General features: G+C 53.1%; 111 protein-coding genes and 1 tRNA gene (2 of these 112 running past the window's edge). 29 read left to right on the top strand and 83 right to left on the bottom strand.

What is annotated here, in order from left to right; genetic code table 11:
- The 7 genes from carA to BM322_RS01035 form a co-directional block, all read left to right on the top strand.
- Nucleotides 1-923: the 3' portion of a glutamine-hydrolyzing carbamoyl-phosphate synthase small subunit gene (gene carA, locus BM322_RS01065; protein WP_075428058.1), read on the top strand. Its footprint begins 148 nt before the window's first position; the window shows 923 of its 1,071 coding nt (coding positions 149-1,071); its start codon lies beyond the left edge, outside the window; the stop codon is at nucleotides 921-923.
- A 3-nt stretch (nucleotides 924-926) separates the two neighbouring features.
- Nucleotides 927-4,154 (top strand): carbamoyl-phosphate synthase large subunit, encoded by a 3,228-nt coding sequence (gene carB / locus BM322_RS01060; protein ID WP_075428057.1) that lies wholly within the window; start codon nucleotides 927-929, stop codon nucleotides 4,152-4,154.
- Entirely contained in the window at nucleotides 4,141-4,914 is a 774-nt protein-coding gene (locus tag BM322_RS01055; RefSeq protein ID WP_075428439.1) for a dihydroorotate dehydrogenase electron transfer subunit, read from the top strand. The genes carB and BM322_RS01055 overlap by 14 nt, the downstream gene beginning before the upstream one ends.
- A complete protein-coding gene (locus BM322_RS01050; RefSeq protein ID WP_075428056.1) occupies nucleotides 4,911-5,846 on the top strand; it encodes a dihydroorotate dehydrogenase in 936 nt (311 codons plus the stop codon). Before BM322_RS01055 ends, BM322_RS01050 begins: the two co-directional genes overlap by 4 nt.
- 27 nt (nucleotides 5,847-5,873) lie before the next feature.
- Nucleotides 5,874-6,590 (top strand): orotidine-5'-phosphate decarboxylase, encoded by a 717-nt coding sequence (pyrF, locus tag BM322_RS01045; RefSeq protein WP_075428055.1) that lies wholly within the window; start codon nucleotides 5,874-5,876, stop codon nucleotides 6,588-6,590.
- Nucleotides 6,591-7,169 carry an orotate phosphoribosyltransferase gene (gene pyrE, locus BM322_RS01040; protein WP_075428054.1) on the top strand — a complete coding sequence of 193 codons (579 nt, stop codon included), beginning with the start codon at nucleotides 6,591-6,593 and terminating at the stop codon, nucleotides 7,167-7,169.
- Between the two features lie 279 nt (nucleotides 7,170-7,448).
- Nucleotides 7,449-7,739, top strand: coding sequence for a hypothetical protein (locus BM322_RS01035; protein ID WP_075428053.1), 291 nt, complete (start codon nucleotides 7,449-7,451; stop codon nucleotides 7,737-7,739).
- 42 nt (nucleotides 7,740-7,781) lie between these two features.
- Here the strand turns inward: BM322_RS01035 and BM322_RS01030 are convergent, their stop codons facing one another.
- Nucleotides 7,782-8,330, bottom strand: coding sequence for a hypothetical protein (locus BM322_RS01030; protein WP_143102146.1), 549 nt, complete (start codon nucleotides 8,328-8,330; stop codon nucleotides 7,782-7,784).
- A gap of 183 nt (nucleotides 8,331-8,513) precedes the next feature.
- On the opposite strand from BM322_RS01030, the gene BM322_RS01025 reads away from it, so the two are divergent.
- The 7 genes from BM322_RS01025 (at nucleotide 8,514) to BM322_RS00995 (ending at nucleotide 15,607) form a co-directional block, all read left to right on the top strand.
- Entirely contained in the window at nucleotides 8,514-9,314 is an 801-nt protein-coding gene (locus BM322_RS01025; RefSeq protein WP_075428051.1) for a hypothetical protein, read from the top strand.
- A gap of 66 nt (nucleotides 9,315-9,380) precedes the next feature.
- On the top strand, nucleotides 9,381-9,977 hold the full coding sequence (locus tag BM322_RS01020) for a cyclopropane-fatty-acyl-phospholipid synthase family protein (RefSeq protein ID WP_075428050.1): 597 nt from the start codon (nucleotides 9,381-9,383) through the stop codon (nucleotides 9,975-9,977).
- Nucleotides 9,978-10,052: 75 nt separating this feature from the next.
- Complete coding sequence (locus BM322_RS01015) at nucleotides 10,053-10,682, top strand: lactate utilization protein (protein WP_075428049.1); 630 nt, start codon at nucleotides 10,053-10,055, stop codon at nucleotides 10,680-10,682.
- 130 nt (nucleotides 10,683-10,812) lie between these two features.
- The gene (locus BM322_RS01010; RefSeq protein WP_075428048.1) at nucleotides 10,813-11,547 is read left to right on the top strand and encodes a hypothetical protein; all 735 of its coding nucleotides are present in this window, start codon (nucleotides 10,813-10,815) and stop codon (nucleotides 11,545-11,547) included.
- A complete protein-coding gene (locus tag BM322_RS01005; RefSeq protein WP_075428047.1) occupies nucleotides 11,544-12,545 on the top strand; it encodes a nucleoid-associated protein in 1,002 nt (333 codons plus the stop codon). Before BM322_RS01010 ends, BM322_RS01005 begins: the two co-directional genes overlap by 4 nt.
- Nucleotides 12,546-12,554: 9 nt before the next feature.
- Nucleotides 12,555-14,357 (top strand): GTPase HflX, encoded by a 1,803-nt coding sequence (hflX, locus tag BM322_RS01000; protein WP_075428046.1) that lies wholly within the window; start codon nucleotides 12,555-12,557, stop codon nucleotides 14,355-14,357.
- Nucleotides 14,358-14,362: 5 nt separating this feature from the next.
- Nucleotides 14,363-15,607 carry a methionine gamma-lyase family protein gene (locus BM322_RS00995; RefSeq protein ID WP_075428045.1) on the top strand — a complete coding sequence of 415 codons (1,245 nt, stop codon included), beginning with the start codon at nucleotides 14,363-14,365 and terminating at the stop codon, nucleotides 15,605-15,607.
- A gap of 89 nt (nucleotides 15,608-15,696) precedes the next feature.
- On the opposite strand, the gene lexA is transcribed toward BM322_RS00995, so the two are convergent.
- Nucleotides 15,697-16,311, bottom strand: a complete 615-nt coding sequence (gene lexA, locus BM322_RS00990; RefSeq protein WP_075428044.1) for a transcriptional repressor LexA — start codon at nucleotides 16,309-16,311, stop codon at nucleotides 15,697-15,699.
- Nucleotides 16,312-16,483: 172 nt separating this feature from the next.
- On the opposite strand from lexA, the gene BM322_RS00985 reads away from it, so the two are divergent.
- Both BM322_RS00985 and BM322_RS00980 read left to right on the top strand, forming a co-directional pair.
- Entirely contained in the window at nucleotides 16,484-17,896 is a 1,413-nt protein-coding gene (locus BM322_RS00985) for a protein O-GlcNAcase (RefSeq protein ID WP_082334267.1), read from the top strand.
- Between the two features lie 15 nt (nucleotides 17,897-17,911).
- Complete coding sequence (locus BM322_RS00980) at nucleotides 17,912-19,243, top strand: NlpC/P60 family protein (RefSeq protein ID WP_082334266.1); 1,332 nt, start codon at nucleotides 17,912-17,914, stop codon at nucleotides 19,241-19,243.
- 301 nt (nucleotides 19,244-19,544) lie between these two features.
- On the opposite strand, the gene BM322_RS00975 is transcribed toward BM322_RS00980, so the two are convergent.
- Nucleotides 19,545-19,748, bottom strand: coding sequence for a hypothetical protein (locus BM322_RS00975; protein WP_075428042.1), 204 nt, complete (start codon nucleotides 19,746-19,748; stop codon nucleotides 19,545-19,547).
- Between the two features lie 244 nt (nucleotides 19,749-19,992).
- Here BM322_RS00975 and BM322_RS00970 point away from each other — a divergent pair, with 244 nt between their 5' ends.
- On the top strand, nucleotides 19,993-20,478 hold the full coding sequence (locus BM322_RS00970) for a DUF2321 domain-containing protein (protein ID WP_075428041.1): 486 nt from the start codon (nucleotides 19,993-19,995) through the stop codon (nucleotides 20,476-20,478).
- Nucleotides 20,479-20,718: 240 nt separating this feature from the next.
- On the opposite strand, the gene BM322_RS13375 is transcribed toward BM322_RS00970, so the two are convergent.
- Together BM322_RS13375 and BM322_RS00965 are read right to left on the bottom strand one after the other, a co-directional pair.
- Nucleotides 20,719-20,898, bottom strand: a complete 180-nt coding sequence (locus BM322_RS13375) for a hypothetical protein (RefSeq protein ID WP_143102145.1) — start codon at nucleotides 20,896-20,898, stop codon at nucleotides 20,719-20,721.
- Nucleotides 20,895-21,131, bottom strand: coding sequence for a helix-turn-helix transcriptional regulator (locus tag BM322_RS00965; protein ID WP_075428040.1), 237 nt, complete (start codon nucleotides 21,129-21,131; stop codon nucleotides 20,895-20,897). The genes BM322_RS13375 and BM322_RS00965 overlap by 4 nt, the downstream gene beginning before the upstream one ends.
- Before the next feature lie 194 nt (nucleotides 21,132-21,325).
- On the opposite strand from BM322_RS00965, the gene BM322_RS00960 reads away from it, so the two are divergent.
- From BM322_RS00960 to BM322_RS00920, 8 genes are all read left to right on the top strand, one after another.
- A complete protein-coding gene (locus BM322_RS00960; protein WP_075428039.1) occupies nucleotides 21,326-22,165 on the top strand; it encodes a helix-turn-helix transcriptional regulator in 840 nt (279 codons plus the stop codon).
- A 55-nt stretch (nucleotides 22,166-22,220) separates the two neighbouring features.
- On the top strand, nucleotides 22,221-22,565 hold the full coding sequence (locus tag BM322_RS00955) for a hypothetical protein (RefSeq protein WP_075428038.1): 345 nt from the start codon (nucleotides 22,221-22,223) through the stop codon (nucleotides 22,563-22,565).
- A 46-nt stretch (nucleotides 22,566-22,611) separates the two neighbouring features.
- Nucleotides 22,612-23,313 (top strand): hypothetical protein, encoded by a 702-nt coding sequence (locus tag BM322_RS00950; protein WP_075428037.1) that lies wholly within the window; start codon nucleotides 22,612-22,614, stop codon nucleotides 23,311-23,313.
- 213 nt (nucleotides 23,314-23,526) lie between these two features.
- Entirely contained in the window at nucleotides 23,527-23,742 is a 216-nt protein-coding gene (locus tag BM322_RS00945; RefSeq protein WP_075428036.1) for an Ada metal-binding domain-containing protein, read from the top strand.
- Between the two features lie 272 nt (nucleotides 23,743-24,014).
- Nucleotides 24,015-24,908, top strand: coding sequence for a hypothetical protein (locus BM322_RS00940; RefSeq protein ID WP_075428035.1), 894 nt, complete (start codon nucleotides 24,015-24,017; stop codon nucleotides 24,906-24,908).
- Between the two features lie 159 nt (nucleotides 24,909-25,067).
- Nucleotides 25,068-25,715: a hypothetical protein gene (locus BM322_RS00935; protein ID WP_075428034.1), complete on the top strand. Its 648-nt coding sequence runs from the start codon at nucleotides 25,068-25,070 to the stop codon at nucleotides 25,713-25,715.
- An 882-nt stretch (nucleotides 25,716-26,597) separates the two neighbouring features.
- Nucleotides 26,598-27,239, top strand: a complete 642-nt coding sequence (locus BM322_RS00925; protein WP_075428032.1) for an Arm DNA-binding domain-containing protein — start codon at nucleotides 26,598-26,600, stop codon at nucleotides 27,237-27,239.
- Complete coding sequence (locus tag BM322_RS00920; protein WP_075428031.1) at nucleotides 27,158-27,640, top strand: tyrosine-type recombinase/integrase; 483 nt, start codon at nucleotides 27,158-27,160, stop codon at nucleotides 27,638-27,640. The genes BM322_RS00925 and BM322_RS00920 overlap by 82 nt, the downstream gene beginning before the upstream one ends.
- A 529-nt stretch (nucleotides 27,641-28,169) precedes the next feature.
- On the opposite strand, the gene BM322_RS00910 is transcribed toward BM322_RS00920, so the two are convergent.
- From BM322_RS00910 to BM322_RS00805, 23 genes are all read right to left on the bottom strand, one after another.
- Entirely contained in the window at nucleotides 28,170-28,586 is a 417-nt protein-coding gene (locus tag BM322_RS00910) for a type II toxin-antitoxin system HicB family antitoxin (protein WP_075428029.1), read from the bottom strand.
- Nucleotides 28,587-28,619: 33 nt separating this feature from the next.
- Entirely contained in the window at nucleotides 28,620-28,817 is a 198-nt protein-coding gene (locus tag BM322_RS00905) for a type II toxin-antitoxin system HicA family toxin (protein ID WP_075428028.1), read from the bottom strand.
- A gap of 133 nt (nucleotides 28,818-28,950) precedes the next feature.
- Nucleotides 28,951-30,747 (bottom strand): EAL domain-containing protein, encoded by a 1,797-nt coding sequence (locus BM322_RS00900; protein ID WP_075428027.1) that lies wholly within the window; start codon nucleotides 30,745-30,747, stop codon nucleotides 28,951-28,953.
- 75 nt (nucleotides 30,748-30,822) lie between these two features.
- Nucleotides 30,823-30,990 (bottom strand): hydrogenase maturation nickel metallochaperone HypA, encoded by a 168-nt coding sequence (locus BM322_RS13365; RefSeq protein ID WP_143102142.1) that lies wholly within the window; start codon nucleotides 30,988-30,990, stop codon nucleotides 30,823-30,825.
- An 83-nt stretch (nucleotides 30,991-31,073) separates the two neighbouring features.
- Entirely contained in the window at nucleotides 31,074-31,820 is a 747-nt protein-coding gene (locus tag BM322_RS00895; RefSeq protein ID WP_075428026.1) for a SagB/ThcOx family dehydrogenase, read from the bottom strand.
- A gap of 14 nt (nucleotides 31,821-31,834) precedes the next feature.
- The gene (gene hisIE, locus BM322_RS00890) at nucleotides 31,835-32,545 is read right to left on the bottom strand and encodes a bifunctional phosphoribosyl-AMP cyclohydrolase/phosphoribosyl-ATP diphosphatase HisIE (RefSeq protein ID WP_033169439.1); all 711 of its coding nucleotides are present in this window, start codon (nucleotides 32,543-32,545) and stop codon (nucleotides 31,835-31,837) included.
- Complete coding sequence (gene hisF, locus BM322_RS00885) at nucleotides 32,545-33,303, bottom strand: imidazole glycerol phosphate synthase subunit HisF (RefSeq protein WP_075428025.1); 759 nt, start codon at nucleotides 33,301-33,303, stop codon at nucleotides 32,545-32,547. Before hisF ends, hisIE begins: the two co-directional genes overlap by 1 nt.
- A 1-nt stretch (nucleotide 33,304) precedes the next feature.
- Nucleotides 33,305-34,036, bottom strand: coding sequence for a 1-(5-phosphoribosyl)-5-[(5-phosphoribosylamino)methylideneamino]imidazole-4-carboxamide isomerase (hisA, locus tag BM322_RS00880; RefSeq protein ID WP_074514861.1), 732 nt, complete (start codon nucleotides 34,034-34,036; stop codon nucleotides 33,305-33,307).
- Between the two features lie 20 nt (nucleotides 34,037-34,056).
- The gene (gene hisH, locus BM322_RS00875; RefSeq protein WP_075428024.1) at nucleotides 34,057-34,668 is read right to left on the bottom strand and encodes an imidazole glycerol phosphate synthase subunit HisH; all 612 of its coding nucleotides are present in this window, start codon (nucleotides 34,666-34,668) and stop codon (nucleotides 34,057-34,059) included.
- A 17-nt stretch (nucleotides 34,669-34,685) separates the two neighbouring features.
- Entirely contained in the window at nucleotides 34,686-35,276 is a 591-nt protein-coding gene (hisB, locus tag BM322_RS00870) for an imidazoleglycerol-phosphate dehydratase HisB (protein ID WP_075428023.1), read from the bottom strand.
- A complete protein-coding gene (gene hisC / locus BM322_RS00865) occupies nucleotides 35,273-36,343 on the bottom strand; it encodes a histidinol-phosphate transaminase (protein ID WP_075428022.1) in 1,071 nt (356 codons plus the stop codon). The genes hisB and hisC overlap by 4 nt, the downstream gene beginning before the upstream one ends.
- Nucleotides 36,344-36,347: 4 nt before the next feature.
- On the bottom strand, nucleotides 36,348-37,685 hold the full coding sequence (gene hisD / locus BM322_RS00860; protein ID WP_075428021.1) for a histidinol dehydrogenase: 1,338 nt from the start codon (nucleotides 37,683-37,685) through the stop codon (nucleotides 36,348-36,350).
- A complete protein-coding gene (gene hisG, locus BM322_RS00855) occupies nucleotides 37,682-38,347 on the bottom strand; it encodes an ATP phosphoribosyltransferase (RefSeq protein WP_075428020.1) in 666 nt (221 codons plus the stop codon). The genes hisD and hisG overlap by 4 nt, the downstream gene beginning before the upstream one ends.
- A 99-nt stretch (nucleotides 38,348-38,446) precedes the next feature.
- A complete protein-coding gene (locus tag BM322_RS00850) occupies nucleotides 38,447-38,974 on the bottom strand; it encodes an HDIG domain-containing metalloprotein (protein ID WP_075428019.1) in 528 nt (175 codons plus the stop codon).
- Nucleotides 38,971-40,155, bottom strand: coding sequence for an ATP phosphoribosyltransferase regulatory subunit (hisZ, locus tag BM322_RS00845; protein ID WP_075428018.1), 1,185 nt, complete (start codon nucleotides 40,153-40,155; stop codon nucleotides 38,971-38,973). The genes BM322_RS00850 and hisZ overlap by 4 nt, the downstream gene beginning before the upstream one ends.
- Nucleotides 40,156-40,191: 36 nt before the next feature.
- Nucleotides 40,192-40,494, bottom strand: coding sequence for a YerC/YecD family TrpR-related protein (locus tag BM322_RS00840; protein WP_075428017.1), 303 nt, complete (start codon nucleotides 40,492-40,494; stop codon nucleotides 40,192-40,194).
- A gap of 173 nt (nucleotides 40,495-40,667) precedes the next feature.
- On the bottom strand, nucleotides 40,668-41,696 hold the full coding sequence (locus BM322_RS00835; RefSeq protein ID WP_075428016.1) for an HlyD family secretion protein: 1,029 nt from the start codon (nucleotides 41,694-41,696) through the stop codon (nucleotides 40,668-40,670).
- 79 nt (nucleotides 41,697-41,775) lie between these two features.
- The gene (gene alaS, locus BM322_RS00830) at nucleotides 41,776-44,394 is read right to left on the bottom strand and encodes an alanine--tRNA ligase (RefSeq protein ID WP_177220805.1); all 2,619 of its coding nucleotides are present in this window, start codon (nucleotides 44,392-44,394) and stop codon (nucleotides 41,776-41,778) included.
- A gap of 140 nt (nucleotides 44,395-44,534) precedes the next feature.
- Nucleotides 44,535-47,042: a DNA translocase FtsK gene (locus tag BM322_RS00825; RefSeq protein WP_075428014.1), complete on the bottom strand. Its 2,508-nt coding sequence runs from the start codon at nucleotides 47,040-47,042 to the stop codon at nucleotides 44,535-44,537.
- A gap of 83 nt (nucleotides 47,043-47,125) precedes the next feature.
- On the bottom strand, nucleotides 47,126-48,406 hold the full coding sequence (locus tag BM322_RS00820; RefSeq protein WP_075428013.1) for an amidohydrolase: 1,281 nt from the start codon (nucleotides 48,404-48,406) through the stop codon (nucleotides 47,126-47,128).
- A gap of 27 nt (nucleotides 48,407-48,433) precedes the next feature.
- A complete protein-coding gene (locus BM322_RS00815; RefSeq protein ID WP_075428012.1) occupies nucleotides 48,434-49,675 on the bottom strand; it encodes an adenosylhomocysteinase in 1,242 nt (413 codons plus the stop codon).
- Nucleotides 49,676-49,745: 70 nt separating this feature from the next.
- Nucleotides 49,746-50,510 carry a 5'/3'-nucleotidase SurE gene (surE, locus tag BM322_RS00810; protein WP_075428011.1) on the bottom strand — a complete coding sequence of 255 codons (765 nt, stop codon included), beginning with the start codon at nucleotides 50,508-50,510 and terminating at the stop codon, nucleotides 49,746-49,748.
- Nucleotides 50,511-50,577: 67 nt separating this feature from the next.
- Nucleotides 50,578-50,653, bottom strand: a tRNA-Lys gene (locus BM322_RS00805).
- Nucleotides 50,654-50,838: 185 nt separating this feature from the next.
- Here BM322_RS00805 and BM322_RS00800 point away from each other — a divergent pair.
- Entirely contained in the window at nucleotides 50,839-52,335 is a 1,497-nt protein-coding gene (locus BM322_RS00800; protein WP_075428010.1) for a DNA methylase, read from the top strand.
- Nucleotides 52,332-52,742 carry a hypothetical protein gene (locus BM322_RS00795; RefSeq protein WP_075428009.1) on the top strand — a complete coding sequence of 137 codons (411 nt, stop codon included), beginning with the start codon at nucleotides 52,332-52,334 and terminating at the stop codon, nucleotides 52,740-52,742. Before BM322_RS00800 ends, BM322_RS00795 begins: the two co-directional genes overlap by 4 nt.
- Nucleotides 52,743-52,755: 13 nt before the next feature.
- Here the strand turns inward: BM322_RS00795 and BM322_RS00790 are convergent, their stop codons facing one another.
- The 20 genes from BM322_RS00790 to BM322_RS00695 all read right to left on the bottom strand — a co-directional run bounded on the left by BM322_RS00790 (nucleotide 52,756) and on the right by BM322_RS00695 (nucleotide 76,295).
- Entirely contained in the window at nucleotides 52,756-53,370 is a 615-nt protein-coding gene (locus tag BM322_RS00790; protein WP_075428008.1) for a hypothetical protein, read from the bottom strand.
- Between the two features lie 69 nt (nucleotides 53,371-53,439).
- A complete protein-coding gene (locus BM322_RS00785) occupies nucleotides 53,440-55,614 on the bottom strand; it encodes an ATP-dependent helicase (protein WP_075428007.1) in 2,175 nt (724 codons plus the stop codon).
- A 120-nt stretch (nucleotides 55,615-55,734) separates the two neighbouring features.
- Complete coding sequence (locus tag BM322_RS00780) at nucleotides 55,735-58,509, bottom strand: molecular chaperone (RefSeq protein WP_075428006.1); 2,775 nt, start codon at nucleotides 58,507-58,509, stop codon at nucleotides 55,735-55,737.
- An 18-nt stretch (nucleotides 58,510-58,527) separates the two neighbouring features.
- Complete coding sequence (locus BM322_RS00775) at nucleotides 58,528-59,253, bottom strand: hypothetical protein (protein ID WP_075428005.1); 726 nt, start codon at nucleotides 59,251-59,253, stop codon at nucleotides 58,528-58,530.
- A complete protein-coding gene (locus BM322_RS00770) occupies nucleotides 59,232-60,053 on the bottom strand; it encodes a tetratricopeptide repeat protein (protein WP_075428004.1) in 822 nt (273 codons plus the stop codon). Before BM322_RS00770 ends, BM322_RS00775 begins: the two co-directional genes overlap by 22 nt.
- Before the next feature lie 21 nt (nucleotides 60,054-60,074).
- Nucleotides 60,075-62,045 carry a PP2C family serine/threonine-protein phosphatase gene (locus BM322_RS00765; RefSeq protein ID WP_075428003.1) on the bottom strand — a complete coding sequence of 657 codons (1,971 nt, stop codon included), beginning with the start codon at nucleotides 62,043-62,045 and terminating at the stop codon, nucleotides 60,075-60,077.
- Nucleotides 62,002-62,955: a PP2C family serine/threonine-protein phosphatase gene (locus BM322_RS00760; RefSeq protein ID WP_318254485.1), complete on the bottom strand. Its 954-nt coding sequence runs from the start codon at nucleotides 62,953-62,955 to the stop codon at nucleotides 62,002-62,004. The genes BM322_RS00765 and BM322_RS00760 overlap by 44 nt, the downstream gene beginning before the upstream one ends.
- Nucleotides 62,933-63,508 carry an FHA domain-containing protein gene (locus BM322_RS00755; protein WP_075428002.1) on the bottom strand — a complete coding sequence of 192 codons (576 nt, stop codon included), beginning with the start codon at nucleotides 63,506-63,508 and terminating at the stop codon, nucleotides 62,933-62,935. The genes BM322_RS00760 and BM322_RS00755 overlap by 23 nt, the downstream gene beginning before the upstream one ends.
- A gap of 49 nt (nucleotides 63,509-63,557) precedes the next feature.
- Nucleotides 63,558-64,127, bottom strand: a complete 570-nt coding sequence (locus tag BM322_RS00750) for an FHA domain-containing protein (RefSeq protein WP_075428001.1) — start codon at nucleotides 64,125-64,127, stop codon at nucleotides 63,558-63,560.
- 31 nt (nucleotides 64,128-64,158) lie between these two features.
- Nucleotides 64,159-64,596, bottom strand: a complete 438-nt coding sequence (locus BM322_RS00745) for a DnaJ domain-containing protein (RefSeq protein WP_075428000.1) — start codon at nucleotides 64,594-64,596, stop codon at nucleotides 64,159-64,161.
- An 81-nt stretch (nucleotides 64,597-64,677) separates the two neighbouring features.
- Nucleotides 64,678-65,103 (bottom strand): hypothetical protein, encoded by a 426-nt coding sequence (locus tag BM322_RS00740; protein WP_014423949.1) that lies wholly within the window; start codon nucleotides 65,101-65,103, stop codon nucleotides 64,678-64,680.
- 24 nt (nucleotides 65,104-65,127) lie between these two features.
- On the bottom strand, nucleotides 65,128-65,556 hold the full coding sequence (locus BM322_RS00735) for a hypothetical protein (protein ID WP_075427999.1): 429 nt from the start codon (nucleotides 65,554-65,556) through the stop codon (nucleotides 65,128-65,130).
- 75 nt (nucleotides 65,557-65,631) lie between these two features.
- Entirely contained in the window at nucleotides 65,632-67,824 is a 2,193-nt protein-coding gene (locus tag BM322_RS00730; RefSeq protein ID WP_075427998.1) for a transcriptional regulator, read from the bottom strand.
- A 27-nt stretch (nucleotides 67,825-67,851) separates the two neighbouring features.
- A complete protein-coding gene (locus BM322_RS00725) occupies nucleotides 67,852-69,567 on the bottom strand; it encodes a VWA domain-containing protein (protein ID WP_177220792.1) in 1,716 nt (571 codons plus the stop codon).
- 350 nt (nucleotides 69,568-69,917) lie between these two features.
- Nucleotides 69,918-71,012 (bottom strand): tRNA preQ1(34) S-adenosylmethionine ribosyltransferase-isomerase QueA, encoded by a 1,095-nt coding sequence (gene queA / locus BM322_RS00720; RefSeq protein WP_075427996.1) that lies wholly within the window; start codon nucleotides 71,010-71,012, stop codon nucleotides 69,918-69,920.
- A 19-nt stretch (nucleotides 71,013-71,031) separates the two neighbouring features.
- Nucleotides 71,032-72,204 (bottom strand): SpoIID/LytB domain-containing protein, encoded by a 1,173-nt coding sequence (locus BM322_RS00715; protein ID WP_075427995.1) that lies wholly within the window; start codon nucleotides 72,202-72,204, stop codon nucleotides 71,032-71,034.
- Nucleotides 72,197-72,826 carry an epoxyqueuosine reductase QueH gene (locus tag BM322_RS00710; protein WP_075427994.1) on the bottom strand — a complete coding sequence of 210 codons (630 nt, stop codon included), beginning with the start codon at nucleotides 72,824-72,826 and terminating at the stop codon, nucleotides 72,197-72,199. Before BM322_RS00710 ends, BM322_RS00715 begins: the two co-directional genes overlap by 8 nt.
- 12 nt (nucleotides 72,827-72,838) lie before the next feature.
- Nucleotides 72,839-73,843 carry a Holliday junction branch migration DNA helicase RuvB gene (ruvB, locus tag BM322_RS00705; RefSeq protein WP_033169531.1) on the bottom strand — a complete coding sequence of 335 codons (1,005 nt, stop codon included), beginning with the start codon at nucleotides 73,841-73,843 and terminating at the stop codon, nucleotides 72,839-72,841.
- Between the two features lie 38 nt (nucleotides 73,844-73,881).
- Nucleotides 73,882-74,481, bottom strand: coding sequence for a Holliday junction branch migration protein RuvA (ruvA, locus tag BM322_RS00700; protein ID WP_075427993.1), 600 nt, complete (start codon nucleotides 74,479-74,481; stop codon nucleotides 73,882-73,884).
- A gap of 1,094 nt (nucleotides 74,482-75,575) precedes the next feature.
- Complete coding sequence (locus BM322_RS00695) at nucleotides 75,576-76,295, bottom strand: hypothetical protein (protein ID WP_075427992.1); 720 nt, start codon at nucleotides 76,293-76,295, stop codon at nucleotides 75,576-75,578.
- A 311-nt stretch (nucleotides 76,296-76,606) separates the two neighbouring features.
- On the opposite strand from BM322_RS00695, the gene BM322_RS00690 reads away from it, so the two are divergent.
- On the top strand, nucleotides 76,607-77,428 hold the full coding sequence (locus BM322_RS00690; RefSeq protein WP_075427991.1) for a hypothetical protein: 822 nt from the start codon (nucleotides 76,607-76,609) through the stop codon (nucleotides 77,426-77,428).
- Nucleotides 77,429-78,212: 784 nt separating this feature from the next.
- On the opposite strand, the gene BM322_RS00685 is transcribed toward BM322_RS00690, so the two are convergent.
- From BM322_RS00685 to dcuC, 3 genes are all read right to left on the bottom strand, one after another.
- A complete protein-coding gene (locus BM322_RS00685; RefSeq protein WP_075427990.1) occupies nucleotides 78,213-79,442 on the bottom strand; it encodes a Zn-dependent hydrolase in 1,230 nt (409 codons plus the stop codon).
- Nucleotides 79,439-80,755 carry an amidohydrolase gene (locus BM322_RS00680; RefSeq protein WP_075428436.1) on the bottom strand — a complete coding sequence of 439 codons (1,317 nt, stop codon included), beginning with the start codon at nucleotides 80,753-80,755 and terminating at the stop codon, nucleotides 79,439-79,441. Before BM322_RS00680 ends, BM322_RS00685 begins: the two co-directional genes overlap by 4 nt.
- Before the next feature lie 77 nt (nucleotides 80,756-80,832).
- Nucleotides 80,833-82,095 carry a C4-dicarboxylate transporter DcuC gene (dcuC, locus tag BM322_RS00675; RefSeq protein WP_075427989.1) on the bottom strand — a complete coding sequence of 421 codons (1,263 nt, stop codon included), beginning with the start codon at nucleotides 82,093-82,095 and terminating at the stop codon, nucleotides 80,833-80,835.
- Nucleotides 82,096-82,297: 202 nt separating this feature from the next.
- On the opposite strand from dcuC, the gene BM322_RS00670 reads away from it, so the two are divergent.
- Nucleotides 82,298-82,753 carry a DUF441 domain-containing protein gene (locus BM322_RS00670; RefSeq protein WP_075427988.1) on the top strand — a complete coding sequence of 152 codons (456 nt, stop codon included), beginning with the start codon at nucleotides 82,298-82,300 and terminating at the stop codon, nucleotides 82,751-82,753.
- A 58-nt stretch (nucleotides 82,754-82,811) separates the two neighbouring features.
- Here the strand turns inward: BM322_RS00670 and ruvC are convergent, their stop codons facing one another.
- From ruvC to BM322_RS00515, 32 genes are all read right to left on the bottom strand, one after another.
- Entirely contained in the window at nucleotides 82,812-83,306 is a 495-nt protein-coding gene (gene ruvC / locus BM322_RS00665; RefSeq protein ID WP_075427987.1) for a crossover junction endodeoxyribonuclease RuvC, read from the bottom strand.
- 67 nt (nucleotides 83,307-83,373) lie between these two features.
- A complete protein-coding gene (locus tag BM322_RS00660) occupies nucleotides 83,374-84,102 on the bottom strand; it encodes a YebC/PmpR family DNA-binding transcriptional regulator (RefSeq protein WP_075427986.1) in 729 nt (242 codons plus the stop codon).
- A 159-nt stretch (nucleotides 84,103-84,261) separates the two neighbouring features.
- The gene (locus BM322_RS00655; protein WP_075427985.1) at nucleotides 84,262-87,981 is read right to left on the bottom strand and encodes a filamentous hemagglutinin N-terminal domain-containing protein; all 3,720 of its coding nucleotides are present in this window, start codon (nucleotides 87,979-87,981) and stop codon (nucleotides 84,262-84,264) included.
- A gap of 140 nt (nucleotides 87,982-88,121) precedes the next feature.
- Nucleotides 88,122-89,819, bottom strand: a complete 1,698-nt coding sequence (locus BM322_RS00650; RefSeq protein WP_318254484.1) for a ShlB/FhaC/HecB family hemolysin secretion/activation protein — start codon at nucleotides 89,817-89,819, stop codon at nucleotides 88,122-88,124.
- 95 nt (nucleotides 89,820-89,914) lie between these two features.
- Entirely contained in the window at nucleotides 89,915-90,364 is a 450-nt protein-coding gene (locus tag BM322_RS00645) for a CAP domain-containing protein (RefSeq protein ID WP_177220791.1), read from the bottom strand.
- Between the two features lie 37 nt (nucleotides 90,365-90,401).
- Complete coding sequence (locus BM322_RS13475) at nucleotides 90,402-90,707, bottom strand: hypothetical protein (RefSeq protein ID WP_177220790.1); 306 nt, start codon at nucleotides 90,705-90,707, stop codon at nucleotides 90,402-90,404.
- A gap of 43 nt (nucleotides 90,708-90,750) precedes the next feature.
- On the bottom strand, nucleotides 90,751-91,959 hold the full coding sequence (gene tyrS, locus BM322_RS00640; RefSeq protein WP_075427983.1) for a tyrosine--tRNA ligase: 1,209 nt from the start codon (nucleotides 91,957-91,959) through the stop codon (nucleotides 90,751-90,753).
- 43 nt (nucleotides 91,960-92,002) lie between these two features.
- Entirely contained in the window at nucleotides 92,003-94,111 is a 2,109-nt protein-coding gene (locus tag BM322_RS00635; RefSeq protein ID WP_075427982.1) for a transglycosylase domain-containing protein, read from the bottom strand.
- 90 nt (nucleotides 94,112-94,201) lie between these two features.
- The gene (locus BM322_RS00630; RefSeq protein WP_075427981.1) at nucleotides 94,202-96,580 is read right to left on the bottom strand and encodes an endonuclease MutS2; all 2,379 of its coding nucleotides are present in this window, start codon (nucleotides 96,578-96,580) and stop codon (nucleotides 94,202-94,204) included.
- 3 nt (nucleotides 96,581-96,583) lie between these two features.
- On the bottom strand, nucleotides 96,584-99,067 hold the full coding sequence (locus BM322_RS00625) for a DUF3656 domain-containing protein (RefSeq protein WP_075428434.1): 2,484 nt from the start codon (nucleotides 99,065-99,067) through the stop codon (nucleotides 96,584-96,586).
- Between the two features lie 11 nt (nucleotides 99,068-99,078).
- On the bottom strand, nucleotides 99,079-99,735 hold the full coding sequence (scpB, locus tag BM322_RS00620) for an SMC-Scp complex subunit ScpB (protein ID WP_075427980.1): 657 nt from the start codon (nucleotides 99,733-99,735) through the stop codon (nucleotides 99,079-99,081).
- Nucleotides 99,728-100,453 (bottom strand): ScpA family protein, encoded by a 726-nt coding sequence (locus tag BM322_RS00615; protein ID WP_075427979.1) that lies wholly within the window; start codon nucleotides 100,451-100,453, stop codon nucleotides 99,728-99,730. The genes scpB and BM322_RS00615 overlap by 8 nt, the downstream gene beginning before the upstream one ends.
- A gap of 15 nt (nucleotides 100,454-100,468) precedes the next feature.
- Nucleotides 100,469-101,095: a site-2 protease family protein gene (locus BM322_RS00610; protein ID WP_075427978.1), complete on the bottom strand. Its 627-nt coding sequence runs from the start codon at nucleotides 101,093-101,095 to the stop codon at nucleotides 100,469-100,471.
- A gap of 25 nt (nucleotides 101,096-101,120) precedes the next feature.
- Entirely contained in the window at nucleotides 101,121-101,672 is a 552-nt protein-coding gene (locus tag BM322_RS00605) for an NUDIX domain-containing protein (protein ID WP_075427977.1), read from the bottom strand.
- Between the two features lie 72 nt (nucleotides 101,673-101,744).
- Entirely contained in the window at nucleotides 101,745-102,221 is a 477-nt protein-coding gene (locus tag BM322_RS00600; protein WP_075427976.1) for a hypothetical protein, read from the bottom strand.
- Nucleotides 102,222-102,326: 105 nt separating this feature from the next.
- Entirely contained in the window at nucleotides 102,327-102,692 is a 366-nt protein-coding gene (locus tag BM322_RS00595) for a hypothetical protein (protein ID WP_075427975.1), read from the bottom strand.
- A 91-nt stretch (nucleotides 102,693-102,783) separates the two neighbouring features.
- Nucleotides 102,784-104,493 (bottom strand): DNA repair protein RecN, encoded by a 1,710-nt coding sequence (recN, locus tag BM322_RS00590; protein ID WP_075427974.1) that lies wholly within the window; start codon nucleotides 104,491-104,493, stop codon nucleotides 102,784-102,786.
- A 28-nt stretch (nucleotides 104,494-104,521) separates the two neighbouring features.
- On the bottom strand, nucleotides 104,522-104,974 hold the full coding sequence (gene argR, locus BM322_RS00585) for an arginine repressor (protein WP_075427973.1): 453 nt from the start codon (nucleotides 104,972-104,974) through the stop codon (nucleotides 104,522-104,524).
- A gap of 27 nt (nucleotides 104,975-105,001) precedes the next feature.
- A complete protein-coding gene (locus BM322_RS00580) occupies nucleotides 105,002-105,853 on the bottom strand; it encodes an NAD(+)/NADH kinase (protein WP_075427972.1) in 852 nt (283 codons plus the stop codon).
- 11 nt (nucleotides 105,854-105,864) lie between these two features.
- Nucleotides 105,865-106,674: a TlyA family RNA methyltransferase gene (locus BM322_RS00575; protein WP_075427971.1), complete on the bottom strand. Its 810-nt coding sequence runs from the start codon at nucleotides 106,672-106,674 to the stop codon at nucleotides 105,865-105,867.
- Nucleotides 106,674-108,560: a 1-deoxy-D-xylulose-5-phosphate synthase gene (dxs, locus tag BM322_RS00570; protein WP_075427970.1), complete on the bottom strand. Its 1,887-nt coding sequence runs from the start codon at nucleotides 108,558-108,560 to the stop codon at nucleotides 106,674-106,676. The genes BM322_RS00575 and dxs overlap by 1 nt, the downstream gene beginning before the upstream one ends.
- A gap of 30 nt (nucleotides 108,561-108,590) precedes the next feature.
- The gene (locus BM322_RS00565) at nucleotides 108,591-109,472 is read right to left on the bottom strand and encodes a polyprenyl synthetase family protein (RefSeq protein ID WP_075427969.1); all 882 of its coding nucleotides are present in this window, start codon (nucleotides 109,470-109,472) and stop codon (nucleotides 108,591-108,593) included.
- A 4-nt stretch (nucleotides 109,473-109,476) separates the two neighbouring features.
- Nucleotides 109,477-109,716 carry an exodeoxyribonuclease VII small subunit gene (xseB, locus tag BM322_RS00560; RefSeq protein WP_075427968.1) on the bottom strand — a complete coding sequence of 80 codons (240 nt, stop codon included), beginning with the start codon at nucleotides 109,714-109,716 and terminating at the stop codon, nucleotides 109,477-109,479.
- A 1-nt stretch (nucleotide 109,717) separates the two neighbouring features.
- Nucleotides 109,718-110,953 carry an exodeoxyribonuclease VII large subunit gene (gene xseA, locus BM322_RS00555; protein ID WP_075427967.1) on the bottom strand — a complete coding sequence of 412 codons (1,236 nt, stop codon included), beginning with the start codon at nucleotides 110,951-110,953 and terminating at the stop codon, nucleotides 109,718-109,720.
- 65 nt (nucleotides 110,954-111,018) lie between these two features.
- A complete protein-coding gene (gene nusB, locus BM322_RS00550; protein WP_075427966.1) occupies nucleotides 111,019-111,450 on the bottom strand; it encodes a transcription antitermination factor NusB in 432 nt (143 codons plus the stop codon).
- A gap of 24 nt (nucleotides 111,451-111,474) precedes the next feature.
- On the bottom strand, nucleotides 111,475-111,720 hold the full coding sequence (locus BM322_RS00545; RefSeq protein ID WP_075427965.1) for a DUF2273 domain-containing protein: 246 nt from the start codon (nucleotides 111,718-111,720) through the stop codon (nucleotides 111,475-111,477).
- Between the two features lie 18 nt (nucleotides 111,721-111,738).
- Nucleotides 111,739-112,308: an alkaline shock response membrane anchor protein AmaP gene (amaP, locus tag BM322_RS00540; protein ID WP_075427964.1), complete on the bottom strand. Its 570-nt coding sequence runs from the start codon at nucleotides 112,306-112,308 to the stop codon at nucleotides 111,739-111,741.
- 14 nt (nucleotides 112,309-112,322) lie between these two features.
- Nucleotides 112,323-112,721: an Asp23/Gls24 family envelope stress response protein gene (locus BM322_RS00535; protein WP_075427963.1), complete on the bottom strand. Its 399-nt coding sequence runs from the start codon at nucleotides 112,719-112,721 to the stop codon at nucleotides 112,323-112,325.
- 179 nt (nucleotides 112,722-112,900) lie between these two features.
- Nucleotides 112,901-113,458, bottom strand: coding sequence for an elongation factor P (efp, locus tag BM322_RS00530; protein ID WP_075427962.1), 558 nt, complete (start codon nucleotides 113,456-113,458; stop codon nucleotides 112,901-112,903).
- Between the two features lie 111 nt (nucleotides 113,459-113,569).
- Entirely contained in the window at nucleotides 113,570-114,640 is a 1,071-nt protein-coding gene (locus BM322_RS00525) for a Xaa-Pro peptidase family protein (RefSeq protein ID WP_075427961.1), read from the bottom strand.
- Nucleotides 114,641-114,679: 39 nt separating this feature from the next.
- Complete coding sequence (gene aroQ, locus BM322_RS00520; protein WP_075427960.1) at nucleotides 114,680-115,117, bottom strand: type II 3-dehydroquinate dehydratase; 438 nt, start codon at nucleotides 115,115-115,117, stop codon at nucleotides 114,680-114,682.
- 14 nt (nucleotides 115,118-115,131) lie between these two features.
- Nucleotides 115,132-115,343, bottom strand: partial view of an acylphosphatase gene (locus BM322_RS00515; RefSeq protein ID WP_075427959.1) — the 3' portion only. 64 nt of this gene lie beyond the right edge of the window; only the last 212 of its 276 coding nucleotides appear in the window; the start codon falls outside the window, past its right edge; it ends in the stop codon at nucleotides 115,132-115,134.

Genomic DNA, 115,343 nt, shown 5'->3' with positions numbered 1-115,343 from the left:
TGACGCTCACGTACCCGATGGTCGGCAACTACGGTATCGCGGACCTTTTCATGCAGTCGCGCAAATCCTTTGTCAATGGCTTCATCATCGGCGAGCTCTGCGAAGTGGGCAGCAACTGGCATTATGAGACAAGCCTGGCGGACTTCCTGACGAAACAGGGGGTACCCTGCCTTTACGACGTCGATACACGCGCCGTCACGCGCAAGATTCGTTCGGCTGGCACCATGAAGGGTATCATCGTGCCCGAGGACGCCGCGCAGACGGAAATCGATGAGCTCTTCGCTGTGCCCATCAAGAAGGATGTGGTCATGGAAGTCACGACGCCGGAAACGTATACGATGGAAGCTGAGTCTAGTGATGCGCCTCATGTGGTCGCCATGGACTTTGGCGTCAAGCAGAATATCTTGAAATCGCTGCATGACCTCGGCTGCAAGCTTACGGTCGTACCGGCTCATACGACGGCGGATGAAGTCCTGGCTCTCAATCCGGACGGCATCTTCCTTTCGAACGGTCCTGGCGACCCGGCAGACGTTCCGGAAATCGTCGCCGAAATCAAAAAGCTCATCGGCAAGAAACCGATCTTTGGCATCTGCCTTGGCCATCAGCTGCTCGCGCGTTCCTTGGGCGCAAAGACCTATAAGCTCAAGTTCGGTCATCGCGGCTGCAACCAGCCGGTCAAGAACCTTCTGACAGGTCGCGTGCAGATTTCCTCGCAGAACCACGGCTATGCCGTCGACGAGGACTCGCTCAAGGATTTGCCGCTTGAAGTCACGCATATCAATGTCAATGACGGCACGGTGGAGGGCATGCGCCATAAAGACCTGCCGATTTTCTCGGTACAGTACCACCCGGAGGCATCGCCGGGACCGGATGACAATATGTATCTTTTCGATCAGTTCTGGACGATGCTCAAGGGGGAATAAACTGTGCCAAAGAAAGAAAATCTCAAAAAAGTAATGGTCGTCGGCTCGGGCCCAATCATCATCGGCCAGGCAGCAGAATTCGACTACGCCGGTTCCCAGGCCTGCCGTTCGCTGAAAGAAGAGGGGCTGGAAGTCGTCCTTGTCAACTCGAACCCGGCCACCATCATGACCGACTCGCATATCGCCGACCGCGTCTACATTGAGCCGCTGACGCCGGAATTCCTCGAGGAAATCATCTCGAAGGAGCGTCCGGATGGCTTACTCGCCACGCTGGGCGGTCAGGCTGGCTTGAACCTTGCGGTGCAGCTGGCCGAGCGCGGCGTGCTGGAAAAATACGGTGTCGAGCTTTTGGGTACGCCGCTGGAGGCTATCGAAAAGGCCGAAGACCGCGAAATGTTCAAAGAGACGATGCAGAAGCTCGGCGAGCCGATTCCAGAGTCGACGATTGTCGAGGATGTGCCGTCGGCCGTCGAATTCGCCAACGAAATCGGCTATCCGGTCATCGTGCGCCCGGCCTATACGATGGGCGGCACGGGCGGCGGTATCGCCGAGAACGAAGAAGAGCTCATCGATATCGTCATCAAGGGCCTCAACTACTCGATGATTGGCCAGGTCCTCATCGAGCGCAGCGTGGCCGGCTGGAAGGAAATCGAGTACGAAGTCATGCGCGACGGCAATGACAACTGCATCACCGTCTGCAACATGGAAAACTTCGACCCGGTCGGCGTCCATACGGGCGATTCCATCGTCGTCGCACCGTCCCAGACCCTCACGGACCACGAGTACCAGATGCTCCGCAGTGCATCGCTGCGCATTATCCGCGAGCTCGGCATCGAGGGCGGCTGCAACGCCCAGTACGCACTGGACCCGAACAGCAACAAATACTATGTCATCGAGGTAAATCCGCGCGTCAGCCGTTCCTCGGCACTGGCGTCGAAGGCTACGGGCTATCCGATTGCCAAGGTTTCGGCCAAGATCGCCATCGGCTATACCCTTGACGAAATCACCAACGCGGTCACGCAGAAGACGAAAGCCTGCTTCGAGCCGGCACTTGACTACTGCGTCGTCAAATTCCCGCGCTGGCCGTTTGATAAATTCGTCTATGCAGACCGCACGCTGGGCACGCAAATGAAGGCAACGGGCGAGGTCATGAGCATCGACCGCCACTTCGAAGGTGCCATCCTCAAGGCTGTGCGTTCGCTGGAAATCGGCGTACACCGCCTGCATATGGATAAGATGGATGCCTGGGATGACGAGCGCGTCAAGAAGAACCTCGCGCGCATCAACGACGAGCGCATCTTCGTCATTGCCGAGGCCCTGCGCCGCGGCATCGCCACCGTCGATGAAATCCATGCCATCACGAAAGTTGACAAATGGTTCATCCATAAAATCAAGAACATCACCGATGTCGAGACGACGCTTAAGAGCGAGCCTCTGACGCCGAAACACATGCTGGCGGCCAAGAATGTGGGCCTTGCCGATGTCTCCATTGCCGAGATCACGGGCAAATCCATCGACGAGATCCGCACGACCCGCAAGAGCATGGGCATCCTGCCTGCCTACAAGATGGTCGATACCTGCGCCGCTGAGTTCGAGGCCGCTACGCCGTACTACTACTCGACGTTCCGCGCTGAGCAGGACGAGGTACAGACGTCGAATGCCCGCAAGGTCATCGTGCTTGGCTCGGGTCCAATCCGCATCGGTCAGGGCGTCGAGTTCGACTACTGCTCGGTTCACTCGGTCTGGGCACTGCGGGAGATGGGCATCGAGGCCATCATCATCAACAACAACCCCGAGACGGTATCGACGGACTTCGATATTTCCGACCGCCTGTACTTCGAACCGCTGACGACCGAGGATGTACTTAACATCATCGACAAGGAAAAACCGGAAGGCGTCATCGTCCAGTTTGGCGGCCAGACGGCAATCAACCTCGCTGCCTCGCTACAGAAGGCAGGCATCAAAGTGTTCGGCACGTCGGTTGACGATATCGACCGCGCCGAGGACCGCGAGCGCTTCGACGAAGTCCTCACGCAGACGCAGATTCCGCGTCCGCAAGGCATCAGCGTCACGAATCTTGAGGATGCCATCACGGGGGCTGCCGATATCGGCTATCCGGTCATGGTCCGCCCGTCTTATGTCCTCGGCGGCCGCGCGATGGAAATCGTCTACAACGAAGACGAGCTGCGCGACTACATGAGCCGCGCCGTAAAAGTCACACCGGATCATCCGGTACTCGTCGACCGCTATATGCAGGGTACCGAGGTCGAGGTAGATGGTATCTCCGATGGCGTCGATGTGGTCATCCCGGGCATCATGGAGCACGTCGAGCGCGCCGGTGTCCACTCGGGCGACTCCATTGCCGTCTATCCGCCGCAGACGCTGCCGTCGAAGGTCATCTACACGATTATCGACTACACGAAACGCCTGGCGGTTGCCCTGCATGTCAAAGGCCTCCTGAATATCCAGTTCGTCGTCGCCGATGGCGAGGTCTACATCATCGAAGTCAACCCGCGCTCCTCGCGTACGGTACCGTTCCTCTCGAAGGTCACGGATGTCAAGATGGTCAATCTGGCCACGCGCATCGCAATGGGGAGCACGCTCAAAGAACTTGGCTACAAGTCCGGTCTCGTACCGCCGAAACCGTATGTCGCTGTCAAGGCACCGGTCTTCTCCTTTGCCAAGATGACCGATGTGGATATCGCCCTCGGACCAGAGATGAAATCGACGGGCGAGGTCATGGGTATCGATTACCATTATGCCCGCGCCCTCTACAAGGCTATCATCGGCTCGGGCACGCATGTGCCGACGAAGGGCTGCGTGCTCTTCACCGTAGCTGATAAAGATAAAGAAGAGATGAAACAGCTGGCCAAGGCGTTCTCGGAGCTTGACTTCCAGATTGCCGCTACCGAAGGCACGGCCAAGACCATCCAGTCGATGGGCATCGATGTCGAAGTCGTCGGCAAAGTCCACGAGCGCAGCACCGATATCATCGAACGCATCAAGAGCGGCAAGATCAATATGGTCATTAACACGCTGACTCAGGGCAAGCACTCCGTAAAGGATGGCTTCAAGATTCGCCGCGCAACAGTCGAGCATGACATTGCCTGCCTGACCTCGCTCGATACGGCCTGGGAAGTCTTGCGCGTGCTCTCCTTCATGCGGGAGCGCCGCCTCGTTTACAGCCTGGCCATTCAGGATTATGTCGGTGGTGGTGATGGCCTTGCCTAAGAAAAAAGTAACGGTTGACTCTCGTATCGTAAGCCAGCAGGAGCTTTACGACCAGGTATTCCAACTGGTGGTAAAGGCCCCTGAGGTGGCTGCGCTTGCCGAGGCTGGCCAGTTTGTACAGCTGCGCATCTTGAACAGCAGCTGTCTGCTGCGCCGCCCGGTCGGCATTGCCGCTGCCGATAAGGACAAGGGTACAGTCGCCTTTATCTACCGCGTGGTGGGCAAGGGCACGAAGGCCATATCGGAGCTTAATGCTGGCGATACCATAAATGTTCTTGGACCTCTTGGTCATGGCTTTGATACTGCAGCGAAAAAACCACTGATTGTGGGTGGTGGCATGGGACTCTCCCCAGTGTTCTTTTATGCAGCTGCCATGCAGGGCAAAGCCGATGTGCTCATGGGCGGCAAGACCAAAGGCGAGCTTTTCTGGCAGGAGCTATTCACGGGCAAGGTGCAGGATATCTTTTGCACCACCGATGACGGCAGCCTTGGCACGAAGGGCTTTACCACGACGCTTTTGCCCGAGCTTTTGGCAAAGAAAGACTATGACCTTGTGGTCGCCTGCGGCCCCGAGATCATGATGAAGGGTATCGCCAAGATCGCCAAGGAACACGGCGTGCGCTGCCAGGTATCGCTGGAAAAACGCATGGGCTGCGGGCTGGGCGCCTGCCTGTCGTGTTCGATTGATACGACCAATGGCCAGCGCAAGAAGGTCTGCAAGGACGGCCCGGTATTTGAAGCAGGGGAGGTGTTCGCATGAGTCATGTCTTACAGGAAAAAGACCAGCGCCTGCACACGAATATCGCCGGCATTACGATGAATACCCCAGTTCTTACAGCCTCGGGCACCTTCGGCTTTGGCGAGGAGTTTGCCGACTTTGTCGACCTTTCGCGCCTGGGCGGCGTCATGGTCAAAGGCACAACGCTAAAGCCGCGCCGCGGCAATGATGGCGTGCGCATCACCGAATCGCCGATGGGTATGATGAATTGCATCGGCTTGGAAAATCCAGGCGTTGAGGTTTTCTTAAAAGAAACGCTGCCGCGTATCGAGCAGTATGGCATGAATGTCATCGTCAATATCTCGGGCAGCACCGTCGAGGAATACGGCGTACTGGCTGAGATGCTCGATGTCGAAGGCGTCGCCGCCATTGAGCTCAACGTCTCGTGCCCCAATGTCAAAGAAGGCGGCATCGTCTTCGGCACGGACCCCAAAGCGGCGGCCGCTGTCGTCCGCGAGGCCAAGAAACATACCCAAAAACCGGTCATCCTGAAGCTGTCGCCCAATGTCACGGATATCGTGACGATGGCCAAAGCCTGCGAAAATGCCGGTGCCGATATCCTGTCGCTCATCAATACGCTTATGGGCATGGAAATCAACATCCATACCCAGCGGCCGACGCTGGGCAATATCACGGGCGGCCTTTCTGGCCCCTGCATTAAGCCGGTCGCTGTGCGCATGGTCTGGCAGGTCGCGCAGGCCGTAAAAGTGCCTATCATCGGCATGGGCGGCATTTCCTGCTTTGAAGATGCCGTGGAATTCTTCCTCGCAGGTGCCAGCGCGGTAGCTGTCGGTACGGCAAACTTTGCCGACCCGGCCGTGACCATGAAGATTTGCGATGGACTCAACGATTATTTGGCCAAACGCAATCTTGGGAGCATCCAGGATATCGTTGGCAAGGTCCAGATTGAATAAATTAGCGAAAAACGAAAGGAGCACGTTATGGCAGATAAACGTTTGATTGCAGCGCTTGATTTCCATACGCTGGAGGATGTCAAGGCGCTCGTCAATACGCTCGGAGATAGCGTATCCTACTATAAAGTTGGCATGGAACTTTTCTACAGCGTCGGTGGCGACGTGGTAAAATGGCTCAGTGCCCAAGGTAAAGATGTATTCCTGGACCTCAAACTGCATGATATTCCCAACACCGTGGCGGGCGGCCTTTGCTCGCTGATGGGACTGGGCGCCACGATGCTCAATGTGCATGCTGGTGGCGGCTATACCATGATGAAGGTCGCAGCGGAGCGCCTGCACGAGGAGGCCGACAAGCGCGGCATCCCCTGCCCGAAGCTCATTGCCGTAACGGTACTTACGAGCATCAATCAGGAAGATTGGGAGGGCCTTGGCCAGGAACTACAAATAAAAAGCGCTGTCGTACGCTATGCAAAACTGGCGAAAAAAGCGGGGCTTGATGGCGTCGTGGCCTCCCCTCAGGAAGCCGCCCTTATCCGCGAGGCCTGCGGCCCGGATTTCCTGATCGTGACGCCGGGCGTGCGGCCTAAGGGCGCCAGCGTCGATGACCAGAGCCGCATTGCTACACCGACTAAGGCGTTGCAAAATGGTGCCAGCCATCTCGTCATCGGCCGCCCGATCCGCGCGGCGAAGGACCCCAAGGCTGCCGCTGAGGCCATCCTCAAAGAAATGGAGAGTGTAAGATAAATGACTGAAGCAGAAGTAAAAGAATTGCTCGTAGAGAGCCATGCCATCATGGATGGCCATTTCGTCCTGACCTCGGGCCTCCATAGCCCGCACTATGTGGAGAAATTCAACGTACTCCAGAAGCCAGAGTACACCGAAAAACTCTGCAAGGCCATGGCCGAAAAATTCAAGGATGCCAACATTGAAACCGTCGTCGGCCCGATGACGGGCGGCATCCTGCTCGCTCACGAGACAGGCAAGGCTCTGGGCACGCGGGCAATCTTTACCGAGCGCGTCGATGGCAAGATGACCTTCCGCCGCGGCTTCTCGCTGCATGAAGGCGAGCGCTGCCTGATCGTCGAGGACATCGTAACGACCGGCGGCTCCATCAAGGAAGTCATCGAAGTGGTCAAAGCCCATGGCGGCATCCCTGTAGCTGTCAGCATGCTCGTCGACCGCAGCGGTGGCAAAGCCAACTTCGGCGACGTTCCCTGCGAAGCCCTTCTCCACATGAACGTCGAAACCTACAAACCAGAAGAATGCCCGCTCTGTAAACAGGGCATCCCGATGACAAAGCGCGGAAGCACGGGTAAGAAATAACCATCTAAAAAAGCTAAACTCTATAAAGCATAAAAAGCCCCATAAGTTAGACCAAAAATCTAGCTTATGGGGCTTTTCCTATTCACCTAAAGCAGCAATAAGAAAAGCCCCTCGGTAGCTACTCCGAGGAGCCTGCTTATTGATAGATGCTTTTATTAACCTTTCTTTGTCGGTCGTAGCAGCTGTAATCAGCTACTACATCTGCAAGTGGCTGGATCGGCAGTAACGCAGCAACAGCACAATTGCTCTGAATAGCTACCTGAGCAGGGGCTCGGCTGTATGGTCGGGCCTTTTATTTTTGCGATTGTATCTCCCGTGGATAAGAGAACGGCAGACTTTGCCCTGTGTATTGCAGTGTGGTTGATGTTGCCTGTTCAAGCACTGGCTGCTTTAAAGGGACAGAACGATTGTCAAAAACAACGCAAAGAGCAATGGCCAGGGCAAATAGGAATAGCAGCCCAAATGTTTTCCAGCGTTTCATATCTATCGACCTTTCCTGGTTGTTACTTACAAACAGAACTATCTTTACCTATTTTATATATCGTATATATTAAACCAATTGTTAAATAAAAAGTCTTTGCGCTCGCTGGCACAAAGACTTTTTCGATATACTTAGTAGTAATGACGCGAAAGGTCGACAAGACCGGTTTTCAAGATATGCAGGAATTCTGGTTTGGCGATATGCTCGGCCGTTGCGGAAAAGAGCATGCCGTTTACGGACCAATGGGCTGCATAGCCGTCCTGTTCGGCCTTTGATGCGGCGGGGACTTTGGCGATAGCGACTTCGATGCCGTCAATCGTTTCTTTTTCCCATTTGACGCTGTAGATGCCGCTGATATCGTCATTTGCCTGGGCTGCGGCTTTGGCTGTACGCAGATGTAGCTGTGTCTGGCTGTCGCCTGCGGTAGCATAGCGGATATCGACAAGGTCCTTGTGATAGACATATACCGCCTTGACATGATAACCAGAGAGTTCCGGCAGGTAAAGCGGCGTAAAGCCAGCAGCTTTTTTCGCCGTAATGACAGAATCGTATTCAACCATTGGATTTGGCCTTCCCACAGCAACAGGATCTGCCGCCTTTGTCATGGCCGGACTGCCTGCTAGTAAGATGCCAGTCGTGAGTAGCATAGCTGCCTTTTTCGTCATCGATATGTGTTTCAATATAATCCCCCCCCTGCAAAGAAATATGTAAATACCGTTCCATTGTGTTTAGGATAGCACAAGGGGAAAATGTTTGCAATGTCAATTTTATTTTCGTATTATCCCTTCGCTAAATATGCTATAATCAAAGCAGAAAACGTTCGAAATATTATGGTTGTGTTTTTATTCATGGAGGAATAAATCATGCGTGTTTTGAATGATTCCATAGCAAGCCTTACGGGAAGTTTGACGAAAGCTGTTTCGCCAAAGGAGAATACGAAAAAGGCCGACCGAGGCGAAACTTCCGATTCCGCCGAGATATCGGAGGCTGCGCGGGCACTGCAGGAAAAGGAAAAGGCAATGGCAATGGAGCAGCCCGAAGAAACGATGGACTGGCTCGATGTCATCGACCGTGGGAATGGCAAATTTACCGCGCGTTTTCGCAGTACTGCGGAAATCAGCCGCGTTGTAAAACTCGGGTACATGATGGTTAATGGCCAGAAAGTCACACTGGACAAACAGCAGCAAAAAGAACTCATGGCAGCGGGCAAGCAGATGGAAAAGGACCGCCAAAACGCCATGAACCAGTTCATGATGGAGCAGCAGCTATCTAGTGCCCGGCAGTCTGCCGATGGCTGGAAGAAAGCCGCCCAGCAGCAGTCCCGAGTGACGCAGACGGCCATGCGCCTTATGCGTGGCCGCCATGTCTCGCCGGAGGATGAAAAGGAGCTAGCCGAATTTTCATCAGAGCTTTATGCCATGGCAAAATCTGCCGGGGCACTGGAAAAAATCCGAGAGGACCGCGAAAGCCGAGAGCGCGACCGCAAGATTTCTGAGGATAACGCTCGCCAGCGGGCTGAGGAACAGGAGCCCAAGGATTACTCGACCAAACCGCTCAGCGAGTATCCGACGTATGAAACGCAGGTCGCTATCGATATGAGCGGGGATGTACCACAGATAGGTGCCGCTGGCGAAGTAACGATTCCTCCGGCAGGCAATTCATAAACGATGCATGGATGAGCCGTCTCTTAGGACAGGGGCGGTTCTTTTTTACTCACGAAAGGAGTTGGCATGACAATAGATTCCGAATGGGATAATATCCTTGGCATACGGACAACGGGCAGGGATGACAGCATTGCTGATTTGGTGCGCTTTCCCTATGAACCGACCGATTATTGTGTCCTCGAGCGGCTCGCAAACAGCGGCTATTTCACTAAACGCAACACATTGCTTGATTACGGCTGCGGCAAGGGGCGCGTGGATTTTTTTCTCGCGTATCAGACAAAATGCCGGGCCATCGGCATTGAGTATAACGAGCGGCTTTTTGCGCGCGCCAAGCAGAATAAACAGCAGGCCGTCGCAGGCGGCCGTGTAACTCTTACGCTTATTGATGCGGCCGACTACACGGTACCAGCAGAAGTGGACCGCGTGTTTTTCTTCAATCCGTTTTCGGTAGAAATCCTGCGCCTGGTCATGGAGCATTTAGCGACGTCATATCGACAAGCACCACGTGAAATCCTGCTGTTTTTCTACTACCCGTCGGCATATTACCGCGATTATCTTGCCGCTGAGGAACGACTTACACCAGTCGAGACCATCCCCTGTAACGATTTATTCAAAGAATCCGATGGCCGCGAAGAAGTGCTAGTTTATAAGTTTCTGGCCTAATGAGCAGGATTTAGCGCAAGTTTGCCGAAAGAGTTCCGCAGGAGCAAAATAAGCCAGAATAATGGAGGAGAGCAAATGAACGAAAATATTGTAAAGCGTAACGAACTGCTGGCCCAGACCGTAATCAAAGGCCTGGCATCACGCAATATGGAAGGCTTTTATGCATCGAGCAAAGAAGAAGCCTTGAAACTTGCCTTGGACCTTATCCCCGAAGGCAGCACGGTCACGATGGGCGGCGGCATGAGCGTGCATGAAATCGGCCTTGCCAAGGCGCTAATTGAGGGCAACTATAACTTTATCGACCGCGACAAGTTTGAGGATCGCCGGCAGGCGATGCTGCTGGCCTACGATGCCGATGTATTCCTCACGAGCACCAATTCGATGACCCGCGACGGCGTGCTCGTCAATATCGATGGCAATGCCAACCGCGTATCGGCCATCGCCCAGGGACCGAAGAAGGTCCTCTTCATCGTGGGGCTCAACAAGGTCTGCGGTGACCTTGACGGCGCCATGAAACGCGCCCGCAACGTGGCGGCTCCCATCAACGCCCAGCGCTTCGGCCTCGATACGCCCTGCGCCAAGACCGGTGCCTGCTTCGATTGCAAGAGCCCTGACACCATCTGCTGCCAGTTCCTCATTACGCGGTATTCGAAGCATAAGGGCCGCATCCAGGTAATCCTCGTCAACGACGACCTCGGATTCTGATGACCAGCAGCCGGCCATGGGCAATCGCCAGTATCCTGACGATTGCCTTTTTCATGTGCGGAAAGTAGTCCTCGCGGAGGTTTCGTGGTATAATATTTGTTTGTAGACTCCTAGGAAAGCGGGTGTGTGGATGAAGGACGAGACCATTGAGAAAGTCGATGCGGAGATTGCCGACTGGCAATACATGAAGGATCTGCCAGAGAGCTGGCACGGCTTCACCCTTGACCGGTCAAAGGCGATCGACAAGGACAGCTACGATCTTTACCGCTATGTGAATGAAGAACTGCATAAAAGCGCCATCGTATATTTCCATGAGGAAACCCACGAGTACAAGGTGCGCCTGAAAATCGGCCTCATCGAGTTCTGCCGCATCGAGTTCATCACGGCCAAGCTCGCCGACTTCGAGCAGCTGTTGGTCAAGCAGTTCGAGCAGATGCTCATGGATATGATGGAGTTCAATCCTGCCGCGCTTAGTTCGATTGTCCGCGATAAGAAAATCATGGAATGGGAAAACGGTGCCAAGCTGCCTGAGACATTGGAGGGATTTACGCTCTTTATCCGGCCGGCGCAGCCAGTCAAGATCAACAATGGCTCGTATATCGTCATCGATTATGTCGACTTTGCGCTGGAGAGCAGCTTCACGGTCTACTATAACATCTATCGCGACGAGTTCTTTGCCGAGGCCCGCATCTGGAATATCCCCGATGTCAACTACGACTTCGATTCCAACGAGCTGCCCGAGCTTGAGGAAAAGCTCCGCCAGCACATGCTGCCGCGTCTGCGTGAGGTGCGTGCGCGTGCGCAGAAAGAGGCAGCTGACCATGCAGCTAAGGCACAGAAAGAGGAGGGAGAACCGCCCGTATGATTATCATTGATAAAGCCATCTTGCATATTCTCGATTTCAATTCCGGCATGACCGTCTACTCCGATGAGGAGCTTACAGTCAAGGACAGCATCGAGACATTTCTCTATAAACATATCGAAAAATCCTGGGGCAGCCAGGACGCGAAGCCAGGGACGTTTTATGATGACAGTGCGTTCCAGCAAACGCTGGGCGCCTATCTGTCCGGCGAAATGGGCTTTGTGCCATTTTCCAAAGAGATTACAAAAACACTCGAAGAGGCCTTTACGCATGCGGAGGAAATGGCATCAGCCGATGTGATTGTGGCTGATGTGCGTATCGACGATCAGCGGCAGATCGTCGTCTTCAAGTCGAACAGCCATATCGGCTACACGCATCAGGTCAACCAGACCGAAAACGGCATCAAGAACGAAATCATCAACCATTATTCGATCATGCCCAGTCTCACGCAGAAGATGGAGGAGTTCGCCTTCGTCAATACGGAGACCAAGGCAGTCTCGGTCTGTGCGAAAAAGTATACGATCGATGGCAACAGCATCCAGGTCTTTCCCGAAATCCTGCTCGAATGCAGCCTGACACCTTCGCCGAAGGAAGCCATCAAGAATCTCAGCAAGACGGCGGCTAAAGTCGCCGAGGCTTACGGGCAGGACAAGGTCGCCACTGAGGCGGCCGTCAAGAGCTATGTGGCCGAGAATATGCAGGAAAGCGATGAGCTCGACCTGGTCGAAGCCGGCAAGGAAATCTTCAAGGAGAATCCCTCGATGCAGGCGGACTTCGATACGGCCATAAAGGACGCAGGCTTTACCGAGCCTGTCAAGATGGATCAGGAAGCCACGCTCAAGAAGATGTGCAAGCATAAGCTCAAGACCGATACGGGCATTGAGCTGACCATCCCGACGGATTACTTCGATAATACCGAGTTCGTCGAGTTCAACAACAACGACGACGGGACACTGTCGATTACGCTCAAGCATATCTCGAACATCATCAACCGCGGATAAGGAGCGATTATGCAGGTAAATGGCGATTTAGCAAATATAAAAACCTACATATTGGATAAACTCAAGGCTATCTATGAGCTCTCCGTGCCCATCGGGCAGCTATCGACCAAGGAGCTCAACGAGCGCATGCTCGAGGTCACGGATATCCTCGAGCGCGAGGTGGCCGTCTATATCAACCGGCAGGGCAAGATCGTGCAAGTGTCCCTCGGCGATGCCGATACCGTCGACCTGCCCGAGTTCCAGCGGCAGGCCCGCAGCGACCGCCGGCTATCCGGCATCCGCTGCATCCATACGCATCCCAGCGGTGATGTGCGGCTTAGCGAGCCGGACCTGTCCTCCCTGCGGCGGCTGCGCTTCGACTGCATGGCAGCCATCGGCCGCCACCATAAGGAAGGCGTCATCGGCTCACTGGGATTCTTTACCGGCGAGCAGAACGACGAGGGAATTGAGGAGCTGTCGCAGCTCGGTCCGGTCAAGGCAAAAGTGCTTGACCAAATCAACCTCAATATGCTCGTGACCGTCGTCAACAAAAAACTTGGCGCGCAGAATCTGAAGAATACCGATGCGGAAGAGGAATGCGCCATCCTCGCAGGTGTCGAGCGGCCGGGCCAGCAGCTCTGGACCATCGAGGAGTCGATGGCCGAGCTTGCCCGGCTTGCCGATACGGCTGGTGCCAAGATAGTCGGTCAGTTCACCCAGCGCAAGGAAAAGCCCGACGCGGCCTTTTTCCTCGGCAAGGGCAAGGTCTCCGAGATTGCGATGGAGATTCAGAACACCAACGCCAATCTCTTGATTTTAGATGATGAACTCACGCCGTCCCAGCAGCATAATCTCGAGCAGATACTCGGAGTCAAGGTCATTGACCGCACGGCATTGATTCTCGATATCTTTGCCCAACGCGCCCGCTCGCGCGAAGGCAAGCTGCAAGTCGAGCTTGCGCAGCTGAGGTACAATCTGCCGCGCCTTGGCGGCCAGGGCCTCGTGCTCTCGCGTCTAGGCGGCGGCATCGGCACACGCGGCCCCGGCGAAACGAAGCTTGAGGTAGACCGCCGCCGGATATATGCCAAGATCCATGATATCGAGAAACAAATCGAAGGGCTAAAGAAAAGCCGCGATTTGCATCGCGTCCGCCGCAAGGAATCGCGGATTCCGCTGGTTGCGCTCGTCGGCTACACCAATGCGGGCAAATCGACGCTGCTGAACAAGCTCACGGGCTCGGAGGTCTTTGCTGAGGACAAGCTGTTCGCGACCCTTGATCCTACCACGCGCCATCTCGTACTGCCCGAGAAGCAGGAAATCCTGCTGACCGATACCGTCGGCTTTATCCAGAAGCTGCCCCATACACTCGTCACTGCCTTCCGCGCGACGCTCGAGGAGGTACAGGAAGCCGATATGCTGCTGCACGTGGTCGACTGCAGCAACGTGAACTTCGAGCAGCAGATCGCCGCGGTCATCGAGGTGCTCAAGGAACTGGACGCTGAGGCCAAGCCGACCCTCTATGTCTTCAACAAGGCCGATCGCATCGATAACGACAATCTGCGCCAGCAGGTGCTCCACGACCGCGAAGGCATCTGCATCTCGGCGCGCACCGGCGAAAACCTCGATGCCCTACAGGCCAAGATCGAAGGCTTCTTCCAGGAGAGCCAGATAAAGCTGACGCTCCTGATTCCCTATGACCAGGGCAGTGTCATCACGCAGCTACACGGACTCAACGCCATCCGTTCCACCGAATACGTGGAGCAGGGGACCCTTGTCGAAGTCAGCCTGCCCGTTTCCGAGAAAGATAAATATCTACCATATAGTAAGGAGTAATTTTCGTGTCATTTTCCCAGAAGATCCTTGACCTCAAAAAAGAGGTCCTTGCCGAGACCCAGCCGCTTTTCGCCCATGTCGATGAAGTCGCTGAGGCCAACACCTTGAAGGTACTCGATGCCATGCGTGAATGCAAGGTGTCCGATGCCCATTTCAACACCACGTCGGGCTATGCCTACGACGACATCGGCCGCGGTAAGCTCGAGGAGCTCTACGCTCATATCTTCGGCGCCGAGCGCGCTCTGGTGCGCACGCAGTTCGTCTCGGGCACCCATGCGCTGGCAACGGTCTTATTCGGCATCCTGCGTCCCGGCGATGAGCTCGTCTCGCTGACGGGCAAACCCTACGATACGATGCAGACCGTCATCGGCTACGACAACCCGAGCCCCGGCTCCCTCAAGGAATTCGGCGTGCTCTACAACGAGCTGCCGATGATTGATGGCAAGGTCGATATGGATGGCATCAAGAACGTCATCACCGACAAGACGAAGATGGTGGAGATCCAGCGCTCCCGCGGCTACAGCATGCGCAATCCGCTCTCGATCGAAGACATCCGCGCCATCACGGCCGAAGTCCATCGCCTCAAGCCCGACTGCATCTGCTTTGTCGACAACTGCTATGGCGAGTTCGTGGACACCCTCGAACCGACCCAGGTCGGCGCTGACATCATGGCTGGCTCCCTGATCAAGAACCCGGGCGGCGGTATCGCTCCGACGGGCGGCTATATCGCCGGCAAGGACAAGCTCGTGGAGCTGGCCTCCTACCGCTTGACCGCACCGGGCATGGGGGATGAGCTGGGCGCAAGCCTTGCCAATAACCGCCTGCTGTTCCAGGGCCTGTTCCTGGCACCCCATGTCGTTGCCCAGGCCATCAAGGGCGCGCTCTTTGCCGCTGGCATGTTCGCCAAGCTCGGCTACAAGACGCTGCCACTGCCCACCGATGTCCGCGGCGACATCATCCAGGCCATCGAGCTCGGCTCGGCGGAAAAACTCATCGCCTTCTGCGGCGGCATCCAGAAATACTCGCCGGTGGACTCCTACGCAGCGCCCGAGCCGTGGGATATGCCTGGCTACGCCGACCAGATCATCATGGCCGCTGGCACCTTCGTCCAGGGCGCCTCGATCGAATTCAGCGCCGATGGTCCCATGCGCGCACCCTACAACGTCTACCTGCAGGGCGGCCTGACCTTCGAACACGCCATGATCGGCGTCATGGGCGCAGCTCAGGCAGTGCTTGATGTTGACAAATAATCAACCGGAAAAAGTCCAATAAAAATGACCAGTCAAACCGAAAGCGATTTGACTGGTCATTTTTGACTATAGGATTGACATGTCAGCCATTACATCTGACGATAGATGCCGATTACCTTGCCGAGGACGTTGACGTCTTTTTCATAGAACGGTTTCATCGTATCGTTCTCCGGCTGCAGGCGGAAGCAGTCTTTCTCGCGATAGATGCGTTTTACCGTAGCACCTTCCTTGTCGACAAGGGCGACGACGATATCGCCGTCGTTGGCGGAATCCTGCTGGCGGACCATGACGAAGTCGCCGTCGTAGATGCCCGCGTTGATCATGCTCTCGCCCGATACCTTGAGCATGAAGGTCTTGTCAGCCGTACCAAGGAGATTCTGCGGGAACGAATAGACATCCTGCACATTATCTTCTGCGAAGATCGGCATGCCAGCCGTGACCGTGCCTACGAGTGGAACGGCGACGTTCTTGCCCCAGGGCTTCTCATCCAGGATGTCGATGGCACGCGGCTTGGTCGGATCGCGCTTGATCATGCCGTTTTCCTCCAGGCGGGAGAGATAGCCATGCACCGTCGAGCTGGATTTGAGGCCTACAGCCTTGCCGATTTCACGTACCGAAGGTGGGTAGCCCTTTTCGAGCAGGAACGATTTGATATATTGGAAGATTTCTTTCTGGCGCTCACTGGAAGTCTGCGTCTTACGCATAATTATTGCCTCCTAACAACGTAACTAACTATTCTTATGTTCTATTGTACCATATATATGTTCGCTATGGAACTGATTTTCGCAATTTTTTTCCGTTAACGCAGCAAAAATGCTATAATAAATCTATAATCCGATTACTGACAATACTGACTATACGGAAGGGAGTTTCGTTATGCGTTTATTTCCTCGTGCCTTGTCGCTAAGAAAAGCAGCCATCGTATTGGCTGGCGGGCTTGTCTTTTCAAGTGTCTTAGGCAACAGCTCTGTTATAGAGGCCACGCCGATTCCGCTGCGCGGAATCATCGAGGGCTTCTACGGCACGCCTTGGCAGCAGGCCGAGCGCTTGGACATCCTTGCATTCTGCCATACACAGGATCTCAATGCCTACATCTATGCCCCCAAGGACGATCCTTATCATCGGGCCAAATGGCGTGAGCCGTATCCTGCCGCCAAGATGCAAGAGCTTTCTGCCCTTATCAAGGCGGCCAAAGCCCAAAATGTCCGGTTCATCTTCGCCGTATCGCCAGGGCTCGACATACATTTCAGCGGACTCAAAAGCTATCAGGATCGACTGGCCATGGAACGCAAGCTACAGGCCATGTACGATTTAGGCGTGCGCGACTTTGCCATATTCTTTGATGACATCCAAGATAAGGATGGCAAGGGACAAGCAAAGTTACTGAACTGGATTTCTGAGCATTTTGTAGCGGCCCATAAAGATGTCAATCCGCTGCTGACCGTACCGACTGAGTATTTCTATAAAGATATGCAGGTTGATGGCGAATTGAAACCGTATACACGGGATTTCTCGACGACCTTGAATCCCGAAATCCAGGTGCTCTATACAGGTGATGGCGTGGTGCCAGACGGCCTGTCCGATGCGCAACTGCAGGCAGCGGACAACCTTTACGGCCGCGCCCTTGGCATCTGGTGGAACTATCCCGTTACCGATTATATGGAATCAAAGCTTGCACTGGGGCCAATAGAAAAACTGCCGACCAAAACTTCTATACCAGCCATCTTCTTCAATCCGATGAAACACGAACAGCTGTCAAAGATTGCTCTGGCAACTGGCGCTGACTATGCACGAGCACCGCAGCTCTATCAAACGCAGGCCGCCTGGGAAAAAGCCATCGCCCAGCAATATGGGAATCTTGCCAGCGATATGAAACGCGTGGCGGCGGAATCCCAGCATCTTGAAAACAACTGGGCAAAGATTGGCCCGGCTGACGGACAGGAACTGCGCCAATACATCGATGCCTATTGGCAGTCGTCTGATGGGGCCAGCACCCAGCAACTGACTGAACACCTCACAGCGCTCAAAAAATCGGCTGCATCGCTAAAGCAAAACCTGCCCGCAAAGACACTATCAGAATGCCAGCCGCAGATTGAACAGCTGATTCGCATCGTGGACGCTGACCTTACAGGAATGCGCCTGCGTGAGCAGCCCGATGACAAAACGCTCAAGGAACAGTTTATCCGTCAGCGCCAAGATGTAATCGCTCACGACGAAAAGGCAAAGATTGCCGAAACCTCGGCACGGGCCTTTCTCAACGAACTAGCAAGCAGCCTGACCATACAATAAAGGAGGAACATCGATATGGAATTGCCAAGATATAGCTATATAACCGCAGTAACTGTCGCAGCCTTCAGCCTCTGCCAAGCTCTGCCAGCCGAGGCATCCATTGCTGTACAGGGCGAGCAGGCGACTGCTGAATATTGGACCACCAGACAGCCCGAGGGCGAAAAAATCCTGATGGATCAGAAGGCTATCAAGGATCTCAATAGAACCCTGCGCGCACGCAATGAGACCTTGCGCGACTTGGCTGCGTTTCCGGCGACGCTGACCAGTCAACAGGTAAAGAACCGCATCTATGCCGCCATGCAGGATTACTGGCCTGGAGAAAAGCCATCAGACGTTTATGTAGGCAGTCATATCCTTACCGCTGCCGAATGGGACTATGTCCGCCAAAACTGCAACGCCGACAACCTGCCAGAAACAGTAACTATACAATACGGCGTGACCACACAACGCGGTGATATCCGCCTGTTGCCAACCAGCGACGGCTGGTACAGCGCGCCTGGCGATGTCCACTACGATAACCTTCAGGGCACGGCAATCGATCCTGCCCAGGCCGTAGCCGTCCTCGCTGTCAGCAAGGACGGGAACTTCTACTTCGTACAGTCGTCAGATTATCAAGGCTGGCTTGAAAGCTCCAAGGTAGCACTTACCGACTATAAAACCTGGCTGACATTTGCCCAGCCACAGGACTTTGTAGTCGTCATCAGCAACAAGAAGGAAATCCAAGCCAGTGGGGGACCTAAAGCGCTTTACCAGATGGGGGCGACCATCCCCTGCCATAAAGATGATAATGGCCGCCTTGCCATGCAGCTGCCACTCAAGAATGCTGAAGGAAGATTGGAGCTCGTAAACACGCCAGTTCAGCTTGATAACACCTTGCATCAAGGCTATCTGCCCTACAGCTATAACAACACCATCTGTCAGGCCTTCCGGTTCCTCGGCGATGTCTATGGGTGGGGCGGGCAGGATGAAAGTGTCGATTGCTCTTCCTTTGTCCAGAACGTCTATCGCAGCATGGGCATCCATATCCCAAGAGACGCCGATCAACAGGAGGCCGCCATGCCAGTCAACCGGCCATTTGCCGGCTTGTCAACAACCGAACGCTATAACGAAGTCAAACAGGCAAAACCTGGGGCACTTTGCTTTAAACCTGGCCATGTCATGATGTACCTCGGCCAAAATGATAATGGCGTACCGATGGTCATCCATTCAGCCAGCAGCTATTACGATTACAAAGTCGACGCCCAGAAACATTACATCCGCCAAGTCATCGTATCAGATTTGACATATCAAAACAGCCAAGGCACACAAACCATCGATGGCACATCAAGCATCGGCAGTATAAAATAAAAAAATTTCCGCACGAAAAAACGGGGCGCTCAGAGCCGTTCTGAGCGGTTTTAAAAGCACGACGCATATAAGTTTATGCGTCAGCAAATAAAATCGCTAGAACAAGCTCTGAGCGCCCTTTAAATATCACTCATACAATTACTTCCGATAATTTATACTTATCGGAAGTAATGCGGCGCAATAATCAAATAAAGCCAACGAAAAGCCGTCAGTCCATTGTTATTAAAGGCTGACGGCTTTTCGTTGGCTAAGCATATCTAAATACATATCAAGCGTTTGCAGGCATTTTGCAGATAAATCCTTATTTTTGCAGACAAATTTGCACCACCGCGTGGCAGTCGGGATTCTGAATTAAAAGCTGGGGAATCTCGGTACTCACGAATGAGGATTTGGTAGAACCGCAGCCGCCCTTCATCCAGTAATAGGTATGGCCGTGCCGCTTGATATCCTGATGCACGCCCCAGAACGATTGGGCCACAATATTACTCAGCCTTATCGTCGTCATCCGTGTCGTCCTCCTTACGCATCAATAAACTCAATCCCATTTTAGTGTATCTCAACATTCAAGCACTCTAAATTAAACTCCTGACCGTCTGGGCTTAAAAATGCAGCCGCCCACTTATCTGTACGCCGCTCTTTTACAGCCGTCCCTCAGAAATAGGTGTGTACTTCCCACTGAAAAAGGCTAACCACGTTCTGCACTATAATTCCTCCAGTGATATAATTGACTATTGGAAGGAGGTGATCTAATGGGTTGTTACAAAAATGCGCAGGTCTGCTTAAATGGTCATGCAACTACTGATGACACAACAAACACTGCACTTTGCTCAGATTTTTGCTCTTTATGTGGGGAAAAGACTATAACTACTTGTCCGTCATGTGATGCACCAATCCGGGGCAGATATCATGTGCCAAATGCCTTTGGACGTATGAGTATGAGCTACCACCCACCAGCATATTGTCATCATTGCGGGGAGCCTTTTCCTTGGACACAGCGAAAATTAGATGCCGCGCAAGAATTAGTTGCTGATATGGAAGAACTGACAATGGAGGAACAGGAGAAACTCAACAAGTGTTTCCCCAATATAATGACCGATACGCCCATGACTTCTGTATCCGCGAATAAAATTAAGCGCTACCTGGCAAAACTCCCAGACTATGCCGGTTCATGTCTGCGAGATATCTTCGTGGATGTAATGTCTGAAACGGCTAAAAAGATTATTTGGCCGTCATAAGCCGTACACCTGGGCACTTTTCTCTGCCACAGTTGTGAGGTTTATTCAGCACCCAACAATTACAGACTTTTAACATTTTTTTACCACACTTTGAGCAAAAATTCCCCGCCTGTACTGTCCGACCACAGTGCAGGCATTTTTTATTCCTCATCCGTGTCGTCCTCCCTCAAATCATCAACAATCTGCACTGACTCTACGCCGTTTGCTTTCTCCAAGCTCTCCAGTTCGGAAGCAAGGCGCTTAATGCGATCCTTCTGTTCTGCCACATCCATCTGACGCGGGAAGCGCTTGAAAAGCTGCTGGGCGGCGTTGAGCCTGTCCTTCGAAGAAATCCTTGTGCTCTTTCCCAGACACTTCCGCCACCCAACGGCTGTCCGCTACAATCTGATTGTTGCTGACTTCGACTAATGAATTACTCATGCAGTTGCCTCCTTTACTGCCCCAACACTGGTTACCGGTTCTCCCGCGAACAAATATCCGTAATCCATATTCGGGAAGAATTTGTCGTGGATGATGAGCGCTTCTTGAATTGAGATATTGCCCTTACCTCTCAGCTTGGCGTCCAGCCATGCCGGATTACGACCAACCGCCGCAGCTACCTGAGCGTAGCTAAGACCGTAACGGGCCATCTCTGCCTTTAGATTTGGAAACATTCTTATTTACCTCCTTACGAATTTTCGGACGGTTTTCCTGTTGCAATACGAGTCTCGTCCGTCCATGGCTATAATATAATACGAGTTTCGTATAATATTAGCCACTATTCTCGAATAAATACGAAAATGCCAACTTGATATTTACGGAAAACCGTAGAAATGTTATAATATAGCCATGAAAGAAGGCGATAATAATGACACCTAGTGAAAAAATAAAAATATGTTTAGACATGAAAAACCTTAAACGAAAAGACCTAGCTGAGGCGTCTGGTATGTCCCCATCTTCGGTTTCTGATTTTCTAAATGGTAAGACCACCAAATTGGATATAACAAAAGCCCAGAGCATTGCAAACACTCTGGGCTGTACACTCAATTATTTAGTTGGCGATGACACGATGCACATGGAATTAGGTGCGGCACTCAAGTCCGAGCGCGAGAAACACGGGGAAACCACTGATGTCGTTTCCCTTAACACCAAAATCCCTGAGGCGCTGATTCTGAAATACGAACACGATGATGAGCCTGTTAGCTATTTTTTGTTCGGCAAGCTTTGCCAGCACTATGACCTGTCAATAGTGGAATTCCTGCAGAAGTATGACCTCTATGACGAATATATCCCGCCTCAGTTCAACGGAGACGCTGAGGAATACGAGACATTTCGGCGGGCTGAACGTGAGGACGCGATGAGGGAGCAGTCTTCCTATCCCGAACTAAAGGACATTGTGGATAATGGCTGGTACCAGGTAGACGGGGTCCCCGCGAGACGTACTTTCAAAGGACGCCTCGATAATATTGTAAAATTTATGTATCAATATAAATATACTGTTGGGTTTCCTAACGTTGAAGATGCGAAAGATGCTGAAGCAGGTCTGGATGAATATATAGAGATGTGTAAGCTTTTAGCAAAACAGCCAGAAGACCAAGCCAGGCTTAACGCTGTCCTAAGCAAGATGCAGTCATCAAACATGTCCATTGATGAAAAACTGGATCTTATAATTCCGCTACACGTGTCCTTATTGCCATCTATTGAATAACCCTATCACTTGGCTGCCACTGGCGATATACAATATTATAAAAGGAGCAATAAATATGTATCACGACAAAGAACATTTCACAGTAAAAGATGTGGGCATCAATGCCCAGTTGAAAAGGGTATGTGCGGTTGAATTCCTGCCCATTGGGAAAAAATTCTATCTAGCAGATTATGGGGATAAAACGCTTCCTAACGGCGTAAAAATACACAGCATTCGCTTTTGGAAGAACACCGCCCCTGCTGATACTCATCTAACGGCTGATATTCAAGAAATAGCCAGAGGTTTCTTTAAAGAAACGAAAAGCATCGCTACCCAGAAACGCGTAGCCGAATTGACTGCCAATCAATCCGACAAAGAAGATGATAACAATCCTAAACCGACCAGCCAAAAGCAATCATAACAATAAGCCGCCCGGATGGACGGCTGTACGAAAGGAGCTGATATAAATGGCTACCATTGAAGACCATATAAGATTGTCAACAAATACATATCCTATTTTCGAAATGGCGGAGACAGTCCAACGCATCTGCGATTCACCGGCGCTAAAGGCACTTCAAAACGCAATTCAGATGCCCTACGCTTCACTAGCTACGCAAACTGCCGCCATTACGGCTCCGCTTATGCAGGCACAGGCTATAATGAATACTACATTACGCCCTACACTAGATGCCTTGAATGCGATGCAGCAGACCTATGCGCCAATAACCGATGTTTTGGCGTCACAGCAAAAAGAAATCTTTCAGAACGTAATTACTCCCAGTATCATGGCAATGAACAGCGCCTTTATGGCCGCTCAGCCTGCAATCAGCGAATTGATGCGCATAAATGTTGAGCTATACAAGGAAATGGCTACCCTAACCGCGACCCCCTGCTCATCCTCAGCTACTTGTCGTAATCCCAAGACAAGGAACGTAGCCTTGAAACGAGCCCGGCAGTTAGCGATGAAATCTCAAGGTGTAGCTATGCAGCTATATGATACCTGGGCCAACCTTCCTGAAAGCAGGTTTAACACCATCATCACAGGTTTGAGTACATTTGCCGAAGGTTTAGATCCTGCTATGAAGGCATGTATGCTTTACTTCATACAATCACTGATTGTTCTTTTCGTCTGCACGCACGCAACAGAAGATACCCCAGCCAAACAATAAAAGATTTGTTACGGTGGTAGCGACATCAGTAGAAACGCCTGCCGGCCAACAATACCAGGCTCACAGCTACGATAAAATTAAGATTTTTAAGTTTTTTTCGCATCCTTCCCCCCTCACTTTCTGCAACATCCTCACCTATATTATACCATTTTATTGCAAAAACAGCACAAATAAGCCGCCCCGAAGGACGGCTATACGAAAGGAATGATTCCCATGTTCAAGAAAATAGCTTTGGCCACGCTGGCCGTTGTCTGTGTATCAATAGCTACCCCTGCCCTGGCATCGGACTACCTTGGCAACCCGAAGTCGATGAAGTTCCACTACTCCAGCTGCTCCACGATAAAGCATCCAGAAAGATTCGTAGAGTTCAGCACCCGTGATGATGCCATTGCCGCAGGATATGTACCGTGCAAGCGGTGCAATCCGTAGCACAAAATGAAACACTTTACGATGCCGACAACAACGCTAGATACTGCGTACACTGCGGAGCGCCTACCACCTTCTTGCAGTCAGGAGCATTGAAGCCCTGGCGGGAAGAACGCTTTGGGGTTGCTCTGGATGAGGAAATACCGTTTTGAAAGAGAACTGCCAGTGAAAATTATTGGGGTCGTGGCTGAGATTAGAAGACGCCACCTTGCATGATGGCATAAAAATAAGCCGCCCGGGGATGGACGGCTGTATGAAAGGATATGAATTTAATTATGAGTGACAACGACTTAAAATTACAAATAGCATTACGGGGTGATATGACAAGAGAATATGTTGACCTTCACGCGTTAGGCATAGCCCTAATCAATATACAGGCCATTTTCGACCGAAGTTACTGTTTTTATACTGGGCATAAGCGAATTACTGCTAACGATAGAGAAAACTTTAAAATTGTTGCATATAATGTAAAACGAGGCTCTATCATATTTGATGCTGGCCTTACGGCATTCACATTACAGCAATCGCTAGCTATTACTCAAACTATTGATCCGAAGCTTATATTCAAAGCTACAGTAGCAGGGTTCAAATTTCTTCATAAATATTTTTCACAAACTAATAAAAATAATGTACCGACCGTAAATATAACAAATTCTCCAGGTGCTGTTTTTAATTACAATTCGGATAATAATACTATTACCGTTTCTAATGATACTATGCATATATCACAGGCTATGCGCCCCGCACTTAGAAGAGTTGCTACGGTATTTGGCCAGCAAGCGGGAGAACTTTCAATAAATTCTCAAGAGTATCCAAAAGAAGATATCGTTTTAAATAATGAAGATGCACATCTCTTTAAGAGCAATAAAGTTATTTCTAATGTACCTATCATTCTAAACGGTATCGTAAGGTCATTTTCTGTAGAAAACTTAACAGGTCATTTTGAAGTTAGTTCCAGCCCTGCTATCCCTGCTGGTAAATATGCTTTTGTTATAAAAGATGCCAATGACTATAACATTGATTGGATTATTGAATCCCTCAAAGGCAACAGCATACAGGTTACTGCCTATATCGAGTACGATGTAACCCCCACCATTCAGAGTAACATAACCAAATTGTACTTATCAGCAGCCACATTAGTTGAGCGATTACGTAAAGAAGGCGTTTAACATCCTGGTATATAAGCCCCATAACGGTTACGTATTGAATGTTAACGATAATTGATGCTTTTTCATTATTCATAACCGTCCTCTCACTTTCTGCAATATCATCACCTATATTATACCATTTTATTGCCAATAATACACTTAATGAATCGAGGAATTCATTTGAATATAAAATTCGCCATCAGTATATTCTTTAATATTATTTTTTTAATTTACATTTTGTATCAAGCATTGCCATTTCTTGATAAGATTATCACACACATTCTTTCAGTGCAACCATCATCGATATCAGCATTTGCCGCAACAATGTCCGCCGTCGCGGCATCTTTAAGTTTTATTATTGCACTAGCAAATTTCCACGAACTAAAAAAGAACAACAAAAAAGAAAATGATAAATACTTGTATAGAAAAATCATACTAGAAAACCATAATCAAATTTTAAATGATTTCTATAACAACGCCATTACCAGCTTTGACTCCTTATTTCAATACTTACAGCGAGATCCAGCAGCCATTCTTGCTATAGAAAGATTTTCAAAAGAATACAATAAACGACAAAACATCCTCCAATATTGTCTAATCGACTATATTGGTGAAATTGATAGCACTTTAGCAAACACTATAAAAAATATTTTAGATGAAAACAGAAATGAGTTATTAGATTTACTACATAAAAGTTTTAATATGGACGACCCTAACGATTCTGGCCCAGGCAACTATAATAGATTGCAAATCAAAAATGATTTTGAACTGCTTTTGGCAAAGCAACGTCGACAAATTGTACACCACCTTCTAGCCCATAAGGTTTAACTCATAACTAAAAACTAACCAGTCTATAAATAACATAGCTATAGGAGAGCATTATCTATGAATAAACCGACGAATTGTCAAGCTAAGTGCAACACTTTCTCAAAATGGACCTCATATGGTGTTCGGTAGTTAAGACATTTTCTTGGGCGCAAGTTTATCATAGCAACTTTTCTTTGTATGTAGTCATCAGGAATTTCTGTAATATCCTTTTTATGAAAGGCCGGTGATAGTATGCCAGCGTATAAAGATGAAGCACGTGGCACCCGGTACTGCCGTTTCCGCCAAGCTTACCATGAATGCCCTATGCGATGCATATCTGGCTGTTCGCCGTCAAGCCCCGGCCATCGACGAGCACATCAAAAACATATATGACGAACAGGAACTGAGCCCCGAGGCAACTATTTCCAAAATGGAAATAGTTCAAAATGAAGGCGCCCCTAATCAAAGGCCGCAAGAAACCATAAAAATAAGCCCGACCATACGGCCGGGCCTGTGCTCTGGTAGCTATTCAGAGCATTGGTGCTGTTGCTGCGTCACTGCCGATCCAGCCACTTGCAGATGTAGTAGCTGATTACACCTGCTACGACCGACATAAAAAGGTAATAAATATCATCGAACAACGAGCTCACCTCCCTTCACTACGGTAAGGGATATGATCCGCAGCATGCTCTATTGTATATTATCCTTGCCAAATTATCAAGATATGCTATAATGGGTGTAGCTAAAGGTAATAAATATCGAGCAATGAGTAAGGCCCCTCGGAGTAGCTACCGGGGGGCTTTTCCTTTATCCCGATAATTCCTGTGCAGCGGCACAGGAATGGCTTGCCCGCTCCGTGGTATAATCACTCTTGAAAAGAACTAGATTTAAGGAGTTGATTATATGGCCACAATCAGAACACGCAAACGCGGCCGGACATACAGCTATATTTGTGAGGCAGGTCAGGTCAATGGCAAAAGAAAGACTGTAGAAAAAGGCGGCTTCAGGACAAAGGAAGATGCGTATAATGCTGGCGTAGAGGCTTACGCAGATTTCAAGCATGGCAACATTGGTATTATCAGTGACCATATAACACTAAAGGACTATATGGATAACTGGCTGCATGGCGTGGCGGCTGTTAACGTCCGTGCGGCTACCCTCTCCCAGTACCAAAAGATGATTAAGTACCATGTCACTCCGCTCTTGGGCGATATTGACATACAGGATCTAACCCCTGCCGCGCTGGACGGATGGATGCGCCAGTTAACTCGTAAGGGGCTGGCCCAGAAATCATTAAAGCTTATCCTGGCCATCCTGCGGCAGGCCCTTAACTACGCCGTGTACCCCAGCAATTTGATACAGTCAAACCCTGCCTTGTATATCAAGGTACCGCGCACTGCGCCGCGTGATCTGGTCAAACGCAGGATAATAGCGCCCCATCGCCCCATGAATTTGCGGCGCTTATGGAAGCTTTTCCAACGGGCCATGTCATGCACATCCCTACCATGCTCCTTTACAATACGGGGATGCGTGTGGCTGAAGTAGCGGGCCTTAGATGGCAGGACATCGACCTGAAGCAGATGACAATTTCCGTGAACAAGCAGATCCGCTATATCGCTAAGGATAAGAAGTATTGCCTAACCCCGCCCAAGACCCGCAGCAACCAGCGCACCTTTACTATAACGCCGGAGCTGGTCGGGGAACTGTCCAGCTGGAAAGCCGCCCAGGCTGAGCAGGAGCTGGCCTATGGGGAGCATTATGTATATGTCTACGAAGAGCCCGACGGCACGATACGCAATATGTCCAAAGGGCTGCCAAATGGGCCGCTAGCCAGAGTCGATTTAGTCTGCACCAGATCTGACGGGCACTCCTACTCCGTAGACTGCATACGGAAGCAATTGAATGCCAAAGGATATAGCCGGGGCATCGATAAAAGGTGTCGCTAATCGTCTGGGCCAGTCAACCACACAACTCACTGAGCAGGTATATACCCATGCAACCAAGAAAATGGACCAAGACACAGCTTCGCTCTTCCATAAAATCATGCAGACAAAATAACGATGCAGACAAATTGCAGACAAAAGCGCCCATAACCCTTACTAGGGTTATGGGCGCTTTCTCACTAGGTTTATACTTATCGGAAGTAAATAGTTAGCTATTAATATTTTATAAATCCCCACACTAGATAAAATATAACTCCCCATAAGTATATAAGCAGAAGTATCGATTCTCCTAGATGAGTATTGTTTTCTTTTTCCTCTTTTTCATTTTGCGGATTCATTTTCCATTGTTTTACAAAATAACGCAATGTGAAGCAACTCATTCCTACCAGGAATATTATTCCAAATTCAGTTAAGATTGCATATAAAATAGGAAAGTCATCCTCTTTTAGTAGGTCGATAAAGTTAAAATAACTGAGGATTCCCCCAAAAAAACAAAAAAGAATTTTATACTTCATTCCTTGTATCCTTATCTTTAGACCAGATTAAGTTCTTGTTTTAAAGCTCTTTGCAAAGTCTGTGAAAAATTAATGCCATAGCTTTCTGCTCGTGCGTTTAGCCATGCAGGAATGGTCAAAGTTTTCTTTACCACACGATTAGCCATCTTTTCACGAATACTTGGCATAAAAGTCTCAACCAGGAAATAGGTCTGATTCTCTGGCAGTTTATTCGTATGTAACAAATTCTTGACCGTGGATGGAACTGGCGGCACGTCTCCGTCGTCCTCTATCCCCCAAAGGTGTAAGGCTAGAACCTCACGAGCCTGTTTAACTGCATCAGCTTCATCCTCGCCAAATGAAACGCATCCCGGCAAATCAGGAAACGTTATATGTACGCCGTCATCCTCATAATCCATGATTGCAACGTAGTGATAAAAATTCGGTCTCTCCATAATAGCCTCCTTCCCTCCCAAAAGGGAGGGGACTTAATCAAATGTAAGTCCCGATTGTTTTTCGATACTCTTCAAGTCGTCACGACTCAAATCCTTAACTGGATGCCGGACAGTAACACGTTCTTTCTTTGTCGGATGCTTGAGCTGATGATGGTCGCCTATGCAGGTAACCTCTCGCCACCCATCTTTTTTCAAGATTTTGAGTATCTCCCTGGAAGAATATCCTTTCATGATTTTCTCCTTCCAAGTCTATCTTAGCACGTGCTTTTATACGTGTCAAGATAATGCAAGTATATAAGCATCTTCTGTCATCCACAAAAGCGGCTCAAGAATTGGTTGAAACTCGCCTGCAAGCCTTGATAATTTACCGCAACGGAATGTTACTTTTGCTCACCAGCCGTGCAGCGTTGTGGATGCCGATTTCTTCGAGGAGCTTGACGTAGGCGGTGCGGATTACTTCGGCATATTGACTGGGGCCGATGATGATTTCTTCCAGTGCTTCCTGCAGCGGCAAGCCTGGATAGTCATCGCCAGGACCGCAGATTGGCAATTTGTAGATGATTTGCGGGATTCCGTCGATGACTTCGATGTCATAGGCCAGCCGTCCCTGTGAAGATTCCTTGTAGATGAACCGCCACTCGCGTTCCTCGACAAAGCCTGGGTTCTTGATGGAAAACAGCGAGGTCATCAGCATGTCGACGAAATAGTTCAAGACTTGTGTGGATGGATGCTCCTGGAGTGTTGCCAGACTGCGTTCGATATTTTCGAGCATCCAGTCAAAGCCAGCCGAGAATTGCTCCTGGCTCAGGTATTCCACCGGAGACAGGAGGAGCGGCAGTGGTTCGAGGGGGCGGAATATGGCGTTGGGATTAAGAACGAAGGCTACACCTGTCTTACGTCCATAGGCCCGCCACATGGACAGCCGCCCCCTGCCCTTCTCTTCTGGTGCGTGTTCGGAGACGCAGGCCAGATAGGTATGGGTGATGTATTGCTGTTCGTTGCGGTTCAGGTCGCTGAGCAGGGATTCCAGCATATTGCTGCCCCAGTGCAGCTGCTGGCTGATGGCCTGGATCCGTTGGCGCCGTGCTGCGGAGCTGTAAATGGTATGGTTGAGCAGCTGGATGCCGTAGTCGATTTCACGGTAGTCGTTCATGCAGGCCGCCGCCCGCATCCAGAGATGACGCCCTTTGAGGATGTTGATGCCCGTGGTCGCACTGGTATAGTAGGCAAAATGCATGTTTTCCAGCTTGGTCTCCTCCAGCCGTCGTGCATAGATGGGCTGGAAGATTTTCAGATATTCGCCACGGTCATAGGCTTCGGCTGTGCGGATGCGGCTGCCAGCAGTGTTTGCCTCGGTGGCGATGCCGTTTTCCTCGCAGGCAGCCAGCGCTTTCTCCAGCGGCATGGGACGGCCGAAATAGAAGCCCTGCATCTTCTCGCAGCCGATCTTGGTCAAGAAATCGGCTTGCTCTTTTGTCTCCACGCCCTCTGCGATGGTGTGGATGCCGACTTTCTTCGCCATGCACACCGCGGATTCGATGATTGTCTTGGCACGTGGCGAAAACGGTGCTAGGAACCGCATATCGATCTTCAAGGCTTCGAACTGATGATTCTTCAGCACATTCAGGGAGGAACTGCCCTCGCCGAAGTCATCGAGCCATACCAAGTAACCAGCTGCTTGAAAGCGCTTCAACGAGGATTCGATGCGCTTGTCCTGGGCAAAGATGTTTTCTGTGACTTCGATGCGCAGCAGTTCACGGGGCAGCTGATACTGGTCCATCGCCGCTTCTACCAGGGCAAAGAAATCCCCGGCCAAAAAGTCAAGCCGCGACAGGTTCAGGGAAATCGGCAATTGCGGCTGGTTCTGCTGCTGCCTGCTGGCAAGCGTTTGGCAGACCTCTTTGACTACGGCCAGATCAAGTTTGTGCGTCTGGTTGGTGGCTTCCAGCACACCGAGAAAAACGCTGGGCGTGATCGTGCCGTAGATGGGATCTGTCCAGCGGGCCAGAGCTTCAAAGGCACAGATTTTTCCCGTCAGGCTGCGGATGATTGGCTGGTAATGGACGGTGATCTCATGCCTTTCGATCGCCTCGTCGATATGCTCCGCCAGATAGCATTCCAGCGAGGTCTTGCCTGCAAGCTTTGCGTTTGCTGTATCCATAATCCATCGACTTCTTTCTCTTGCAGATTATCAGCGAGAATGGTATCGTTTCTCATGGCCGCGGATAGCGTGGAGTCATAGGAATTCGTCCTGCTCGATGTTGGCACTGCCGCATACGGGACAGCTGATGGCGTAGTCATCGGCCAGCCAGCGATAGCCGCAGTCTTCACAGACATAATTGTTGTAGACGTAGTTGTTTTCGTCATCGTAGTAACGCTCATCATCATAGTCGTCATCAAACATGATGTCCCCTCCTCCTTTGCACAATACCCCCATGGAATCGGCAGGGTGCGAGTTCATGGGGGTACTGTTGTTTCTAGAAAAGATTATGCTTGTAGCTTGCCAGCCGTGGCACCGTAGATGGCAAATTCGTTTTTGCCGTCAAGTCCCAGGACTTCGTTGAGCTTGTCGTCCTCGTAGGCGCCCAGTGCGCAGACGCCTATCTTGACCGTCTGGGCCGCAAGATATAGGTTCTGGCAGACGTGGCCTGCATCAAGGAACAGATAACGGTAAGCGCGGCTGCCAAAGAGATAGGTCATGCGCTCCGGCACAGCGCTCCAGACAAAGGTCACCGCATTGTTTTTCGCCATATTCTGAGCTCGGAAGCAGGAGCAGAACGCCTCACCGATTTCCTCAGCGGTTTTGAGTGGCAGCAAAGCATGCTCAAAGGCGAGATACCGATAAAGCCCCGGCTTAATGCCCTTGACGTTCTGGATGAAAAGATACGTTTCGAAGGCATGGCGGGCACCGGCTGACGGCACATTGCGCTTGCTGGCGCCCTTGGGCAGTCCCATCTTGACGCCCTGGGTGCACCAGAGCAAATAGGAAAGCTCCTTTATCGTCAGCGGCACTTGGCTGTACTGGCGCACCGAAGCCCGCAGCTCGATGACCTCCAGAAAGTTGACGGGCATATCGGGGAGCAATTCCGGCTCCGGCAGCGGAATGATCTTCGTGCCAGGGGACACGGCTTTTTCCGGTGCTGGCGGTTCGGCACCTTCCATTTTGGGAACGCTGGGATTCTTGGCCATGGTGGTTGCGGCCAGGAACTCCTGCGCGATTGGATATTCTTTCATAGGGGAATCCTCGCTTACATATCCGGACGGACGCCGGTCTTGCCTGTGAACTGGTGATAGTTTCCACCCTTGCGGCGGCTCATAAGCTCATCTAAGAGCTGGTCTGGCGTGAGCTTGTGATAGGCCAGCAGTACCAGGCAGTGATACCAAAGGTCGCCCATTTCGTAGAGAACTTCCTCCGGCGCCTGATTCTTCGAAGCAATGACCGTTTCGACGGCTTCCTCGCCGACTTTTTTGAGGATTTTATCCTGTCCTTTATCGAAAAGATAATTCGTATAGGAGCCTTCCACGGGATTGAGCTTGCGGTCCTGGATGACGTTGTAGAGGTCATTCAAGACCGTAGCCAGCGATACCTGCGGCTCCGGCGGCACAACCGTTACGCCCTTTTCCTCCTCACCGACGAGCTTGCGTCCGCTGAAGCAGGTATAGGTGCCCGTATGGCAGGCAACGCCTGTCTGATGAACGCGTACGAGTAGGGTGTCGCCATCACAGTCGTAGGAGATTTCCCGCACTTTCTGCTTGTTGCCCGACTCTTCGCCCTTGTTCCAGAGCTTTTGCCGGCTGCGGCTATAGAACCACGTATAGCCCGTTTCAATCGTCTTCTTGAGGGATTCTTCATTCATATAGGCCATCATGAGTACCTGGCCATTCTCTTCCTGGATGATAGCCGGTACCAGACCTTTTTCGTCAAATTTTACCATGGAAATGTCAATGTTTTTGTCCATCAGAATCTTACCTCCACGCCACGAGATTTTAGATATTCCTTGACCTGCCGTACCGTGAACTGCCCATAATGGAATACCGAAGCCGCCAACACGGCATCCGCCTTGCCAAGCGTCAGCACATCGTAGAAATGCTCGAGTTTGCCAGCGCCGCCTGAGGCGATGACCGGCACATTCACGGCCTCAGACACCGCCCGCGTCAGGGCGATATCATAGCCGTCCTTCGTACCATCGGCATCCATGCTCGTGAGCAGGATTTCGCCAGCCCCAAGTTCTACAGCCTTCTTGACCCATTCGATGCAATCAAGCCCCGTCGACGTACGGCCGCCATTGATGAATACTTCCCATTTGTCCTCACCAGTGCGGCGCGCATCGACAGCGAGCACAACGCACTGGCTGCCAAACTTTTCCGCGCCCTCGCGAATGAGTTCAGGGTTCTTGATGGCCGCCGTATTGAGCGACGTTTTATCGGCACCAGCTTTCAGCATGCGGCGCATATCAGCTGCCGAGCGAATACCGCCGCCCACGGTAAAGGGAATGAAGACTTGGGAAGCGCAATCCTGTGCGACCTGCACCATGGTGTTGCGTTCTTCGTTCGAGGCCGTGATGTCGAGGAATACGAGTTCATCGGCCCGCTCTTCGTCATAGCGCGCCGCCAGCTCCACCGGATCACCGGCATCGCGCAGGCCGACAAAATTGGTTCCCTTGACTACGCGTCCATCTTTGACGTCAAGACAAGGAATTATCCGTTTCGTATACATTTTAATCCTCCTTGGCGGCAATTTCAATAGCCTGCTGTAAATCAAGAGTACCCATATAAATGGATTTGCCGACGATTACCCCTTCAATGCCATCTTTTTCATAAGGCTTGAGGGCTTCGATATCCGCCGTTGACTTGACGCCCCCCGAGGCAACAATATTTACACCGCTTTCCCTAGCTAATTTCGCCGTAGCTTCCACGTTGACGCCCTCCAAGGTACCATCCCGAGAGATATCCGTATAGATGATGGTCTTGACCCCGGCTTTTTTCATTTCCTTAGCCAGCGTTGTCACATCCACATCCCCAGAGACACCCCAGCCATCCACGGCCACAATGCCGTCTTTGGCATCGATGCCCACCACGATGCGGTCACCATACTTGGCGCAAGCCTCTTTGACGAGAGCAGGATTCTTGACTGCCACCGAGCCGAGGATAACTCGGCGCACCCCCAGCGCCAGCACTTCGTCGATATTTTCCATGGTGCGAATGCCACCGCCTAGTTCCACGGGAATCGTCACCGCCGCCAGGATTTCCTTAACCGTAGCAAGGTTGCAAGACTTGCCAGCTAATGCGCCATCAAGGTCAACGAGATGCAGGAACTGCGCACCTTGCGCTTCCCACTGCTTAGCCATTTGTGCAGGCTTATCAGAAAAGACGGTCTCTTGGGCAAAATCCCCCTTTAACAGGCGCACACATTTACCGCCACGAATATCGATTGCAGGAAAAATCAGCATAGCTTACCACTCCTTCGGCCTTAGCCTTCGACAAAATTCTTGAGAATCTGCAGGCCAACGTCGCCTGACTTCTCGGGATGAAACTGCGTGGCCTGGATATCGCCGCTAGCCACTGCCGCGGTAAGTTTCTCTCCATACTCAGTCCAGGCCGTGACAATGGATGGATTCTCAGGCACGGCATGATAGCTGTGGACGAAATAGACATAGGGCTTATCTGATAGTCCATCAAACAGGTCAAGGAGCCGGCGTGGTCTTACGACGGACAGGCTGTTCCAGCCCATATGCGGCACCTTGAGCTCCGGGGCCTGGATTTTCCTGACCATGCCCTGCAAAAAGCCCAGACCTCTAACCCCTGGGGATTCCTCGCTGCCCTCAAAGAGAATCTGCAGGCCAACGCAGATGCCAAGCAAAGGCTTGCCGTTATCGACACACTCACGAATGGAGGGAATCAGTCCCGAGTCCGTGAGCTTCTTCATGCATTCGCCAAAGGCACCGACACCTGGCAGCACCAGCTTGTCAGCTGCCAGGATTTCTTCGGCCTTATTGGTCACTTTGACTTCAGCGCCCAGTGCCGTAAAGGCTTTTTCGACGCTGAACAGGTTACCTACACCATAATCGATTATCGCAATCATCGGAGGCCCTCCTAATCTTATAATGTCCCCTTGGTTGACGGTACACCATCGACGCGCGAATCTTTTTCCACCGCCTGCCGGATGGCATGGCCCAGAGCCTTGAAGATAGCCTCGACCTTATGATGAGAATTCGTGCCATAGAGTACCTTGACATGCAGCGTAATGCCCGCATTGAAGGCGAAGGCGCGCAGGAATTCCTCGGTAAGCTCCGTATCATAGCCGCCAATCATCGGCGTCATCTCGCCGCCATCGTAGACGAGGAAGGGCCGCCCGCTGATATCGAGGGAAACAAAGGCCAGCGACTCATCCATCGGCAGATAGAAGGTGCCATAGCGGCAGATCCCCTTCTTATCGCCGATGGCCTGCTTGAATGCCTGGCCCAAGGCAATGCCGATATCCTCCACCGAGTGGTGTCCGTCAACCTCAAGATCGCCATCGCAGGCCAGCGTCAAGTCCAGCAGGCCATGAGCGGTCATGAGATCAAGCATATGATCAAAGAATCCAATGCCCGAGTCGATGACACCATTGCCGGAGCCATCGAGATTCAAGACAAGTTTTATCGCCGTTTCGGCAGTCTTACGTTCCACGGCTGCTGTGCGGATACTCATGCTCTGCCCTCCACAAACTGCTTGATAGCATCAAACCACTGGTCGTTTTCCTCCCGCAGGCCCATAGAAATGCGCAGGCAGTTCTTGAGGCCCGGAGCATCGCCAAAGCAGCGCACGCCGATGCCCTTGCCCTCAAGGTATTCGTTGAGCTCCTTGGCCTTGGCATATTTTATCAGCACGAAATTCGTTTCCGACGGATAGACCGTAACGCCGGGCAGCTTATCGAGCTCGGCACTCATACGCTTGCGCTCAGCAATCATCATCTGGATGCGTGGCACATACTCGTGACGCATCTGGTAGACGATATCGGCCGTGGCCAGCGACAGTACATTCATATGATACGGCATATAGGACTTCTCAATCATCGTGACGATTGCCGTGCTCGCCAGCATATAGCCCACGCGGGCCGATGCCAGACCATAGGCCTTCGAGAAGGTGCGCGCAACGATAAGGTTGGGATGATTCTGCAACAGACCAACGGAAGTGCGGCCATAGAACTCGATATAGGCCTCGTCGATAAGCAGTGCGCAATTGCCGTTGATGTTGTCAGCGATGTATTCGATATCGCTGACCGAGTAGCCCGTACCCGTCGGATTGTTCGGGTTGCAGATAACGGCCAAAGATGCTTTTTCCTCATTGACCGTAGTGACGAACTTTTCGATATCCAGCGTGAAATCGTCTTCGAGCGCTACTGGGATACCTGTAGCCTGTGCGGCCTTGGCATAGATGCGGTACATCGAGAACGACGGCTCAGGATAGACGATTTTCTTGGCCTTCGTACCGCCAAAGCAGTAGAAAAGCTTTTCGATGATTTCGCTGGAGCCGCTGCCAATCAGCACATTTTCCTTCTGCAGCTTGTGATTGTCGGCAATCTGCTCGCGCAGGGCATCGTATTCCTCATTGGGATAGCGATTATAGGCCACGCGGGAAAGGCGGCCCATCAGCCGGTCTTCCACCATCGGCGGCAGATTCATATTACACTCGTTGGCATTGACTTTGATTTCCCAGTCACGTTCCACCACATCATAAGACGGCATATCCTTTAAACCTGTACGGTATTTCAACATAAACTCATTTCCTCCTCAAACGGATTGCATTGGCATGGGCCTGCAGTCCTTCAGTCTCTGCCAGACGGATGATATCTTCGCTGACAGCCTGCAAAGCTGGCTGCGTATACGAGATGATACTCGTGCGTTTCATAAAGGTCTCAACGTTCAAGACGCTGTAATAGCGGGCCGTGCCGCCAGTCGGCAGCACGTGGTTCGGGCCAGCAAAATAATCGCCGAGCGGCTCAGGCGAGTAGGCACCGAGGAACACCGCACCAGCATGGCGCACATAAGGCAGTAGCTGGAATGGCTGCTCGGTCAAGAGTTCCATATGCTCGGGAGCCGAGACATTGGCAAAATGCATGGCCTGCATCATGTCCTCAGCCACGACGATAAGGCCATTGCGGTCAATCGATGCCTGCGCAATCTCACGGCGCGGCAGCTTAGCAAGCTGCGTTTCGACTTCGTCTGCAACTTTAGCCGCCAGTTCTGCATCATCGGTAATCACGATGCTCGAGGCCAGCGGATCATGCTCAGCCTGGCTCAGCATATCGGCTGCCGTGTAGACGGGATCAGCTGATTTGTCGGCAACGATCAGGATTTCACTCGGGCCGGCGAGCATATCGATATCAACATGACCATAGACTTCCTTCTTGGCCAGCGTGACGAAAATATTGCCCGGGCCCGTAATCTTATCCACCCGCGGAATCGTTTCCGTGCCAAAGGCCATGGCCGCAATAGCCTGCGCACCACCAACCTTATAGATTTTCTTGACGCCAGCAGCGCGGGCGGCAATCAGTACATAGGGATTTATCTTGCCATTCTTTGGCGGCACCATCATGATGATCTCGCGGACACCAGCGACAACAGCCGGCACAGCGTTCATGATGACCGACGATGGATAGGCTGCCGTGCCCCCTGGCACGTAGATACCGACACGGTCAAGCGGGACAATGGACTGGCCGAGAATCGATCCCTGCTCGCGATAAGTCATCCAGGAGTTCGGTTTCTGCTCCTGATGATAGCGGCGGACATTCTCAGCGGCCTTGCGCAGAGATTCCACCACCGCTGGATCCGCAGCTTTATCGGCTGCCGCAAATTCCTCTTCGCTTACCAGGAACTCCTCAGGCGTGAACTCCACGCGGTCAATGAGTTTCGTATAGTGGATGACGGCCTTGTCGCCATCCTTGCGTACATCGCCGACAATCTGGCGGACAAGCTCGGCGGCGCTCATATCGCGGCCGAAGAGTTTCTTGTTGCCCTCACGGATTTTCGGATTGAGCTCAACCTCATCAAAGGCAGCTTTTGTGAGCAGCCGCTCGACTTCCTGCTCCCCAACTTCACTAGCTTTTACGATTCTCATTTTGCAGCCTCGCTTTCCAGTATCTTACGCAAATCACTGACCATCGTATTGATGCGATCAAATTTCATCTTGAAGCTCACACGGTTCGCGATGAGCCGGGCCGTCGCATCCTGGATCGAAACAATTTCCTCCAGGTCGTTTTCCTTGAGGGTCGTGCCCGTCTCGACGATATCGACGATGCTTTCCGAAAGCCCGACAATGGGCCCGAGCTCAATCGAACCATTGAGCTTGATGTATTCCATCTGCATGCCATGGTGATTGAAGAACTTCTCGGCGATATGCGGGAATTTCGTAGCAACGCGCGTATGGTTGTAATCGGTGAGCTTGGCCCGTTTCTCATTCTTCGGCACGGCCATCATCAGATGGCAGCGGCCAAAGCCAAGATCTAAAAGCTCGTAAACATCCTTGCCTGACTCTAAGAGGACATCCTTGCCGATTACGCCGATGTCGGCTGCGCCGTACTCTACATAGGTCGGTACATCTGCAGTCTTAGAAACGATAAACTTGATCTTCTTCTCTTCGTTGATGATGATGAGTTTCCGGGATTTATCGGAAAGCCCCTCAGCTGTATAGCCAATCTTTGCCAAAAGGTCTGCTGACAAACCGAACAATTTTCCCTTTGGCAAAGCAATTGTCAGGTAATCCATATTATTTGACTGCATATCTGACCTCCTAAATATCGAAAAAATTTTCTTTATCTTGTTAAAGTGCTAACATGTAACAATACTAACATGTAAACTTGTAAACGTCAAGGCAAAGTGTTAATTTCTTTCATCGGCTGCCCGTAAGAGGCAAAGCACAGGCGAATCCCCCGCTGCCGGCTGCCTATGATGACAGGCAATGACTGCGGCCTCGGCCATAAAGCCTAAATCACGCAGTCTCTGCGCCCCAATGGCCGCATGATGCTTATAGACGTAGATGGCATAGCCAGGCTTTTCCCAAAACGCCTCGGCCTGCGGACAGGCGAGCTTATCGGCAAGGCACGGGCAGAAATGACAGATAAGCACGGTGAATACCTTGCCCCAAATGTCAAGATCTCCCTTGCGGCGGCCCACGTCGTGAAGCAGCGCACAGCGGCATAAAAATGACCGGTCAACTATCATATTTGACTTGTCAGCTAACGCTAACGCCGTGCGCGCCACATGCAAGGCATGATACTGGTCGGCCGGATGCATCGCATAGAAAAGCTTCTGCGCAGCCGCCGGGATCGACTGGTCAATCCAAACCTTGTCCGCAGCCGTTATCGTTGCCGTCAGCGCGCGATAAAATTGACGTACACGCTGTATCATGCCAAGTAAACCAGCTCTGCATAGCCTTTAGCCTGCTGTGCGGCCTCAGCGTCAGCCTTTGTCTGCGGCGACAGGGAAAGCTCAACCGTCTTGCCGCTGTGCCGCAGCGTTTCAGCCTGCGCGATAGCAGCACTCTCTTTGCCGGCCGCATAGGCAAGATACACATCGCGGGCGCGCGACGGCTTGGCAAGCTCCTGACGCTCAAGGGCGAGCAGGATGCGCTCGATACCGCTGGCAAAGCCTGTAGCCGGGCAGGCGCTGCCAAAGTCGGCCAGCAGATGATCATAGCGGCCGCCGCCACAAAGCGGAAAGCCAAGACCCGGCGTATAGGCCTCAAAGACCATGCCCGTGTAATAGCTGAAGTCACGGATAATGCCGAGGTCAAAGCGCACATATTTTTCGACGCCATAGGCCTTGAGCAGGCGATAGATCTCACAGAGATTGTCAAGAGCCCGGCGGCTCTGTTCATTGAGCGCCAGATCATAAGCACCCTTGACCATCTCTTCGCCGCCATTCAGCAATGGCAGTTTCTTGAGCACTTGTTTTGCCGTCTCCGGCAGTTTCAGCGCATCGACCCGGTTGCCGAGGGCCACCAGGTCACGCTGTTCCATGGCCTGTTTGAGCTCAACTTTGACGTCTGGAGCCAGCTGATACTGCTCCATGATGCCGCTGATGAATTCGACCTGGCCAAGGCAGATCTGGAAATCATTGAGGCCGGCGCGTAAAAGCCCCTGGATAGCAAGCGCGATGATTTCCGCATCAGCAAAAGCGCTCGTACTGCCCATGAGCTCGACACCTGCCTGATGGAACTCACACTGGCGGCCCGTTTGGGTCTGCTCATAGCGGAAGACGCTGCTGATATAGGAAAGTTTCATCGGCAGCGGATAATCCTGCAGACGGCTGCTCACGAGGCGCGCAATCGGCGTCGTCATCTCATGGCGCAGGGCCAGCGTGCGATTGTCCTTATCGAAGAGCTTAAACAGATGGGGTTCCGTATTGCGGCTGCTGCCCAGCGTCAAGTTGTCAAGGTACTCGATTGTAGGCGTGACGACTTCATCATAGCCCCACTCGGCAAAGAGCTCGGCGAGTTTCGTCTCGATTGCCCGTTTGCTCGCCGCTTCACTGGGCAGAAAATCGCGCGTACCATAAGGGATTTCCAATACATTCTTGTCTTTTTCCATCTGTTCTTCGCTCCTTTGATATCGTTCTTGTGGATATTACGTCTCCGATTGCTGCGGCAGCCGCTCGAGCACAGTCTTATAGCCGTCAGCGCCATAGTTCAGGCAGCGCTTGACGCGGCTGATTGTCGCCGTGCTCGCACCAGTCTGCTCCACAATGTCATCATAAGTATGGCCAGCTTTGAGCATCCTGGCGACCTCCAAGCGTTGCGCCATCGATTTGAGTTCACTGATCGTGCAGATATCCTCAAAGAACTGATAGCATTCATCCATATTCTCAAGCGAAAGCACTGCCTGACAGAGCTGATCATTCTGTCTGTCTTTTAGCTTTGGGTTCACCATGTTGGTATCCTCCTGTTTGCTTTTCTTTTAATCTTTATTCCTTTAGTTCGTGAAATTATAAGTCATTATAGCACAGCTACTGCGAAAAGAAAAGCCCTCCATCGCGTTTAATTCGCAATAGAGAGCATATTTCTGTAAAATTTTGCCTATCTATATCTATCTCAAACGGACATTTACATACCCAAAACAAACTTTATTGTGGCTTCCATGCCTGGTTTCAACGTAAATGACAAATCAGACGGAATAGAAATGCGGACTGTCAAGCGTCCATCGCCATCGCTGGCGTTTGACTGGTCAGCATTGTCATCGGCTGCATCTGACGCGTCAGCGACATCCTTGACGGATCCCTGCAGCTTGTGACCGTCCACTTCGTATTCAGCGAACTGGCCCAGGCGGATGTTTTTCGCCTGCTCCGATGTTACATGGGCCTCGACCCAGGCATCACCAGCATCCATGATGTTGACGATGACCTGATTGGCCTTGACTTCAGCATCGTTTGCCATACCATCGACAATGAGGACAGTGCCGGCCGCTGGTGCCAGGATTTCCGTCGACTGCTGGTCCTGCTTGGCATTGGCCAGCGCCGCCTCGGCCTGTTTGACTTGGGCCTCAGCCTGTTTGATGATCTCAGGATCTACCGGCACCGTAGTCGTCTGAGCCGGCGCCGAATATGCAGGCTGGCTGCTGGCTGCGGCCTTGGCAGCAGCATAGGCAGCTGCTGCCTCGTCGCGTTTGACCGCGCTGATAGCACCCATGCTGAACAGTTCATTCATGCGTTGCAGGCGGCTGTACGCCTGAGCAGCACGCTGCTGGGCACCGCTGTCGACCTGAGGTACTGCTGCGGCTGCAGGGACAGTCATCGTCGTGCCCTTCTTGAGCTGCTCAAGACTCTGTTTACTGAGGTCAAGGTTCTGCTGCAGCTGCTGGATCTCCTCATCGGTTATATTCGTCTCGACCCGGGCAATGACGTCGCCAGCATTGACATGGTCGCCATCACTTACCACAATCTCCGTAATCTTGCCAGCCGACCGTGCCTTGGCCGGTACCAATGTGCCAGCGACCTGGGCGCCATAAACCGTCATGCTGCGGTTATGGTGCTGGTAGAGATACACGCCACCGCCAGCCAGCAGGACTAAAACGACAAGGCCTATCAAGCCATAGCGGACATAATCCTTGACCTTACTTGTGATATCTACTTCCATGCGGGACTCCTCCCTCTCGTATAAGCTAGAACGACTCCCTCTTAGATAGAGGGAGTCTGTTCATTTATCTATGGAACGATTAGCCGAGCTGGCTTTCAATCATGGCAAATGCCTTATCGAGTGCCTGCGGGATCGCATTGGCGTCCTTACCACCAGCCTGGGCCATGTCCGGACGGCCGCCGCCGCCACCACCGACAACAGCAGCTGCTTCTTTGATGACCTTGCCTGCATGGATGCCCTTGGCCACCGCAGCCTTATCGGCCTTGACGACGAGGTTGACCTTGCCATCGTTAGCGCAAGCCAAGACGACAACGCACGGCGACTCGAGCTTCGAGCACGTCATATCGGCAACGTCGCGGAGCTCATCCATGCCAGCAGCATTCGATTTGCCGCAAGCGACCGCAACGCCATTCACTGTCTTCATGCCGCCGAGCAGATCTGCAGCATCAGCCTGCTCACGCATAGCAGCGACTTCAGCCAGCTCTTTCTGCATAGCCTTGACCTCAGCCTGTACCTTCTCGATCTGAGCCGGGACATCTTCCTCCTTGGCTTTGAGCTTGGCAGCAGCCTCGGCGAGGACTGCCATCTTGCCCTGGACATAGTCAAGGGCAGCCTGGCCCGTGATAGCCTCGATGCGGCGTACGCCCGATGCGACACCGGACTCGCTGACAATCTTGAACATGCCGATCTGGCCGACGTTCTTGACATGGGAACCGCCGCAGAGCTCCATTGAGAAGCCCGGGACTCTGACGACGCGGACAACATCGCCGTATTTCTCGGAGAACAGGGCCATAGCACCAGCGGCCTTCGCCTCCTCGATGCCCATATGGCTGATCTCGACATCCGTGCCCTTGAGGATCTCGCTGTTGACGAGTTCCTCGACATCAGCGAGCTGCTGAGCCGTCACCGGCTCGAAGTTCGTGAAGTCAAAGCGCAGGCGCTCCGGCGTAACGGAGGAGCCTGCCTGGCTTACCTGGTCGCCGACAACCTGCTTGAGGGCAGCCTGCAGCAGATGGGTAGCCGTATGGTTGCGGGCCGAAGCCAGTTTCTTCGTCTGGTCGACTTCGATCTTGACCGTCTCGCCGACCTTGAGCTGGCCTTCCTCAACATAGGCAACATGGTATACCGTGCCATCCGGCAGCTTCTTGGCATTGACAGCCTTGATGCGACCGAACTCGCTGACCAGCATACCCTCGTCGCCGACCTGTCCGCCGCCTTCGGCGTAGAACGGCGTCTTGTCGAGGATGATGCCAGCCTCTTCGCCGTCCGTGATCTCATCGACGAGCACGCCGTCTTTCCAGATAGCGACGACTTTGCCTTCTTTGGCCGTCTCGTCTACCGTCAGCTTGCTGACATCGATGCTCGAAAGGTCTGGAACCTCGACGCGCGTGTTCTCGGCACGTGCGTTGCGCGCACGCGTGCGCTGCTCGTCCATGGCCTTCTCGAAGCCCTCCTTGTCGAGGTCGAGCTCGTTCTCGTGCAGAATCTCCTCGGTGAGTTCCCACGGGAAGCCGAAGGTATCGTAAAGCTTGAAGACAACCTGACCATCGAGCTCCTTCTTGCCAGCCTTCTTGACCGTCTCGATCTCGCCGTTCAAGAGCTCCATGCCCTGATTGAGGGTAGCAGCAAAGCGGTCTTCCTCGATGCTGATGACCTTCTTGATGTAGTCAGCCTTGTTGATGAGCTCCTCGAAATCCTTGGCGCCACGGTAGATGTTGACAGCAGCGTCAACGGCACCCTCAAGGAACTTGTCCTTGATGCCGAGCATGCGGCCATGACGGATAGCACGGCGCAGGATGCGGCGCAGGACATAGCCACGGCCCTCGTTGGACGGCAGGATGCCATCCATGATCATGATAGCCATGGAACGGGCATGGTCAGCGATGACCTTCAGCGAGATATCCTTCTCGTCATCCTCGCCGTATTTGACGCCAGCAACGTTGGCAGCATATTCGATGATCGGATAGAGCAGGTCTGTCTCGAAGTTCGTCTTCTTGTTCTGGACAACGGAGGCGATACGCTCAAGGCCGCAGCCCGTATCGATGTTCTTATGCGCGAGGTTGGCATAGGAACCATCTTCCTGCTTGTCATACTGCGTGAATACGAGGTTCCAGATCTCAAGATAACGGTCGCAGTCGCAGCCTACTGCGCAGTCCGGCGAACCGCAGCCGCGCTCCTCGCCGAGGTCGATGTAGATCTCGGAGTCCGGGCCGCACGGGCCAGGGCCGATTTCCCAGAAGTTGTCTTCCATCTTGACGATATGATCCTGGGGGAAGCCCGGCTGGGATTTCCAGATCTCGATAGCCTCATCATCATCCGGATAAACCGTTACCCAGAGCTTCTCCTTCGGCAGCTCGACGACTTCCGTCAGGAACTCCCAAGCCCAGGGGATAGCCTCGCCCTTGAAGTAGTCGCCGAACGAGAAGTTGCCCAGCATCTCGAAGAACGTCTGATGACGTGCCGTGCGGCCGACGTTCTCGATATCGCCGGTACGGACGCAGCGCTGGCTCGTCGTGACGCGCGTGCGAGGCGGCTTCATCTTGCCCGTGAAGAACGGCTTCAGCGGCGCCATGCCTGCACCAATCAGCAGGAGCGTCGGGTCATCTTTCGGGATCAGAGAGAAACTCGGCAGGCGCAGATGGCCTTTTTTCTCGGAAAAGAACTGCAGATATGCTTCGCGCAGTTCGTTACCACTCATATACTTCAAAAAAATCTACCCCCATATAGGTATTTTCAGCAGTGACTTTATCACTGTTGTGTTTATAGAACATCTAGTTGATTATTTTACCATATTTTTCCACGCTTGTGAAACGTTTTATTACAGGTTTACGATTTGCCTTATGAAAGGCTGGCCGCCACTTCCTGCGCCTGCTCCGTCGTCATGAGGATCTCGCGGGGCTTGCTGCCGACATTCGGGCCGACGATATGAAGTTCCTCCATGGTGTCGATGAGCCGCGCTGCCCGCGTATAGCCGATGCGGAACCGGCGCTGGATACTCGAGGTCGATGCCTGTCCCGTCGACATGACGAGATTGATGGCATCCATCAATAGCTCATCAGTCTTGGGCGCGTTGCTGCGGCCGCCACTCTCCTCAGCCTGTTCAGCGGCCAAGGCCTGCTCGGTAAAGGCAACGATTTCCTCGTTAGTCTCCATTTCCTGTCCCTGGGAACGGATAAAGTCTAAGAGGCCCTCCACTTCCTCATCGCTGATAAAGGCACCCTGCACGCGGCGCGGTTTCGATGCGCCGACTGGATAGAAGAGCATATCGCCGCGGCCCAGCAGCTTTTCTGCACCGCTGCGGTCAAGGATCGTGCGCGAGTCGATCTGGCTCGACACGGCAAAGGAGATACGCGAAGGAATGTTAGCCTTGATGATGCCCGTGATGACATCGACGGAAGGACGCTGGGTGGCCAGTACCATATGGATGCCAGCCGCACGGGCCTTCTGAGCCAGACGGCAGATGGCGTCCTCCACATCATGGGGAGCCACCATCATGAGGTCAGCCAACTCGTCGATGATGATGACGATGGCCGGCATCTTATCGTCGGGGAACTTCTTATTATATGTGTCCATATTGCGGACGTTGTGCTCGGCAAAGCTGGCATAGCGCTTTTCCATCTCCTGCACCGACCAGTTGAGTACCGAGGCCGCCTTCTTCGGGTCCGTGACGACTGGCACCATCAGATGTGGAATGCCATTATAGCCTGAGAGCTCGACCATCTTCGGATCGACGAGAATGAACTTGACCTCATCAGGCTTGGCCTTGAACAGCACGCTCGTAATCAAGGTGTTGATGCAGACGGACTTACCGGAACCCGTGGCACCAGCGACGAGCAGATGCGGCATCTTGGCAAGATCGGCAAAGATGGCTTGACCGCCGATATCCATGCCAAGGCCCACGGTCAGGCGGGATTTGGCCGCCTCGAACTTTGGGCTTTCTAAGACCTCGCGGAGCTCAACGCCCTCGAGCTCCTTATTCGGCACCTCAATGCCGATAGCTGATTTACCTGGGATCTGCTCGATGCGCACCGACGATGCCGCCAAACGCAGGGCAATATCATCGGCAAGATTCGTGATCTTGCTGACCTTGACCCCAGGTGCCGGCTCAAGCTCATAACGCGTGACTGCTGGGCCATGGCAAGCATTGATGATGGTTGCCTTGACCTTGAAGTCCGCCAGCGTCTGCTGCAAGGTACGCGCATTGTCCTCAATCTCGATTTCAAGCGCCGCATTCTTTTTCTTCGCATGCTTGGACAAGAGCTCCGTGACCTTTGGCATCTCATAGGGCTTAGCGGGCGGCTGGGCCACTTCATTTGCCTTCGCCGCAGCCTCTGAGCCATCGAGCACAGCTGCTGCCGGGCGAATTGGTGCAATCTCACTGTATTCGGGCATCGGCGTCGGATTCTTGCGCATGGGCTTTGGCGACGGTGCGACCACCGGCTCGGTATGCGGCGCCGTCACGTGATTTGCCGGTATCTCCAGTTCAGGCTCGTCTTCATTGCTGCGCCCATATTCAATCGTGAACTTAGGTACAGGCGGTTCTTCAGGCAGCGGTGCCGGTTCTGGTTCCGCCACGACAGGTGCCGCTGCGTCCATCTCCGGTGCCAGCTTAGCCGGCATTTCCTCTTCCTCCGCCTGCGCAAAATGCGTATCCCGCTCCTGATTGTAGAACGAATTCTTGACCTTTTCCTTGACCGCATCGACGACGCGCTCTTCCACGCGGCCGCTGACATCGGCCACCTTCTCATAGGCCACCGAGACAGCTTCGCCAGCAGCACTAGCCCCCTTGGCCGCAGTCTGCTGGGTCTTCATAAGGCCTGTGGCCAGCGACCAGGTCGTCGAGAGCAGGATGGAGCCGATCGTGCCGACGCCGAGCAGGATAATCGAACCATCGACGCCAAAAAACTTGCGCAGGACAAACAACAGGCCGCCCCCCGTAAGGCCGCCGCCGCGCGGCAGGCTGTCAGGCAGGATTTCCTCGCCAACGGGAATGACAAAATGATGCCAGATGGCCAGCACCGATAAGAATAAAAGTCCGAGACCAAAGAATCGCGGCGAATAAACAAGGCCATGATGCTTGGCCATATACTGATAGCCGATCAGCAGGATAACCAGCGATATGATGACAGCGCCAATGCCAAACAGATAATGCAGGCACTTGGCAAAATACACCCCGACAAAGCCGACATTCAATCCGAACAGGCCACAGAGCGAGATAAGACTTACGGCCACAAAGGCCAATCCTGCCAGTTCGTACTTACGGCCCGGATTGGCCGGCTTCACCTCGGCCTTTGCCGCCGTCTTGCGCCGCCGCGTCGTTTTCCGTTCCGTCGTCTTCTTTTTCAAGGGATCACCTCTTTCTTGCTAACACTAAATATGACGCAAAAGGGATGCCTTCCCCGCAGGAAAGGCATCCTTTGCGATTTCACTTACTTCGTCAGATGATCAGCACAACGCTGCGCTTCAAACAAGATGCGCTCTTCATCAAGCGTCTTGAGCTCATGCTTCTCCATCAGCACCTTGCCATCACAGATGACCGTGTCGACGGAGCTCGAATTGGCCGAGTAGACAAGCAGTGACACAGGGTTGTTGCGCGGACACCAAGCCGCACTGTTCATGTCGAACAGCGTGATATCGGCCTTGCATCCCTTCTCCAGGCGGCCGATGTCGGGAATGCCGACAGCCTGGCCGCCGAACTCCGTGCCCATCTGCAGGGCCTGGAAGGCCGGAACGGCTACCGGATCTAAGCTGTGCACCTTGTGCAGCATCGCCGCCAGGTTCACTTCCTCGAGCATGTCGAGGTTGTTGTTTGACGAGGCACCATCAGTGCCGAGCGCTACGCAGACGCCTTCGTCGAGCAGGCGCGGTACCGGAGCGACGCCACTGGCCAGCTTCATGTTGCTGCCAGGATTGTGCGCCACGCGGATGCCGTATTTCTTGATGATTTCGATATCGTTGTCGTCGAGGTGGACGCAATGGGCAGCCAGTGTTCCCTTGCCTTCGAAGATACCCGTCTCAGCTACCCAGTCAAAGGGGCGGCGGCCATATTCCTTGAGGGAGCCATTGACTTCATCGAGCGTCTCATGCATGTGGATATGGATTTCCGCATCGAGCTCCTGTGCCTTGGCCGCAACCTTCTTGAGGAACTCCGGCGGGCACGTATACGGCGCATGCGGGCCGAACATGACCGTGATGCGGCCATCGGCTGCCCCATGGAAATTGCGGTACAGCTCGACGTTCTCTTCGAGCTTCTTCTCCCCATCCGGTGCGACACCGATGATGCCGCGCGACAGGACACCGCGCAGGCCGGCATCCATCGTTGCCTCAGCCACGCGCTCCATCCAGGGGCCATACATATCGGCAAAGGTCGTCGTACCCGTGCGGATCATCTCGAGCATGGCCAGCATAGCACCCCAATAGATGTCGTCAGACGTCATCTTGGCCTCAGCCGGCCAGACCTCGTTGTTGAGCCAGTCCATAAGGGCCATATCGTCAGCATAGCTGCGCAGCAGCGTCATTGACGTGTGCGTATGCGCATTGACAAAGCCCGGTATAGCCAGATGATCCGTGCCGTCGATGACTTTGCCCGGACGGAAATCCTCGGGAACATCGCCTATCCCCGCGATGCGGTTGTTGTCGATCATGATATTCGTTACTGGCGTCGTGCCGTCCGGCATTACCGCGCAAACGTTTTTGATCAGTGTTTTCATGTTACTCTTCCTTCCCTTACTTGTATGTTATTCGAGATTCAGATAAGCACGCTGCTCCGGCGTCAGCACGTCAATGCCTACGCCGAGGGCCTTGAGCTTGATCTCCGCAATCTTCGTATTGATCTCTTCGGGCATCAGATAGACGTCCGGTTTCATTTCCCGGCCATGATTCAGCAGATGCAGTGCCGAGAAGAACTGTACACCAAACGAGAGATCCATGATCTCAGCCGGATGGCCATCGCCTGCTGCCAGGTTGACCAGGCGGCCTTCGGCCAGCAGGTAGAGCTTGCGGCCATCGGCCATTTTGAATTCTTCGATGTTGTTGCGGACCGTACGGCGCAATACCGAGCAGCCCGCAAGCTCAGGGATATTGATTTCGCAGTCGAAATGACCCGAGTTAGCCATCATCGCACCGTTCTTCATGACCTGGAAGTGACGCTCGCAGATGACATCCTTATCTCCCGTCAGCGTCAGGAAGATGTCGCCGATCTTGGCGGCCTCATCCATCGGCATGACGCGGAACCCATCGAATACCGCCTCGATGGCCTTGATGGGATCGACTTCCGTGATGATGACGTTGGCCCCAAGGCCGCGGGCGCGCATAGCGCCACCCTTGCCGCACCAGCCGTAGCCGGCAATGACAACATTCTTACCCGCGATGACGAGGTTCGTCGTGCGCATGATGCCGTCCCAGGTGCTCTGGCCCGTGCCATAGCGGTTGTCAAACAGGAATTTCATATAGGCATCGTTCGCCGCGATCATCGGGAACTCCAGCTTGCCCTCTTTGGCCAGGCCGCGCAGGCGATGGACACCGGTGGTCGTCTCCTCCGAGCCGCCGATGATGTTGGGCAGCAGCTCGCGGCGCTTCGTATGCAGCAGATGCACGAGGTCGCCGCCGTCATCGATGATGATGTCCGGCTCGATGTCCAGGGCCTTATCGATGAACGTGAAGTATTCCTCTTCGGTGCAGCCATGCCAGGCAAAGACGTTGAGACCGTCCTCGACGAGAGCCGCAGCGATGTCGTCCTGGGTAGACAGCGGATTGCTGCCCGTGATGGCAACTTCTGCACCAGCATGCTTGAAGATCTCTGCCATATAAGCCGTCTTGGCCTCAAGGTGCAAGGTGATGACCATCTTCTTGCCAGCAAAAGGCTTGGACTTCGAGAACTCCTCATCAACAGCTGCCATGACCGGCATGAAGTTCTTTACCCACTCGATCTTGTCATGTCCCGAAGGTGCCAGCTTGATGTCACGAATCATAGATTCCATTAGAAATTCCTCCCCGTTCATGTCAATCAAATCTAATTTATTTTATCACGAAAACCTGTTTGCGGCCACTTTATTTTTCCAGGCGCTTATCGAGCTCCATATAATCGGTGATGTCAATAATCAGCGGCGTCACTGAAATATAGCCGTGCTCCGTAGCGTAAATATCCGTCGCGCTGCCTTTATCCGAATCATAGATCTCGCCAGCCATCGTATAAAAGACATGTCCATTCTTTTCCTCCCGCTCAAAGGCATTGAGATAATCGCGCTTGCCCTGGCGGCCAAAGACATACTGCGGGCGACCATCCTTGAGCTGTTTCGGGAAGTTGACATTATAGAAAACAGGCTTAGCCGTTTGACTTGTCAATTGACCGGTCAACTTTGACAAGTCAGCGGCAAAGATTGCCGCCGCCTCGTCATAGGACAGCTGGCTGTCAATATCGAGGGACAGGGCCACCGACGAGATATCATGTAGATAGCCCTCCATGGCCGCGCCGACCGTTCCCGAGTAAAGCACATCAGTGGCCAGGTTCGCCCCATGATTGATGCCTGACACGACAAGATCCGGCTGCTTATCGCCTGCGATTGCCTCAAGATAGAGCTTGACGCTGTCTGTCGGCGTACCGTCAACCGCAATTGCCGTAATGCCATAATCTGTCTCGAGCCGTTCATGATGTTTGACCTCCATCGGCGTGCCCACCGTCAAAGCATGGGCCATGCCGCTCTGCTGGTACATCGGTGCCGAGACAATGACCTCATGCTCCTTGTAGAGCGCCTTGACCAACGCCTCGATGCCTTTAGCGTCAACACCATCATCGTTCGACAAAAGAATACGCATACCAAACCTCCATAAGCAAAAATATACAAAAAAGGCCGCCCATACTATGGACAGCCCCAAATCTCAATGGTGACCCACCACGGAATCGAACCGTGAACCTACTGATTAAGAGTCAGTTGCTCTGCCAGTTGAGCTAGTGAGTCGATTTTCTTCAAAGCCTTTCGGCTCCGTCCCTCAAGGACAGGTATTATATTAACACCATTATTTTTCAATGTCAACACTTTTTTGAATTTTTCCTGCCGACAATAAAAAATACAAAATAGCGCTTGTGTTCTATTTCGTCCTATGCTACGGTAATAGTAGCAAGTATGTTCGAAAGGAGATTCCCATGACTGCCTCATCTGTCTATGCGGCCATCGACCTAAAATCCTTCTATGCCTCGGTCGAATGTCACGACAAAGGCCTCAATCCGTTGACGACGAACCTTGTCGTCGCCGATGCCAGCCGCACGAACAAGACCATCTGCCTGGCAGTATCTCCGGCACTCAAAGCCTATGGCATTCCTGGTCGAGCAAGACTGTTTGAAGTCATCGAGAAGGTAAAACAGGCCAACCAACTGCGGCTGGCCAAGGCGCCAGCGCATCGCTTCACAGGGAAATCCGCCGATGCCGCGGAGCTTGCCGAGCATCCTGAGATGGCCATCGATTTTGTCACAGCGGTGCCTCGCATGGCCCGTTATATGGAAATCAGCACCGAGATCTATACACTTTACCTCAAGTTTATTGCCCCTGAAGATATCCACGTCTACTCAATTGATGAAGTCTTTATCGACCTTACGCATTACCTGTCGACCTACCACTGCTCAGCTGAGGAACTGACACGCCGCATGATCCATGCGGTCTATGAGTCTACCCAGATCACGGCCACGGCCGGCGTCGCCCCGAACCTGTACCTTAGCAAGGTCGCGATGGATATCGTTGCCAAGCACATGGCCCCTGACGCTTATGGCGTCCGCATCGCAGTGCTGGACGAAAAAAACTACCGGCAGACCCTCTGGAACCATCGACCCCTTACCGATTTTTGGCGCGTTGGCCGGGGCTATGCCAAAAAACTCGAGCAGCATGGGCTCTACACCATGGGGGATATTGCCCGCTGCTCGTTAGGCAAAGCCACGGATTTTCATAACGAAGAACTGCTCTACCGTCTCTTTGGCGTCAATGCAGAGCTGCTCATCGACCATGCCTGGGGTTATGAGCCCTGCACCATGGCCGCCATCAAGGGCTATAAGCCAGCGGCCACCAGCATCGGCTCCGGTCAGGTGCTCCAAAGCCCCTATCCCTACGATAAGGCCGCCCTGGTGGCCTGGGAAATGACGGACCTTTTGGTCCTGGAACTGGTGGATAAGAAATTATTGACCAGTCAACTCATCCTTGACGTGGGCTATGATATTGAAAACACGCGTAAAAACTATCGCGGCCCGCTGCACCGTGACCACTATGGCCGCATGGTGCCAAAGCCCGCCCACGGCAGCAGGCAGTTTGCCACTCCTACCGCCTCATCCGCACTGCTGTTAAAAACTGTCCGGGAACTCTTTGCCGCCATTGTGGATAAAGATCTATTGGTGCGCCGCCTGACCATTACCTTTGGCGACACCATTTCCCAAGCCGCCTATCAAATCGCACCGCCACCAGCAGAACTTGACTTATTTGCCGAACCGGAAAAAACAGAACTTAATCAGTCAACTGTCAAAGAAGCCTCCATCCAGCAGACCATCGTCGCCCTCAAGAAACGCTTTGGCAAAAATGCCATCTTAAAGGGCGCCAACCTGCAGGAAGGAGCCACTACCATCAGCCGCAACAATCAGATTGGAGGTCATCGGGCATGAAGGAACATCATCCCAAAAACTACGACGATATCATTAACCTTCCCCACCATGTCTCCAGCTCTCATCCCCCTATGCCACTTGCCAAGCGGGCCGCACAGTTTTCCCCCTTTGCGGCGCTGACGGGTTACGAAGAGGCCGTGCGGGAAAGCGCCCGCGTTACCCTACCGCCTCCAAACCTTGCCGACGACGAACTAGAACTCTTAAACCGCCAGCTCCAGCAGGTTCTCGCCAGTCCAGCGCACCAGGCGGCCATTACTTATTTTGTGGCCGATTCATACAAAGACGGCGGCCGCTATGAAACGCGAACCGCCGTCATCAAAAAGCTCGATAACCCGCGCCAGCAATTATTGCTAACCGATGGCACAGGCATCGACCTTATTCATATTGTCCGCATCCAGCCCGTATGAGCTGGATGTTTTTTTAGCGATATTGCAAATCGCGGTTGCCGTTCCGGACTTCTTCCGAAACCGGCAGGCTTGCCTCATAGCGGCGGATAATGACCGTCGTCGTCATGACACCAGCCAGCAAGATGATTGCCGCCAGCAAGATGACCCGCATGGTGGAATTATCCGAATCGCTGTCGCCATCAAACAGACCGCCAAGACCTTCCTGCACCGTATCGAGGGCCGGACCAAAGCTCTGAATAGCATTATAGGTGTTATAGGCCTGAGCGAAGGTATTCCAGCCGGCAACACCAAGATTCATCAACGATTTTTCCCGGGCAAAGTTTATCCAGGACTGAATCGTGATGATGATGCCCGAGCCAATGGCCGGCACGATAATCATCAGATAGATGAGGCTGGACAATACGCCGAGCATGCTGGCGGGCAGATACCCCGTCGATACGGCAATATAGGAAACGACAATCGCATAGACGAAGGTAAAACCCACCGCCGACTGGATGGCTCCGCACCATGCCAGCAGGCGGATCCAGCCGCCAACTGCCTTGGACTCCGCCCAAATGCGCCCGACGTTGCGGGCATTCAAAAAGCTGATGACCAGATTGAGAATCATCACGCCAATCAACATAGCCATAAAATTTCCTCCTTCGACTTGTACAAAACTTGTAACTATTCATTATCACATATATCCATTATAAAGCGCTTAGGAAATCTTTTCCAGCTTAGCCTTAAACGAGATTTCCCGCGGGGTATCGATGTCGGAAAACTTTATTCGATAAGCTCCCTTGTCGCTATTTATGGAAAGTATCTCCCCTTCCCCCATGATGCGGTGCAGCACCTTGTCCCCCTTGACAAATACCGCCTTTTTCGGGGCATTAGCCTGGGCCATGCGCCTATCCATGTCCCGGATATAATCCCGGGCATCCTGACGGGTAAGCGCCGAAATAGGCTGGGAAAATTCCAACAGTTCATCGTCAAGCTCCAACAGGAACCGTGAGGGATACCGCAGGGATGCATCGAAGTTGAGCCCCGAGGCCGCCGACAGATAAAGCCGTTTCTGGGCCCGGGTCACGGCGACGAATGCCAGCCGCCGTTCCTCCTCCATCGCCTGCTGAGTCCGCGTCTTCCGCGAGGGGAAGATGCCTTCGTTAAGGCCGCAGAGAAACACATAGGGAAATTCCAGGCCCTTGGCCGCATGAACGGTCATCAGCTTCACCTTGTCTCCCGTTTCTGCCGTATCGCTGTTGGTCAGCAGAGCTACCCGAGAAAGATAATCCTCCAGCATCGCCTCTTCGCCGCAGGAAGTCTCATATTCGTAAACGGCCTGCTTGAGCTCGGCTAAATTATCGAGCCGCTCCTGACTGCCCTCGGTGCGCAGCATGGTCTCATAGCCGCTGGCATCAAGCAGTGCCGCCAGGACCTCCGACACTGGGCGGCCGTTATAGGACGAGGCATATTCCTCGATGAGTTCCACAAAAGCTCCCGCCTTAGTCCCCTTAAAGAGCTCGTGTTCAAGATTTTTCTTCAAAGCCTCATAGAGACTGCAAGCATTTTGCGCGGCATACTCCTGCAAAAACGCCATGCGGCGCTCGCCGAGGTTGCGTTTGGGGAGATTAGCAATGCGCAGGAACGACAAATCGTCGCGATAGGCAATCATGCGCAGATAAGATAGCGCATCCTTGATTTCCTTGCGGTCAAAGAAATGGATACCGCTGTAGAGCGTATAGGGAAGTTCTGCCTGCAGGAAGACTTCTTCTAGGGAACGGGTCAGATAATGGGCGCGATAAAGGACGGCAATCTGGCGGTAGGGCACGCCCTGTTCATGGAGCTTTGCAATCTCCTGGGCAATCCACTTAGCTTCCTGTTCCGGAGAATCGTTGCTGGCACAGAGCACACTTTCCCCATTGGAAAGCGTCGGGCGCAAGTCCTTTTCAATGCGGTTGCGGTTATGGGCAATGAGGTCATTGGCCACCGCTAAGATTTCCGGAGTCGAGCGATAATTTTCCATCATGTAGATGGTCTTAGTGGGCAAAAACTCCTGGTCAAAATCCAGCAGATAACGGATATTAGCCCCGCGCCAGGTGTAGATGGTCTGGTCGGGATCCCCCACCACAAAGAGATTCTTATGATAGCCACAGAGTATCTTCATAAGCCGGTATTGGAGCTCATCGATATCCTGAAACTCATCAATCATTATGTATTCAAGCCGCTGCTGCCATTTGAGCCGCAGTTCTTCCTTCTGCTCGAAGATGTAGAGGGTGAACTTGATGAGATCGTTGTAGTCAAGGCCAAAGCATTTCTTTTCCTGGTATAGATACCCATAGAAAATAATATCCGCAGGCTCCACGGCGCCCTCGTATTTTTCCTTGATCCCCTCTAGGGACATGGCAATCATATCCTCGTAATACTTAGGCTCCGTGAAGATCTTGCGTATCTCGATCATATCCCGGGCCTTGGCAAAGGTCATATCCCGCAGGGACAAATGCCGCTCCTCATAGATAATTTTGAGCATGGCATCAATATCGCTGTTGTCGAGCACCAGAAAACTTTTCGGATACTGCACCGCATGGCTGTCCTCTTGGAGCACCGACACGCAAAAGCCATGGAAGGTGTTGATATACCCCGTGTCATTATCTCCTGTCAGCAAGTGGATCCGCTTGCGCATTTCCGTTGCCGACTTATTGGTAAAGGTCACGCAAAGGATATTGCCCGGCATGATGCCAATCTCATTGACCAGATAGGCAAATCGCTGGCTAAGCGCCCGGGTCTTCCCCGAACCGGCTCCTGCCAACACCCGCACGTATCCCTCTGTCTCTGTTACCGCCTCCCGCTGTGCCTTGTTGAGCCCTGCCAAAAGCTCTGCTTGCTCGTCCGCCATAGTCAACCTCCCTGATCTTTGCAGTATCTTGCATCATCTATTAGTAGTTTGACATGGTTTGCGTCACTTTTCAAGAGCTGGCTAATATGGATAATCGCACAATCTGCGCGTCTTTTCTGCTTATTTCGTTCCATCAAAGAAACTATTCATCCAGCCATCATTCTCAAAACTCTGGAATTTCTCTTTGCCCAGCATCAGCGTTTCACCTTCGCGGTAGACAGGGACAATCATAAAGCCCCATTCCTTCGGTTCCGACCAGATAAAGAACTTCGCCTCCCGATGGATGATGGTATCCGTATCGTCCTGGGGGATGTGGTCACCATAGATGGACTCGATTTCTTCCTGGGTCTTGGGCTCAAATTCTGCCTGAGTGCAGGTATAGGTGAAGTTATAACGGTTATTGCCCCCCTCATCTTTGAGGTACAGCATGAGCGTAAGGTTATCCATATTCCGTGAGAGCTCGCCATGACTGATACCTGCCATGCCATCAATCAGCGCGATTTCCTCCCCGTTATGGGTAAAGCCTGTAAGCCGGTATGGCAGTTTCGGCGGCTGGCTGATAATATGCACATCGGCATAGCCGTATTTCTTGTCCCGCAGATATTTGAGCGCCCCATCGATGCAGGTCATCTTGAGTTCCCGGCAGTCCGAGCTGTCCCCGGATTTGCGCTTGGACTTGATGACTCGTCCCGGCACGAATTCCTTGAGCGAGTCGCGGAACAGGTCGATCTTGCAGGATTGACCGGTCAATTTGATGATGCTGTAATCCTCGATGTCACCGCTTTCATAGAGCGGAGCAAGGAACCGGGCGATAACGCCGTAGATATCCGGTGTCAGCAACAAATTGACGTCAAAGATGCTGAAGACGATGTCCTTGAGCTGCTTGACCGTGACCATGCCCCCCGCCTGATGAACGGCCAGCTTCCACTTATCCATGGACAGGACAATGGATTCGCCGTCGTCGATGGGGATTTCCCGCCGCAGCTGCCAATTGCGTCCCGGCAATTCGTGATTACCCTCAGCAGTCAAGACAATCTTGAGCGCACCCGCCTTTTCAAAAAAGGCTTTCTTGACCTGCTCGGCGCAGTGAAACAGGAAATAGAAATTATTCTTTACCTTGAAGTAGTCGGTACGGCTCTCTTTCTCCCAATCCTTGAACCGTGTCGGCAGGATGGCCTCTACAGCCCCATAAGCCTTGTCGATACCCTGGTATAGCGATTCGGTGCCATTCTCATCGACACTGCGGAAGATATCGACATCAAAGGCCCGTAGCAGTTCCTTGCTCTGAGGAATCTGACGCAGCTGCTCGCGGGCCTGGGCATCCACGGCAGCATGAGCACCGTAGACCTCATGCTGCAGGGCCCAGCGGCCATCCTGGCTGTGTTTGTCATATTCGCCCGCCAGCTGCTCAGCAATCTTTAGTTTCAAGAGCTGCATGATACGATAGGTCAGATTGTTGCCGCCAAAATCCGTATCACCGTTCTCATAGGCCGTCTCAATGTCAATCTTGTAGGATACACGCTGGTCATCGACGCGGAACTTGCAGGAAGAAAGGTCCGTGGTGCCGCCGCCACAGTCGATAATCAGAGCATGATAGAGCTGATTCTTGCGAGCCTTCTTCTGCTCGATAAGCTCGCTGACCGTATTGTAAAGCACCGATACCCCCTCATCGATAGCGTCATGCTCCACGGCATACTCGGGCAGGATCTGGCGGAAGAGTTTCTGGAACAGGTACTTCTGCTTGACAGGACTTGATATATGGATGCCCTCGATGCGGCATTTGAGACGATTTTCCAACGCATGGATGACATGCAGGAAAAAAGCCCGCAGGATTTCCTTGCGGGGAACAAAGGCGCGCCTGCCATGACGGTCAGTGATTTCCTCATCTTTCTCATAGTCGGTAATCCAGCGCTTCATATCATAAAAGACGCAAAAACCCTCATCGATATAGCTATCAGCAGCCATCTCCACGGCATCATAGCCGAAAAGATACTGGGGCTCCTCCTGATCCTGCAGGGAAAGAACAGATACCACACTGGGCAGCAGATTCGTCTCGGCAAAATCATGGAGCCGGTCGTAAAAGATAGCATAGTTGATTTCGTTTTCGCGGATTCCCGGCGGCGTTTCCAGCTGCTGGCTCTCAAAGTAGAGGTGGTCGAGATATGCCCCAGCAGCGGTATTTGAGGTGCCAAAGTCAATGGCAACTGGCAGGTGCAGTGTCTTGGGCTCACGGACGATAAAATCCACCAGCGGCACCTGCGCCATGCGAATATTCTCGGGCGTATAAGTCATCTCGCCGCTGTACAAGCGGAAAATCTGTGCCGATGCTGACCGGTCAAAAAACAGCAGGGTATAGCGCTTGACCGCCGCTTCCTTACAGGGCAGGCAGGCCTCCTTGCGCAGATAGAGATAGTCCTGTGCCTTGCCCTTGGGCTCGACATTGAAGATACCGCAGAGGTTCCTATCCCCATCGACGACCAGCGCATTGGTGCCGATGAGATCTGGCAGATAGCGGACCTTCAGATTGTCATAGAAATCCACGGCTAGCTGCTGCCAGACGATGAACTTGCCGCTGCACTCCGGATGCAGGGCGCTATCTTGCTGCCATGCGGTTTTCTTCAGCGCTGCCTCCAACGCCTGCCAGCCCTTCTCCGAATACTTGCGGATCAGCAGATTGTCATCGGCCCCGCGATAGCGCATGATTGTCTCAATCAGCGCCTCCTTGTCCATCGGGTTGACGATGCCGACGATGACTTTCTCGCGCCGCGCGATTTCCTGCAGCTGCACCGTTGACATGCCCAAAAGCTCCCGGCGGTAATAGCGTCTTGTCCCTTCACTCGTATTGGTTTCGATTTTCCCGTTGCGATTTAACGTATATCCTATCTTCCTAGCCATACCATTCTTCCCTTGCTTTTAGTGGATGATGAAATCATCCATATTCATCCTGCTGCTTTTCACATGCAGCATCTCTTCCGACTTCTTGGCCGCCTGCTGTACGCTCACGGCTGCCCCCGCCGCCTGCGTGACCTGCCCGACAATCGGCGAGGCTTTGGCTGCTTGCCTTACGACCTCAGTCTCTGCGGTCTGGCGAGCAATCTCGCCCATGATCTTGCCGGTGTTTGCTGTCCGTCCGGAGCCAAAGCAGCCGCCTGCTGCCATCTTTCCCACCGATGCGGCCCCCAGCCCGCCTATGGCACTACCCAATGCACCGCCGAAAACACCGCCCAGGCCACTGGCATCTCCAGCCGTCACCTTGTCCACGAGATCGGTCTTCTGCCGTATTACCAGCCGGAAGGTACCGAATCCCTCAGTATCCTCGTAGCTTTCCTGATAGTCGACGACAAAGGCCTTCGATAGATGCACTTGACGGAAGGTGTTACCTGCAAAAACTACGGTCAGCACGGCATCGCGATAGGCATCCGCCGACTCAGCCGGACAATGCGCCCAGTTGAAAAGCTTCATCGTCTCATTGCCCTCCGTAGCTGCATAGAGCTTGCCCGTCACTACGATGGTAGACAAGCATTTGGATGCGCGTGCGCGCGAATCCGCAGGCGTGGACATCTCCGTCTGCGCCGTCCGGATCATATTCTCATCGAGTGCAATCGTCTCGGCACCACTTACCTGTAATCTGAAACCCATGGGGAAACTCCTTTCTTGACACGGTTATCCATCTTGTCTTGCGCCATGCGCAGGAACGTTGCATATGCTTCTCCCTTCTCGGGATTTTTCTGCACACCGCGGCCGTTCTTATAGGCATCGGCCAGCAGGCTCACCGAAAGCGGCTCATGCGGTGCCTTCTCGAAATACTCGACAGCCTTTTTCTCATCACGTGGCAAGCCTCGACCGGTATAATAAGCCGAGCCGATATAGGCAAGTGCCGCCGTATCGCCCTCATGTGCGCCCAGCTGGCTCCAGCGGACTGCTGCCCCATAGCTCTGAGGCACGACTTGTCCCTGATGGGCCCGGCGTCCGGCCATGGCGTAAAGGCGCGCCAGCGGTAGTTTCTTTTTCGTATAGGCCGGGCTTGCGTAGAGTTTCGCAAGAGCAGCATTTGCCCGCGCCGCCTTGCCCTGCCAAAGGGCCGCCTGTTCCTTATCCTGCCCTACCTGCTGGCCAGTCTGATACGCATAGGCAACGATGCACATGGCCTCAGAGTCATTCTCCCTGGCCCAGGCCTGCACCTGCTCAAAATCATACTTGCGGTAAGCTTTTTCGAGCTGGGCCTGCATCCTCTTTTCTTCGCGCCGTGCTTTGCGGGCAGCCTTATCCTGAGGCGCTGACTTGCCGATTCCCGGCAAATGCAACTTGCTGAGCACCTGCTCGGCCACGGCAATCTTGCCCACATCGGCAAACACATCAGCGGATGCAGCACTTGCTGATGCCGGCAGCAGGCAGCTGCAAGCCAGGGCCATGGCCACCACTTGTTTTTGATAGTCCATAACGGGCTCCTTTCTGCTCACTTACTGCGGAAGTCCGGCAGCGATTGCCATATCAGCAGCGATATTTGCCAGCAGCGTATCCATCTCAGCAGCTTTCTGGCTGTTGCCCGCCTGCTGGTAGGCTGCCTTGGCCTGCTCAGCTGCCTGCTTGGCATTGTCATAGTCATGGGAACCGTAGAGATTGCGCGCCTGATCCTCATAGCTCTTGGCCGTTGCCTGGGTTTCGAGCTGACTCTGCAAGTTGGCCTGCGCACTCGCGAGCTTATCGCTCACGTTATTGGCCTCGCCGTACTCGCGCAGGGCTGTATACTTGGCATAGGCGCTGTTATAGCAGGCCACGGCCTCCGAGTAATTGCCGCTGCCAGCGGCCCTGTCACCATTCGTCTCGATGACAGCTGCCGCACCGAACGCATTGGCATATTCATCGGCTTTTTTCTGCATGGCCTGCTCGGCTTCGCCCTGCGCCTTGTGCAGGCTCTCGAGGCCGCTCATTGACTGGTCACGGCCGCTTTTGTCGCCAAGCTGAGCAGCCATGCGGCGCGCCTCAAGATAGGCCGCCTCAGCGCCCTTATAGTCACCAGCCGAAAGCAGGCTGTCGCCCTTGCTGATAGCCGCCTGCATCAAGGCCTTGCTGGCCTCATCCTGCTTGCCAAGCTGCTTGGCCTTCGCATCGTAGAGCTTGTTGAGCGCCTCGATGGCCCGTTTCTTTCCCTCCGCATAGTGCTGCCACTCCGCCTTATCGCGCGCCTGGAAGTAATAATCCTCCGCCTTGTCAAGATCACCGGACTCTAAGGCATGGTCGCCAAGGCTGATGAGGTCATCGACAGACAGATGCTCGCCGCTCTGATGAATGCGATGATCGATGTAGTCGCTGCCGAGCATGTCTGCTTGACGCGACAGTTCCTTAGCTGACTGGAAACGGTCATAGGCCGTCTCGAAATCCTTATCGCGGAAAGCATCGTCGCCCTGCACGATGGCATCGATGGTCTGCTGATACGACTCAAGCTTTTCCGCCTCAGCCGTTTCCTCGAGCTTTGCCGCCTTCTGCACGCAGTCGTCACACTCCTTCTGTGCCCGCACGAAGTTCTCCGCACTACAGTAAGCCAGCACCCGGCGCTCCTGCGCATACATCTCGCGCACGGCACTCTGATGGGCATGGTAACGATAGAAGAAGAATCCACCGACCATCAGGAACAGCACGGCAGCGGCAATGGCCAGCCGGATGCGGCGGCGGCGCTTGCGCGCCCGCTCGGGGTCAGAGAATACCTTATTGACGAAAATGGCCGCCATCGTATAGTTGCGCAAGTCTTTTGGCTGACGGGAGAGCAGCAGCTCCTCCACATAGTCGACCGACTCCTGCGGCTCGTTCGTGGCATCGACAAAGACATCATCGAGTTCGCCTTCATCGACATTCTCCCAGATTCCCTCCGTATAGAGACTGATGATATCCGCATCCATCAGTTTCAGCTGCGGCGAGATAAACGGCGCAAAATCATCACGCTTGCCAAGATAAGCATAGAGATTGTTGCGCTCCTTGCTCCTGGCCACCGGTGTCACCGCCTTGCCCTGATCCACCAGGTCCTGGGCAAGGGACTGGTCCTTGGACTGCAGTTTCATGCGCCCCTGCCGGTACATGCGCAGGCGGGCATTGCCAGCAGAACCATAGCGCATCTTTTCATAGTCCGTGACCACGACCACTACCGAAGCCCGCAGCTTCTCCCGCGAGGCGCTGGCCACCAAGCGGTCATTGGCATCCTGCAGGTAGCGTTTGAGCGCCATCTTTGACATCCCCGGCTGCTCCTGGAAACTCAGCAGGATATTCTCCACGGCCCGCTTGGCCCCTTGCGATTCCTTGAAATCCGTAATCCCCGACGCAATGACATAGCAAGCATAGTCATCAAGCTCCACAAAAGCAAAATAATCGTTATTTACAAGCTGACTGCCTGTCTCAGACACAAAGGCGGTCCGAAAGTCGCTGTTTGATTTCCTCAAGGTTCATACTCCCTTTCTTCTTGTTTCCCTGCTTTTTCTCTACCGGCTTTGCCGCCGTATCATGCATATCATAGAGGATAACACTGGCGTTATCCTTATCTTCCCGTGCACTTGCCTCCACCAAGGCAATGATTTGCTGTGCCTTTTCCTGTGGCGAGGCATCCGTCCCCAAACAATCCTCTATCTTGCGCCAAGGCGCAGTCTCCGTCACACCATCCGACAAAATGACCACCACATCGCCCGGCTGCAATTCGATAGGCTCACTGAAAAACTCAATGTCGTGAAACCCGTCCTGCCCGACGAAATTGTAGAGACGCCGCTCATGCAGCAGCTTCAACGCCTGCTCCTTGGAAATGCGCCCCTGCTGATAACGGTGCTGAGCCAGGATATCAATGGTCTGTCCCTCCGTCACCGGCACCAAATCCCCATCGCGGAACAGTGCAATCCGGCTGTTGCCGACCAATGCATAGTAAAGGCGGCTCCGCTCAATGATGGCCGCCGCCAGACAGGTCGACCCACGGCCGTCCTCCAGGACGCTAAGTATCTTGTGGTTGGCCGCCTGGAACGCCTTGCGGAAATAATACTGCGGCTTCTCCATGGCCTGGCATTCCTGATAGAGGTCAAGGCAAGTATCGACGGCCAGCTTCGCCGCAATCTTGCCCGCCTGGCCACGGCCATCCGCCAGCAGCAAGAGTCCGCCATCATCCCCCAACGCACTGCCGGTCAAATCCTGCTGCAACTGCCGCTGGCCAATCGTCGACGCCGTGCCAATCGGATTGCGCAACGGTTCCGACTCTGGTTCACTGACCGCTTCGGTCACCACCTGCTTTTCCGGCCAAAACCGCACGATAAGCAGCACGACGATAAGTGCGCCGATTCCACAAAGGCTATACATTCCCATAGCCGCCATCGCTTTCTCCCTCGGTTTCGTAGCCGCCATCTTCTGGCAGCCCCGACGGGTCTTCCCAGCGGAAATGCTCCCCGCAGAATGGTACAAACAGGAACTTGCTCTCGCCCATCTCAATCACATCGTAGACCGACAATACCACCGGCGTGTAGACCGCCGCTTCGTTATGATAGACAAGCCCATTGGAATCCCCCGGCAAGAGCACCGTTTCATGCTTTTTCGGATCATAGACCAGAATCGCATGATTGCGGCGGGAAATGCGGTTATCCCCCAAGATCTGGATATCCATATCATCGGCACGGCCAATGAAGTTCTTGCCGGATTTTATCTTATAATCCTTGCCCTGCCGCGGCCCATCGATGCAGACGAGCCAGCCACAGACCGGATCGATTTTCTCCAGCATCAGCATCTCGTCCACATCCACATCACTCTGACCCACCATGCTGGTTTCCTTGCGCTCCTGTGTCGCCGTCTCGATATTGCAATACGGACAAACCGTACCATACCGCCGCGAACTGAATAAATGCCCATTAGGGCAACGAATAAGACCACTCATTCCTCATAACTCCTTTTATATAAAACTTTCCAAGCAACAAAACCTGTCTTTATGCCAATTCCAGCTGGGTCATGCCCACGATGATGATGTCGCCGATTTCCACCTTGCAGGGCTCACCGGCGGTGAGCTGATACTTGCGGCCATCTTTAGCCTTGCAGAGCTGGGTGCCGTTGCGGCTGGCGAGGTCTTCGATATACCAGTCGGAGTTCGCGTAGTTCAGCACCGCGTGCTCGATGTCAATGAGCGGCGCATAGGGACTTTTCTCGAGGTCGATGTCGACCATGTTTTCCTGATAGTCGCGGCCGATAACAAGGCCTGTCCGATTGAAGAGATTCCAGCTTTTGAGGATGTCGCCCTTTTCGCTGAGCCAGTTGAGCTGCGTGATACCAGCTGGCGCATCGCTTTCATTTTCCTCCGGTGCCAAAGCCGGCAGCGGCGCCGGTGCAGGCTGGCGCAGGAAGTGGATAAGGCTTACAACCGCCCAGAGGAACAGGACGATACCGATGGCCATAAGAGCACCCGACACCGTAGGATTTCCCAGATCCGTCATGCTCGCGAGTATAGTAAGGATGATTCCAGTTATGCCGAGCAAGGCCGTGGTGATTTGTTTCCGATACATGATTTCTTCTCCTTCCTATGGGTTCCCGTTGTCAAGAAAAACCAAAGAATCCCTTGAAAAGCGCACTTGTATCCAGCGGATCCTTCTTGCCAGCTGCCTTCCCATCTGCCTGCGGTTTTTTTATGCCGGCAAAGAACGCCTCCTCAAAGGCACTCCGCGAAAAAGCCTGGCTGAAGTCAGTTTTACCTGGCCCCGCACCTTGCCGCTGTGCATTGCCTGTATGACTGGCTGTCTGCCTGGTCTGCTGCCGCTGCCCCTGCTGTTTGCGGTCAAGGTCATAGCGGGCGCGCTTATTCTCATCGCTGAGCACCTGGCAAGCTTCATTGATAAGTTTGAACTGCTCTGCCGCTGCTTTATCGCCTGGATGCAGGTCAGGATGATATTTGCGGGCCAGCTGGCGAAAGGCTTTCTTGATTTCCTTTTTCGTTGCCGTAGGGGATAGCCCCAGTATCTGATAGTAATCTTTCATATGAATTCTCCAGTTATCACTAAAGGGGTGGACGCCTTATCCACCCCTTCAGCATCTAAGAACGTGAGCGAGTCTTCCTATTTAGGCAGAATATCCGCCTTCAACCTGCAGCTCAGCCATCTTATCTTTCTTCTGTTTGAGCCAGAGCGTGAAGGTGCCATTGCCATCGCCATCATCGTAGACTTCCTGATAGTCGACAACAAACGCATTGGTGAAGGTGTACTTGCGCTCCACCACGCCGCCAGCCACATAGGTCACGGTAACATTCCGATAGGCCTCAGCCCGCTCCGCCGGTACCACAGACCACAGAAGCATCTGCCGCGTGCTGTCAGCTGCTGCGCCTGTGGCATTGGCGAGGATCTTGCCCGAGATGACCAGCGTCGCGCCGACATCTTTCGTGCGGGCATCGGAGTCCATCGGGATATCCGTGCTGAATTTTACATGTTTCGTGCATTCCGGCTCAATGGAAAATGGTTCCGCGCCGGTAACCTGTACCTGAAAAGACATATCTTATTCCTCCCTCTGCTTTCCTCAGGCGCCAAAGCCGCCATTGAGCTGTACTGCGGTGTTAAGGTCCTTCTTCTGCTTGATGTGCAGATAGAACTGGCCGACACCTGCCTCATCGTCGAGATCTTCCGTATACTCCACCACAAAGGCATTGGGGAAGGTATACTGGCGGACAATCTGCCCGGCTGCCACGACATCGACGACTGCATTGCGGTAGCAGTCAGCGCGCTCGGCCGGTACCTCGGCCCATTTCGCAGCGCCAAGCGTGCTGTCGACAGACTGGCCACCGAGCGAGAAGTTCATCTTGCCCCATATCTTGACACTCAGGCGGATATCCCGAGCCCGGGCATTGGAATCATCCGGTGTATCAGAGAAGAACTCCACCTTGGTGATGCTGCGTTCGTCGAACGATATCTGTTCGGCACCGCCGGTAACATTAACGCGAAAACCCATAATCTTTTTCCTCCTTTGGAATCAGGATCTTCAAAATAACATCTATGCGGCCGCCAGTGGCAGCCTAAGCTCGCGTCAGGAGGCGCGGTGAGCTGTCGTGATACGATTGGTCTCGATGGTGAGGTTGCGCATATTGCCGTTGAAGGTAATATCAAGCGTGCACATGCCGTTCTCTTCGTCGATGGCATAGTCGATATCGTCGCCGACGCCGATGATGGCATTGACCATATTGCGCTTGCTGAGCCATTTGCTCTTCTGGCTGCTGGGGTTGTTGCTGAAGAACTCCACGATATGATCCTGCTTGAAGTCGCCCGAGGCATGGCGCAGGATGCGCTCGATATAGGTCGTGACCTGCGTCTTGTAGAGCGGCTCGAAGACGCCGAGGTTCTCATCATAGAGCAGGTTGCGCGCCTTGTAGACCATGATATTCGTGATATGCTGGCCCGCAAACACGGCATTTTCCGACGAGAAGACGAAACCGAAGCCGCGGCGATTGATCTCATCCTTGATGGGATTCGTAAAGCCCGTGATTTCCTTGGCCAGCGTCGTGCGCACCTGCAGCGCGTGGTCGCCAGCCTCAAAGTCAAAGGCAACCCCCGGCAGCTCGCTGTCCACATCGCGGCGGAACACATCGCGCAGGAACATCGGGTCCTGGCAGGCTGCCTCGATGCCCGCCGCCACATAGGCCGCATCGATGTAGACGCCGTCAATCCAGAGTTTCATGATATCCTGCTGATCCTTCGAGAGCTCTGCCAGATTCTGCTCATTGATCTTCATCTTCGCGTCGAGCAGGACGCCGGATTTATCGCGCGGGATGACCGTGAAGTTCGGCAGACATGGAATGGCGTACTCACTGTAGGAGCGGTCAGTCAGCGGTTCGCATCGTTCAACGTACTTGTCGATGCCCTCGGTGGCCATGCTGCTGAAACTCGTCTTGTCGCTGGTCTCGAAGTTGAAGAAACACTGCACGCGGAAATCCTTCATCACGTCGAGGATGGCACTCAGCGATTCGAGGCTATTGGCGCTGGTATTCTTCGGCTCGTTGTTGCCGGCAAAGCGCTGGCGCGTGATGCGCGACTTGGCCGGGCGGTCAAGCTCCAGCGACGGATAGATGGCATACCAGACCGTATTCTTGAAATCGTTCTTGGCATTTACCGTATTGAGGAACGTGCGCAGGCGTGGCAGATTCTTGGCCTGAGCCAGCAGGTCGTTCTTGACATTCGTGATGAACAGCGCTGGACGCATGCCCTTCGTGCGGGCCGGATACTGCTCAAAGAACATCCGCACGCCGAGGATTTTCTCGATTAGCGGCTTGACGGTCTTGATGAAGTCATCCTTGGCCTGCTTGTAGAAATCCAGATAAGTATTGTAGTTCTCGATTTCCTGGGCCACATCGACCTCGGAAACGATGGACGACGGCAGCGGACAGAACGTGCGGGCTACCAGCGCCTTGACATAGTCGTTGTGATTCTCGGCATTGAGGGCCTCATAGTCATCCTCGATGGCCGCAATCAAGCCCTCGTTGATATTGTCATCGACAGTCACCAGCGCATGGGTCTGCTCCTTCGGTGCCTCGATGACCTTGAGTTCACCGCTGTCCCCCATGGTCAGCACGCCGAGGGCCAGGGCCGTATCCTGCTGGCTGCCCTGCTCGGTGCCCAGCAGCAGGCGCGTCTTGATATCCTCGATGGCCAGCGGCAGCATGGCCATGACGTTGTTGTAGTTCTTGCTGGCCTCCTCGAACATGACATTGAGCTTATCGCCACAGTCGAGTTTCTTCGGATCGCCATCCTCGAGCTCAACATACTTGCTGTAGACATAGCGCAGTTCCTTGCGTTCCTGCTTGATATCCTCCATGACCTTGTGCGGGGAGATGAGATCCGTGAGTTTCTCAAACTTGAAGTCAACATTCAAGAGCCCCTGGGACCGTTTCGTATCCACCAGCGTCAGCAGCATGCGCAAAAAATCGTTGTGCATGTTCAGATGGATGGCCGTCAGCAGGTCATCGGGCACATTCTCGGGACGCTTGAGGGTATACATGACGCGCTGCGTGTTGGCATTGAAGAAGGAATATACCACCGGATCGAACTTATCGAGGAACTCCTGAAAATCATGCACCAGCAGTTTCTCATTGAGTTCCTTGATCTTCTCATCACTCAGGCTGTCGAGCGAGTTCGTATCACCTACCATCGTGAGCAAGTCGAGCTTTTCTGGATTGATTTCCTCGAAAAGCATCGTGCGGTTCGTCTGTGAAATGATTTTTGCCATCTTGTCTAACTCCTTTTCTTATCTTCCTCAGGTCTGTGGTTTCAGATCTTTGAGAACCATCGTCAAGGCCAGCTGCTCATCGCCGAAGGAGAGCTGGACCGGCTCATCATAGCCCATAAAACAGCTGGTGCCGCGCAGTACCAGCTCGCCATCCTTGAGCAGCGTCGCCCGTGAATCATTGTCAAGCCAAATGCCCCCCTTGCCCGGATGGACGCTGAGCCCGTCAAGGCCAGGCAGCGTATCCGGAAGCTGGCATTCATGGAATAGTCTTCTAAGGGGTAGCGCCGTATGCTCTAAATGACGATACAGGTTGAGCACCCGTACGCGATGATCGCGCCCCGAACGGGTGCGGATATCGCGGATGTTCAGTTCGCCTACGTAGCGTTCTGGCCAGGCAGGATTTTCCTGTGGCTGTGGCAGCGGTCTTTTCTGCCGCTGCTGCCGCCGGGATTTCAGCCGTACGGCCGCAAATAAGCCCACCAGCACCAGTACGCCTGCACCGCCACCGGCGAGCATCAGCGGCAAGGAAAGCACCGCCTGCTCGTTTTTCCTGGCTGGCGCACTTACCGTCACAGCTGCTGGCGTGCAGTCGACATTCCAGCCCCAGTCCGAAAAGACAGGCAGGATGATTTCTGCTCCCTGCCAGCCCTGCGGCAGCTCCACCCAGATGCTGCCATCACGCACAAAGCCTGGATAGTAGTCATTATCAAGCCAGACAGCGATTTCCTTGCCCGCAAGCGATTCATCCGTCAATAGCGACTGCTGGTCGCCATCGACAGTGCGAAGGCTAAGCCTTAGCTGCGCCTGCTTTTCTTCATCTGTCACGACCTCGGCCTGCAGATCCGCTGTAAGCTGCGGGTATATCTCCACGCGCTGCCCAGGCGCCAGCCCCGTAATGCTGAGACCCACGGCAGGATTCTTGATATCCCAGATCTTCAATGCCGGACCATCATAGACCTGATGCCCCGAATCCTGACCGGTCAATTTCGCCGCTGTGGCCGCCCCTTCGGCCTTGCGCACCAGCAGCCGCAAGTGACGAAGGGCGCTTGCCGGCACCGGCAGTGAGAGATTCACCTTGCCGCTGGCATCAGCCACGCGCTCGCTTCTGCCGATGGCCCATTCCTTCTCTAACAATGCTGCGCCGACCGCAGGAACTGCCGCCATATCGGTAGCCGTTGCATACGTGATATCGCTCGCATAGATATTTGCCTGGGGCGTTGTCTGACTGCCGCCTAGGGCCAGCACATAGACGCGGATGCCCCGCTCGCGGCAGACGGCCATCGCCTCTTGGAAGGCCTTGACCGACGCCACAGTCTGCTCGCTGGTCGGCAGCATGATTTCCCCGTCCGTGACAATCACGATGCTGCGGGTGGCTGCCCCATCCTGTGGGAACGCCGCTACGGCCTGCTGCATGGCCGCACCAGTATTGGTATAGCCACCATAGGCCATCCCTGCCAGCGATGCTGCCGGCAACCGGCTGAGCCCTGCAAGCGGCTGCAGCAAGCTCACCTGATCGCTATAGGCAAATATTCCCACTGAGCAGTTCGCCGGCAGGATTGCCGACATCTCCAGTGCTGTTTCTGGCATCAGCCGCAACGGGTCAGCCTCCACCATGGACTGACTGGCATCGAGCAGGAAGACGACCTCCTGCCGCTGCAATTCCTGGGGCATGGCGCTTATCTGCCCGGCAGCCTGTCCACGGCACCCGAGCATCAGCAATCCCGTTGTCAAGACAACAACCACACGTCCCCAAACCTTCAAGCGTAACTTTTTCGTATTTTCTCCTCCTCACAATCATCCCTATTGTTAGGATACTTTAATCTTGCTTTCAACTTCTAAACCGAAGCGACCCCCTTCCCGTCTCTTGTCAGCCTCCTCTAATGAATTTATCATCCTCTTGCTTATCCAACGATATATCCTATATATGTTGTGCACGTTTAGCATAGTACTATATGCCGATTAGACCCACCTAAATGTTTTTTTATGAATAGATAAAAATTATTCTCATTAAAATTTTAGAATTTTCGCAGCCCCGCATTTTCCGCACACAAAAAAGCCGCCCCGAAGGACGGCTTATGCCTTTGCTGTTTATTCTATTCTTCTTGCTGATGTGATGCCTCAAGCGCAGCAAGTTCCGCATCGCGTTCTGCTTTTGCCTGCTGTACTCGCAAGAACATTGCATCGCCAAAGCTGAAGAAACGGTATTTCATCTCCACAGCCTTCTTATAGGCATCGAGGATGAACTTGCGGCCGCCAAAGGCACTGATCAGCATGATCAGCGTCGATTTCGGCAGATGGAAATTCGTTACGATGCCATCGATGATCTTGAAATCATAGCCCGGATAGATGAAAATCTGGGTCCAGCCGCTCTTGCCGCTGATTTCATTCTTACCGTCCGCCGCCGATTCCAGCGTACGGATGCTCGTCGTGCCGACCGCGATGACGCGATGGCCGGCTTTTTTTGTATCCATGATGAGCTTAGCCGTCTCATCCGAGATGCGATAGAACTCCTTATGCATATCATGCTTCTGGATGTCCTCGCAGTTTACCGGACGAAACGTACCAAGGCCCACATGCAGCGTGACAAAGCCGAGATTTACGCCCATATCCTTGAGCTCCTGCATCTGCTCCTTGGTGAAGTGCAGGCCAGCCGTCGGCGCAGCGGCCGAACCTTCCTCACGGTTGTAGACCGTCTGATAGCGCTCCTTATCCTCGAGTTTCTCATGGATATATGGCGGCAGCGGCGTCTCGCCGAGACGGTCGAGGATTTCCTCGAATACGCCGTCGAATTTGAATTCGACGATACGGCCGCCAAAATCCGTATGATCCGTAACGGTGCACGAAAGCTCGTCACTGAAATTGATGACATTGCCCGGCTTGGCCTTTTTGCCCGGCTTTACCAGCGTCTCCCAATGCGTAGCATCGAGACGGCGCAGCAGGAATACCTCGACCTTGCCGCCCGTCTGGTCACGATGTCCAATCAAACGAGCCGGCATAACACGCGTATCATTGAAAATCAGTGTATCACCCGGCTCCAGATATTCCTTGAGGTCATAAAAATGACGATGCTCGATGGTCTTCTCCACGGGGTCGAGCACCATCAGCCGTGATGCGTTGCGCGGCTCGATAGGAACCTGTGCAATGCGCTCTTCCGGCAGTTCATAATCAAAATCGGATAATAATAACATGTTTTCGTCCTTCAATCTATCAATATAGTTTCTTCAGCGTCGTCCCCGCATAATAATTGCTAAGGATTTCCGTGTATTTATAGCCTTTTTCCTCGGCATACGCCTTGGCTCCCCACTGCGAGAGCCCCAGTCCATGTCCCCAGCCATAGCCGCGGATAAAGACCACACCGGCGCGCAGCGAGATGTCAAACATCGTGCTCTTAAGGCCCAGCCAGCTGCGCAGATTGTTGCCACTGACAAGCGCCGTGCCATTCTTGCCCGTAAAGCGCACCTGCTGCACGCGGCCCGAAGCCGTACGTCCCTTGACGCGCTTGCCTGGCTGCAAATCGGCAAGCTCCACCTTCTTTAGCGCACCGACATTCTTGCCATGGCTGGCAAGCACAGAGGCAAGATTTGCCGCCGTGATATTCTTCTCCCACGGATACGTCTTCGTATGCACTTCCTTGGCCGCCCGCAGGTACGGAATCTGGCTGCCCCAGACATCCTCGCTGTTCTCGGTCATGCCGCCTGAATCCGTATGGAACAGAGCATCGATCAGCTTGCCCCGGTACGTCAGCACCTCACCGGCCGTGGCCTTGATGGCCCGGTCAGCGCCAGCCTTTTCAGCGGCAACACCGCTGTACTGCTGGCAATGCGTCGTCGCACAAAGGTCATAGCCCTCACTGGCATGACGCTTGCGGCTGCTTAGGGCAAAGGTACGTGCAGCGACGGCCTGTGCCTTGACCGCCTCGGTATTCCACTCAGGCGGCATCTCCTCAGGCACCACGCCGCGCAGATATTCCTCAACCGTCACGTGGTTGACCACGGTAAAACCTGCCCCCTTCGGCTGTAGCTGCACCGCCCCGCGATAGGCACGGCCATTGATGCGCGTGACCTGCTGCGCCAGCTGGCGTTCATCGGCCACGATGCACTCGATAGCCTCCTGTCCTGCCTTGAGCTTTTTGCCATCTACCGCAAAACTGCCATCACGATAGGCAATCGTCAGCGGCTTATCGGCACTGCCCTTATAGAGCACTTTATGAGCTTTGACCGTGCAAATCACAAAAGCCTTATCCACACTGACCTTGACCGCCGTCTGCCCCTTTTGCAGACCGATAAGCAAATCGGGCTGCCAGGCGGCCTCGGCAGCAAGCGGCCAAAATAACAGGGCCGCCGCAAAGACTGCTCCGAGAATCTTCCCACACTTATTCATGACCTGCCTCCTTTGCCGCCGCAGCCTCAGCCACCAGTCTGGCCCGTTTCTTGGCCTTGTTCTCCTTGCGCCGCTGCTTGCGGATCGCCTTGCTGTAGCGCTCCTCTTCACTAAAGATGCAGCCGCAGTATGGCTGACGGTAAAGCTCCAGCTCATGGCTGATGTCGATGCCCTCCTGCCAGCCGGGACGGAAATCCTCGTAGTAGAACTGCACGCCATACTGCGCGGCAAACTTTTCGGCCGTACGCTTCATCAAATCGTGCTGCTGGTAGATGCTATAGAAAAGCGTCGACGTGAAGGCATCAAAGCCATTTGCTGCCGCAAAGCGCGCCGCCTCCTCGAGCCGCCAGGTATAGCACATCGTGCAGCGGCCATTGGGCAGCGCCTCTGCTGGCAGTGCCTTTTTCAAGAAGTCGCGCAAGCGGTAGTTCTCATCGGCATGGAATTCCATCTTGACCTTCTCGGCAAATTCCTTCGCTGTCTTGAGCCGGTTATCCCACTCGGTATACGGATGGATGTTCGGATTGAAAAAATACCCCACCGGCTCGATGCCCTCATCGCGCAATTTCTTGACCGGATAGCACGCACACGGCCCGCAGCACATATGTAAAAGCAGTTTCATCGTTTCTCTCCCTTATTCCGGATAGGCTATGCCCATATGCTCATAGCCAGCCCGCGTGACCACGCGGCCGCGCGGCGTGCGGTTGACAAAGCCCAGCTGGATAAGGAAGGGCTCATAGACATCCTCGATCGTATCCGTGCTCTCGCTGATAGCCGCCGCCAGCGTATCAAGCCCCACCGGGCCGCCGCCAAATTTCTTGATCATCGTCGACAGCATGCGCCGGTCCGTATGGTCAAGGCCAGCCTTATCGACTTCGAGCAGCGACAAAGCTTTATCCGCCAGCTCGTCCGTGATGACATCCTGCCCCTCGTACTGCGCCACATCGCGCACGCGTTTCAGCAGGCGGTTGGCGATACGCGGCGTCCCGCGCGAACGGCGCGCAATCTCCAAAGCACCGCGCTCCTCGATGGGGATTTCCAATATCTCGGCCGCACGCTTGATGATGTTTACGAGCGCCTCGGGCGTATAATACTCGAGCCTCGAAATGATGCCAAAGCGGTCGCGCAGCGGTGCCGCCAGTGACCCCGCCTTCGTCGTCGCACCGATCAGCGTGAACGGCGCAATGTCGAGACGAATCGAGCGGGCACTCGGCCCCTTGCCGATGATGATATCGAGCGCGAAATCCTCCATTGCCGAATAGAGAACCTCCTCGACACTGCGCGACAAGCGGTGGATCTCATCGATAAAGAGCACATCGTGCTCCTGCAGATTCGTCAAAAGCGCCGCCAAATCGCCCTGCCGCTCGATGGCCGGCCCCGACGTCTGGCGGAAATTCACGCCCATCTCATTGGCGATGATGCCTGCAAGCGTCGTCTTGCCAAGGCCCGGCGGGCCGTATAACAGCACATGGTCGAGTGCATCGCCGCGGTTCATCGCCGCCTTGATGAAGATATCGAGGTTCTTCTTGGCCTTGTCCTGGCCGATATACTCACTCAGCTTGCGCGGGCGGAGACTGTACTGCCAATCATCGGCGCGCTGTTCGTCCATCGCCACGATGCGGCCATCGTCAATATCCATATCGTAAAAATCTTCTTCTGCCAAGCCTCAGCCCCCCTTTAGAATTTATTCAGCTGCTTGAGTGCCAGCTTGATGATTTCTTCCGTCGTCTTGCACTTAGAAGCCTGCTTGAGCACCGGCACGATTTCCGCCTGGCTGTAGCCCAGTGCAATCAGTGCCGCTTGGGCCTCGCTGATGATATCATCGCCCACAGCGCCTTCCATATCCAGCGTCAAGACTTCATCCACATCGCTGGTCGCAAAGCCAACTTTATCCTTGAGCTCCAGGATCAAACGCTCCGCCGACTTTTTGCCAATGCCTGGCAGCTTCGTCAGCACCGTGGCCTGCTTGTTCTGGATTGCCTTGCAAAGGCCATCCACCGTGATGGAGGAGAGAATCCCCAGCGCCACCTTCGGGCCAATGCCCGACACCCCAATCAGCAGCTGGAAAACATCGTACTCATCCTCACTGGCAAACCCATAAAGGGTAATGCCATCCTGATAGACATTCATATAGGTAAAGAGCTGCGTCTCTTCCTTCAATCGCAGCTTATTCCGCGTAGACCCGGCCACAAATACCCGATACCCCACGCCATTCACATCGAGCAAGCAGTAGTCAGCCTTGAGCGCCGCCACCTGCCCCCGCAAAAATCCAATCATCGAAAGGTTCACTCCAATAAAAGAAAACTTGTAACCTTATTAGTATAGCACGAAACGTAAGAAGCTGACCAGTCAAAATTGACCAGTCAGCCTCATCCTTGACAAGTCAACTTGACTTGTCATTTCGGATAACCTTCCCGACCTTCTTGTCACTTATCCTCATGAATGTAATTATCGAGTTAGTTAATCCATCTTTATCCGCAGACGTTACAAATCGTATAATAATATTAAAGTTTTCATCTTTTATCGCAAATGATTTTAATGACGGCAAAAACCTCCCCCTATGACTGCATAAAAAACAAATGATATCGCAAAAAGTTTTCCTACAGCCACAAAAATTTTCTCTCTACTGGTATACTAAAGATATACTAGCTTTTACGGAGGTGCTTAAGTATGGCTTTAGCTATTTTCGGCCTGGGGCTTGCTTTCTTCGGGCTGCTTGTCTTTTGCTTCATAAGTGTTTTAGCCGTTGAGCTCCTTAAGCTTTTGATAAAATTGTTATTGCGTTTTTACAGGCATTTACACACTTCCTGACTTCTGCCCCTTTTGGGGGGCTATTTTTTTGCTTACGTTTCTCCTCAGCTTCTTTGATTACATCCAGCTATCCAGATAATCCCTACGCACATGAGGCATACTCCAACAAACAATTGTCAACCAAGGCGCAGAGCGGTTCATCCCCACATACGTGGGGCATACAACTTCCAACCGAATGACCAAGTATATTCCTACGGTTCATCCCCACATGCGTGGGGCATACAATCCCTACGGAAATTTCCCCGACTGTTTCGCCGGTTCATCCCCACATGCGTGGGGCATACACCGCAACAAGTTGCGCGCCGAATATTGCACCCGGTTCATCCCCACATGCGTGGGGCATACGAAGAATTTCTTCGTCAACAAGACGAGCGCGGAAAGTATTTCACAAAAGCCATGAAACCATGAATTGCTAATAAGAATAAGTTCATTACACTGATTTAGATATTCAGCATAAAATATGTGGGGAAGATGTACTCCCCCACATATTTTATGCTGAATATTTTTTTACTATGGAATATCTGCGTAGATAGGTAATACATATAGCAGCTTTCTTCCTGCTACGATTCTTTAACTCTTCCAATACTATTATCATTTTTTTCTTTTTGAGGATAGTTAGTTTTCAAATAAGATATAGTATCACTTGTAATACTATTTTCTTGTTGTATTAGCTCACTATTATCCATTACAATTTTATCTTCTTTGTTCTGTTCTTTTTTTGCATTAATTACAGCTGCATCTGCCTTTTCCTGATTTGACTTAGCCACCAACTTTTCCCTATGAACTTCATCGTCTTGCATTTCCCTTTTCAATGAAGAAATTTCAACTTTATAATAGGCTAATTGTTCTCCCCCCTCCCCCGGTAATAACCTGCCTGATTCCATTTCTTTTTCTAATTCTCTTTTTTGAGTATATAATTTATGTAATTTGTCTTCTGGAGTTTCACTTTCCTTCTCTAAACGTGCCTTTTCCTCAAGTAACACATTTTTATCATCATCGGTCAGTGTTTCATCCTCTTCTAGCCTTTTTTCTATTTCTTTGATTTTTCCCTTCGATTCATAGATTTTTGCCTGTTTTTCCTCCATACTTTTAAGTTCATTGGTTGCAGGACCAATTTCTAAATCTTTTCCTTTATCCTGCATTAACAATTCTTTTCCTTTTTCACTGATAAATACATCTGCTGCTTTATCAATTACTTGATTGATACTACTTTTTTTGTTGTTATTTTTTATTGGCGATTCGTCAGGCGTTGCAAATGAGCTTATGCTATTGATTTTCATATATTCACCTCCTCCTGTTTTTGTTCCATCGATAATGAGCTTTTGTTTGATACATAATTGCTGGAAGAAATATTGGATACGCTGTTCACAGAGATTTCACTCATTTTTTTGCCCCTCTTTCTTAACTAGAAAATTATTGACATTGTAATATTATACATTTACGTTCTAAATCCTTCTATACATTCAAGATTTTATAATATCCATAAACAATATATTGAAATCATTAGCACATAATGCTATAATGTTTTTGTAGACATACGTTTACATTGTAGACGTATACATATATAGTGTTTTAGAAAGGATGTTATTATATGGCTAATGACAAAGTGTTTTCGGCTCGTGCTGATGAAGAAACAATTGAACGCCTAAATGAGCTGGCCGAAAAGACAGGTATGAAGAAAGCCGAGATACTGCCTGCCCTGCTCAACGCATGGGAAGCAAACCGCGTCCGTGAAGCCCTCCCAGGCCGCACCACGGAGATTGATAACTTCCACAACCTGCTCCAGCAAGTCGAGAAAGCCTATACTGGCTCTCTTGAATTGAATGTGAACGCCGAAAACAGGATTCGTGATGAATATTCGGCTCGTATCGTGTCTAATGAGGAAGCTGTTCAAGCCCTCCGCGCCCAACTGGATAAAGCAAAGGCAGAAGTAGCCGAGGCCAAAGAAAAGGCCGCTCTCGCCGAGGCCGAGCGTGCTAAACTGGCCGAGGAGCTTGCAAAAGCCAACGAGATAAACGCCACGCTGAAGGAGTCACTGGCTAACGCCAACGCCGCAAAGGAAAGCAACGAGCGCCGTGTCGTTGACCTTGAAGGGCAGATTAAAGATATGCCGAAGGTCAAGGAAGAAGCCGCCAAAGCCACGAAAACCATAGAAAAATTGCAAGCCGAGGCCAAAGAAGCCGAGCTTCGCCACAAAACAGAGCTACTGGAAGCGCGAGAAAAGGCCGCTGATGAAAGAGAAGCACTCCGAGCCGAACTGGCAGCTAAAGCCGAGGAAGCCGCTGAGAGAGCCGAGAAACGCCACGAGAGCGCGTTGAAAGCCCTATTAGACCAAATCCATGCAGAAGCCCCAAAAGCCGCTCCTAAGACCGCTCCTACGAAGTCTAAGAAGCCTACAACGAAAAAAGCATAGCCTGTGTGCTCAAAGAGGGAGTCGTGGTTCCGCGCAAGCGGATCACCGGCTCCCTCTTGATTTTCTAAAAGGTAAAAGGAACTCTATTGATACATTACACGTGCCCAGCCCTGAACGAAAATCAAGCGTCCCACCAACGATAAACAGTATGCTTAGAAAGCCCTGTTTCCCTTATGCAATCTGCCTTTCTGCCCTCTGTGTGTTCAGGTTCATCCCCACATGCGTGGGGCATACACCTGCGACTACCTCATGCAAGTTCATCCGTCCGGTTCATCCCCACATGCGTGGGGCATACTCTCGCTTTCTCTGCCATATGCTGCCTCCTCACGGTTCATCCCCACATGCGTGGGGCATACTCTCAATACGAAAATCGCGAATATGATGGCTCGCGGTTCATCCCCACATGCGTGGGGCATACACTAGCAGAAATGGCTTAATTACGTCATTCGCACTCCAAAACACCTTGTTATGTGTCTATCTCAATCATATTCACACTACACAAAAAAGTCAATGAGCAATTATGTTATGCTACATCTATTCGCTCTATGTCATACTATCTTTGACTACTTACGTCTCCGTATATTCTGCAGTCATCAAATCAACCGATCAGTCCCTTCTCCCTGACATGTCAAATTGACAAGTCAGATTCCAACCACCGCTGAACTTCCATATCCCATACCAAGAATAATACGACGTATTTATTCTTGATAAACTGATACTCTTCTAACGCAGTTGCCTTATTGTAGATATACATTGACAGTTTTTGCTTCTCCTGCATATCCACTTATCCATTTGCCGTAAGCCACAATGCCTGTTCCAATAGCTCTGCCGCCGTTACGATGTCATTCATTTCCGCATATTCGTCTGGATGGTGGCTGATTCCGCCCCTGCAAGGGATAAACAGCATCCCCGTAGCAGTGTAATCCGTCCAATGCATAGCGTCATGACCCGCACCACTTGGCATTGTAATGTACGGGACATCCTGCTGCTCGCAGATTTCCGACAGGAACTCCACGACTTCTGGCTGCATCAGTGCCGGTTTATCCTGGCTGATTTTCTCGATTTCTGCCTGTACCTTGCGTTTCTGGCAAATGCTCAGGATTTGGCCTTCCACCGCTTTAACTACCTGCGCCTTTGCATCTTCGGATATGCTGCGGATATCGATGCCCAGCTGCACATTTCCTGGAATGACATTCATGACATTTGGCGTATTATTCACGACGCCCACGGTTCCCACCACAGGCGCTCCGCTATACTCTGCCGCAAGTTTTTCCACGGCCAGGATTATTTCAGCGGCAGCGCACATGGCATCCTGCCGCAGGCCCATAGGCGTTGCCCCGCTATGGTCTGCATGACCGGCTAACAGAACCTTGAGTCTCGTCGGCGCCGCGATTCCCGTTACGACGCCAATCCTTTTCTGCTTGCTTTCCAGCACCTTTCCCTGCTCGATATGAACTTCGTAATATGCCTTCAGCGGCCTGTCATATTTGGCCTCGTGAATCTTTTCGGGCTCCAGGTCATTCTCCTGCAACACCTCATATAAGGTTTTGCCGTTTTTGTCCTTGAGCCGTCTCAAATCGTCAACACCCAACATGCCGCGCATCGCTTTGCTGCCCAATGTGGCAGCACCAAAGCGGCTGGATTCCTCACATTGGAAGGCAACGATTTCCAGCGGATGCTTGGGGAGCTTTCCCTGCTCATGCAAGCTCCGCACTGCCTCAATAGCCGTCAGGATTCCCACGATACCATCATAATTCCCACCCTGAGGAACGCTGTCACAATGAGAGCCCGACATAACGGCAGGCAGATCATCTTCCCGTCCTGGATAATGACCAATCAAATTGCCGAAAGCATCCTGCCTTACGGTAAGCCCAGCAGCAACCATAAGGCTTTTGACATAAGCGCGCCCCTCTCGATCCTCAGCGGTAAACGCCAAGCGATTGATGCCCTTGCCCGGCGCTGTAATCTCCTTCAGCTTGGCGAATTGTTCTTCCAATCGGTTTCTGTTTATCATATTTCTTCTCCCTGCAAAAGTAACGATACTACTGAATATGCCAGCATGTTCGCGGCATATCCCATAGCCTTTTCATCAAAGTCAAAGGACGAATCATGGTGCCCTGCGGCTAAATCCGCCCCAATCATCATATAGGCGGCCTTTCCACCATGATTCTGCACGCGTTCCATAAAATACGAAAAATCTTCACTGGCACCAAAATCACATTGCTCAGCTACGACCGTAAAGATAGCGAGCTCTTTGGCCTTCGCTTCCAAAAACGACGCTAATTCCGGACTGTTGCTCCCGCCAGCTGCACCACCGGTCTTTTCGATTTGCACCTCGACATCATACATAGCTGCCGCGGCCTTTATGATCCTTAGTGCCTCCTGTTCCATAAAGGCATTGATTCCGCTGCTGGCCCCTCTTGTCTCAATCGCCATATACGCTTTATCTGCCACGACATTGCGGCCACTTCCAGCTATCAGTTTTCCCACATTGATACGAGATGCCCCTTGGGAGTGCCGCGGGATGGCATGCAGATTGAGCGCTGCGCAGGCAGCTGCCAGCAGGGCATTTTTCCCTTGCTCTGGTGCCGCTCCGGCATGAGCAGGCTTTCCGGCAAAATGAATATCGTATTTACTCGTAGCCAGGAACCCCGTTACGTTGCAGGCAATCGTACCCGTGTGCTTCATCTTAAAACCGAAATGTGCCCCGAGCATGTAGTCCACATCGTCCACATCGCCATTTTCCACCATGGCTCTAGCCCCACGGACGCCTTCTTCTGCTGGCTGGAAGACAAGTTTTACGGTTCCTTTCAGCCTATCCTGGTGAGCGGCGAGAATCTCGGCCACAGCCAGGCCGACTGTGGTATGACCATCGTGACCACAGGCATGCATAGCCTGGCCGTGCAGAGAGCAGAAGCCTTCTTGTTGCGGGAAATGATTGCTAGCCCTGGATTCCTGCACGTCGTTTGCGTCCATATCAAAACGCAAGGCAACCACAGGGCCATCCTCGCTGAATTTCTTCACAGCCACTATGCCCGTAAGGCCTCCAGTCATTTGCATGAGCCATTCTTTTTTCGCCCCTTCTTTTTCAGCACGCTGCATCTCTTCTGCCAGTTTTTCTGCAGATGGTACCCCCATCATCATTTCGCGGTCGATGGCCTCCTCTCCGAGTCGTAGTTCGTATCCCAGCTCGGATAACCGCTCTGCCACCAGTGATGCAGTGCGGAACTCTGTCCAGCCTGGCTCTGGATGCTTATGTATATCACGCCGGCAGGATACCATTTTCTCCTGCATGTCTTTTACGGCAGTCTTTACCGCTTCTATCATCGTCTGCATGGTGATGCCTCCTATAACGCCAAAGAAACGGTCAAACCAATATCGACCGTTTCTCACTGTTTATTTTCTTAAAACAATAACACAATCATGCCCGTAGCCAGTGCCGCAAGTATCGGCAGACCATTGCGTTTCGTTATCTCAATCGGGTTCACGCCTGCAATACCAGCACAAATAATCGTTGCGCCAGCAATCGGCGAAATCGTGCGGCCCAGTGTTCCGCCCAAAGTCGCCATGGAACCCATCTGCAACGAGGTCAGGCCGAAATCAGCAGCATGCGGCGTAATGGCCTCATTGAAAGCAAAAGTAGCCGCATCACCAGAACCTGTTACCAAGCCCAGCAAGAAGGGTCCTACCGCCGCACAGAGTTTCACAATGGCAGGGTTATCCACCATGGCGGAGATAAAGGCCTTGACGAGGCCAATGGAGGTAAGACCAGCGACAAAGACACCAGCAGAAATGATGATACCGATAATCGAGCCATAAGCCTTGCCCATTCCTTCAAAAAAGGCTTTTCCTAAATCCGAGGGATTGGCCCGTGTCACAAGAATCGTGACAATCGCACCGATAATCATGGCATGCGGAACCCCCATCTTCAAAGCCGGAACGAGACCTGTAGACCCGACCAGCAGAATCAGAATTGGCAGAACCGGCATAAGTGCATAGAGCGGGTTGACGTGGAAATCTTCCTCAATTTCCAAGCCTTCTGCCACATAGCCCTGATCTTCTTTGAGGAAACGGGCCACTAAGGAAATACCAATCGTTGCCACGAGCAGCGAGGCTAAATTCGCCAGCATCTGGAATGAGATGACTTCCATGACATCGACCCCGGCGATTTTGGCGACAAAGGGGTTGTGCGCAAGGCCCGGATTCAACATGCTGCCATAGGTACCGCATTTGACGGCGGCAGCAGCCAGGGCCGGATGAACGCCAATGGACATGAGCAGCGGGATAAATATCGCACCAGCAGCGGCTGCCGTTCCCGCAGCACTTGGCAAGGCGATATTGACCAGATAGGTGCCGACTACCACGCCCGGTATCACGACCATGCGGCCCTTGGCTAGCACTTTTGCCATCGCATTGATCAGATGCTTATCACAGCCCGTAAACTTGACAGCCATCGCAAAGCCCATAACCGAGCAGACTGCCTGGATGAGTCCGCTATTGGTCATGCTTTTGGCAAAGGCGTTAAGCGCTGCCATAGGAACACCGCCTATGCAGCACATCGCGATACCAGAACCTATCAAAACAATTCTGGCATCATACTTTTTGATCAAAAGATACACGGCCAAGCATGTTATCAGCACACCAGCCGCCCACATGAGTTCAACCATTTCCTGCACCTCCGAATTCTAAATTTACACGATAATTAAAAAATATTACTAATCAAGCATACCTTGTGTAGAAATATGTGTCAATGTGTAAAGTGATTGTATACATTATATTAATAATCGTGTTTTGTAATAGTAAAACAGTTTCCATATCCCCCATCTCCGTGTATAATGATATAGTAATTCACAAAAGGAGCTGAACGATTTGTATATCGAATATATCACCTTAGGCGCGATACTGCTGCTCAGTTATATCGGCCATAATATGACAGTTTTCTATGCAGCGGCCATTGTATTGGGGCTGAAAATCCTTGGCCTTACGACGGCGCTCAATGCCTTGGGTTCGCAGGGACTCAACTGGGGCATTATCATTTTGACAGCGGCGATTCTGGTGCCGATTGCCAATGGCACGATCACGATCCAGACCATGCTCGATGCCTTCCGCACCCATGCGGGCATCATCGCCATCGTGGCCGGTCTTTTGGCGGCGGTGGCTGGCGGCGGCGGCGTTGAGCTTTTGCAGAACAGCCCTGATGTCATCCCGGCGCTCATCATCGGCACCATGGCTGGTGTCCTGCTGTTCCACGGCGTTGCCGTTGGCCCGCTCATTGCTGGCGGTCTTACGTATTTTGTCCTTTGGATTTTAAAGGCTGTTCACTGATAGAAATAAAAACGGAGTCTCCTGCTTCCAAAAGTAAGAGACTCCGTTTTGTTATACCTTATAGCTGATTGCGCCAGACGGCATCGTTCATGCAGTACGTCGTACAGATGGCAATGGCCAGGGCATCGGCCGTATCGTCCGGCTTTGGTGGCTCTGGCAGGTGCAGGAGCTTGGTCACCATATAGATGACCTGTTGTTTCGTTGCCTTGCCATACCCCGTGACGTCCTGTTTGATTTGCATGGGCGTCCGCTCCACCAAACGCAGGTTGTTCTGCGCCGCAGCTAGTAGTACCACGCCTCGCGCCTGACCAACCGGGATTGCCGTCGTGACATTGCGGTTGAAGAAGAGTTTCTCGACGCCCATGACATCGGGCTGATATTTTTTTATCAACACATCAAGTTCGGTATGAATCTTGAGCAGCCGGTCTTCCATTTTCATATTCGGCGTCGTAAAGATCGACCCATAGGCACGCGGAATCAAGCGGCTGCCCTTTGACTCGACAAAGCCATAGCCGCAGATCGCTGTTCCCGGGTCAATGCCCAAAGCTAACATAAGTTCTCCTCCCGATAGCAGAAAAGGGGCTCATGCTCTGAGCCCCTTTGTATTTCCGAAGCGATGATTATTCTTCGATTTCGTAGTTGCTGTAGACGTTCTGAACGTCGTCGTTTTCCTCGAGCGCATCCTCGAGTTTCTGCATCTTCTCAGCGTCTTCGCCGGAAAGCTTGACCGTGTTGTCCGGAACCATCGTGATTTCTGACGATGCCGTCTCGATGCCTTTGGCCTCAAGTGCTGCCTCGATAGCATCGTAAGCATCCGGTTCAGCCGTGATCTCGAAGACCTCGCCCTCGTCCTTCATGTCATCGGCACCAGCCTCAAGGACGATTTCCATCAGGGCATCTTCATCAGCGAACGTCTCTTTTTCGACAACGAAGATAGCCTTCTTCTGGAACATCCAGCCAACGCAGCCATCCTGGCCAAGGTTGCCGCCGTGTTTCGAGAACAGATGGCGGACATCAGCAGCCGTACGGTTGCGGTTATCCGTGAGGATGTCGAGCATGACAGCCGTACCAGCCGGGCCATAGCCCTCATAGGTCAGCTCTTCGTAGTTTGCACCTTCCGTCGTGCCCTCACCCTTCTGGATAGCACGTTTGATGTTGTCTTTCGGGATATTGTTAGCTTTTGCCTTCGAAAGAGCAAGTTTCAGACGCATGTTACCCGTCGGGTCGCTGCCGCCCATGCGAACTGCAATCGTGATCTCACGGCCGATTTTCGTCGTGAGTGCACCGCGGATTGCGTCGTTTGCGCCCTTTTTACGTTTGATATTTGCCCATTTTGAATGTCCTGACATGAGGAACACCGCTCCTTTTTTCTTATGTTTTCCCTCCTGCATACAGGAGGAATTTACTCTGTACTAACTGGTTTAGTATACTACGTTTCCCGGCGTTCGTCAAACAACAGCCCCTTAGGCACGGAGCAGCTCTCATACCTTAGGGGCTGTTTACCTTATTTAGAAGCAAACATAGATAACATCCAAATCCTCAAGTTCTAATCCCATTTCGCTGAACGCAACATGCAAAGCCTTGGACACAACATCCACATTATGCCGGGCTCCACCATGGTTCAGCATGTCAAATGCTGCGTGATCCACAGGGGTAATCGATAGTGCCGCACCGTCATAGGACAAATCAAATGTCCCTGCCGTATTGGCAAGCGTAAGCCTTGCCTTATACGTGCGCTGGGTTTCACGGCCCTTGGCAGCCGGCAAGTCCGTACGCACCTGCTCCACTGCCTCCATCTTCACCTCATCTGGATCGACCTGCAAAGCATACATCCCATAATTAATCCGCACACCATTATGTATGCGAACTACTGGCAGTCTTGCTGTCGTCAAGCCTAATACCCGCTCGACTACATTATCTGCCGCCTCTCCCGGCTGCAGTTGTTTGCTATCTGCCAGCTGATAGCTCGCCGTACCAGACTGCACCGTTCCCTTTACAGGATCAAGCTGCGGACGCTCCGCTACATTCCCCTCTGTCTTACCCGCAGGCTTATCGGCCGCAGCCGGCACCACCTCTGGCACTTCAGCAGTAACCGGTGTCACCACTGGCGTCGGTGTTACCGCTGGTTCCGGCGTTACCGTTGGCGTCGGTGTTACCGTCGGTTCCGGTGTTACCGTCGGCGTCGGCGTTACCGTTACCGTTGGTTCCGGCGTTACCGTTGGCTCCGGTGTCGGGGTTACAATCAGTGATGTATCGATCCAGCTTCCTGGTCCGTCCTCACCTTCCACGATAAGCACGTCATCGATTTTGGAATTTATCGCATCACCAACATTAACACCATTTACGCCGTGAAGATAAATCGAACTATCCGCATTTACCTGCCCTGTAAACGTATCTGCTGTATCGGAAGCATGATTGACTCCACCACCAATGCTTACGGTATCGTCAGCATCCACCCACAGGTTATTCAGAAGCGCTGATTTGCCAACGTTGCCGCCAATGGTAATCTGGTTGCCGACCAGCATCGCACTGGAGCGGGCATTGTTCGTTTCCTGAAGGAAGCCGATAAGGTTCTTGTTCTGGCTTTCAACATCCGCCCAGCTTGCATCCGATTTCCAGCTGACACCTACATAAGGCTGATCGTAGATATGATCATTATTGGGGTCATTGAACTTCACGCCATGTGACGTGTCATGCGACCATCCCTGATACATATTGGTTGCCACGATACCTTCCGCATTGCCGGTCGTCGTAAAGAACAGGGTTCCCTGTCCATCGTTGGCTTCGCCTTCCGGGCCAGTCACCCAATAGAATTCGCGGCCAGCTTTGACATTCTTACCGACCACAGCAGTCTTGCCCCCAACAAGGACCTCATTCTTTTTGCCAGCCAGCAGGGAACCGACAATCCAGTTCTCGAGCTCCGTCGTTATCGTTGCCAAGTACTTATCCCCGACGGCCGATCCACCAGCGGTTCCCTCTTGCGCAGCCAGTTTTGCTGTCTCCCAGCGGGTCAATATCGACTCATGATTGTTCGTATTGGCATGCGACCAGTTTGTCAAGATATGCTTAGCCAGCTGGTGGTATTCTGCAGCGGTCAGCTCGTCAAACGGCTTAGCCGTGCCAGTTACATTCGTGTCCCCCAGTTTGACGTGTTCGTTGTAATACGCCTGCAAAGCCTCTTCATAGGCGGCTTCATTCGTGGGCAATGTCCTGTTCTTATAGGTACCATACTGTGCAAAGCAACGTTCCGCAATTTGTGCGCGCTCCTCCGCACTCAAATCGCTAAACTTCTTCCAGACTGTATCTTTAAGGTAATTCTCGTAATATAGCCCAGCCAGTCTCTTCATATCCGGATCGTTCTTGACCGAATCCTGCAAGGTTTTGCCGATTATTTCATTGACATACAGGCGATAGGAATTGGACGAATCCAGATTGCCACTGATGAGGATATCGCCACGCTTGTCATCGCCAGCCGTGTCGATGATGAGCTCGCCATGATTGAGTCCAACGGCAACATCGCCATAGAACGTTGCATTGCCGCCCTTGGTTTCAATCCTGCGGTCGCCATTTTCCAGATAATTGCCATCCGCATCGCGTTCATCGGCAGCATGGCCGATATAGGTACCGACACGGCCATCGCTGATGGATGCACCACAGCCAGCAGTAAAGTCGCCGCCATTTGTCTTGATATCGGCATTGAGGATGACCATGCCCTTGGCATCGCCATCGGTATCGGCATGCAGCTTGACATTCAGCTTGCCATCGGTCGCCGTTATCGGCGCATTGATGGCCACATTGCGCTGTGCCTCCAGCGTCAGCGTGGCCTCGCTGCCCGCTGTGCCATATGTCGCATCATTGAGGACCATGCGCTCCGTAGATTTCACGATTGGCGAATTGACCGTGATATTCGATACACCTAAGGAATAAATATCCGCATTTGCTTCCACAGCGTTCTGGTCTGCCGCCTGAATCCGCACGCTGGTACCATTGCTCAGGCGCCAGCTGATGTAGTCCGCATTGATGTAGCTCTGCTGATTCCCAGCCGTCGCATTCTGGGCGCTGTACAGCTGCTCCTCAGACTGCGCCGCCGTGTCCGTTGGCGTAGCGTTGGTATAGCCCTCTGGCGCTTCATTGGTGATGATGATATCGACAGGATCGATAAACCACTCTCCAGCTTTACCATTCACGCCAAAGGCTTCAATCTGCGCTTTGGTCGACACCGACAGCACATCACCAGAAGTCTCCACCTGGCCGCCGTTAACATCGCCGCTGGCCGTAAGCACTGCGCCATCCGCAATATTGACCCGCTGGCCCAGTACCTGCACAGTACCGCCGCTTTTTCCAGCTGCCAGGCCGTCGGCTGCCAGCTGGCCAGATACATTGACCGTACCATGGCTGCCACCATCGAGGACAATCTCGCCCTGCTCATCAACACGGACACTCTTCGCCTCAATGATGCCACTGTGGTTGACGACCTCGCTGAGCATATCCCCAGCACTTTTTGCGGTCATGATGACACGGCCGCCATCGGCCTTTATCTTGCCGCTATTGAGGATATGCGCATCAGCCACTTCACCGCTGACGGCGATATTCAGCTTACCCGCCGTATCCATCGCCAGCTGCAGTTTTTCGGCCGCACTGATTGCCACCTCACCGGCAGGATTCTCGATACTGCCCGTGTTCTCCACCACTGCAGCGTGCAGAGCCACAAGACCGCCCTGCGCCTTGATGTCCGCCGCATTGACCACCTTACCTGTCGATGTTTCTCCGAGTCCCAGCGAGATTGCATCCACGCCATCTCCGAAACTCGTCATGAAATTATCGTCCACTTGGGCCGTTGAAGCAATCAGGCTGCCAGTATCCACCTGAGCCCCCTGCCCGAACACGATGCCGCGCGGATTGATCAGGAATACCGTACCGCCTGCCTTGAGGCTGCCATAGATTTCTGAAGCACTATTCCCTACCACACGGTTCAAAGCTATATCTGTCGGCAATTGATTGAACACAACGCTTTCGCCGCGCGCAATGTTGAAAAGATCCCAATCCAAGGCCACATGATGCGAATGCTGATCGATAACCAAAGCATGTTCCTTCTTACCAATCTCAGCTTCACCCGAACGAACTTTACCTCCTACCGGCAGAGCTTCTACTCCGCTCATGGAAAAAGCCGAGAATGTCACACCCATCGCCACAGCGAAGTGCAACGCCTTTTTCCGTATTGTCCGCATAGAAACACCTCCTTGCACAGGTTTGCCGTCTAAACAACCTCCTTATGTCTATATATCGTATCATAGCCGTCACGGCTTAATACTTTTCAGAAAATATTTACAATTACTTAACGTTATTATAATCCATCCCAAGGAATGGTTCAGAAATATACACCACCCCGCAGCCAGAAACAGCCATTGCTTCTGTTCTTATCATTCTGGGCTTCCTGCGCCCCCAACGGCCAGGCATAATCTGCCCGCAGGAAGGCATTGTCAGCAAAATTGAGCAGCAAGCCTACACCTGCCCCCTGCAGGAAGCGGTGATTCTCCCCCACCGTCCGGCGGTCACGCTCGATGACTACGCCGCCGTGGTCGATGAAGCCGGCCAGCTGGCAGCGTATCTTCCCTGAAAAGGGCAATAGGTAGCGAAGCTCACCGCGGACGAGATACCCCATGTCGCCCGAGGATTCACTGGCAGGATAAGCCCGCACCCCCGTAGCACCACCTAGCGAGAAACGTTCTGACGAATCAAGGTTCCGGCTGGCCAGCTGCCCGCGCGCTGAGAGCAGCCAACTGAGCCGCGGCGAAAGCTGCTCCATATAATGCCAACTACCCCGCAGCTTATGGTAAGTGCCCGCCGTGCGGGCTTTCTGCTGCTGCGCATAGGCTTCGTCACTGTCAGCTCCCAAGGTGCCCCACTTATAGTCCAGTCGCCAGCTCGTTTGGGCACGGCGCCAGTGATTGTCGCCATAGAGGGACAAGACCAGTGCATGACTGTGTTTTTCCAGCTGATAGTCCACGCTCCGGTATTCATCCACCAGCATGCTCTTTTCATAGGACAGTCCCGCATAAAGGTTCGTATACTGGCTACGCCGGAGTGCATACTCGACACCAGCCGATACGGTACGCGATGTCCCGCAGGCATCCAGCGTCCGATAGATATCCCCCAATTGATACGATAGCATGCTGTAGCCCAGCGATGCCCGCAAGCCATCGGTACCAAAGGGCAGCAGATAGCGCAGATTATAATTGTACAGATCACTGCCCGTCAAGCTGCCCGCCAAATCGAGCTGGCCACCAGCCCGTTCGGGATTCAGGATGTTGTAGAAAATGCCATAAGAATTATAGCCGGTATAGCGGTTGCCATAATTATCGGCACTGATCATGCCACACTTGCCATAATGCGGCATAAGGGTGAGCTTCAGCGTTACCGTACCTTCCTGACGGCCAGTCTCCATGCTGGCCTTGGCATCAGCACCAGCCAAATCCGACAACAGCCATACAGCACGCTCCAGCTTTTCCCAGGTGATATAGCCGCCTGGCTGCAGGAAGCGTATCTCACGCCGCAGCACACTTTCGTGGATGCTGGTCTTATTCTCGAGCTTGATTGCATCGATCCGTCCTATGAGCACACGGTATTCGACGACACCCTTGCTGATTTTCTGTGCAGGCAGATAGGCGCGTGCCATCAGATAGCCGCGCTGCCGGAAATATGCCGTCAGCTTTTCCGCTCCCGCCTGCAGTTCTTTAAACGTGACCATCCTGCCTTGATACTCTTTGAGCAGCTCCTGCAAGCTGGTTTCGTCCACGATGTCCTGTCCCGTGATAGCAAAGCCTGTGACATTGATCTTGACATCGTCAGCCATGGATAACGGCGGCCGTTCCGGTTCGCTGACTTCGATCTCAGCAGTTCCAGCTGCCTCGGGCAGTCCGATTTCCTCCTTGTCCTGCTCCGCACGGCTGAGCGTACCAGCCGACGGCAGTTCAGCGGCAGCTGCTGTCGCCGAACCTGCCAGCAGCAAACATAAGGCAGTCAATAGAATCTTCTTGGTATTTCTGTTCTTGTCTAGCTGCATCATCAACACCTGCTTCGTAAAAGAGTACAAAAAAAGAATGCCCAGACATTGCGTCTAAAGCATTCACTTGCCATTATACCTTCTGCCAGCTTTCCCAGTCACTCCGAAGCCATCTCCTGTGCCCAATAATAACGCCCATCATTTCCCTTGACACAGGACACGCCCATCTTCGTATAGTGACGATTGAGTAGATTGGCACGGTGCGTCGGCGAATTCATCCAGGCACGAACGATTGCTTCCGCATCAGCCTTCTTGCTGACCGCCAGGTTCTCACCGAACCAGGCAAATGATGCATTTGCGAAAACCGATTTGACTTCCCGGCCGTCCGGACGGCGATGCGCAAAATTCACTTCTGCTTCAGCAGCACGGACATACGACGCAGCCACGAGCTCGCGATCGAGCGCTAACGGCGCTACACCGGCATTGATGCGAACGATGTTGACATGATGCAGAATCTCCTGATCCAACTCGGCCGCCATTGCAGGGGAAGCAGCAAAAACGATGAAAGCCAGAACCAGCAGGGAAACCATCCGCCGCCAGGTCTTCATTTTTCTCGCCTCTTTCGTTTGCCGCTTGACCATCATCTCATAAGCACTGAGTATCCTCGCTTCGTGCCCTCCTGCCGAGACAGGGGAGATTCCAATCGCACAACAAACCAGCGAATCCATTATCGATTCCCATCCATAATGGTGTTTCCTGCTGGAGCAGCCATCGCATGACTGCGGCAATCTCGTTTCTGCTATTCAGTTTTACAGCATTCTCCTTACCTATATTATAGCGCAAAGTAATCAAACAAGCAATGCTTTTATCAGTAATAGCCGATGATTTGTAACGATTTGACCGACCGCTACAACCAGCAATTCTTTTTTCACTATTTTCTTCGCTATTCAAAAAAAAAATCCTGCCGCGGATTCCCCCGCAGCAGGATTTTTAATCATTTTACAAGCTTATAATATTTTTTCTTGCCCTTCTTCAAGATAGCCTCGCCATCTTTGAAGTCAGCTTCTGTCAGCACATAGTCAACATCCGCCACTTTGGCATCGTTGAGCGCCACACCGTTCTGCTGGATCAGGCGGCGGCCTTCACCCTTGGAGGCAACAACCTTGCCAGCTGCCATGACATCCAGCAGCTTCGTACCCACAGCGGCCTTGACCTCCGGGATGTTCGCCCCAGCCCCCGAGCCGCCAAACATCGCCTCAGCGGCAGCCTTGGCGTCCTCGGCCGCCTGCTCGCCATGGACGATCTTCGTGACTTCATAGGCCAGGACTTTCTTGGCTTCATTGATTGCCGAGTCCTGAAGCGCACCGAGGCGGCGGACTTCATCCATCGGCAGGAAGGTCAGCAGCGCCAGGCAGTTCTCGACATCAGCATCGTCGACATTGCGCCAGTACTGGTAGAACTCATACGGACTGGTCTTATCCGCATCGAGCCAGAGGGCACCGCCAGCAGTCTTGCCCATCTTCTTGCCATCGCTCTTGGTAAGGAGCTTGTTCGTCAAGCCATAGACAGCCGTGTTATTCTTGCGGCGGTTGAGCTCGACACCCGCGATGATGTTCGACCACTGGTCGTCGCCACCCATCTCCAGTTTGCAGCCATAGCGGCGGTTGAGCTCGAGGAAGTCATAGCCCTGCATGATCATGTAGTTGAACTCCAGAAAGGTCAAGCCTTTCTCCCAGCGCTGCTTGTAGCAGTCAGCAGCGAGCATGCGGTTGACCGTGAAGCAGGCACCGACCTCACGCAGCAGATCGATGTAGTTGAGCTTGCGCAGCCAGTCGCCGTTATTGACCATGATGGCCTTGTCATCGCTGAAATCGATGAAGCGGGCAATCTGCTTCTTGAAGCATTCACAGTTGTGCTCGATGTCCTCATCCGTCAGCATCCGGCGCATGTCCGTACGGCCCGACGGATCGCCGACCGTACCCGTACCACCACCGACAAGGCAGATGGGACGATGGCCAGCCCGCTGCATATGTGCCATCGCCATCAGCGCGATGAAATGACCAGCATGCAGGCTGTCCGCCGTCGGGTCAAAGCCGATGTAGAACGTGACTTTCTCTTTATCAAAAAGCTCTCTGAGCTCTTCTTCGTTCGTACACTGCGCGATGAAACCGCGTTCTTTCAAAGTATCAAATACATTAGCCAACAAACTCTCTCCTTTGAGACTTACTACAAATCATTACTGCATATCAATTACGGCCCTTGGCTATGCCGCCGCCCGGCTCAGGGGCGACTGCTTCAGGAGCGGACGGAGTATTCTTGGAGCCAGCCGGAGCATCTGCACCTTTTGCTGGCTTGCCGCCATTCGCCTTGGCATCCTTGGCATTCTTCTCGTCCTTCTTCTTGCCATCGTCCTTCTTCTTGACTTCCGTCTTCTTGTCATTTTCCAGCTCGCCGATGCTGTCATGTTTCGAGGCAACGGAGCCATCAAAGTTCTTGGCCGGGGTCTGCGCCAGAGCCTTTTCCATAAAGGCCTTCCAGATCTGTGCTGGCAGCTGGCCGCCCATGACGCCATTCATCGGCGTGTTGTCATCGTTGCCGACCCAGACGCCGCAGACGAGATCCGGGGTATAGCCCACGAACCAGGCATCGTGATAGTCACTTGTCGTACCGGTCTTGCCGGCAGCCGGACGGCCGATATTGGCGCGGGTACCCGTGCCCTTCTTGATGACGCCTTCGAGCATGTCCGTCAGCTCAACGGCACTGCTTTCGCTGACGACGCTGCGCTGCTTCGGCTCTGCCTGCTCAAGCACCTTGCCGTTGCGGTCCAGCACCTTGATGACCACGACCGGATTGACGTGCACGCCCTTGTTGGCAAAGGTGCAGTATGCACTCGTGAGCTCCAGCGGCGTCACGCCCTTGGTCAGGCCGCCCAAAGCGGTCGATAAGGTGCGGTCATTCTGCGGGCCATCGAGGACGAAGGTCGAGATTCCCATCTCCTGTGCATAGTAGATGGGCTTGTCGATGCCGATCTTCTGCGCGATCTTGACCGTCGGCACGTTCATCGAATAGCGGGCCACATCACTGAGCTTGACCTTGCCACTGAAGTTGCCACTGTCGTTCTGGGGGCGCCAGCCGTTGATGTTGATGGGGCTGTCGTCGATGATCGTATTCGGCGTGAACTTATTCTCAAGTGCCGCCACGAAGACAAACGGCTTGAAGGCCGATCCCGGCTGGCGGACAGCCATCGTCGCACGGTTGAACTGATCAGTACCGCGGCCGCCGACCATCGCCTTGACATAGCCATTATGCGGGTCAATGGCCACAAGGGCGCCCTGCGGCTGCTGGATCTTGTTGCCATCCACCTTGACATTCGGCAGCTGCTTCATCGCCGCTTCAGCAGCACGCTGCGCATCCATGTCAATAGTCGTATAGATCTTGAGGCCTTCCTTATAGACCGCATCAGCGCCGTATTTATCGATGAGCATCTGCGTCACATAGTCGATGAAATAAGATGCCTCGGTGGTGCTGTCCTTCTTGACCGGCTTAACAATCTGCAACTTTTCGGCTTTTGCCTTAGCTGCCGTATTATTGTTGATATAGCCGTATTTCACCATCTGGTCAAGGACTGTGCCCTTGCGCTCCTGCGCGGCATCAAGGTTATTGAGCGGCGAGTAATAGTTCGGGCTCTTCGGGATGCCAGCAAGCATCGCGCACTCGTTGAGGGTCAGATCCTCGACGTTCTTGCCAAAGTACGTCTGCGCGGCTGCCTGAACACCATAGGCACCCTGGCCGAAGTAGATCTGGTTCATATACATCTCGAGGATTTCCTGTTTCGTATACTGCCGCTCAAGCTGCAGTGCCAGGAACACTTCCTGTATCTTACGCGTCAGCGTGCGTTCCTGCGTCAGATACGCATTCTTCGCCAGCTGCTGCGTGATGGTCGAACCACCCTCGGCTACACCACGACCACGAAGATTGGTATAGAGCGCACGCAGGATACCGCGCGGGTCAACACCGCTGTGCTCGTAGAAGCGATTATCCTCGACGGCCACAAAAGCATTCTGCAAGTCCTTCGGGACCTGCTGGATCTTGACGGGCCGGCGATTTTCCGCCGCATGGACATTGGCAATCTCATTGCCATTGATATCATAGATCTGCGAAGATGCCGGCGGCAAGATATCATTTGCCAAATCGGGCTTCGTATTCATGCTGGCAGTCAGGAATCCACAGCCGATGCCAGTGACCATAACCAGGATCACCAAGCCAAAGCCAAGGATTATCTTCTTGAAATTGCTGCTGCCATTATTTGCGGGACGTTTTTGACGGCTCGTATTCGAATTTGAACGTTTCTCCATGAGCTGCCTCCTTAAATTTATACTTTTTCATTGTATCACAAATCGAATTTATCGTCTATGAAATGAACAGCTCGAATCGTTGCTTTGTCTTTATTTAAGGTCAACTATCGTAGCACCAGTTCCGCCTTCATTGATATCAGCAAACTGGAACTTCGCCACGTTGCGATGATGCTTGAAATACTCATGGACGCCCTTGCGCAGAGCGCCGGTTCCCTTGCCATGGATGACGAGCACCTGCGTGAGTCCCGCGATAACGGCATCGTCAATGAACTTGCCGAGCACGATCTCCGCCTCGTCGACCATCATGCCGCGAATATCGATATCGCGGCCGATGTTCTGGGTCTTCTGCAGGAACGAGCCCGACTGCGTCGTGCGTTTCCTGCCCGTTGCCACCGGCGCCTTCTCCTTTTCCGCGTGAGAAAGGAATGTGCAGCCCGATGCCTTGACCTTGGTACGCAGGCCGCCGAGCTGCACCGTGAGCTCCTTGCCCTGTACCTCAAGGACCGTACCCTTCTGATCAAGTTTCTTGACATAGATGACATCGCCTGGCATCAGCTTCTTGACATCAATCTTCTTGCCGACACCCTGCTGGGCCATGATACCCGGTCTTGCGCGGTCCGAGGCTTCATTGATCTTGGCCCGGGCTTCCTGGATGGCCTGCTGGCGCGCGCGGATGCCCTGATCGTCAAACTGCTCCTTGAGATCTTTGATGACAGCCTCAGACTCGCGCCGTGTCTGGCGGATCATCGCTGCGCTCTTTTCCTTGGCCTTGCGGATGATGTCACCCTTCTTCTTGGAAAGCTCCGCCTTCGCATCTTCAAGCTTGCGCTCAAGCTGCGTAACGCGCTGCTGGCGCTCGCGGATATCGGCATTCATCTGCTCGTACATCATCTTCTCGTTTTCCAGCTGATTGATGACGTGCTCAAACTGCGCATGATCAGCCTTTACCAGCTGCTTGGCGCGCAGGATAAGGGACTCGGAGAGCCCGAGCCGCTGGCTGATGGCAAAAGCATTGCTCGCCCCCGGGATGCCGATGAGCAGGCGGTACGTCGGCCGCAAGGTCTCGACATCAAACTCCACGCAGGCATTTTCAATGCCTTCCCGCGTATAGGCAAAGGTCTTGAGCTCTGAGTAATGCGTCGTAGCCACCGTCGTAGCCCGCACCTCAAGCAGCCGCTCGAGAATCGACATGGCCAGTGCCGCACCTTCCTCAGGATCAGTACCTGCCCCAAGCTCATCGAGCAACAGCAAGTCATCGCTTTCCACTTTTTCGAGAACGCGTACGATATGGGTCATATGCGCCGAGAAGGTCGACAAGCTCTGCTCGATGCTCTGTTCATCACCAATATCGGCATAGACATTCTGATAAACCGCAATCTCCGAGTCAGCATCGACAGGCAGATAGCAGCCCGACTGAGCCATCAGTACCATGAGCCCCAGCGTCTTCATGCTGACGGTCTTACCGCCGGTATTCGGTCCTGTGATGAGCAGCATGCGATAGCCATCGCCCAGCGAGATGCTTGTCGGCACGACTTTTTCCCGCGGAATCAACGGATGACGTGCATTCTTCAAAACGGTCCGCCCTTCCTCATTGAGCAGCGGGCGCGTTGCCTCCATGTCGCGGGCGAGCTTCGCCTTGGCAAAGGCAAAGTCGATGTCGCCAAGAATCAGGCAGTTAGCCTGCAAAGGCTCGCTGTCACGGCTGATTTCCTGGGACAGCTGCCGCAGGATGCGCTGGACTTCCTGTTGCTCAGCAAGCATCAGCTGCTTGACATCGTTGTTGAGTTCCACCACGGCCATCGGCTCGATGAACAGCGTTGAGCCGCTCGCCGACTGGTCATGGATAAGCCCTGGGAAATGTGCGCGGTACTCAGCCTTGACCGGCAGTACATAACGCTCATCACGCACCGTGACGATGGCATCCTGGAACATCTTCTGATACGCGGTATCGTGGAGGATGCTGTTGATCTTGTCCTTGATGCGCACCTGCGACGATTTGAGCTCCCGGCGGATGCGGCGCAGCTCAACGCTCGCATCTTCGCGCATGTTGCCATGCTCATCGATCGTGTTGCTGAGATTGCGCTCCAGCTGGCCGAGAATCTCCAGCGAGCGCGCCCATTCCTTGAGCATCGGCACCTCGGCCTCAAGATCGCGGAAGAAATACTTGACATTGCGCATCGCATAGAGGGTACTCATGACCTCCTGCATCTCCGCCAGGTCAAGCACCGCCCCTTTGCCCACTTTCTTGAGCAGCGGGCGGATGTCGCGGATGCCGCCGAGCGGCGGCGCTGTCATGGCATAGACCTGCACGGCCTCATCGGTTTCCTGCTGCCACTCGGCGATTTCAGCGATATCTGAGCTTGGAACGAGCAGCCGCGCCTTTTCTTTGCCCAGCGCTGAACCAGCACGCTCCTCGAGCATTGCCGTGATCTTTTCATATTCTAATATCTTGAACGATTCATTTTCCATCGTTTAAAGCACTCCCCGGAAATAGTGACCTCTGGTGATCTCTTCGCCTTCCTGCGCCTTTATCCAGGCCTGCTGTGCCTCATCGAGGTCAGCAGGCAGGCTCATCGCCTTGCGGTAGGCCTTGACGATATGGCGGATCTCACCAGCATCCATCGCCTTGCCTTCAATGCGCATGCTTAGCCCAAGCGGCGCAAATTTCATCGCATGCGGCAGCATGGAAAGGCTCTTGCTGTTTAAGAGATGCATGTGGCAGTACTGGTCCATGACCAGCGGGAACAATGCCTCCTTGCGGTCCTTGAGCGCATAATGCCCCTTGGTACAAGGCTGGCTGCAGGCGCCGGTATCGACACCGCCGAGGAAGCTGCCGGTCACACAGTACTCAGAAACCATGAGCTCCAGACGGCCATGGACGATGCAGGTAAGGGGCAGCGGCGTATCCTTGGCCAAGGCCTGTACCTGCTTGAGGCTGAGCTCCGGCGACAAGGTCGCTTCCGCTGCACCATAGGCTTTCAGGAAAGCCAGCGTCTGCTTGTTGTAGGAGATCAAGGAGTAATCCGCATGCACGGGCAGATCCGTCAGCCGCTTGACGAGCGCGGCCGCACCGATGTTATGGACGTGCACGGTATCGGGGCGGCACGATTCCTGCCAGCCCAGCAGCAAGCTTTCTACCTGCTTCTGATGATTGCCCTTGATGATGCGTGGCAGATTGAAATCCACACGGATAGACGCAGCCTTGGCCAGCTGCCAGACCTCCTGATAGTCCGCTAGGGAAATGACCTTATGGGCATAAGACTCACCGCCAAACAAGATGCCATCAGCACCGGCTTCGATAGCCGCCTTGGCTTTGGCTACCGTATCTACAGCCACCATGAGCTGTGCTGTTTTCTCCGGCACAGGCCGTGGCTCCTGGAGCGGCGCCAGCGTCCGCGACGGGAACGCGAATTCCGCCAGCCGCATCGCATCGAGCTGCTCGACAGCCTGGCGGCGCGCCTCATTGATCTCACTCATCGGCACCATGACATCGCCTTCGATGATGACCGTAAGATTTTCAAGTGCATAGACCGATGTGCCGAGACGCTCCACCTGCTTGCGGACAATCTCTTCGGAAAGCGGCCGCTTGCGCGCCGGTTCGCCGATAAAGGCCGTAGCCGCGCTGGCCTTATGCCCCTGCCCATCATCAATTTCAATAGTCAGCGGCTTGCCGATGGCAGCCTTTACGCAAGCCGTTATCGGGATGCGACGCACCGGCGCACCGGCCGTATACATGGCCTTGCCTTTTTCCATCAGGGCAGCATCGTAGACCTTGAATACGCGGTCATGATCGCGAACCGCCGAAGGAATCGCAAAGGAAACCGTGTCGCCAGCCTCGCCGCTTGTTACCTGCTGTCCCTGCGCATCAGTAAGCTCCTGGATCGTGGCCGTCACCCGGCCGCCAACCTTGACCCAGAAATCGACTTGATCGCCAAGGGCCAGATGGCCGCTGAGCTTGACCGTTACGATGCGTCTATCCCAGTCGTATGCCGTGACGCGGCCAATCAAAAGGCCGCGGTTGTTCGGCCGCCGATCACTCATCATCTGCTTACCAGGACGGTCCAGCAGGTATGCGGTCGTAAAGTCGCGGTTGAAGATCTGCGCGAGATTGTCGCGGGCCTCAGCAGCTACCATATAGCCCTCACCAGCATAATAGGTATCGATGGCCTGACGATATGTGCCCACTACCGTCGCCACGTATTCAGGCCGTTTCATGCGGCCTTCGATCTTCAAGGAGGCCACCCCAGCATCAATGAGCTCAGGAATGACATCAATGGTGTTGAGATCCCGTGGCGACAAGAGATAGTTCCCCGCTTTGTCACCGAGCACGTCCTCCCCCCTGTCGTCGACCAGCGTATAGGGAAGACGGCAAGGCTGGGCGCAGCGGCCGCGGTTGCCACTGCGGCCGCCGATCATGCTGCTCATCAGGCATTGTCCCGAATAGCAGACGCAAAGGGCTCCGTGCATGAAGACCTCGATCTCCACCTGGCAATTCGCGCAGATATGACGGATCTCCTTGAGGGACAGCTCGCGGGACAGGACGACTCGCGTAAAGCCGAGCTCCTGCAAAGCCAGCACGCCTTCGAGGCTGTGCACCGTCATCTGGGTACTTGCATGCAGCGGCAGCTGTGGTACTACCTCACGGGCAATCCTGGCCACGCCAAGATCCTGCACGAGGATGGCATCAGCACCAGCATCCGCAAGAAACCGCAGGTAATCCTTTATCGCTGGCAGTTCTTCATCACTGACGATCGTGTTGACCGTAACATTTATCAGCACACCCCGTAAGTGTGCAAAACGGATGGCCTCGCGCAGGCCATCCTCATCAAAATTATTCGCATAAGCGCGGGCACCAAACATGCTGCCCGCAAGGTATACGGCATTTGCCCCGCTTTCCACAGCAGCTGTGAGCGCTTCACGGCTGCCAGCAGGTGCCAGTAACTCTACCAAATCCATTTCCTCCCATATCATTTGGCCGATGGCATATCCTCATGTGCCGCCGGCGCTTCTTCTGTGCCCGCTGCCTGTTCAGCCTGCAGCTGCTGCACCTCCTGGAATAACTCCATCTGCTCAGCATCGAGCCCTGCCGCTGCTTCTTCTGTTGTCGGCAGGGCTGGCAAATCGTCAAGCGTATTGATGCCGAAGCAGCGTAAAAACGTCTCCGTCGTGCCATAAAGGATTGGCCGCCCGAGCACATTCTTGCGCCCCACTTCTGCGATAAGCTCTAGCTCTAGCAACTTTTGCAGCGCCCTTTCTACACGCACCCCGCGAATCTGTTCGATTTCCGCCTTGGTAATTGGCTGCTTGAACGCCACAATCGAGAGCGTCTCCATTGTCGGTGCCGAGATCTTGCGATCCACCACTTGACTCAGGCGCTCCACGATAGCAAAAGCTTCCGGCCGCGTGGCCAGCTGATAGCCGCCAGCCACCTGACGGACCGTAAGGCCGCTATGACGCTGATCCAGTTCTTTCTTGAGCTCGGCCAAGAGATTCTGCGTACCAAGCACATCAAGCTGCAGGATACGCGCCAGCTCCGCCGCTGTTATCGGATTCCCCGCAGCAAAGAGCACAGCCTCGAGCAGGCCAAGCTGCGATATTTCAAACCGTTCTGCCATTTCAGGCATGTTGTCCTTCCTCCCGGATACAAATATAGATTTCTGCAAAGGCCCGCTGCTGCTTGACTGTCACGGTCTTCAGCTTCATGAGCTCCAAAAGGGCCAGAAAGGTCACGATAAGCTCGCTGCGCGTGCCAGTCACAAAGGCTTCTGAGAACAGCAGCCGGCCGCGGCTGCGCTCGAGCAAGGACAAGATATCGGCCATTTTGTCCTTGATGCTGAATGCCTCGGGCGTGACGAGTGCCTTCGGGATGGAAAGCTCCTCCTTGACCGACAGCACCGTATGGAATGCCTCGACGAGCATCTTGAGTGACAGATTGCCCGGTGGCAGATGATGCACCGGCAGATCCATCGGCTCACGGCTGACAAAGCGTTCCTGGATGCCAGCCATATCGCCAAGCACCGTGCTGACCTGCTTGAACTTGCGATATTCAAGGATGCGCTGCACGAGCTCAAAGCGCGGATCTTCTTCGGCTTCATCCGCCGGCTTCTCCGGTTTCGGCAGCATCATCCGCGACTTGATCTGCAAGAGCGTCGCCGCCATGACGAGAAACGAGCTGGCGATTTCCATGTTAAATTCCCGAAAGCGGTCCAGATACGCCAGGTATTGACGCGTAAGCTCCGCAATCGGGATGTCATAGATATCAATCTTATTTTTTTCGATAAGATGCATAAGAAGGTCCATCGGACCTTCAAACGCATCGATCTTTATCTTGTAATCTTCCATAGCCAGCCGCTGCCCTTAGAAAAGGATGCCCAGCAACGTACGGAAAACTTCGAGAACCGCCCCGCGCATCGGAATCAGGATCATGCTGAGGACCGGCGTCATCAGGAGCAAAATCAAAATCAGGAAGCTGTAGCGCTCAAGGCTGGCGAACTGATAGGCAAGATCGCGCGGCAGAAGCTGCTTGAGCACATGCGAGCCGTCAAGCGGCGGCAGCGGCAGCAAATTGAAAATCGCAAAGCCGATATTGTACTCGACAATCAGCATGAATACCCAGTAGATGCCCTCGGTTATATGGACGCCGACACGGCTCAGAAGCACCAAGGCCACCAGCGCCAGAAAAGCCATCAAGAGATTTGCTCCCGGGCCAGCCAGCGAGACAAGGATATCATCACGGCGCGGCTGCTTGAAGTTGTTCGGATTGATCATGACGGGCTTTGCCCAGCCAAAATGCACCAAGAACAGTGCCAGCATACCGAGCGGATCGATATGGGCTTTCGGATTGAGCGTCAGCCGTCCCATCATGCGCGGCGTGAAATCGCCGAGCCAGACAGCTACCTGCGCATGTGCGTACTCATGGATGACCATCGCTATAATAAGTCCCGGCAGACCAGCTACGATCTGCATCAGGTTAAAATCGAACATTGTTTACCTCCCTATTCAAGGATGCCTATTTTCTCTCCCGCAAACGGCGCTCAAGCATCAGGATAGATGCGGCTGACTTCGCATCATAGATGCGGCCGTCAAGTACCATCGTTACAGCCTCGTCAAGCGGCAGCCGGACCACATTGATGAACTCATCTTCATCGGGATGCTGCGCACCCGGCGTCAGCCCCTCAGCCATATACATATGGATGTATTCATTGGAGAAACCTACCGTCGTCGCAATCGTCGTGAGCTTCTCAAAATGCGCGGCCTCGTAGCCTGTCTCCTCAGACAATTCGCGTTTCGCACAATAGAGGGGATCTTCGTCAGGTGCATCGAGCTTGCCTGCCGGTACCTCGAGAGTGATGCGGCCAATCGGATAACGATACTGCTTGACCAGGATGATATCGCCATTGGGGAATACCGGAATGACCGACGATGCGCCGGGATGCTCGATGAACTCGCGCGTAGCCTGATTGCCATTCGGCAGCTGCACGGTATCGCGTCTGACATGCAATAATGTGCCGTCAAAGATTGCCTCACTGTGCAGTTTCTTTTCTACTAACTCTTCGTCCATCGTTACTCCTCCTCGAATCTTCATATCTATCTATTTTACTATCTGTTCGTTTTTATTTCAAGGCCGCAGGTCTCAGCGGAATACCGTCCAAAGGACAAGCACCACAGCCAGCAGACATTTGCCGCCTACGGCAATGATAGCGATATTGTTCCACTGGGAGCCATCTTCGACATAACGTGACATGCAGGCTGCCAGTTCATCTGGTTCTTTGGCCTGCATGATCTTGCGCATGCGCACGAAATCCACCAGAGAATCGATAAGCAGCGCTGCTGCCACAAAATAAAAGACCACGAGCTGCCATGGACGCAGCTCAGCATATTGATATGTCAGCACAAAGCCCATGACATCAACGAGCAGCAGCGTGACCGACATGAACAAGAATGTCTTGCCGATGCTCTTTGGTGACATGAACTTGCCCATCGATTCCATCTCATCTTTCCAAATCTGGCGCTCTTCCTCATTGGCCGGCCCTGTATGCGCCATCAGTGTCTGGAACGCATAGCCGCTGATGAGCAACCAAAAAATCGCATAGCATTGAATACCAAGCATCAAAAAACCCCTCATATAAAAATCATTACCGTTCTTAAGTATACAAATAAAAACACTCCATTGCAACTGCAATGAAGTGTTTTATCCATAATCCACTGTGTTGTCTTATGAGCGCCGGCGGCGTTTCACCTCTGGCCAAGGGCGAATATGTTTCGGGTTCGTAGCAACGCCATCGAGTCCGCACCAACGCGAGGCAAACGACTCGACAAAGACTTTTTTCCGGCGGGGTGCTGCTTCTTTTTTCTCAGCAGCTGCTGCATCGGCTGCCGACGCATTCACCGCCTGCTTCTCTTTTTCCTGTGCCTGCACACCTCCGCAGCCACAGTCCTTGATAAAACCACTTTCTAGCTCTTCCTGGGAAAAAATCGTGAAATTGCCACAAGCACAACGGCACCAGTAATACTCGCTGCCGAACTGGTCCTTGCGGCCCGTCGACTCGAGTACAGTAATATTGCCATACTGTTTTTCCATGATTTTCCCCTCCTTCCAACAAAAATAAAACATAGTATCACGGAATCCGATTACTAATATTCTCTTTTTCTTGTAAAAATCCTGCAAGAAATTAATTTTTTTCTAAACTTTCTTTGCGCATCTTTGCATGGCTGACCATTTCCTTGGCATTGTCGAGGGATGCCGTCGTCATATCGGCCCCCGAGGCCATGCGGGCAATCTCACTGATGCGCTCACGCTCCGACAGCTGCCGCACCTGTGTTACCGTCGACTCACCGGCTGTCGCCTTGGAAATGTAGAGATGCACATCGGCCATGCAGGCAATCTGTGGCAGATGCGTGATGCACAGCACCTGCTTGAACCGAGCGACGAGGGCAATCCGCTCAGCCACCATCTGCGCCGTGCGCCCGCCGATACCGGTGTCGATCTCATCGAATACCATACTCGGTACTGAGGAATCACGGGATGCGGCCACAGCCTTGATGGCCAGTGCAATGCGCGAAAGCTCACCGCCCGAGGCAACCTTCTGCAGTGGCTGCTCTGCCTCTCCCGGATTGGCCGAGAAATACATCGCCACATTGTCGGCACCGTTCGCCTGAAAAGTGCCAGCTGCCGCCACATCGATGCGGAAAACAGCCTTCGGCATCCCCAGTGCCGTCAGCTGCCCACCGATAGCTGCGGAAAGCTCACCGGCTGCTCGACAGCGCAACTGCGTAAGCGTCTGCGCCTTCTGCCCGAGTTTTTCCTCGAGCATGGCAATCCTGGACTTGAGGTCAGCCATGTCCTCATCATAATTCTCGATGTCACTGAGCTCTTGTTGGACCTTGGCCTGATGGGCAAGCACATCGGCTATCGTCGCTCCATACTTCTTGCGCAGCCGGTAAATCACATCCATACGGCTCTGCAGCTTATCGAGCCTTTCCGGACTGAACTCAAGGTTCTCGCCGTAATCGCGCAGCTCATAGGACGCTTCCTGCAGCGATATGACAGCCTCTTCCACCATCTTCTGTGCATTGGCCAGCGATTCATCATAGCGGCTCATATCCTGCAAGTCCTTCTTGACCCGCGAAAGTGCTACTAAGACACTGATGCCCTCTTGCGAACCATTTGCCAGCAGGTTATACGAATCTTCGACATAACCTGCAATCTTTTCGGCATGGGACAGCTTGCGGATTTCTGATTCCAGTTCTTCATCCTCATTGTCCTTGAGCTGAGCCGCTGTGATCTCGTTGTCCTGCCAGCGCAACATATCAAGACGCTGTGCGTATTCACGGGCAGCCTGTTCCTTTTCCGCATACTCATGACAACATTTGCGCCATTCGGCATACGAATGGCTATAAGCCGAAAGTGCCTCGGAAAGGTCGGCATCATAATGGTCGAGCAGGGCGAATTGGCTCTCCTCCTTGAGCAGGGCCAGGTTCTCGTTCTGCCCGTGAATGTCGACGAGATACGCACCGATTTCCTTGAGCACCGCCAGCGTCACATGACAGCCATTGACAAGCACCATGCTGCGTCCGCCCCGCGTTACCTGCCGCGTGATGATCAGCATGCCTTCCGAATCATCGATGGCCTGCTGCGCCAATAGCTCATGCAGACCAAGAGACTCATCGTCGAGGGTGAACACCGCCTCGACGCGCAACCATTCACAGCCCGTACGAATGGAATTTGCTGAGATGCGATGGCCCAGGATGGCTCCGAGCGAATCAATCAGGATGGATTTGCCCGCACCAGTCTCACCAGTCAGGATATTGAGCCCTGGCCCAAATTCCACTTGGACATGCTCGAGCAAAGCAAAATTCCAGACGGTCAATGATTTCAGCATGGAATAGATCTCCTTTGTTTCCGACGAATTACTTCAGGTATTCCTGCAGGCGCTGCAGGATTTTCTCCGTTGCCTCCTTGGGCTTGATGATGACGAGAATCGTATCATCACCAGCCAGCGTACCGATGACTTCGGTCCAGTTGGCATGATCCAGTGCCGAGGCAACCGTGCTGGCGCCACCAGGCAGGGTCTTGACCACAATGAGGTTCTCACTGTAATCACAGTCCGTCACCGTATCCGCAAACAACCGGCGCATGCGGTCTTCCGTAAACAAGATAGTGTTCTGCATTGGCGAGGCATAGCGATAACGGCCATCCCCAGAAGGAACCTTGATAAGCATCAGTTCTTTGATATCACGGGAAACGGTGGCCTGCGTAACCTGAATACGGCGTTCACGCAAAGCAGCTGCTAATTCCTCTTGTGTTTCAATGACTTGTTCTTCGATAATATCTTTTATTACAGCATGTCGTATACTTTTCATCCGCCAACACCTCTCAATTCTCTATCATTAAACGTCTTTCCAGAGTTTCGTGCGCAAGATCTGATAATAGTCCTTATCATCGAACTTGACGATACCCGCCTGCACATTTGATTTCATGACCATGACCTCATCACCGGGCAGCAGGCGGAAACTCTCCTGCCCATCAAAGGTGACGATGATATCCTGATGGATTGCTGCGATCTCGATGTGCACCACATCTTCTTCGCCCACCACCAGTGGACGCATATTGAACGTATGGGCACAGATTGGCGTCACTAAAAGTGCCTGAATCGTCGGATTCATGATTGGCCCTCCAGCTGACAGCGAATAGGCTGTCGAGCCAGTAGGCGACGACACGATGACACCGTCGGCCTTGTAGTCAATCAGATGTGAATCATTGATGCTAAGCCCAAGATGCAGCATTCGCGCGACGCCGCCTTTCGTGACCACCACATCGTTGATGGCATGACCCAAAAAGCGCTGCTTGCCCTGGGAGCAGACAAAGCCGGCCAGCAGCAGGCGATGCTCTACGCGGTAATCGCCATCGAGGATCTTCTGCAGCTTGGTCTCAAGTTCAGAAAGCTCGATGTCGGCCATAAATCCCAATGTGCCGATATTGACACCACAGACTGGTACCGCCATGGCACCATAGCGCCGGCAAACACCGAGCAGCGTTCCATCGCCGCCCAAACTCAAGGCTATATCAGCTGCTACCGTCTCGATATCCGGTACACCATATTCTTCCATATCAAAAAAACGCGATTCATCGATTGGCAGCATAAGGCGCACATCCTTATCCCGATAGAACGCAAAGATCCGTTTGAGCACTTCGGGGGCCTGCGGCTTATTCACATTGGGAAAGACAGCTATGGTCAGCATCATTTTGCTCCTTATTTATCCAGCGCACCATGTGCCTCAGCTACCACTGTAGTGAGGCGTTCCTCGGTTACCGTATCCGACTTTGACTTATCCTTGGACAAACGGACAAGATACTCGATATTGCCCTCTGGTCCTTTGACCGGCGAATACGTCAACGCCATCGGAACAAAGCCAAGTTCACGGGAAAACTCTGTAACTTTGCGGATGACATCCTCATGAACCGAAGGTTCGCGAACCACGCCTTTCTTACCGACGAACTCACGTCCAGCCTCAAACTGTGGCTTGATGAGTGCGACGAGTTCCCCATTGTCCTTGAGCAGCGTATAGGCTACCGGCAGGACCTTGGTCAACGAGATGAAGGCCACATCAATCGAGGCAAAGTCCAAGAGTTCCCCAATATCTGCCGGCGTCACATTGCGAATATTCGTACGCTCCATGTTGACGACGCGGTCATCGGTGCGCAGTTTCCAAGCCAGCTGGCCATAGCCGACATCAATGGCAAAAACACGCACGGCACCGTTCTGCAGCATGCAGTCGGTAAAGCCGCCCGTCGAGGCACCGATATCGGCACAACGGCGCCCCTCGATTTCAACGCCAAACTCCTTCATGGCTTTCTCCAGTTTCAAGCCACCACGGCTGACATACGGGATATCGTTGCCCAGCAGGCGGATTTCCGCCTCCGGTTTTACCGTTGCTCCTGCCTTATCGATTTTTTGGTTGTCGACGAGTACTTCGCCAGCCATAATCATACGCTTAGCCCGCTCCCGGCTGCCTGCCAGGCCGCGCTCGACCAAAAGCACATCTAGTCTCTGTTTTGCCATTATCTCAATCTTTCCTTTATCTTTGCTGCAATCTGATCTGCCTGCAGGCCGCAGAGCTCCAAGAGCTCCTCCGGCTTGCCCTGTTCAACGAATTTATCCGGCAGGCCGAAACGCAATAACGAAGTCTTAGCGGAAAGGCCGCTATCCATAAGATACTCAGCCACCGCCGAACCATAGCCGCCAGGCAGTACATTTTCTTCCAGCGTAGCCAGCAGCTTATGTTTCCCGGCCATGCGAGCAATAACAGCCGTATCAAGAGGCTTTACGAAACGCATATTGACCACACTCGCCGCAATGCCATCAGCCGCCAAAAGCTCCGCTGCTTTCTGGGCACGATGTACCATCGGGCCCACAGCCAGCAATGCTACCGCTCCCTGCTCAGCCTCTGCCAACACCTCGGCCTTGCCGACGGGAATATCTTCAAAACCTTCCGCCAGCGGCACCCCGAAACCTGCGCCGCGCGGATAGCGTACAGCCGTCGGCGAATCCATCTTGACCGCCGTTGCCAGCATATCCCGCAGCTCAGCCTCATCCTTCGGCACAAATACCGTCATGTTCGGCATATGACGCAGATATGACAAGTCAAAAGCACCATGATGGGTCGGACCATCGGCACCTACGAGTCCCGCACGATCTAGGCAGAGCGTGACCGGCAGATTCTGCAGGCAGACATCGTGCATGAGCTGATCGTAGGCGCGCTGAGCAAAGGTCGAATAGAGCGTGACTACCGGATGACAGCCATCTGCAGCCATACCAGCGGCCAGCGTAACAGCATGTTCTTCGGCAATGCCGACATCGAAGAAACGAGCCGGATACATTTCCCCAAAAGCCTTAAGACCAGTTCCCGACGGCATGGCCGCCGTAATGGCCGTGATATTCATATTCTTTTCAGCCAGCTCGATAAGAGCCTTGCTGAACACCGAAGTATAGCTCGGCGCTCCCTGTCTTTTCGGGCATTCGCCGGTCTCACGGTCAAAAGCACCGATGCCATGGAACTTATCCGGCTGCTGTTCTGCCGGCAGATAGCCCTTGCCCTTCTTCGTATGGATATGGATGAGCACAGGGCCTTCCATCTGCCGTGCCCGCCCGAGGATATCCTGCAGCAAGCTCAGGTTATGTCCATCCACCGGTCCGATATAATGGAAACCGATTTCCTCAAAGACGCTGCCCGGTACCAGTGCCGACCGCACGCTGTCCTTGACGATGCGCGCCGTACGGTAGGCCTTGTCGCCAATATGCGGGATGCTCATGAGCAGGTTGCCCACATCTTTCTTGGCCCGGTTGTACTGCGGATCAAGGCGGATGCGCGACAGGTATTCGCTCATGCCACCGACATTCTTATCGATGGACATCTCATTGTCATTGAGGATGACGATGAGTTTCTTGCCAAGATCGCCAGCCTGGTTCAATGCCTCAAAGGCCTCGCCGCCAGTCAGGGCACCATCGCCAATCACGGCGATGACTTCATTGCGGCGTCCGCAGAGATCCCGCGAGATGGCCATGCCGAGAGCAGCCGAGATTGAAGTGCTGGCATGGCCAACACCAAAGGCATCATATTTCGATTCTGCCCGATTGGGAAATCCCGTGATTCCCCCGAGCTGGCGCAACGTATGGAAACGCCCCCGGCGCCCCGTAAGGATCTTATGTGAATAGGCCTGATGACCGACATCCCAAATCAGCTTATCCTGCGGGAAACGAAACACGCTGTATAGCGCCAGCGTGAGCTCGACCGTGCCAAGGCTCGGCGCCAGATGGCCGCCGTTAGCCGACACCGTATCGACAATGAATCCCCTCAGCTCACGCGCCAGTTCCTCAAGCTCTGATAAGCTGTATTTCTTGATGTCATCCGGACTATTTATTTTCTCCAACAATGGATATGCGTTCATCCCAAGCACTCCCAAAATATTAATTGCGGTTTATTTGTTGCGATCTACCAGATACGTTACCAAATCGCGCAGGAAATCAGCCTCAGAGCCAAAACCTTCCAAGGCGGCCACAGCTTCATCGACCGTATCCTGGGCCAGCTTGCGCGCCTCGTCAAGCGAAGTCAGCGTGACATACGTCGACTTATGATTCTTCTCATCGCTGCCAACCGGCTTGCCAATCAAGGTCTCATCGCCGACGACATCGAGGATATCGTCGGTAATCTGGAACGCCAGACCGAACTTATCTGCATATTCGGTAAGCGCAACCAGCTGCTTGTCATCCGCACCGGCAAGGATTGCACCGCTGCGGATAGCAGCCCGGAACAATGCACCAGTCTTGCCCATGTGCATGCGGCGCAGCGTCTCCATGTCAATTTGCTTATCCTCAGACTCCATATCGAGCGCCTGGCCGCCTACCATGCCGTCAGGGCCAGCAGCCGTGCTCATCTCGCGCACGACCTGCACCAGCGTCTCGGCATCAGCCCCCGGCTGGCGCAGCATGACCTCAAAGGCCAACGTCAGCAGTGCATCGCCAGCCAGCGTCGCCATGCCAGCACCATAGACCTTGTGGTTCGTGAGCTTGCCACGGCGATAGTCATCGTCATCCATGGCCGGCAGATCATCATGGATCAGCGAATACGTATGGATCATCTCAATGGCACAGCCCGTCTTGATGAACTTCGTGCCATCAGCACCAAGCGCATCAGCGGCAGCCATCAAAAGAACCGGACGCAGGCGTTTGCCACCTGCCATCAAGCTGTACTCCATCGATTCTGTCAATGTCTGGTCAACCGGCGTCTCCTTATTGAGTTCAGCCGTAAGCGCTGCCTCCACGAGCTGCTGTCTTTCCTGCCACAGTTCCTTGAACTTCATCGTATTACTCTCCCTCTATCTGCAATTCTTGTTCCTGAATCTTCCCGTTTGCATCGCTGACCAGCAAATCCATGGTCTTTTCCGCGCGGTCAAGTGCCGCCATACAGCTGCTGCCAAGCTGGACGCCCTCTGAATAATTTGCCATGAGCTCTTTCAAGCTGCTGTCACCTGTCTCCATCTGCGCAACAATCTGCTCGAGTTTTGCCAGCGATTCTTCAAAAGATAGTTCTTTTTTTCTTGGCATCTTACTTTCCATCCTTTCGGGTTCGAGAACGTTTCGTAGCTGTCACAGCAGCCGTCTCCATGACTTCGACGGGTACACGTCCATCCTTCATTATCAGCGACAAGCGGTCATGTGGTGCCAATACGGCAACACTTGTGACCAGCTGGCCTTCTTTTTCTGCCATGGAGTAGCCATGACGCAACACGCGGGCGGGGTTCATACCATCGAGTTTCTCTAGGGCCAGACTTACCGCATGGCGTTTTTCCACCACGGCATTCCGTGTCAGCTGTTGCAGCTGCGTCAGCAAAGCATCCAACCGCTGGCGTCGTTCAGCCAGCAGCTGCTGCGGATTCTGCAGCACCCGGCTGCGCAGGACAGCATCCAGCCTGAGGCGCCGGCTCTCAATGCCCTTATGGGCCTGTGCCGTGAGCCTTGCCATTAGCCCGGCTACATGACGCTTGAGCTCGCTGCGATCCGGCACGGCAAGCTCTGCCGCATTGGACGGCGTTGCCGCGCGGACATCGGCAGCAAAGTCAGCCAATGTGAAATCCGTTTCATGGCCGACAGCTGAAATCACTGGGATATGTGACGCATAGATAGCCCGGACGACACATTCCTCATTGAAGGACCACAAATCCTCCATCGAACCGCCGCCGCGGCCTATAATCAACATGTCGACGGGGTAACTTTCGTTGAAGAACCGGATGGCCTCCGCAATCTGTTCAGCCGAACCAGCCCCCTGTACCTGCACTGGCCGCAGGACGAGCTGCACAGATGGCCAGCGGTGTTTTGACACATGGTAGATATCCCGCAGCACCGCCCCGGCCAGTGATGTCACCACCCCGATTTTCTTTGGGAACACCGGCAGCGCCTGTTTATGAACCGCATCAAACAGACCTTCCCCAGTCAATTTTGTTTTGAGCTGTTCAAAAGCCAGCGCCAAATCGCCTGTCCCCTCTGGAGCCAATGAATCAGCATAAAGCTGATAAGCACCATCGCGCTCATAAACAGATATGGAACCTGCCGCTACCACCTTGAGCCCGTTGACCGGCTGAAAGCGCAGATGCTGGGCGCGGCTGCGGAACATCACGCATTTCAGGGAGCTGCCAGCATCCTTCAACGTGAAATAACAATGTCCAGAAGGATAGCACTTGAAATTCGAGATTTCGCCGCGTACCATAATGCCACGCAATACATTTTCCCGGTCGAACATGCCCTTTATGAACTTGTTGACCTGACTGACAGAATGGATTGCCACGTTCCTTCCCTCCAAACATGCGAAAAAGCCAGCCCGAAAAATCCGGGGCTGGCAGTTCCTTCTTATCAATGCGCGAGTTTCATCATCGCACCCAGGATTCCATTGACATAGCGGCTGGAATCATCTGTACCGTACTTCTTCGCCAGTTCCACAGCCTCGTTGATTGCGATATTTGGCGTGAGCTTCTCCTCCGAGAACTTGATCTCAAAAATAGCAATACGAACCAGATTGCGATCCACCACTGCCATACGCTCAATCTTCCAATCCTTAGAGCTCTCCGAAATCAAAGCATCAATCGCCGCAAGATTCGCCCGCGTACCATGGACCAGCGTCTTGACATAGTCCCGGTCATGCGCGGACATCTTCTCAGACTCACTCAGTGCGGTATCAATAGCCAGGGTTTCATACATCCCCTGCTGCTCTTCCGTTTCGGCCTGATTCAAATCTAACTGGAAAAGTGCCTGCAGGGCTGCTTCCCTTGCTTGTCTACGACTCATTACTTACCTTCCTCTTATCTCTTCTTAGTTCCGAAAATGGTTCGTCAGCTGAAAGAATCTATCGCTAAGTGTTCCTAGGATATCCTCACCCTGATCCATCTGCGAACCAACAAACAGGCCGATCAGACCACAGCAAAGGACAAAGACTGTGCACCAAAAGCCAAAGCATAAAATCGCTATCCCGAGCACAATGCCAAGGATTGTTCCCACGGTTTTGCCACGATGCTGCTGCCAAAGAGCCTCGGCAGTTTCTCTTAATTCTTCTTTCATCTGCTGTGAGTCACCGCCTTATACGACTCGATGTTTCTTGGCCGGCTGCTTATCGGATATATCAGCCACCACGATATTGACTGGCACATCGGTCAGATTCATAGTCTGTATCAACTGTTGCTGTACGGTTGCCTTGAGCTGCTCCGAAAGTTTCGGCACATCCGCCTCACGTCCGACCGTAAGGTCCAAGGTAAGGGCAAGCGTCGCTCCATCTTTGTGATTCTTTGCCTGCACCTTGACCCGGACATCGCGGACACCATGAGCCTCACGCGCAAGCCTGTCCACAAGATTGCGCACAGCATCAAGTGCTACTCGGACTTCGCCATTGGCACTGCTTTCGATGACATACTCACCCTTGCTGGTTGTCTGCTCACCACTGCGGGCAAATACCTGTCCCAACAATCTTAGGCTGAGCAAAAAGACAACTGCGGCTCCCGCAATCGTTTCCATGCGCCCGAGCGCATAGCGAATCGAATCCAGCCAAACTTCTTCTGGCAGCTTCCCTAAAGCTGCCAACAGCACCGCCAAAGATAGGGCCGCCACTGCCAAAGACAATAGCAGCAACAGGAATCGATTAATTATTCCCATACCATCAACCTCTTTTAGCGGACACGGACCTCATCATTCTTTTCTTCATCCTGCGGGAAACTTACGCCCTGCACATGCACGTTGACTTCGACTACCGAAAGTCCCGTCATCGTCTCAATCGCCTGTTTGACATTTTCCTGAGCAGCCAGTGCAATATCAGGAATGCGGACACCATATTTGACAATGATGTAGAGATCGACAGCAGCCTCTTTCTCGCCCACCTCGACCTTTACGCCTTTGGCAAAGTTCTTGCGCCCGAGCATCTCGGCAATGCCACCGGCAATGCCGCCGCTCATGCCAGCAATGCCCTCGACTTCCGTAGCGGCCAGCCCGGCGATGATGCTGACGACCTCATCAGCAATACGGATAGAGCCTAACGAACTATTCTTCTGGATTTCTTTTTCCTTTTCCATTATGAACCCCTCCTGTGATTTGGCGAATACTTTTACCAAACGTATATTTATACCTTATATACTTTCGCGAAGAGGCGACGGGATTCCTGCCAGTTCGGAAATATTTGCCCATTAATCGTGAAAAAACTGCCGCACCATACCTGATGATGCGGCAGTCCTAGGCATCAAAAATCTACCGATTATGCACGCTCGATGTAGTTGCCCGTACGGGTATCGATGCGCAGTACCTCGCCCTCATTGATGAACAGCGGTACGCGGACCTCATAGCCCGTCTCGACCTTAGCCATCTTCGTAGCGCCCGTAGCCGTGTTGCCCTTGACGCTCGGCTCGCACTCGATTACCTTGAGGTTTACGGAGTTCGGGAGCTGGATGCCGATGATACGGCCTTTGAACGTCTGGATGGAAACTTCCATGTTCTCCATGAGGTAGTTCAGGGCATCGCCAAGCTGCTCTTTGTTGAGCTCAACCTGCTCATACGATTCCGTGTTCATGAACGTGTACATGCCATCAGCCTCATAGAGGAACTGCATGTTCTGCGTCTCGAGGTGTGCTGCCGGCATCTTCTCGTTCGGGTTGAACGTGCGCTCAACAACAGCACCCGTCTCAACGTTTTTGATCTTCGTGCGGACGAATGCAGCGCCTTTACCCGGCTTTACATGCTGGAAATCGACAATCTGCCATACGCCACCATCAATCTCGATCGTGAGACCCGTGCGGAAATCAGTACTATTAATCATTAACTTACGCCCTCCAATTATTGCCTTTTAAGCATTTAATTTCAATGTAACGAAATAATGATAGCATATTTTCTGCCTTTTGAAAAGGGCTCACTGCCATCTTCTCGCAGATTATATGACTTCGATGAGTTCTTTATCCGCTTTCGTCAGCGGCTCACTGCCATCTTTCGTGACCAGCACCGTGTCCTCGATACGCAGACCACCCCAGCCTGGGATATAGACACCCGGCTCATCGGTGATCAGCATGTTTTCCTTGAGGATATCGTCGCGTTTCAGCGACATGCGCGGGTTCTCATGGATCTCAAGCCCCAGGCTGTGTCCAAGGCCATGACCGAAATACTGCTTGAGGTCATAGCGGGCCAGATTATCCTGCACAGCTACATGGACCGATTTACCCGAAACTCCCGGCTTGATTTTCGTCAGCGCAAGCTTCTGGGACTCCAGCACAGCGTCATAGATGCGGCGCTGCTTTTCATCCGCATGGCCTATGCAGATTGTGCGCGTGATATCCGAATCGTAGCCGGCATAGATGGCACCATAGTCCATGGTCAGGAACTCGCCCTCAGCGATGACCTTGTCGGTGGCGATGCCGTGCGGCAGCACGCCGCGGATGCCCGAGGCCATGATGGTCGTGAACGACGGCCCCTCCGAGCCATTTTCGCGCATGCAGTTCTCCAGATGCGCCGCTACCTGCACCTCAGTCATGCCCGGGCGCACATAAGTCAGGATATCCTTAAAGCCGATATCGGCAATCTCGCAGGCCTTGCGGATATTGGCAATTTCCTCCGCATCCTTGATCTGGCGCAAATCATCAAGGGCCACTGCCGTCGTGAAATCACAGCCTGCCAGCAGCTTGGTCAGCGTGACAAAATCGTCATAGATCAGAGCATTGCCTTCAAAGCCGACCTTCTTGGCACCAATCTTCTTGATGCACTCTGCCGTTTTGACCAAAAGACCATCCTGCTGCTCGACAATCTCAAACAACGGTGCCTGCTGCGCAGCCTGCTCCGTATAACGGTTGTCGGTGATCAGCATCGCCTGGTCGCGTGAAATGACCAATGTCGTATCGTCGCCGCGGAATCCGCTGAAATAATGCAGGTTCACATACTTCGTCACGACAATGGCATCGAGCTGATGCTCAGACATAAGGGCGCGGACAGCCTCTAAACGGCTCTGTTTCATAAAAGGTCAACTCCTGGTTCTAATTAACTTTCTTAGGTATTACTTTTGCAGTTTGTAGATGATTGCCTCAAGCGCTGCCATGTAGCTTTCAATGCCGAGACCACAGATCTGCCCCATGGCTACCGGAGCCAACACCGACTGATGCCGGAACTCCTCACGCTTGTGGATGTTGGAGATGTGCACTTCAATAAGCGGCACATCAATGGCGGCAATCGCATCGCGCAGCGCAATGCTGTAATGAGTGAATGCCGCCGCATTGAAGATAATGTAGTCGTAGTTATGATTAGCTTCCTGTATCTTATCGACCAGCCGCCCCTCATGGTTGGACTGATAGAAATCGATGCCGATGCCAGCCGCCTCTGCGCGTCTGGCCATCATGTCCTCAATATCCTTGAGGGTCGTGCTGCCGTAGATTTCCGGTTCACGCGTGCCCAGCAGATTGAGATTGGGGCCATTGAGTACGAGAACTTTTGCCATGCATCTTCCTCCCATCAGTAGCGGACATCAAAACGTCTTTCGTCAGGCACGACATCACGCGTCTCAAGCGCAAAGCTCTTCACCTTGATGAAATAGTTGCCATCCCGGATAATCTGCTCGAGCTTATCGATTGCCTCAGCCTCGCCCTGCAGCTCCATCGTGACCGTCCCATCGTCCATATTCTTTACCCAGCCCGTAATGCCAAGCTCCATAGCGTGCTGCTGCA

Origin of the sequence: Selenomonas sp. GACV-9 (genome assembly GCA_900116485.1) — a bacterium.
GTDB classification, from domain to species: Bacteria; Bacillota; Negativicutes; order Selenomonadales; family Selenomonadaceae; genus Selenomonas_A; species Selenomonas_A ruminantium_G.
The sequence above is the reverse complement of the archived record's forward strand: the minus strand, read 5'-3'. Positions and strand labels throughout refer to the sequence as shown.

Coding starts and splice junctions, on each gene's coding strand:
- BM322_RS01055 (WP_075428439.1), top strand. CDS start 4,141: ATGGCCTTGCCTAAGAAAAAAGTAACGGTTGACTCTCGTATCGTAAGC.
- BM322_RS01050 (WP_075428056.1), top strand. CDS start 4,911: ATGAGTCATGTCTTACAGGAAAAAGACCAGCGCCTGCACACGAATATC.
- pyrF (WP_075428055.1), top strand. CDS start 5,874: ATGGCAGATAAACGTTTGATTGCAGCGCTTGATTTCCATACGCTGGAG.
- pyrE (WP_075428054.1), top strand. CDS start 6,591: ATGACTGAAGCAGAAGTAAAAGAATTGCTCGTAGAGAGCCATGCCATC.
- BM322_RS01035 (WP_075428053.1), top strand. CDS start 7,449: ATGGTCGGGCCTTTTATTTTTGCGATTGTATCTCCCGTGGATAAGAGA.
- BM322_RS01025 (WP_075428051.1), top strand. CDS start 8,514: ATGCGTGTTTTGAATGATTCCATAGCAAGCCTTACGGGAAGTTTGACG.
- BM322_RS01020 (WP_075428050.1), top strand. CDS start 9,381: ATGACAATAGATTCCGAATGGGATAATATCCTTGGCATACGGACAACG.
- BM322_RS01015 (WP_075428049.1), top strand. CDS start 10,053: ATGAACGAAAATATTGTAAAGCGTAACGAACTGCTGGCCCAGACCGTA.
- BM322_RS01010 (WP_075428048.1), top strand. CDS start 10,813: ATGAAGGACGAGACCATTGAGAAAGTCGATGCGGAGATTGCCGACTGG.
- BM322_RS01005 (WP_075428047.1), top strand. CDS start 11,544: ATGATTATCATTGATAAAGCCATCTTGCATATTCTCGATTTCAATTCC.
- hflX (WP_075428046.1), top strand. CDS start 12,555: ATGCAGGTAAATGGCGATTTAGCAAATATAAAAACCTACATATTGGAT.
- lexA (WP_075428044.1), bottom strand. CDS start 16,311: ATGCGTAAGACGCAGACTTCCAGTGAGCGCCAGAAAGAAATCTTCCAA.
- BM322_RS00985 (WP_082334267.1), top strand. CDS start 16,484: ATGCGTTTATTTCCTCGTGCCTTGTCGCTAAGAAAAGCAGCCATCGTA.
- BM322_RS00980 (WP_082334266.1), top strand. CDS start 17,912: ATGGAATTGCCAAGATATAGCTATATAACCGCAGTAACTGTCGCAGCC.
- BM322_RS00975 (WP_075428042.1), bottom strand. CDS start 19,748: ATGACGACGATAAGGCTGAGTAATATTGTGGCCCAATCGTTCTGGGGC.
- BM322_RS00970 (WP_075428041.1), top strand. CDS start 19,993: ATGGGTTGTTACAAAAATGCGCAGGTCTGCTTAAATGGTCATGCAACT.
- BM322_RS13375 (WP_143102145.1), bottom strand. CDS start 20,898: ATGAGTAATTCATTAGTCGAAGTCAGCAACAATCAGATTGTAGCGGAC.
- BM322_RS00965 (WP_075428040.1), bottom strand. CDS start 21,131: ATGTTTCCAAATCTAAAGGCAGAGATGGCCCGTTACGGTCTTAGCTAC.
- BM322_RS00960 (WP_075428039.1), top strand. CDS start 21,326: ATGACACCTAGTGAAAAAATAAAAATATGTTTAGACATGAAAAACCTT.
- BM322_RS00955 (WP_075428038.1), top strand. CDS start 22,221: ATGTATCACGACAAAGAACATTTCACAGTAAAAGATGTGGGCATCAAT.
- BM322_RS00950 (WP_075428037.1), top strand. CDS start 22,612: ATGGCTACCATTGAAGACCATATAAGATTGTCAACAAATACATATCCT.
- BM322_RS00945 (WP_075428036.1), top strand. CDS start 23,527: ATGTTCAAGAAAATAGCTTTGGCCACGCTGGCCGTTGTCTGTGTATCA.
- BM322_RS00940 (WP_075428035.1), top strand. CDS start 24,015: ATGAGTGACAACGACTTAAAATTACAAATAGCATTACGGGGTGATATG.
- BM322_RS00925 (WP_075428032.1), top strand. CDS start 26,598: ATGGCCACAATCAGAACACGCAAACGCGGCCGGACATACAGCTATATT.
- BM322_RS00920 (WP_075428031.1), top strand. CDS start 27,158: ATGGAAGCTTTTCCAACGGGCCATGTCATGCACATCCCTACCATGCTC.
- BM322_RS00910 (WP_075428029.1), bottom strand. CDS start 28,586: ATGGAGAGACCGAATTTTTATCACTACGTTGCAATCATGGATTATGAG.
- BM322_RS00905 (WP_075428028.1), bottom strand. CDS start 28,817: ATGAAAGGATATTCTTCCAGGGAGATACTCAAAATCTTGAAAAAAGAT.
- BM322_RS00900 (WP_075428027.1), bottom strand. CDS start 30,747: ATGGATACAGCAAACGCAAAGCTTGCAGGCAAGACCTCGCTGGAATGC.
- BM322_RS13365 (WP_143102142.1), bottom strand. CDS start 30,990: ATGTTTGATGACGACTATGATGATGAGCGTTACTACGATGACGAAAAC.
- BM322_RS00895 (WP_075428026.1), bottom strand. CDS start 31,820: ATGAAAGAATATCCAATCGCGCAGGAGTTCCTGGCCGCAACCACCATG.
- hisIE (WP_033169439.1), bottom strand. CDS start 32,545: ATGGACAAAAACATTGACATTTCCATGGTAAAATTTGACGAAAAAGGT.
- hisF (WP_075428025.1), bottom strand. CDS start 33,303: ATGTATACGAAACGGATAATTCCTTGTCTTGACGTCAAAGATGGACGC.
- hisA (WP_074514861.1), bottom strand. CDS start 34,036: ATGCTGATTTTTCCTGCAATCGATATTCGTGGCGGTAAATGTGTGCGC.
- hisH (WP_075428024.1), bottom strand. CDS start 34,668: ATGATTGCGATAATCGATTATGGTGTAGGTAACCTGTTCAGCGTCGAA.
- hisB (WP_075428023.1), bottom strand. CDS start 35,276: ATGAGTATCCGCACAGCAGCCGTGGAACGTAAGACTGCCGAAACGGCG.
- hisC (WP_075428022.1), bottom strand. CDS start 36,343: ATGTTGAAATACCGTACAGGTTTAAAGGATATGCCGTCTTATGATGTG.
- hisD (WP_075428021.1), bottom strand. CDS start 37,685: ATGAGAATCGTAAAAGCTAGTGAAGTTGGGGAGCAGGAAGTCGAGCGG.
- hisG (WP_075428020.1), bottom strand. CDS start 38,347: ATGCAGTCAAATAATATGGATTACCTGACAATTGCTTTGCCAAAGGGA.
- BM322_RS00850 (WP_075428019.1), bottom strand. CDS start 38,974: ATGATACAGCGTGTACGTCAATTTTATCGCGCGCTGACGGCAACGATA.
- hisZ (WP_075428018.1), bottom strand. CDS start 40,155: ATGGAAAAAGACAAGAATGTATTGGAAATCCCTTATGGTACGCGCGAT.
- BM322_RS00840 (WP_075428017.1), bottom strand. CDS start 40,494: ATGGTGAACCCAAAGCTAAAAGACAGACAGAATGATCAGCTCTGTCAG.
- BM322_RS00835 (WP_075428016.1), bottom strand. CDS start 41,696: ATGGAAGTAGATATCACAAGTAAGGTCAAGGATTATGTCCGCTATGGC.
- alaS (WP_177220805.1), bottom strand. CDS start 44,394: ATGAGTGGTAACGAACTGCGCGAAGCATATCTGCAGTTCTTTTCCGAG.
- BM322_RS00820 (WP_075428013.1), bottom strand. CDS start 48,406: ATGAAAACACTGATCAAAAACGTTTGCGCGGTAATGCCGGACGGCACG.
- BM322_RS00815 (WP_075428012.1), bottom strand. CDS start 49,675: ATGGAATCTATGATTCGTGACATCAAGCTGGCACCTTCGGGACATGAC.
- surE (WP_075428011.1), bottom strand. CDS start 50,510: ATGCGTATTCTTTTGTCGAACGATGATGGTGTTGACGCTAAAGGCATC.
- BM322_RS00800 (WP_075428010.1), top strand. CDS start 50,839: ATGACTGCCTCATCTGTCTATGCGGCCATCGACCTAAAATCCTTCTAT.
- BM322_RS00795 (WP_075428009.1), top strand. CDS start 52,332: ATGAAGGAACATCATCCCAAAAACTACGACGATATCATTAACCTTCCC.
- BM322_RS00790 (WP_075428008.1), bottom strand. CDS start 53,370: ATGGCTATGTTGATTGGCGTGATGATTCTCAATCTGGTCATCAGCTTT.
- BM322_RS00785 (WP_075428007.1), bottom strand. CDS start 55,614: ATGGCGGACGAGCAAGCAGAGCTTTTGGCAGGGCTCAACAAGGCACAG.
- BM322_RS00780 (WP_075428006.1), bottom strand. CDS start 58,509: ATGGCTAGGAAGATAGGATATACGTTAAATCGCAACGGGAAAATCGAA.
- BM322_RS00775 (WP_075428005.1), bottom strand. CDS start 59,253: ATGGGTTTCAGATTACAGGTAAGTGGTGCCGAGACGATTGCACTCGAT.
- BM322_RS00770 (WP_075428004.1), bottom strand. CDS start 60,053: ATGGACTATCAAAAACAAGTGGTGGCCATGGCCCTGGCTTGCAGCTGC.
- BM322_RS00760 (WP_318254485.1), bottom strand. CDS start 62,955: ATGGCGGCTATGGGAATGTATAGCCTTTGTGGAATCGGCGCACTTATC.
- BM322_RS00755 (WP_075428002.1), bottom strand. CDS start 63,508: ATGAGTGGTCTTATTCGTTGCCCTAATGGGCATTTATTCAGTTCGCGG.
- BM322_RS00750 (WP_075428001.1), bottom strand. CDS start 64,127: ATGTATCGGAAACAAATCACCACGGCCTTGCTCGGCATAACTGGAATC.
- BM322_RS00745 (WP_075428000.1), bottom strand. CDS start 64,596: ATGAAAGATTACTATCAGATACTGGGGCTATCCCCTACGGCAACGAAA.
- BM322_RS00740 (WP_014423949.1), bottom strand. CDS start 65,103: ATGTCTTTTCAGGTACAGGTTACCGGCGCGGAACCATTTTCCATTGAG.
- BM322_RS00735 (WP_075427999.1), bottom strand. CDS start 65,556: ATGGGTTTTCGCGTTAATGTTACCGGCGGTGCCGAACAGATATCGTTC.
- BM322_RS00730 (WP_075427998.1), bottom strand. CDS start 67,824: ATGGCAAAAATCATTTCACAGACGAACCGCACGATGCTTTTCGAGGAA.
- queA (WP_075427996.1), bottom strand. CDS start 71,012: ATGTTATTATTATCCGATTTTGATTATGAACTGCCGGAAGAGCGCATT.
- BM322_RS00715 (WP_075427995.1), bottom strand. CDS start 72,204: ATGAATAAGTGTGGGAAGATTCTCGGAGCAGTCTTTGCGGCGGCCCTG.
- BM322_RS00710 (WP_075427994.1), bottom strand. CDS start 72,826: ATGAAACTGCTTTTACATATGTGCTGCGGGCCGTGTGCGTGCTATCCG.
- ruvB (WP_033169531.1), bottom strand. CDS start 73,843: ATGGATATTGACGATGGCCGCATCGTGGCGATGGACGAACAGCGCGCC.
- ruvA (WP_075427993.1), bottom strand. CDS start 74,481: ATGATTGGATTTTTGCGGGGGCAGGTGGCGGCGCTCAAGGCTGACTAC.
- BM322_RS00695 (WP_075427992.1), bottom strand. CDS start 76,295: ATGAAAATCAATAGCATAAGCTCATTTGCAACGCCTGACGAATCGCCA.
- BM322_RS00690 (WP_075427991.1), top strand. CDS start 76,607: ATGGCTAATGACAAAGTGTTTTCGGCTCGTGCTGATGAAGAAACAATT.
- BM322_RS00685 (WP_075427990.1), bottom strand. CDS start 79,442: ATGATAAACAGAAACCGATTGGAAGAACAATTCGCCAAGCTGAAGGAG.
- BM322_RS00680 (WP_075428436.1), bottom strand. CDS start 80,755: ATGATAGAAGCGGTAAAGACTGCCGTAAAAGACATGCAGGAGAAAATG.
- dcuC (WP_075427989.1), bottom strand. CDS start 82,095: ATGGTTGAACTCATGTGGGCGGCTGGTGTGCTGATAACATGCTTGGCC.
- ruvC (WP_075427987.1), bottom strand. CDS start 83,306: ATGTTAGCTTTGGGCATTGACCCGGGAACAGCGATCTGCGGCTATGGC.
- BM322_RS00660 (WP_075427986.1), bottom strand. CDS start 84,102: ATGTCAGGACATTCAAAATGGGCAAATATCAAACGTAAAAAGGGCGCA.
- BM322_RS00655 (WP_075427985.1), bottom strand. CDS start 87,981: ATGCGGACAATACGGAAAAAGGCGTTGCACTTCGCTGTGGCGATGGGT.
- BM322_RS00650 (WP_318254484.1), bottom strand. CDS start 89,819: ATGATGCAGCTAGACAAGAACAGAAATACCAAGAAGATTCTATTGACT.
- BM322_RS00645 (WP_177220791.1), bottom strand. CDS start 90,364: ATGAAGACCTGGCGGCGGATGGTTTCCCTGCTGGTTCTGGCTTTCATC.
- BM322_RS00635 (WP_075427982.1), bottom strand. CDS start 94,111: ATGGAGAAACGTTCAAATTCGAATACGAGCCGTCAAAAACGTCCCGCA.
- BM322_RS00630 (WP_075427981.1), bottom strand. CDS start 96,580: ATGGAAAATGAATCGTTCAAGATATTAGAATATGAAAAGATCACGGCA.
- BM322_RS00625 (WP_075428434.1), bottom strand. CDS start 99,067: ATGGATTTGGTAGAGTTACTGGCACCTGCTGGCAGCCGTGAAGCGCTC.
- scpB (WP_075427980.1), bottom strand. CDS start 99,735: ATGCCTGAAATGGCAGAACGGTTTGAAATATCGCAGCTTGGCCTGCTC.
- BM322_RS00615 (WP_075427979.1), bottom strand. CDS start 100,453: ATGGAAGATTACAAGATAAAGATCGATGCGTTTGAAGGTCCGATGGAC.
- BM322_RS00610 (WP_075427978.1), bottom strand. CDS start 101,095: ATGTTCGATTTTAACCTGATGCAGATCGTAGCTGGTCTGCCGGGACTT.
- BM322_RS00605 (WP_075427977.1), bottom strand. CDS start 101,672: ATGGACGAAGAGTTAGTAGAAAAGAAACTGCACAGTGAGGCAATCTTT.
- BM322_RS00600 (WP_075427976.1), bottom strand. CDS start 102,221: ATGCTTGGTATTCAATGCTATGCGATTTTTTGGTTGCTCATCAGCGGC.
- BM322_RS00595 (WP_075427975.1), bottom strand. CDS start 102,692: ATGGAAAAACAGTATGGCAATATTACTGTACTCGAGTCGACGGGCCGC.
- recN (WP_075427974.1), bottom strand. CDS start 104,493: ATGCTGAAATCATTGACCGTCTGGAATTTTGCTTTGCTCGAGCATGTC.
- argR (WP_075427973.1), bottom strand. CDS start 104,974: ATGAAAAGTATACGACATGCTGTAATAAAAGATATTATCGAAGAACAA.
- BM322_RS00580 (WP_075427972.1), bottom strand. CDS start 105,853: ATGCTGACCATAGCTGTCTTTCCCAATGTGAATAAGCCGCAGGCCCCC.
- BM322_RS00575 (WP_075427971.1), bottom strand. CDS start 106,674: ATGGCAAAACAGAGACTAGATGTGCTTTTGGTCGAGCGCGGCCTGGCA.
- dxs (WP_075427970.1), bottom strand. CDS start 108,560: ATGAACGCATATCCATTGTTGGAGAAAATAAATAGTCCGGATGACATC.
- BM322_RS00565 (WP_075427969.1), bottom strand. CDS start 109,472: ATGAAGTTCAAGGAACTGTGGCAGGAAAGACAGCAGCTCGTGGAGGCA.
- xseB (WP_075427968.1), bottom strand. CDS start 109,716: ATGCCAAGAAAAAAAGAACTATCTTTTGAAGAATCGCTGGCAAAACTC.
- nusB (WP_075427966.1), bottom strand. CDS start 111,450: ATGAGTCGTAGACAAGCAAGGGAAGCAGCCCTGCAGGCACTTTTCCAG.
- BM322_RS00545 (WP_075427965.1), bottom strand. CDS start 111,720: ATGAAAGAAGAATTAAGAGAAACTGCCGAGGCTCTTTGGCAGCAGCAT.
- amaP (WP_075427964.1), bottom strand. CDS start 112,308: ATGGGAATAATTAATCGATTCCTGTTGCTGCTATTGTCTTTGGCAGTG.
- BM322_RS00535 (WP_075427963.1), bottom strand. CDS start 112,721: ATGGAAAAGGAAAAAGAAATCCAGAAGAATAGTTCGTTAGGCTCTATC.
- efp (WP_075427962.1), bottom strand. CDS start 113,458: ATGATTAATAGTACTGATTTCCGCACGGGTCTCACGATCGAGATTGAT.
- BM322_RS00525 (WP_075427961.1), bottom strand. CDS start 114,640: ATGAAACAGAGCCGTTTAGAGGCTGTCCGCGCCCTTATGTCTGAGCAT.
- aroQ (WP_075427960.1), bottom strand. CDS start 115,117: ATGGCAAAAGTTCTCGTACTCAATGGCCCCAATCTCAATCTGCTGGGC.